The organism is Luteimonas wenzhouensis (genome assembly GCF_007859305.1).
Lineage (GTDB): Bacteria > Pseudomonadota > Gammaproteobacteria > Xanthomonadales > Xanthomonadaceae > Luteimonas > Luteimonas wenzhouensis.
In genome coordinates, this window is the sequence record NZ_VOHE01000002.1 from 113,547 (window position 1) to 226,095 (window position 112,549).

Annotated in this window: 103 protein-coding genes (2 of these 103 only partly in view); 38 read left to right on the top strand and 65 right to left on the bottom strand. The window is 71.9% G+C overall.

Going from position 1 to position 112,549, the window contains the following annotated elements; translation table 11 throughout:
- A protein-coding gene (gene dapA, locus FQY79_RS03940; RefSeq protein WP_146311029.1) for a 4-hydroxy-tetrahydrodipicolinate synthase crosses the window boundary here: on the bottom strand, positions 1-94 show its 5' portion. 812 nt of this gene lie to the left of the window's left edge; 94 of the gene's 906 nt are visible here — the first part of the coding sequence; it begins with the start codon at positions 92-94; the stop codon falls past the left edge of the window.
- Between the two features lie 141 nt (positions 95-235).
- Here dapA and FQY79_RS03945 point away from each other — a divergent pair, with 141 nt between their 5' ends.
- From FQY79_RS03945 to FQY79_RS03960, 4 genes are all read left to right on the top strand, one after another.
- Positions 236-838 carry a glycine cleavage system transcriptional repressor gene (locus tag FQY79_RS03945; protein ID WP_425463183.1) on the top strand — a complete coding sequence of 201 codons (603 nt, stop codon included), beginning with the start codon at positions 236-238 and terminating at the stop codon, positions 836-838.
- A 44-nt stretch (positions 839-882) separates the two neighbouring features.
- Entirely contained in the window at positions 883-1,365 is a 483-nt protein-coding gene (locus FQY79_RS03950) for a peroxiredoxin (RefSeq protein WP_146311033.1), read from the top strand.
- A gap of 100 nt (positions 1,366-1,465) precedes the next feature.
- Entirely contained in the window at positions 1,466-2,866 is a 1,401-nt protein-coding gene (locus FQY79_RS03955; RefSeq protein ID WP_146311830.1) for a PhoH family protein, read from the top strand.
- A gap of 222 nt (positions 2,867-3,088) precedes the next feature.
- Complete coding sequence (locus tag FQY79_RS03960; RefSeq protein ID WP_146311035.1) at positions 3,089-4,969, top strand: ABC transporter ATP-binding protein; 1,881 nt, start codon at positions 3,089-3,091, stop codon at positions 4,967-4,969.
- A 73-nt stretch (positions 4,970-5,042) separates the two neighbouring features.
- Here the strand turns inward: FQY79_RS03960 and FQY79_RS03965 are convergent, their stop codons facing one another.
- A complete protein-coding gene (locus FQY79_RS03965) occupies positions 5,043-5,588 on the bottom strand; it encodes a DUF488 domain-containing protein (protein WP_146311037.1) in 546 nt (181 codons plus the stop codon).
- Between the two features lie 110 nt (positions 5,589-5,698).
- On the opposite strand from FQY79_RS03965, the gene FQY79_RS03970 reads away from it, so the two are divergent.
- Positions 5,699-6,493: a ferredoxin--NADP reductase gene (locus FQY79_RS03970; RefSeq protein WP_146311039.1), complete on the top strand. Its 795-nt coding sequence runs from the start codon at positions 5,699-5,701 to the stop codon at positions 6,491-6,493.
- Positions 6,494-6,555: 62 nt separating this feature from the next.
- The gene (locus tag FQY79_RS03975; protein ID WP_186759755.1) at positions 6,556-6,975 is read left to right on the top strand and encodes a universal stress protein; all 420 of its coding nucleotides are present in this window, start codon (positions 6,556-6,558) and stop codon (positions 6,973-6,975) included.
- Here the strand turns inward: FQY79_RS03975 and FQY79_RS03980 are convergent.
- Together FQY79_RS03980 and FQY79_RS03985 are read right to left on the bottom strand one after the other, a co-directional pair.
- Positions 6,968-7,492, bottom strand: coding sequence for a glutathione peroxidase (locus FQY79_RS03980; protein WP_146311043.1), 525 nt, complete (start codon positions 7,490-7,492; stop codon positions 6,968-6,970). The two genes, FQY79_RS03975 and FQY79_RS03980, sit on opposite strands and share 8 nt — an antisense overlap.
- Positions 7,489-9,552, bottom strand: a complete 2,064-nt coding sequence (locus FQY79_RS03985; RefSeq protein WP_146311045.1) for an amidohydrolase family protein — start codon at positions 9,550-9,552, stop codon at positions 7,489-7,491. The genes FQY79_RS03980 and FQY79_RS03985 overlap by 4 nt, the downstream gene beginning before the upstream one ends.
- 164 nt (positions 9,553-9,716) lie before the next feature.
- On the opposite strand from FQY79_RS03985, the gene FQY79_RS03990 reads away from it, so the two are divergent.
- The 3 genes from FQY79_RS03990 to treF all read left to right on the top strand — a co-directional run bounded on the left by FQY79_RS03990 (position 9,717) and on the right by treF (position 14,475).
- Positions 9,717-11,906 carry a M3 family metallopeptidase gene (locus FQY79_RS03990; protein WP_146311047.1) on the top strand — a complete coding sequence of 730 codons (2,190 nt, stop codon included), beginning with the start codon at positions 9,717-9,719 and terminating at the stop codon, positions 11,904-11,906.
- Between the two features lie 155 nt (positions 11,907-12,061).
- Positions 12,062-12,901 (top strand): NAD-dependent protein deacetylase, encoded by an 840-nt coding sequence (locus FQY79_RS03995; RefSeq protein WP_146311049.1) that lies wholly within the window; start codon positions 12,062-12,064, stop codon positions 12,899-12,901.
- Positions 12,898-14,475, top strand: a complete 1,578-nt coding sequence (gene treF, locus FQY79_RS04000) for an alpha,alpha-trehalase TreF (RefSeq protein WP_146311051.1) — start codon at positions 12,898-12,900, stop codon at positions 14,473-14,475. Before FQY79_RS03995 ends, treF begins: the two co-directional genes overlap by 4 nt.
- Here treF and cfa read toward each other — a convergent pair whose 3' ends face one another.
- From cfa to FQY79_RS04020, 4 genes are all read right to left on the bottom strand, one after another.
- Positions 14,476-15,594, bottom strand: coding sequence for a cyclopropane fatty acyl phospholipid synthase (gene cfa, locus FQY79_RS04005; protein WP_146311053.1), 1,119 nt, complete (start codon positions 15,592-15,594; stop codon positions 14,476-14,478).
- Between the two features lie 51 nt (positions 15,595-15,645).
- Positions 15,646-16,383, bottom strand: coding sequence for a DUF3298 and DUF4163 domain-containing protein (locus tag FQY79_RS04010; RefSeq protein ID WP_246122994.1), 738 nt, complete (start codon positions 16,381-16,383; stop codon positions 15,646-15,648).
- Positions 16,384-16,687: 304 nt separating this feature from the next.
- A complete protein-coding gene (locus FQY79_RS04015) occupies positions 16,688-16,897 on the bottom strand; it encodes a cold-shock protein (RefSeq protein ID WP_146311056.1) in 210 nt (69 codons plus the stop codon).
- 352 nt (positions 16,898-17,249) lie between these two features.
- Entirely contained in the window at positions 17,250-17,543 is a 294-nt protein-coding gene (locus tag FQY79_RS04020) for a GNAT family N-acetyltransferase (protein WP_146311058.1), read from the bottom strand.
- A gap of 191 nt (positions 17,544-17,734) precedes the next feature.
- Here FQY79_RS04020 and FQY79_RS04025 point away from each other — a divergent pair, with 191 nt between their 5' ends.
- On the top strand, positions 17,735-17,920 hold the full coding sequence (locus FQY79_RS04025; RefSeq protein ID WP_146311060.1) for a hypothetical protein: 186 nt from the start codon (positions 17,735-17,737) through the stop codon (positions 17,918-17,920).
- Positions 17,921-18,011: 91 nt separating this feature from the next.
- On the opposite strand, the gene FQY79_RS04030 is transcribed toward FQY79_RS04025, so the two are convergent.
- Both FQY79_RS04030 and FQY79_RS04035 read right to left on the bottom strand, forming a co-directional pair.
- On the bottom strand, positions 18,012-18,614 hold the full coding sequence (locus FQY79_RS04030) for a rhomboid family intramembrane serine protease (RefSeq protein ID WP_146311832.1): 603 nt from the start codon (positions 18,612-18,614) through the stop codon (positions 18,012-18,014).
- A 23-nt stretch (positions 18,615-18,637) separates the two neighbouring features.
- The gene (locus FQY79_RS04035; RefSeq protein WP_246122995.1) at positions 18,638-20,269 is read right to left on the bottom strand and encodes a POT-type proton-dependent oligopeptide transporter; all 1,632 of its coding nucleotides are present in this window, start codon (positions 20,267-20,269) and stop codon (positions 18,638-18,640) included.
- Between the two features lie 138 nt (positions 20,270-20,407).
- On the opposite strand from FQY79_RS04035, the gene FQY79_RS04040 reads away from it, so the two are divergent.
- Together FQY79_RS04040 and FQY79_RS04045 are read left to right on the top strand one after the other, a co-directional pair.
- A complete protein-coding gene (locus FQY79_RS04040; protein ID WP_146311062.1) occupies positions 20,408-22,198 on the top strand; it encodes a M14 family metallopeptidase in 1,791 nt (596 codons plus the stop codon).
- 141 nt (positions 22,199-22,339) lie between these two features.
- A complete protein-coding gene (locus FQY79_RS04045) occupies positions 22,340-23,014 on the top strand; it encodes a COG3650 family protein (RefSeq protein ID WP_146311064.1) in 675 nt (224 codons plus the stop codon).
- Positions 23,015-23,039: 25 nt separating this feature from the next.
- On the opposite strand, the gene FQY79_RS04050 is transcribed toward FQY79_RS04045, so the two are convergent.
- Together FQY79_RS04050 and FQY79_RS04055 are read right to left on the bottom strand one after the other, a co-directional pair.
- Complete coding sequence (locus tag FQY79_RS04050) at positions 23,040-23,459, bottom strand: CBS domain-containing protein (RefSeq protein ID WP_027072326.1); 420 nt, start codon at positions 23,457-23,459, stop codon at positions 23,040-23,042.
- A gap of 81 nt (positions 23,460-23,540) precedes the next feature.
- Positions 23,541-25,145, bottom strand: a complete 1,605-nt coding sequence (locus FQY79_RS04055; RefSeq protein ID WP_146311066.1) for a protein adenylyltransferase SelO — start codon at positions 25,143-25,145, stop codon at positions 23,541-23,543.
- Between the two features lie 128 nt (positions 25,146-25,273).
- On the opposite strand from FQY79_RS04055, the gene FQY79_RS04060 reads away from it, so the two are divergent.
- The 3 genes from FQY79_RS04060 to FQY79_RS04070 all read left to right on the top strand — a co-directional run bounded on the left by FQY79_RS04060 (position 25,274) and on the right by FQY79_RS04070 (position 29,129).
- Positions 25,274-26,398 (top strand): GGDEF domain-containing protein, encoded by a 1,125-nt coding sequence (locus tag FQY79_RS04060; RefSeq protein ID WP_186759758.1) that lies wholly within the window; start codon positions 25,274-25,276, stop codon positions 26,396-26,398.
- A gap of 45 nt (positions 26,399-26,443) precedes the next feature.
- A complete protein-coding gene (locus FQY79_RS04065) occupies positions 26,444-28,288 on the top strand; it encodes a DEAD/DEAH box helicase (protein ID WP_146311070.1) in 1,845 nt (614 codons plus the stop codon).
- A gap of 85 nt (positions 28,289-28,373) precedes the next feature.
- Positions 28,374-29,129, top strand: a complete 756-nt coding sequence (locus tag FQY79_RS04070) for a type 1 glutamine amidotransferase (protein ID WP_146311072.1) — start codon at positions 28,374-28,376, stop codon at positions 29,127-29,129.
- Positions 29,130-29,219: 90 nt separating this feature from the next.
- On the opposite strand, the gene FQY79_RS04075 is transcribed toward FQY79_RS04070, so the two are convergent.
- The 10 genes from FQY79_RS04075 to FQY79_RS04120 form a co-directional block, all read right to left on the bottom strand.
- Positions 29,220-29,609, bottom strand: a complete 390-nt coding sequence (locus tag FQY79_RS04075; RefSeq protein ID WP_146311074.1) for a hypothetical protein — start codon at positions 29,607-29,609, stop codon at positions 29,220-29,222.
- Entirely contained in the window at positions 29,606-30,364 is a 759-nt protein-coding gene (locus FQY79_RS04080) for a sulfurtransferase (RefSeq protein WP_146311076.1), read from the bottom strand. The genes FQY79_RS04075 and FQY79_RS04080 overlap by 4 nt, the downstream gene beginning before the upstream one ends.
- A gap of 83 nt (positions 30,365-30,447) precedes the next feature.
- Positions 30,448-32,001, bottom strand: coding sequence for a leucyl aminopeptidase (locus FQY79_RS04085; protein ID WP_146311078.1), 1,554 nt, complete (start codon positions 31,999-32,001; stop codon positions 30,448-30,450).
- A 146-nt stretch (positions 32,002-32,147) separates the two neighbouring features.
- Positions 32,148-32,513, bottom strand: coding sequence for a DUF6164 family protein (locus FQY79_RS04090; protein WP_146311080.1), 366 nt, complete (start codon positions 32,511-32,513; stop codon positions 32,148-32,150).
- Between the two features lie 33 nt (positions 32,514-32,546).
- Positions 32,547-33,137 (bottom strand): HD domain-containing protein, encoded by a 591-nt coding sequence (locus FQY79_RS04095; RefSeq protein ID WP_146311836.1) that lies wholly within the window; start codon positions 33,135-33,137, stop codon positions 32,547-32,549.
- Positions 33,138-33,163: 26 nt separating this feature from the next.
- The gene (locus FQY79_RS15330; RefSeq protein ID WP_186759761.1) at positions 33,164-33,622 is read right to left on the bottom strand and encodes a DMT family transporter; all 459 of its coding nucleotides are present in this window, start codon (positions 33,620-33,622) and stop codon (positions 33,164-33,166) included.
- A 169-nt stretch (positions 33,623-33,791) separates the two neighbouring features.
- Positions 33,792-35,096: an MFS transporter gene (locus FQY79_RS04105; RefSeq protein ID WP_186759764.1), complete on the bottom strand. Its 1,305-nt coding sequence runs from the start codon at positions 35,094-35,096 to the stop codon at positions 33,792-33,794.
- Positions 35,097-35,121: 25 nt separating this feature from the next.
- Positions 35,122-37,167 (bottom strand): S9 family peptidase, encoded by a 2,046-nt coding sequence (locus FQY79_RS04110; protein WP_186759767.1) that lies wholly within the window; start codon positions 37,165-37,167, stop codon positions 35,122-35,124.
- Between the two features lie 65 nt (positions 37,168-37,232).
- Positions 37,233-37,877, bottom strand: coding sequence for a fused MFS/spermidine synthase (locus FQY79_RS04115; RefSeq protein WP_186759770.1), 645 nt, complete (start codon positions 37,875-37,877; stop codon positions 37,233-37,235).
- A 941-nt stretch (positions 37,878-38,818) separates the two neighbouring features.
- Positions 38,819-39,040: a hypothetical protein gene (locus tag FQY79_RS04120; protein ID WP_146311088.1), complete on the bottom strand. Its 222-nt coding sequence runs from the start codon at positions 39,038-39,040 to the stop codon at positions 38,819-38,821.
- Positions 39,041-39,046: 6 nt separating this feature from the next.
- On the opposite strand from FQY79_RS04120, the gene FQY79_RS04125 reads away from it, so the two are divergent.
- Positions 39,047-39,520, top strand: a complete 474-nt coding sequence (locus FQY79_RS04125; RefSeq protein WP_146311090.1) for a hypothetical protein — start codon at positions 39,047-39,049, stop codon at positions 39,518-39,520.
- Between the two features lie 91 nt (positions 39,521-39,611).
- The gene (locus tag FQY79_RS04130) at positions 39,612-40,733 is read left to right on the top strand and encodes a tetratricopeptide repeat protein (protein WP_146311092.1); all 1,122 of its coding nucleotides are present in this window, start codon (positions 39,612-39,614) and stop codon (positions 40,731-40,733) included.
- A 1-nt stretch (position 40,734) separates the two neighbouring features.
- Here the strand turns inward: FQY79_RS04130 and FQY79_RS04135 are convergent, their stop codons facing one another.
- From FQY79_RS04135 to rlmE, 4 genes are all read right to left on the bottom strand, one after another.
- Entirely contained in the window at positions 40,735-41,004 is a 270-nt protein-coding gene (locus FQY79_RS04135; RefSeq protein WP_146311094.1) for a DksA/TraR family C4-type zinc finger protein, read from the bottom strand.
- A 52-nt stretch (positions 41,005-41,056) separates the two neighbouring features.
- Positions 41,057-41,956, bottom strand: coding sequence for a dihydropteroate synthase (folP, locus tag FQY79_RS04140; RefSeq protein WP_146311096.1), 900 nt, complete (start codon positions 41,954-41,956; stop codon positions 41,057-41,059).
- A 122-nt stretch (positions 41,957-42,078) separates the two neighbouring features.
- Positions 42,079-43,992: an ATP-dependent zinc metalloprotease FtsH gene (ftsH, locus tag FQY79_RS04145; RefSeq protein ID WP_146311098.1), complete on the bottom strand. Its 1,914-nt coding sequence runs from the start codon at positions 43,990-43,992 to the stop codon at positions 42,079-42,081.
- Positions 43,993-44,022: 30 nt separating this feature from the next.
- Positions 44,023-44,667, bottom strand: a complete 645-nt coding sequence (rlmE, locus tag FQY79_RS04150) for a 23S rRNA (uridine(2552)-2'-O)-methyltransferase RlmE (protein WP_146311100.1) — start codon at positions 44,665-44,667, stop codon at positions 44,023-44,025.
- 137 nt (positions 44,668-44,804) lie between these two features.
- Here rlmE and yhbY point away from each other — a divergent pair, with 137 nt between their 5' ends.
- Together yhbY and FQY79_RS04160 are read left to right on the top strand one after the other, a co-directional pair.
- Positions 44,805-45,110, top strand: coding sequence for a ribosome assembly RNA-binding protein YhbY (gene yhbY / locus FQY79_RS04155; RefSeq protein WP_146311102.1), 306 nt, complete (start codon positions 44,805-44,807; stop codon positions 45,108-45,110).
- 9 nt (positions 45,111-45,119) lie between these two features.
- On the top strand, positions 45,120-45,494 hold the full coding sequence (locus FQY79_RS04160; RefSeq protein ID WP_146311104.1) for an Mth938-like domain-containing protein: 375 nt from the start codon (positions 45,120-45,122) through the stop codon (positions 45,492-45,494).
- Between the two features lie 168 nt (positions 45,495-45,662).
- Here FQY79_RS04160 and FQY79_RS04165 read toward each other — a convergent pair whose 3' ends face one another.
- From FQY79_RS04165 to surE, 4 genes are read right to left on the bottom strand one after another with little or no spacing between them, the layout of a single operon-like run.
- Positions 45,663-46,436, bottom strand: coding sequence for a peptidoglycan DD-metalloendopeptidase family protein (locus FQY79_RS04165; RefSeq protein WP_146311106.1), 774 nt, complete (start codon positions 46,434-46,436; stop codon positions 45,663-45,665).
- Between the two features lie 46 nt (positions 46,437-46,482).
- Positions 46,483-47,130: an exopolysaccharide biosynthesis protein gene (locus FQY79_RS04170; RefSeq protein WP_146311108.1), complete on the bottom strand. Its 648-nt coding sequence runs from the start codon at positions 47,128-47,130 to the stop codon at positions 46,483-46,485.
- Between the two features lie 5 nt (positions 47,131-47,135).
- Positions 47,136-47,819, bottom strand: a complete 684-nt coding sequence (locus tag FQY79_RS04175) for a protein-L-isoaspartate(D-aspartate) O-methyltransferase (RefSeq protein WP_146311110.1) — start codon at positions 47,817-47,819, stop codon at positions 47,136-47,138.
- Complete coding sequence (surE, locus tag FQY79_RS04180; protein WP_146311112.1) at positions 47,819-48,601, bottom strand: 5'/3'-nucleotidase SurE; 783 nt, start codon at positions 48,599-48,601, stop codon at positions 47,819-47,821. Before surE ends, FQY79_RS04175 begins: the two co-directional genes overlap by 1 nt.
- Positions 48,602-48,701: 100 nt before the next feature.
- Here surE and FQY79_RS04185 point away from each other — a divergent pair, with 100 nt between their 5' ends.
- Positions 48,702-49,262 (top strand): Smr/MutS family protein, encoded by a 561-nt coding sequence (locus FQY79_RS04185; protein ID WP_146311114.1) that lies wholly within the window; start codon positions 48,702-48,704, stop codon positions 49,260-49,262.
- A gap of 163 nt (positions 49,263-49,425) precedes the next feature.
- On the opposite strand, the gene truD is transcribed toward FQY79_RS04185, so the two are convergent.
- From truD to FQY79_RS04230, 9 genes are all read right to left on the bottom strand, one after another.
- On the bottom strand, positions 49,426-50,502 hold the full coding sequence (truD, locus tag FQY79_RS04190) for a tRNA pseudouridine(13) synthase TruD (RefSeq protein WP_146311116.1): 1,077 nt from the start codon (positions 50,500-50,502) through the stop codon (positions 49,426-49,428).
- The gene (gene ispF / locus FQY79_RS04195) at positions 50,499-50,972 is read right to left on the bottom strand and encodes a 2-C-methyl-D-erythritol 2,4-cyclodiphosphate synthase (RefSeq protein ID WP_146311840.1); all 474 of its coding nucleotides are present in this window, start codon (positions 50,970-50,972) and stop codon (positions 50,499-50,501) included. Before ispF ends, truD begins: the two co-directional genes overlap by 4 nt.
- A gap of 2 nt (positions 50,973-50,974) precedes the next feature.
- A complete protein-coding gene (locus FQY79_RS04200; RefSeq protein WP_146311118.1) occupies positions 50,975-51,427 on the bottom strand; it encodes a hypothetical protein in 453 nt (150 codons plus the stop codon).
- On the bottom strand, positions 51,424-52,149 hold the full coding sequence (gene ispD, locus FQY79_RS04205) for a 2-C-methyl-D-erythritol 4-phosphate cytidylyltransferase (protein ID WP_146311120.1): 726 nt from the start codon (positions 52,147-52,149) through the stop codon (positions 51,424-51,426). Before ispD ends, FQY79_RS04200 begins: the two co-directional genes overlap by 4 nt.
- Entirely contained in the window at positions 52,146-52,472 is a 327-nt protein-coding gene (gene ftsB / locus FQY79_RS04210; protein ID WP_146311122.1) for a cell division protein FtsB, read from the bottom strand. The genes ispD and ftsB overlap by 4 nt, the downstream gene beginning before the upstream one ends.
- Positions 52,473-52,482: 10 nt before the next feature.
- On the bottom strand, positions 52,483-53,769 hold the full coding sequence (gene eno / locus FQY79_RS04215) for a phosphopyruvate hydratase (RefSeq protein WP_146311124.1): 1,287 nt from the start codon (positions 53,767-53,769) through the stop codon (positions 52,483-52,485).
- Positions 53,770-53,938: 169 nt separating this feature from the next.
- Positions 53,939-54,772, bottom strand: coding sequence for a 3-deoxy-8-phosphooctulonate synthase (gene kdsA / locus FQY79_RS04220; RefSeq protein ID WP_146311126.1), 834 nt, complete (start codon positions 54,770-54,772; stop codon positions 53,939-53,941).
- Between the two features lie 100 nt (positions 54,773-54,872).
- A complete protein-coding gene (locus FQY79_RS04225; protein WP_146311128.1) occupies positions 54,873-56,552 on the bottom strand; it encodes a CTP synthase in 1,680 nt (559 codons plus the stop codon).
- Between the two features lie 104 nt (positions 56,553-56,656).
- Positions 56,657-57,070 (bottom strand): globin family protein, encoded by a 414-nt coding sequence (locus tag FQY79_RS04230; protein ID WP_146311130.1) that lies wholly within the window; start codon positions 57,068-57,070, stop codon positions 56,657-56,659.
- Between the two features lie 177 nt (positions 57,071-57,247).
- On the opposite strand from FQY79_RS04230, the gene parE reads away from it, so the two are divergent.
- Positions 57,248-59,137 (top strand): DNA topoisomerase IV subunit B, encoded by a 1,890-nt coding sequence (parE, locus tag FQY79_RS04235; RefSeq protein ID WP_146311842.1) that lies wholly within the window; start codon positions 57,248-57,250, stop codon positions 59,135-59,137.
- Positions 59,138-59,238: 101 nt separating this feature from the next.
- On the opposite strand, the gene FQY79_RS04240 is transcribed toward parE, so the two are convergent.
- The 10 genes from FQY79_RS04240 to FQY79_RS04285 all read right to left on the bottom strand — a co-directional run bounded on the left by FQY79_RS04240 (position 59,239) and on the right by FQY79_RS04285 (position 72,745).
- A complete protein-coding gene (locus FQY79_RS04240) occupies positions 59,239-61,344 on the bottom strand; it encodes a glycoside hydrolase family 43 protein (protein WP_146311132.1) in 2,106 nt (701 codons plus the stop codon).
- Between the two features lie 38 nt (positions 61,345-61,382).
- On the bottom strand, positions 61,383-63,368 hold the full coding sequence (locus tag FQY79_RS04245; protein WP_146311134.1) for a glycoside hydrolase family 97 protein: 1,986 nt from the start codon (positions 63,366-63,368) through the stop codon (positions 61,383-61,385).
- Positions 63,361-64,389, bottom strand: a complete 1,029-nt coding sequence (gene yjfF / locus FQY79_RS04250) for a galactofuranose ABC transporter, permease protein YjfF (RefSeq protein WP_146311136.1) — start codon at positions 64,387-64,389, stop codon at positions 63,361-63,363. The genes FQY79_RS04245 and yjfF overlap by 8 nt, the downstream gene beginning before the upstream one ends.
- Entirely contained in the window at positions 64,386-65,450 is a 1,065-nt protein-coding gene (locus FQY79_RS04255) for an ABC transporter permease (protein ID WP_146311138.1), read from the bottom strand. Before FQY79_RS04255 ends, yjfF begins: the two co-directional genes overlap by 4 nt.
- The gene (locus FQY79_RS04260) at positions 65,450-66,943 is read right to left on the bottom strand and encodes a sugar ABC transporter ATP-binding protein (RefSeq protein ID WP_222434242.1); all 1,494 of its coding nucleotides are present in this window, start codon (positions 66,941-66,943) and stop codon (positions 65,450-65,452) included. The genes FQY79_RS04255 and FQY79_RS04260 overlap by 1 nt, the downstream gene beginning before the upstream one ends.
- 85 nt (positions 66,944-67,028) lie before the next feature.
- Positions 67,029-67,997 carry an ABC transporter substrate-binding protein gene (locus tag FQY79_RS04265; protein WP_246122996.1) on the bottom strand — a complete coding sequence of 323 codons (969 nt, stop codon included), beginning with the start codon at positions 67,995-67,997 and terminating at the stop codon, positions 67,029-67,031.
- Positions 67,998-68,077: 80 nt separating this feature from the next.
- On the bottom strand, positions 68,078-69,514 hold the full coding sequence (locus FQY79_RS04270) for an aldehyde dehydrogenase family protein (RefSeq protein ID WP_146311142.1): 1,437 nt from the start codon (positions 69,512-69,514) through the stop codon (positions 68,078-68,080).
- Between the two features lie 20 nt (positions 69,515-69,534).
- Positions 69,535-70,539: an AraD1 family protein gene (gene araD1, locus FQY79_RS04275; protein ID WP_146311143.1), complete on the bottom strand. Its 1,005-nt coding sequence runs from the start codon at positions 70,537-70,539 to the stop codon at positions 69,535-69,537.
- Between the two features lie 251 nt (positions 70,540-70,790).
- Positions 70,791-71,597 carry an SDR family NAD(P)-dependent oxidoreductase gene (locus FQY79_RS04280; RefSeq protein WP_146311144.1) on the bottom strand — a complete coding sequence of 269 codons (807 nt, stop codon included), beginning with the start codon at positions 71,595-71,597 and terminating at the stop codon, positions 70,791-70,793.
- 59 nt (positions 71,598-71,656) lie between these two features.
- Complete coding sequence (locus FQY79_RS04285; protein ID WP_146311146.1) at positions 71,657-72,745, bottom strand: aldose epimerase family protein; 1,089 nt, start codon at positions 72,743-72,745, stop codon at positions 71,657-71,659.
- Between the two features lie 495 nt (positions 72,746-73,240).
- Between FQY79_RS04285 and FQY79_RS04290 the strand changes: the two genes are divergently transcribed.
- On the top strand, positions 73,241-76,075 hold the full coding sequence (locus FQY79_RS04290) for a TonB-dependent receptor (RefSeq protein ID WP_146311148.1): 2,835 nt from the start codon (positions 73,241-73,243) through the stop codon (positions 76,073-76,075).
- 69 nt (positions 76,076-76,144) lie between these two features.
- Entirely contained in the window at positions 76,145-77,701 is a 1,557-nt protein-coding gene (locus tag FQY79_RS04295; protein ID WP_146311150.1) for an alpha-N-arabinofuranosidase, read from the top strand.
- 48 nt (positions 77,702-77,749) lie between these two features.
- Here FQY79_RS04295 and FQY79_RS04300 read toward each other — a convergent pair whose 3' ends face one another.
- The 6 genes from FQY79_RS04300 to FQY79_RS04325 form a co-directional block, all read right to left on the bottom strand.
- On the bottom strand, positions 77,750-78,154 hold the full coding sequence (locus tag FQY79_RS04300) for a GFA family protein (protein WP_027072283.1): 405 nt from the start codon (positions 78,152-78,154) through the stop codon (positions 77,750-77,752).
- Between the two features lie 76 nt (positions 78,155-78,230).
- Positions 78,231-78,590 carry an arsenate reductase (glutaredoxin) gene (gene arsC, locus FQY79_RS04305; RefSeq protein ID WP_146311152.1) on the bottom strand — a complete coding sequence of 120 codons (360 nt, stop codon included), beginning with the start codon at positions 78,588-78,590 and terminating at the stop codon, positions 78,231-78,233.
- Between the two features lie 142 nt (positions 78,591-78,732).
- Positions 78,733-79,137 (bottom strand): hypothetical protein, encoded by a 405-nt coding sequence (locus tag FQY79_RS04310; RefSeq protein WP_027072281.1) that lies wholly within the window; start codon positions 79,135-79,137, stop codon positions 78,733-78,735.
- Positions 79,138-79,363: 226 nt separating this feature from the next.
- Positions 79,364-80,422: an arabinan endo-1,5-alpha-L-arabinosidase gene (locus FQY79_RS04315; protein WP_222434243.1), complete on the bottom strand. Its 1,059-nt coding sequence runs from the start codon at positions 80,420-80,422 to the stop codon at positions 79,364-79,366.
- Entirely contained in the window at positions 80,419-81,384 is a 966-nt protein-coding gene (locus FQY79_RS04320) for a glycoside hydrolase family 43 protein (protein WP_146311154.1), read from the bottom strand. Before FQY79_RS04320 ends, FQY79_RS04315 begins: the two co-directional genes overlap by 4 nt.
- An 18-nt stretch (positions 81,385-81,402) precedes the next feature.
- Complete coding sequence (locus tag FQY79_RS04325; RefSeq protein ID WP_146311156.1) at positions 81,403-82,752, bottom strand: MFS transporter; 1,350 nt, start codon at positions 82,750-82,752, stop codon at positions 81,403-81,405.
- 148 nt (positions 82,753-82,900) lie between these two features.
- Here FQY79_RS04325 and FQY79_RS04330 point away from each other — a divergent pair, with 148 nt between their 5' ends.
- The 3 genes from FQY79_RS04330 to FQY79_RS04340 all read left to right on the top strand — a co-directional run bounded on the left by FQY79_RS04330 (position 82,901) and on the right by FQY79_RS04340 (position 88,237).
- The gene (locus tag FQY79_RS04330) at positions 82,901-83,905 is read left to right on the top strand and encodes a LysR family transcriptional regulator (protein ID WP_146311158.1); all 1,005 of its coding nucleotides are present in this window, start codon (positions 82,901-82,903) and stop codon (positions 83,903-83,905) included.
- 145 nt (positions 83,906-84,050) lie between these two features.
- A complete protein-coding gene (locus tag FQY79_RS04335) occupies positions 84,051-85,778 on the top strand; it encodes an IlvD/Edd family dehydratase (RefSeq protein WP_146311160.1) in 1,728 nt (575 codons plus the stop codon).
- Positions 85,779-85,930: 152 nt separating this feature from the next.
- On the top strand, positions 85,931-88,237 hold the full coding sequence (locus tag FQY79_RS04340) for a glycoside hydrolase family 127 protein (RefSeq protein ID WP_246122997.1): 2,307 nt from the start codon (positions 85,931-85,933) through the stop codon (positions 88,235-88,237).
- Between the two features lie 18 nt (positions 88,238-88,255).
- Here the strand turns inward: FQY79_RS04340 and hutG are convergent, their stop codons facing one another.
- Positions 88,256-89,032: an N-formylglutamate deformylase gene (hutG, locus tag FQY79_RS04345; RefSeq protein WP_146311162.1), complete on the bottom strand. Its 777-nt coding sequence runs from the start codon at positions 89,030-89,032 to the stop codon at positions 88,256-88,258.
- Between the two features lie 155 nt (positions 89,033-89,187).
- On the opposite strand from hutG, the gene FQY79_RS04350 reads away from it, so the two are divergent.
- Positions 89,188-90,174: a glycoside hydrolase family 43 protein gene (locus FQY79_RS04350; RefSeq protein WP_146311164.1), complete on the top strand. Its 987-nt coding sequence runs from the start codon at positions 89,188-89,190 to the stop codon at positions 90,172-90,174.
- A gap of 71 nt (positions 90,175-90,245) precedes the next feature.
- Here the strand turns inward: FQY79_RS04350 and gorA are convergent, their stop codons facing one another.
- The 5 genes from gorA to FQY79_RS04375 form a co-directional block, all read right to left on the bottom strand.
- The gene (gene gorA / locus FQY79_RS04355; RefSeq protein ID WP_146311166.1) at positions 90,246-91,610 is read right to left on the bottom strand and encodes a glutathione-disulfide reductase; all 1,365 of its coding nucleotides are present in this window, start codon (positions 91,608-91,610) and stop codon (positions 90,246-90,248) included.
- On the bottom strand, positions 91,607-92,863 hold the full coding sequence (locus FQY79_RS04360; RefSeq protein WP_146311168.1) for an NAD(P)/FAD-dependent oxidoreductase: 1,257 nt from the start codon (positions 92,861-92,863) through the stop codon (positions 91,607-91,609). The genes gorA and FQY79_RS04360 overlap by 4 nt, the downstream gene beginning before the upstream one ends.
- Before the next feature lie 85 nt (positions 92,864-92,948).
- Positions 92,949-94,202, bottom strand: coding sequence for a DUF418 domain-containing protein (locus tag FQY79_RS04365; protein ID WP_146311171.1), 1,254 nt, complete (start codon positions 94,200-94,202; stop codon positions 92,949-92,951).
- Positions 94,202-96,160 (bottom strand): serine hydrolase domain-containing protein, encoded by a 1,959-nt coding sequence (locus tag FQY79_RS04370; RefSeq protein WP_146311173.1) that lies wholly within the window; start codon positions 96,158-96,160, stop codon positions 94,202-94,204. Before FQY79_RS04370 ends, FQY79_RS04365 begins: the two co-directional genes overlap by 1 nt.
- Positions 96,161-96,224: 64 nt before the next feature.
- Complete coding sequence (locus FQY79_RS04375; protein ID WP_146311175.1) at positions 96,225-96,707, bottom strand: FKBP-type peptidyl-prolyl cis-trans isomerase; 483 nt, start codon at positions 96,705-96,707, stop codon at positions 96,225-96,227.
- 57 nt (positions 96,708-96,764) lie between these two features.
- Here FQY79_RS04375 and FQY79_RS04380 point away from each other — a divergent pair, with 57 nt between their 5' ends.
- The 4 genes from FQY79_RS04380 (at position 96,765) to FQY79_RS04395 (ending at position 99,746) form a co-directional block, all read left to right on the top strand.
- A complete protein-coding gene (locus FQY79_RS04380) occupies positions 96,765-97,376 on the top strand; it encodes a C40 family peptidase (RefSeq protein WP_425463177.1) in 612 nt (203 codons plus the stop codon).
- Positions 97,377-97,756: 380 nt separating this feature from the next.
- Positions 97,757-98,284, top strand: coding sequence for a C40 family peptidase (locus FQY79_RS04385; RefSeq protein ID WP_186759774.1), 528 nt, complete (start codon positions 97,757-97,759; stop codon positions 98,282-98,284).
- A 136-nt stretch (positions 98,285-98,420) separates the two neighbouring features.
- Positions 98,421-98,837 (top strand): hypothetical protein, encoded by a 417-nt coding sequence (locus FQY79_RS04390; RefSeq protein ID WP_146311179.1) that lies wholly within the window; start codon positions 98,421-98,423, stop codon positions 98,835-98,837.
- A gap of 24 nt (positions 98,838-98,861) precedes the next feature.
- Positions 98,862-99,746 carry a bile acid:sodium symporter family protein gene (locus tag FQY79_RS04395; protein ID WP_146311181.1) on the top strand — a complete coding sequence of 295 codons (885 nt, stop codon included), beginning with the start codon at positions 98,862-98,864 and terminating at the stop codon, positions 99,744-99,746.
- 239 nt (positions 99,747-99,985) lie between these two features.
- On the opposite strand, the gene FQY79_RS04400 is transcribed toward FQY79_RS04395, so the two are convergent.
- The 3 genes from FQY79_RS04400 to FQY79_RS04410 form a co-directional block, all read right to left on the bottom strand.
- A complete protein-coding gene (locus FQY79_RS04400; protein WP_222434246.1) occupies positions 99,986-101,398 on the bottom strand; it encodes a M16 family metallopeptidase in 1,413 nt (470 codons plus the stop codon).
- 10 nt (positions 101,399-101,408) lie between these two features.
- Positions 101,409-102,791 carry a M16 family metallopeptidase gene (locus tag FQY79_RS04405; protein WP_146311183.1) on the bottom strand — a complete coding sequence of 461 codons (1,383 nt, stop codon included), beginning with the start codon at positions 102,789-102,791 and terminating at the stop codon, positions 101,409-101,411.
- A 140-nt stretch (positions 102,792-102,931) separates the two neighbouring features.
- Positions 102,932-104,269, bottom strand: coding sequence for a dicarboxylate/amino acid:cation symporter (locus FQY79_RS04410; RefSeq protein WP_146311185.1), 1,338 nt, complete (start codon positions 104,267-104,269; stop codon positions 102,932-102,934).
- A 231-nt stretch (positions 104,270-104,500) separates the two neighbouring features.
- Here FQY79_RS04410 and FQY79_RS04415 point away from each other — a divergent pair, with 231 nt between their 5' ends.
- Positions 104,501-106,228: an alkaline phosphatase gene (locus tag FQY79_RS04415; RefSeq protein ID WP_146311187.1), complete on the top strand. Its 1,728-nt coding sequence runs from the start codon at positions 104,501-104,503 to the stop codon at positions 106,226-106,228.
- An 82-nt stretch (positions 106,229-106,310) separates the two neighbouring features.
- Entirely contained in the window at positions 106,311-107,096 is a 786-nt protein-coding gene (locus FQY79_RS04420) for a 3-hydroxybutyrate dehydrogenase (protein WP_146311189.1), read from the top strand.
- A 44-nt stretch (positions 107,097-107,140) separates the two neighbouring features.
- Here FQY79_RS04420 and FQY79_RS04425 read toward each other — a convergent pair whose 3' ends face one another.
- On the bottom strand, positions 107,141-107,593 hold the full coding sequence (locus FQY79_RS04425) for a CopD family protein (RefSeq protein WP_146311191.1): 453 nt from the start codon (positions 107,591-107,593) through the stop codon (positions 107,141-107,143).
- A 71-nt stretch (positions 107,594-107,664) separates the two neighbouring features.
- Here FQY79_RS04425 and FQY79_RS04430 point away from each other — a divergent pair, with 71 nt between their 5' ends.
- The 5 genes from FQY79_RS04430 to FQY79_RS04450 form a co-directional block, all read left to right on the top strand.
- A complete protein-coding gene (locus tag FQY79_RS04430; protein WP_146311193.1) occupies positions 107,665-108,279 on the top strand; it encodes a class I SAM-dependent DNA methyltransferase in 615 nt (204 codons plus the stop codon).
- Between the two features lie 117 nt (positions 108,280-108,396).
- Positions 108,397-109,698 (top strand): polyhydroxyalkanoate depolymerase, encoded by a 1,302-nt coding sequence (locus FQY79_RS04435; protein WP_146311194.1) that lies wholly within the window; start codon positions 108,397-108,399, stop codon positions 109,696-109,698.
- A gap of 42 nt (positions 109,699-109,740) precedes the next feature.
- On the top strand, positions 109,741-110,313 hold the full coding sequence (locus FQY79_RS04440; RefSeq protein ID WP_146311196.1) for an RNA polymerase sigma factor: 573 nt from the start codon (positions 109,741-109,743) through the stop codon (positions 110,311-110,313).
- Positions 110,310-111,290: a FecR family protein gene (locus tag FQY79_RS04445; protein ID WP_146311198.1), complete on the top strand. Its 981-nt coding sequence runs from the start codon at positions 110,310-110,312 to the stop codon at positions 111,288-111,290. The genes FQY79_RS04440 and FQY79_RS04445 overlap by 4 nt, the downstream gene beginning before the upstream one ends.
- Before the next feature lie 12 nt (positions 111,291-111,302).
- Positions 111,303-112,549, top strand: the 5' portion of a protein-coding gene (locus FQY79_RS04450) for a TonB-dependent receptor (protein WP_146311200.1). The gene runs 1,105 nt beyond the window's last position; 1,247 of the gene's 2,352 nt are visible here — the first part of the coding sequence; its start codon is at positions 111,303-111,305; its stop codon lies off the right edge, out of view.

The following is a 112,549-nucleotide window of genomic DNA, read 5'->3' on the forward strand; positions in this document are numbered from 1 at the left end:
GCGCGAGCAGCAGGCGTCGCCAGGCGTCCAGATCGAGTTCGCCCGCCAACGTGAACGGCGTCGCCAGCGCGGTGATGCTGCCGGAAAGTCGCAAGTGGGAGAGTCTCGTGCGGTGGCCGCGCGCAAGGCGCGGGACTATGGGGATCGGGCGAGGGCATGTTACTTGCGGCCCGGAAGCACGGGCAAGTATGCTGGCCCCGGCCCCGGCCCCCGGCTGGGCCGCCGTTCACACCGCATTCCACGCCAGATCCCGCCCGTCGCGGACGCCGCCTTGACCGACCCAGACAACGCATCCCGGCCTTCGCCGAACGAGAACTACCTGCTGATCAACGCCTACACGACGCACCCGGCCTCGCCGCTGCTGGCCGTGTCCAGGCGCATCGCCGACAGTGGCTGCAACCTCGTCGACACACGGCTGTCCACGGTCGGCCGCGACGTGTCCGTGACCGCGCTCGCCACCGGCTCGTGGGATGCCGTGGCCAAGCTCGAGGCGATGCTCGCGCGGCTTGAGCGCGAGGAGGACCTCAAGCTGGTCTGGTACCGCACCGGCCCCAAGCCGGTGCAGTCGAACCTGCTACCCTACATCGTCGAGGTGGTGGCGGCCGACAAGCCCGGGATCCTGTTCCAGCTGGCCGATTTCTTCGACCGCCAGGGCATCACCATCGAGAGCCTGCACTGCTCGCGCTACCGCGCGATGCAGACCGGCGCGGACATGTTCTCGGCCCAGGTGACCATCGGGGTGCCGGCGAACATGCACATCGCCGCGCTGCGCGACGATTTCCTCGAGTTCTGCGACCACCTCAACCTCGACGCGATCATGGACCCGATGAAGTTCTGAGGTCCCGCCCAGGACTCCACGACCCCGGAGCGACCCACAGCAGCATGACCGCCGTCGGCAAGATCCTCCCCAAGTCCACCCTCTCGATGCCGCTCGCGCTTTCGGGCGGCGCCACCACCACCCTCGCCGACTACGCCGGCAGGTGGCTGGTGCTGTACTTCTACCCCAGGGATTCAACCCCGGGTTGCACCACCCAAGGGCAGGATTTCAACGCGCTGCTGCCCGAGTTCGAGCAGCTCGGCGCGGCGGTGCTCGGCGCCTCGCGCGATTCGGTGAAGTCGCACGACAACTTCCGCGCCAAGCAGGGCTTCCGCTTCCCGCTGGTAAGCGACCCGGACGAGACACTGTGCCGCGCGTTCGACGTGATCCACGAGAAGAACATGTACGGCCGCAAGGTGCTGGGCGTGGTCCGCAGCACCTTCCTCATCGACCCTTCCCACCGCCTGACCGCCGAATGGCGCGGGGTCAGGGTCCCCGGCCACGCGCAGGCCGTGCTCGACGCGCTGAAGGCCGCACGCAACACGTGAGCCTCCCGCATCCCGCCACGCCCCGCCGCCCTGCCCCGCAGGCCGCGGCGGCGCGCGGCCGTCCCCGCTCCACCGCCAATCGGAGGCGATCCGCCCGATGATGACCCAAGGCAAGCGCGTGTACGTGCTGGACACCAACGTCCTCATGCACGATCCGACCGCCCTGTTCCGGTTCGAGGAGCACGACGTGTTCCTGCCGATGCAGGTCATCGAGGAGCTGGACAACGGCAAGAAGGGAATGTCGGAGGCGGCGCGCAACGCGCGCCAGGTCAGCCGCTTCATCAACGAGCTGATCGAGTCGCAGGGCGCCGACAGGATCGCCACAGGCCTGGTGCTCGAGCGCCCGCGCTCGCTGCAGCTGCGCGGCGCGGCCAGCATCGGCAAGCTGCGCTTCCAGACCACGATGCCGGCCGAGGACAAGACGTCGTTCGGCGCGGTGGCGCCGGACAACCGGATCCTCGGCGCGATCCTGCAGCTGCGTCGCGACGAACCCGAGTACCCGGTGGTGTTCGTCTCCAAGGACATCAACCTGCGGATCAAGGCGGCCATCGCCGGCATCGTCAGCGAGGACTACGAGAACGACCGCGCGCTCGACGACTTCAGCCTGCTCTACACCGGCGCCACGCCGCTGCCGGAGGACTTCTGGACCCGCCACGGCAAGGACCTGCGCTCGTGGACCGACCGCGGTCGCACCTACTACGAGGTGGCCACGGCCCAGGACTGCGACTGGTACCCGAACCAGTACCTGTACCTGCCGGGCGACGACCAGTCCGAGTTCCGCGTGGACCGGGTCGAGGACGGCAAGGCGGTGCTGCAGATCGTCGACGACTTCCGCGGCAGCCAGCACGCGGTGTGGGGCATCAGCGCGCGCAACCGCGAGCAGAACTTCGCGCTCAACGCGCTGATGGACCCGGAGATCGACTTCGTCACTCTGCTCGGCACCGCCGGCACCGGCAAGACCCTGCTCGCGCTCGCCGCCGGCCTGGCCCAGACCATGGACCAGCAGCGCTACCGCGAGATCATCATGACCCGCGCGACGGTCAGCGTCGGCGAGGACATCGGCTTCCTGCCCGGCACCGAGGAAGAGAAGATGACGCCGTGGATGGGCGCGCTCACCGACAACCTCGAGGTGCTCACCCGCGACCAGGAAGGCGGCAGCTGGGGCCGCGCGGCCACCAACGACCTGCTCGCCTCGCGGATCAAGATCCGCTCGCTCAACTTCATGCGCGGACGCACCTTCCTCAACCGCTGGCTGATCCTGGACGAGGCGCAGAACCTCACCCCCAAGCAGATGAAGACCCTGATCACCCGCGCCGGACCCGGCACCAAGATCGTGTGCCTGGGCAACGTCGAGCAGATCGACACGCCCTACCTCACCGAGACGACTTCGGGCCTGACCTACGCCGTGGACCGCTTCAAGAACTGGGCCCACAGCGCCCACGTGACCCTGCGCCGCGGCGAGCGTTCGCGGTTGGCCGATTACGCCTCCGAAGTGCTCTGACCCAGCATCGCCGCCCCCGATGCCACCCGCGGGAGCGGCTTCAGCCACGACGGGCTCGGCGGTTGCCGTGCTGGCACGGTCCCGGCAGAAGCCGCTCTTGCAGGACACGGCCGCCGTCGCGGCCCGGCCTGATCAACCGGTTGCGGCCTGCGGACCACGTCCGCGGAGCCCCACGCCCCTGGCGTTGACGACACCCTGCGCCGCCCCATGCACAATGCGGGCATGAGCCACAGCGCCGACGCCGCCCCCAAGCCCGCCCGTTCGGCGAGCCGACCCAGCCTGCGCGAGCGCTTCGACGCGATGCGCAACCTGCCACCGTTCCTGCGCCAGATCTGGGCGACCAGCCCGTGGCTGACGATGGCCAGCATGGGCCTGCGCCTGGTGCGCGCGTTCATGCCGGTGCTCACGCTGTACATCGGCAAGCTGATCATCGACGAGGCGATCCGGCTGGTCGGGCTGGGCCTCTCGTTCGACTCCATCGGCGAGGCCTGGCGCAGCGGCCAGCTCGACCACCTGGCATGGCTGCTGGCGATCGAGTTCGGGGTGGCGATCCTCTCCGACCTGCTCGGCCGGCTGGTGAACTACGCCGACTCGCTGCTCTCGGAACTGTTCACCAATGCCACCAGCGTGCGCCTGATGGAGCACGCCGCGACCCTGGACCTCGAGGACTTCGAAGACCCGGAGCTGCAGGACAAGCTCGACCGCGCCCGGCGCCAGACCATGGGCCGGATGAACCTGATGGGCCAGCTGTTCGGGCAGGTGCAGGACGCGATCACCGTCGTGAGCTTCGCCATCGGCCTGCTGGTGTACGCGCCGTGGCTGATGGTGCTGCTGGCGATCGCGCTGGTCCCGGCGTTCCTCGGCGAGGCCCACTTCAGCGCCCTGGGCTACTCGCTCAACTTCCAGTGGACGCCGGAACGGCGCCAGCTCGAGTACGTGCGCCAGACCGGCGCCAGCGTCGAGACCGCCAAGGAAGTGAAGATCTTCAACCTGCACCGCTTCCTGGTGGACCGCTACCGGACGCTGGCGCAGAAGTTCTACCTGGCCAACCGTGCGCTCGCGCGCCGGCGCGCGTTCTGGGGCACCCTGCTGGCCGCGCTCGGCACGCTGGGCTACTACGTGGCCTATGCCTACATCGCCTGGCGCACGGTGCGCGGCGACTTCACCATCGGCGACCTGACCTTCCTGGCCGGCAGCTTCCGCCGCCTGCGCCAGCTGCTCGAGGGCCTGCTGATCGGATTCTCCCAGGTCGCCAGCCAGGCGCTGTACCTGGACGACCTGTTCTCGTTCTTCGAGGTCGAGCCGGAGATCACCTCGCCGGCGGACCCGCGCCCGTTCCCGAAACCGATCCGCCAGGGCTTCGTATTCGAGGACGTGGGCTTCCGCTACCCCGGCGCCGAGCGCTGGGCGGTACGGCACCTGGACTTCGAGCTGCGCGCGGGCGAGGTGCTGGCCCTGGTCGGCGAGAACGGCGCGGGCAAGACCACGCTGGTGAAACTGCTGGCACGGCTCTACGACCCGGACGAGGGCCGGATCCTGCTCGACGGCCACGACCTGCGCGAGTACGACCTGGACGAGCTGCGCGCCAACATCGGGGTGATCTTCCAGGACTTCGTGCGCTACCACCTGACCGCGGCCGAGAACATCGGCGTCGGCCAGATCGACCGCATGGACGACCGCGCGCGGATCGAGGAAGCCGCGCGCCGGGCGATGGCCGACGAGGTGGTGGAGGCCCTGCCCGACCGCTACGACCAGCTGATCGGGCGGCGCTTCAAGACCGGCGTGGACCTGTCCGGCGGGCAATGGCAGAAGATCGCGATCGCCCGCGCCTACATGCGCGACGCGCAGGTGATGATCCTCGACGAACCCACCGCGGCGCTCGACGCGCGCAGTGAATACGAGGTGTTCCGGCGCTTCAAGGAGCTGTCCGACGACCGCACCGCGGTGCTGATCTCGCATCGGTTCTCCAGCGTGCGCATGGCCGACCGGATCCTGGTGCTGGCCGACGGCCGGGTCGAGGCCAGCGGCACCCACGAGGAGCTGATGGCCCAGGGCGGGCGTTACGCCGAGCTGTTCGAGCTGCAGGCCGCGGGCTACCGCTGAGCCCCGGCACGGGCCGCCCTGCAGGCGGCGCCAGCCGCCATCCGGACCCATCCTTGCGACCACGCAGGCCACCTCAGAGGGGCAGCTGCCCCTGCGCATCCTCCGGCGCGCCGTAGTCGAGGCGTCCGTCGACCAGCCGTGCCGCCGACGTCCACGGGTGCTCGCGCATGTCGCCCGGCGCCAGCAGGTGAACCACCGTCCAGCCGCGGGCCCTGGCGTCGTCGGCGATCAGGCCCCGGTGGCAGGTCCACCACGTCGCCTCCGCGCACATCACCGCCGTGGCCGCCTGCCGCGCCAGCGCGAACAGGCGTTCGCGCGCGGCGGCGTAGGCCGGGGTGTCCATGTAGTCGGCATAGCCGCGGAAGCCGGCGTTGCGCCAGGCGGTGTGTGGCGAATCCGGGCGCGGCCGGCGCCGCCCGCCCAGCCCGGGCATGTGTACGTAGCCGATCCCCGCTCCGGCCAGGCCCGCGGCCAGCGCTTCGGCCCCGAACTGCGGGTGCCGGCGCGAGCCGGGGAAGCGCCGCACGTCGGCCACGCAGGCGATCCCCGCCTCGCGCAGCATGCCCACGAACTCCCCGAGCGTGCGGGTGGAATGGCCGATCGTCCAGAGCCTGTCCATGGACACAGCCTGCCATCGGCGGCGTGGACAAGATGCCCACGCGGCCCCGCGCCGGCCGCCGGCGCGCGCCGGATACAATATCCGGTTGTAACCCCACCAGACCCCTCCCCATGTCCTCCGCCTTCGGCACCGAGACGGTGCTGGACGTCCGCCACTGGACCGACAGCTACTTCAGTTTCACCACCACCCGCGACGACGGCTTCCGGTTCGAGAACGGCCAGTTCGTGATGATCGGGCTGGAGGTGGACGGCCGGCCGCTGATGCGGGCGTACTCGATCGCCAGCGCGAACTGGGAGGAGCAGCTGGAGTTCTTCAGCATCAAGGTGCCCGACGGCCCGTTGACCTCGCGCCTGCAGCACGTGCGCCCCGGCGACACCCTGCTGATCGGACGCAAGCCGACCGGCACCCTGCTGATCCACGACCTGCACCCGGGCCGCAACCTGTACCTGCTGGGCACCGGCACCGGTCTGGCGCCGTGGCTGTCGATCATCAAGGACCCGGAGACGTACGAGCGCTTCGAGCGCGTGGTCCTCGCCCATGGCGTGCGCGGCGCGGCCGACCTGGCCTACCGCGACTACATCCTCAACGAACTGCCGCGGCACGAGTTCCTGGGCGAGCAGATCTCGCGCCAGCTGCTGTACTACCCGGCGGTGACGCGCGAGCCGTTCCAGTGGCAGGGCCGCGACCAGCGCGGTCGCCTGACCGAACTGCTCGACAGCGGCCGCATGGCCGCCGACCTCGGCCTGGACCCGCTCGATCCGGCACGCGACCGCGCGATGATCTGCGGCAGCCCGCAGATGCTGGCCGACTTCCGCGCGATCCTCGACCGCCGCGGCTTCAACGCCGCGCCGCGCATCGGCACGCCGGGCGACTACGTGTTCGAGCGCGCGTTCGTCGAGAAGTGAGCCGGCGCCCCGCCACGCACCCGCCCGGCGTAGAATCCGGATCCACGAGGAGGATGCAAGCGATGAAGATCCTGGTCCCGGTCGACGGCAGCGACGCCAGCACCCGCGCGCTCCGGCACGCGCTGGCCCTGTGCAAGGCATTCCGCAGCGGCAAGCTGCTGGTGGTGGCGGTCGACGATTCGCTGTTCCCGGGCGCCGAGCGCAAGATGGGCGCCGAGGCCGCGGCGGCCCACCACGCCGAGAACTTCGAGCGCATGCTCGGCCCGGCCAGGAAGCTGCTCGCGCGGCGCAAGGTCAAGGCCGAATTCATCGAACTGGTGGGCGACGTGGCCGCCAGCATCCTCGAGGCGGCAGCCGCGAAGAAGGCCGACGTGATCGTGATGGGCTCGCGCGGCGCCGGCGGCATCAAGGGCGTGCTGCTGGGTTCGGTGTCGCAGAAGGTCCTGGCCGGCACGCCGGTGCCGGTGACCATCGTCAACTGACCGCGTCGCGGCCGCTTCCGGCCGCCTGCGGCGGAGCTCCCAGCGCGGCCTCGATCGGCCCGCGCAGCGCGTCGGGCGCCACCGTTGGCGCGTGCCGCGACCGTACCCGGCCGTCGCGGCCAACCAGGAACTTGGTGAAGTTCCACTTGATCGCATCGATCCCCAGCAGGCCGCCCTTCTCGCGCCTGAGCCAGGCCCAGAGCGGGTGCGCATCGGGGCCGTTCACCTCGACCTTGGCGAACATCGGGAAATCGACCCCGTAGTCGAGCGTGCAGAACGCCCGGATCTGCTCCTCGTCGTCCGGTTCCTGGTGGCCGAACTGATCGCAAGGGAAGCCCAGCACCACCAGGCCGCGCTCGCGATAATCGGTCCACAGCCGCTGCAGGCCGGCGTACTGCGGCGTGAATCCGCACTTCGAGGCGACGTTGACCACCAGCAGTACCTTGCCGGCGAACTCCGACAGCGGCCGCGGACGGCCGTCGATGCCGGTGGCGGTGAACTCGAATGCGCTCGTCACCGCACCGCCCCTGGCACTGCGCGCAACGGCCGGGCGAACGGCCGCACGCCGAGCTCGGCGTGGATCTCCGCCGGGTAGTAGGCGACGTCGCCCCGGATCACCGTGGCGACCTTGCGGATGTCGCCGATGTCGACGGTGGGATCGCCGTCCACCAGCACCAGGTCGGCGACCTTGCCGGGCGTGATGCTGCCGAGGGTGTCGAGCACGCCCGAGTACCTGGCTCCGTTCCAGGTCGCCACCTGCAGCGCCTGGGCCGGGCTCAGGCCGGCGCGCACGTACAGGGCCAGCTCGTGGTGCAGGGTAAACCCGGGCACCTCGTCGGTGCCGGCGACGACCGGCACGCCGGCGCGCCAGGCGCGGCCCACGAATTCGACCATGCGCTCGAACGACGCGCGGTACCGCGCCCCGGTGGCGTCGTCGGGGATGTCCATCTCCGCGGCGCGGCGGCTGCGCTGCACGTCGGGCGGCAGATGGTCCTCGATCCCGGCGAAGATCGGCGTGATCTGGCCTTCGCGCTGGTGCAGGAACTCGAACGTGGCCAGGGTCGGATCGATCACGATCTGCTTTTCGGCCAGCAGGGCGATGAAGTCCTGCACCGGCTTCGAGTCGAGGTCCAGGTCCGCGGCCTCGCGCGCAGGCAGGTAGAAGCGCTCCAGGGTGCGGGTGTCGGTGTCGGGCTTCACCAGGAAGTTCAGCACGATCTGATTGATGTGGTTGAGCTCGTCGAAGCCGGCGTCGAGCGCGTCCTGCGCGCGCAGGAACACCGGCACGTGCCCGCTCACCCGCAGGCCCCGGGCGTGGGCGCGGGCCACGGTCTCGGCGAGGATCTCCTTCGGGAACGAGTTGTAGACCTTGAGTTGCCGGTAGCCATGGTCGGCGTACCAGTCGACCGCCCTGGTCGCCGCGTCGAGGTCGGCAACCACGAAGCCGATGCGCGCGGACTGCTCGCTCTCGCCCTCGAGGAAGCCGGCGGGCACGATCCGGGGCATCAGCAACGTGCCGTCCGCGGCCTCGGCGATGATCTGCTGCACGGTCCCGTTGTCGTTGCCCATGTCGCGCACCGAGGTGACGCCCGCGGCCAGCTGCAGCCCGCCGCTCCAGCGGCTGACGTGGGCGTGCATGTCGAACAGGCCCGGCAGCAGCACGCGCCCGCCCGCGTCGATCACGTGGTCGGCGGCGTCCGCGTCGGTGCCCGCCGGGACCACCGACTCGATCCTGCCGTCGCGCAGGCGCACGTCGGACGCTTCGCCCAGCCTCGCGTGCTCGCTGTCGAACACGCGCGCATTGCGGACCAGGGTGGTGCCCGGCAGGCGGTGCGCCAGCCGGCCGTGCATGGCCACCAGCGCCTCGGACTCGGCCCGCTTCTGCACCTCCTCCAGCGCATCGGCGTTGGCCTCCCAGCCCTCCTCGATCATCTGCACGAAGCCGGGATGGATGTAGGCGAACAGGCGCGGCCGGGCCTCGTCCGTCGCCCAGGCGAAGCTCGGGGCGAAGCCGATGCCGGTGATTGCCAGCAGCTGCACGCTGCGGCGGTCGCCGCCCTTGCGGACCTGGGCTTCGGCCACCTTGCGCGCGCCGAGAACGCCGCTGGGAATGAGCGGCAGGCGGCCGTCGGGACGCGCCGCGAGCGCCGCCAACGACACCGATGCCGCCGCCGGGCTTCCGCCCAACGGGGAGTACTGCGCGCCCGCCTCGACCCGCTGCTCGCCCCGGTCGGAGGTCGAGGTCCACCGGGCGACGCCGTCGGCCAGGGTAAAGGCCTCGTCCACCGGCGCGCCGAAGGTGGACGTGCCGATGACGCGATAGCGGCGGAACGTCCCGTCGGGATTGAGGCTGAATTCCTCCCTCAGCTCCGGCCCGCGGCCGTTGTCCTTGAAGACGAACTCGGTGCGCGTGACGCCGTCGTCGCCCTCGGCCACCACCTGGTACCCGGCCCGCTTGCCGCCCTCCACCAGCACCACGTAGCGCAGACCGTCCGCCGCCCCGGCGGCGCCCGCCGCCGCGATCGCGAACGCGAACGCCAGCCCCGCACCAAGCCGGGGGAACGTGCCTCGGGCCATGGATCCTCCCCTCGCCGCCTGCGGCGCGACGGCCGGCACATCCGGCCCCTGGGCCGAGTCTAGCGCCCGCGCGGCGCCGGAACACCATGTGCCGTTCGTCATGCCCTGGCCTCCACCCGCCATGGGCTACCCTTGGATCCATTCAAGTTTCCGAGGATCGACCGATGAAACACCCGCTCGCCGCGGCCCTGGCCGTCGCCCTGGCCGCCGTCGCATCCGCGCCCGCCTCCGCCCAGGATCCCCAGCCCGCGCCCGTGAACGCCGACTCCGCCCCCCAGGCCCGGTCCGACAACCCGCTTCTGGTCGACAGCCCCCTGCCGCTGGGTTACCCCCAGTTCGACAAGCTGCGTGACGAGCATTTCGCGCCGGCGTTCGAGGCGGGCATGGCGCAGGAACTGCAGGAGGTCCGGGCGATCGCCGGCCAGCGTTCGGCGCCGACCTTCGAGAACACGATCCTGGCGCTGGAGAAGTCCGGCCGGCTGCTGTCCAACGCCCGCCGCATCTTCGCCAACCTCAACGGCACCGACACCAACGACGCCCGCAAGCAGATCAACAACGAGTACGCGCCGAAGTTCGCCGCGCACCGCGACGAGATCATGCTCGACCCACAGCTGTTCGCGCGGGTCAAGGCGGTCTACGAGCGACGCCACGAACTCGGCCTGGACGAGGAAGGCGTGCGCCTGGTCGAGGAGTACCACAAGCAGTTCGTGCGCGCCGGCGCCGAGCTGGGCGACGCCGACAAGGCGCGCCTGAAGGAGATCAACTCGCGCCTGGCGGCGCTCGCCACCCGGTTCTCGAACAACGTGCTCGACGAGGTCAACGACTCGGCGGTGCTGGTGGACGACGCGTCCGAGCTCGCCGGCCTGACCGACGCCCAGATCGCCACCGCAGCGGCCGCCGCCAAGGCCCGCGGGCACGAGGGCAAGTACCTGATCACCCTGCTCAACACCACCGGCCAGCCGCCGCTGGCGCAGCTGGAGAACCGCGCCCTGCGCGAGCGCGTGCACAAAGCCTCGGTCGCGCGCGGCAGCCGCGGCAACCAGTGGGACAACACCGGTATCGTGGCCGAGGTGCTGAAGCTGCGCAGCGAGCGCGCGCGCCTGCTGGGCTACGACACCCCGGCCGCCTACACGCTCGCCGACGAAACCGCGGGCACGGTGGAAGCGGTCAACGACATGCTCGGCCGCCTGGTGCCGGCGGCGGTCGCCAACGCGCGCCGCGAAGGCGCCGCGCTGCAGGCGATGATCGACCGCGAGCAGGCCGCGAAGGGCGAGCCGTCGTTCCAGCTCGAACCCTGGGACTGGGCCTACTACACCGAGAAGGTGCGCGCGGCCGAGTACGACTTCGACGACAACCAGCTCAAGCCCTACTTCGAGATGCGCAACGTGCTGGAGAACGGCGTGTTCTTCGCCGCGACCCGGCTGTACGGCATCACGTTCAAGGAGCGCACCGACCTGCCGAAGTACCACCCCGACACGTGGACCTACGACGTGTTCGACAAGGACGGCAAGCAGCTGGCGATCTTCATCTTCGACCCGTACGCGCGTCCGTCCAAGCGCGGCGGCGCCTGGATGAACTCGTACGTGGGCCAGTCGGAGCTCGAGGGCACCCTACCGGTGGTCGCCAACCACCAGAACGTGCCCAAGCCGCCGGAGGGCGAGCCGACCCTGCTCACCTGGGACGAGGTCACCACGATGTTCCACGAGTTCGGCCATGCGCTGCACGGCATGTTCTCGGACGTGAAGTACCCGTACTTCTTCATGAACGTGCCGCGCGATTTCGTGGAGTTCCCGTCGCAGGTCAACGAGATGTGGGCCGACTGGCCCGAGATCCTGGCCAACTACGCCAGGCACTACCAGACCGGAGAGCCGCTGCCGCAGGCGTTGCTGGACCGCAAGATGGCCTCGGCCACGTTCAACGAGGGCTTCGCCACCACCGAGTACCTCGGGGCGACGATCATCGACCAGTACCTGCACCAGCTGCCGGCCGACCGGCTGCCGGGCGCGGCGCAGGTCATGGAGTACGAAGCGCAGGCGCTCAGGCAGGCCGGGCTGGACTACGCACCGGTCCCGCCGCGCTACCGCACGCCCTACTTCAGCCACATCATGGGGGGCTACGCGGCGGCCTACTACGCCTACATCTGGTCGGAGGTGCTGGACGCGAACACGGTCGAGTGGATCAAGGCCAACGGCGGGCTCAAGCGCGAGAACGGCGACCGCCTGCGCGAGACCCTGCTCTCGCGCGGCGGGGCCAAGGACGCCAGGCAGCTGTTCGTGGACTTCACCGGCCACGAACCGCGGATCGAGCCGCTGCTCAAGAAGCGCGGGCTGGACGCGGCGCCGTCCGCGGACTGAGCATCCGCGCCGGGGAGGCAACGCGACGCCGCCGGGCAACCCCGGCGGCGTTTGCGTTTCCGGCGCCGGCAGCCCGCGCCTTCGCCATGGTCTCGTCACCAGGCGCGGCGCGATCGCCCCTGGAGCGGCCCGCGGCCGCCGGTTAGCATCGCCCCATGCCCGCGCCCGCCGCACCTTCCGTCGCCACCGCGGCCGCTTCCCTGCGCGACTGGCTCGGCCGCCACCAGCGCGTGTTCGTGCTCACCGGTGCCGGCTGCAGCACGGCGTCGGGCATCCCCGACTACCGCGACGCCAACGGCGACTGGAAGCGCACCCCGCCCATCACTCTGCAAGCGCTGGTCGGCAGCGACGCAGCCTACCGGCGCTACTGGGCACGCAGCAGCGTGGGCTGGCCGCGGTTCCTGGCCGCGCGGCCGAACCGCGCCCACCATGCGCTGGCGGAGTTCGAGCGGCGCGGCCGGGTGAGCCTGCTGCTGACCCAGAACGTCGACGGGCTGCACCAGCGCGCCGGCAGCCGCGACGTGCTCGACCTGCACGGGCGCCTGGACGCGGTGGTGTGCCTGGGCTGCGGGGAGCGCACGTCGCGCGAGGCGGTCCAGGGACGGATCGAGGCCGCCAACCCCGGCTGGCATGCCGGTATGGCACGCGCCGCGCCCGATGGCGACGCGGACATCGCCGACGAGGCGGTCGCCGGCTTCCGTGCACCGCGCTGCGCCCGCTGCGACGGCCTGCTCAAGCCCGACGTGGTGTTCTTCGGCGAGGCCGTGCCGCGCACGCGCGTGGAGCAGGCACGACGGGCCCTGCACGGCTCCGATGCGATGCTCGTGGCCGGCTCGTCGCTGATGGTCTGGTCCGGCCTGCGCTTCGTGCGCGCCGCGGTGGACCTGGGCCTGCCGGTCGCGATCCTCAACCGCGGTCGCACCCGCGCCGACGACCTGGCCGGGCTGCGCATCGACGCGGACATCGCCACCGCACTGGAGGAGGCTTTGGCATGAACCGCTTCCATCGCCTGCTTGCGGCGCTGCTGCTGGGCCTGGCCTGCGCGCCGGCCGCGGCCCGGCACTGCGTGGCCGGGTTTCCCGAGGTCTATGGCCCGCTGTTCGCGGACGCCCAGCGTGCCCTGCCCGATCCCAAGGCGATGGTGGACGCCATCCCGAGGGCCGCGCCCGCGGCGATCGCGGCGGAGTACGCCGCGCGCCGCGACGCGCCGGGGTTCGACCTGGAGGCGTTCATCGCGGAGCGTTTCGAGCTTCCGCGCCCGGCCGGCGGCGACTACCGGACGGATCCGGCGCACGATGTCGTCGCGCACATCGACCGCCTGTGGCGCGAGCTCGAGCGCCAGCCCGCGCCGGGCGACGCGCGCAGCTCGCTGCTGCCCCTGCCGGCGCCGTACGTGGTGCCGGGCGGGCGCTACGACGAGATCTACTACTGGGATTCCTACTTCACGATGCTCGGCCTGCTCGAGAGCGGCCGCATCGACCTGGTGCGCTCGATGGTCGCCAACTTCGCGGCCATGATCGAGCGCTACGGCCACGTCCCCAACGGCAACCGCACCTACTACCTGAGCCGCTCGCAGCCGCCGTTCTTCGCCGCGATGGTGGTCCTGCTGGCCGACCACGACGGGCCGGGCGTCCTGGCCACCTACCTGCCCGCGCTCGAGCGCGAGTACGCGTTCTGGATGGACGGCGCCGAGTCGCTGGCGCCGGGCGCCGCGCACCGCCGCGTCGTGCGCCTGGCCGACGGCACCCTGCTCAACCGCTACTGGGACGACTGCGACACCCCGCGCGACGAGAGCCACATCATGGACGTGGCCACCGCCGCGGCCTCCCCGCGTCCCGCGCCCGAGGTCTACCGCAACCTGCGGGCCGGGGCCGAGAGCGGCTGGGACTTCAGCTCGCGCTGGCTGGCCGATGGCCGCAGCCTGCACACGATCCGCACCGTGGAGCTGCTGCCGCCCGACCTCAACAGCCTCCTGCACGCCCTCGAATCGACCTTGGCGCGGGCGCACGCGGCAGCGGGCGACGCCGACGCGTCCGCCGCGTACCAGGCGCGTGCGGCCAGGCGCGCCGAGGCGGTCCGGCGCCTGCTCTGGGACGACAACGAAGGCGTGTTCACCGACCACCTGTTCGAGGGCATGGCCTCGACCGGCCAGGTGACGCTGGCCACGGTGTATCCGCTGTACTTCGGCATCGCCGACGAAGCCCAGGCAAGGTCGGTGGCGCGCGTCCTGCGCGAGCGCCTGCTGCAGCGCCACGGTCTGGCCACGACCACGGTGCGCAGCGGCGAGCAGTGGGACCTGCCCAATGGCTGGGCGCCGCTGCAGTGGCTGGCGATCCGCGGCCTGGAGCGCTACGGCGAGCATGACCTCGCGCGCGAGGTCGCCACCCGCTGGATCCGGCACAACCTCGAGCTGTTCGCGCGCCAGCGCAAGCTGGTCGAGAAATACGACGTGACCGGCGAAGCCGAGGCCGGCGGCGGCGAATACCCGCTGCAGGACGGCTTCGGCTGGACCAACGGAGTGCTCCGCGCCCTGCTCGCGCGTTACCCCGACACCGTCGCGCCGCGCTGATCAGCGTGGCGCGACGTAGCCCCCCGGCACCCCGCCGGGCGAGAGGACGATCTGCCACAGCTGGATCAGCCGCGCACGGAAGCAGGCCATCGACCCGGCCAGGTAGTAGCGCCACATCCGCCGGAAGCGCTCGTCATAGCGCGCCGGCAGCCGCGGCCACGCCTGCTCGATGTTGTCGCGCCAGGCCTGCAGGGTGCGGTCGTAGTCGGCGCCGAAGTTGTGCCAGTCCTCGATCACGAAGCGACCTTCCAGCGCCCTGGTGATCTGCGCGGCCGAGGGCAGCATCGAGTTGGGGAAGATGTACTTGGCGATCCAGGGGTCGGTGTGGGTGCGGCTGGTATTGGCGCCGATGGTGTGCAGCAGGAACAGCCCATCGGGCGCCAGGCAGCGCCTGGCCACGTCGAAGTAGGTGGCGTAGTTGCGCACGCCCACGTGCTCGAACATGCCGATCGAGACGATCCGGTCGAAGCGTTCGTCAAGCCCGCGGTAGTCCTGCACCCGGATCTCCACCGGCAGCCCGGCGCACAGTTCGCGTGCATGCGCGGCCTGCTCGCGCGAGATGGTCACGCCGACGCCCGAAACGCCGTAGCGTTCGGCCGCGAAGCGCAGCATCTCGCCCCAGCCGCAGCCGATGTCGAGCAGGCGCATGCCCTCGCGCAGGCCCAGTTTCCGGCAGCACAGGTCGAGCTTGGCCTCCTGTGCCGCGTCCAGGTCGGCGGCTTCGCGCCAGTAGCCGCAGCTGTAGACCAGGCGCCGGCCGAGCATGGCCGCGTACAGGTCGTTGCCCAGGTCGTAATGGCGCTCGCCCACGGCCAGGCTGCGGCGCCCGGCCTGCAGGTTCACCAGCCGCGCCAGCAGGGCCAGGCGCACGTCGGCCAAGCGGACCACGCGGCGGTCGAGGCCCGCCTCCAGCAGGCGCTGCAGGAAAGCATCCAGCGACCCGGCTTCCCAGCCGCCATCCATGTAGGTCTCGCCGAGCGCGAGCGAGCCGCCGGCCAGCAGGCGCGCCGGCACCCCCGGATCGAGGATGCGCATGTCCCACGGCCGGTCGCCGTCCAGGCGCACGCCGGCGTCGGCGAGCAGCGATTGCAGTCGTGTCCGGAACCGGTCCTGGCCCATGCGTCCGCCCCTTGTGCCGGCCAAGCGGCGCCGGCACCTGCGCGGACCAGTCTACTGTGCCGCCCCGGGGTCGGCGAACAGCCGGCGGTACTCGGCGGCCACGTGCGGCAGCAGCACCCGGGCCGGCACCTCCACCACCTGGACGCCGTCCGAGTACGGGCCCACCTGGTAGGGCGGGAACACGAAGCGCAGCGCCGAGACCCGCCCCTGACCATCGAGCACGGGCTCGAACTCGGAGAAGCTGTCGGCTTCCGGCGCCGTGCCCTCGTCGATCATCCGGCCGGCCGCCCGCACCACGCGCATGCGCTCGACGGGCTCGAGCTCGTCGGCGTCCACCCGCTGCGACAGCGCCGCGTGCAGCTGTTCGCGCGCGTAGGCGGCGATGCGGTCCCAGGCCGCGGGGTCGGGGACCAGCGCATCCGCGGTGAGCAGGCGGTCCTCGCGCGGCAGCCACACGAAGCGGGCGATCAGCGGCGCCCCGTGGGCCCCGCCGGTGAACGTGCTGCCATCGGCGGCGACCGCGAAGATCTCCGGGGTGTCGGCCACCACCTTGTATTCGAGGGCGAGGTCGTACAGCAGGCCCCCCGGCTCGTCGCCCATGGCCGCGACCGCATCCAACAGGTCCTGCCGCGCGGCCTCGGAATAGTCCCTGAGTTCGGCCGCCAGTCCCGGGTAACGATTGACCTCGGGCGGATAGCTGATGCCGATGATGTAGCGCGGGTCGGTCTCGACCACGTCCTCGAGCACCACCGGCTCGCGCGGAGCCGGGACCGTGGGTGCCTGCACCATCGGGGGAGGCGCCGGAGCGGCGGGGGGCGGCGGGGCCTCGTCCCGGCATCCTGCCAGGGCCACCAGCAGCAGCAGTGCAACCGCACGATCAAGCCGGTCCATGTTCCCGCGTTCCCCGTGTCGAAGCCTCGGAAGGCACGCAAGCATACGCGCATCTAACGTTTTTGTAACAAGCCCCCGGTGCACGCGAGGTCAAGACGCCGCACCGGCGCCAACGGCGGCCGGCAGGCCCGGAATGCAGGCAAGAAAAAGCCCCGGGCTCTCACCCGGGGCTTTCTTCAAACTGGCTTGAAGGCTGGGTCGCTCAGAGCGCCTGCACTTCGTCGGCCTGCAGGCCCTTCTGGCCCTGCACGACCTTGAAGGACACCTTCTGGCCTTCCTGCAGCGACTTGAAGCCCGTGCCCTGGATCGAGCGGAAGTGGACGAAGAGGTCCTGGCCGTTCTCCGGGGTGATGAAGCCGAAGCCCTTGGCGTCGTTGAACCACTTGACGGTTCCGGTCTGACGTTCGGACATGTTGTTACTCCTTGATACGAACAGTGGGTGGATACCAGGTTCCCTCTGGGAGCCCTGGACTGTGTCCAGCAAGGGGTAACGCGAACGATGGAGCGGATCGCCTGGAGCGGCCGCCCGGGGGGCGGCTTTGCCTCTGTGATCTACCGCATCGGAGTCACGATGTACCGTGATCCCGGCCTTGAACAGTGCGCGCACGATAGCGCACTTTCAGGTCCAAGTGTGAATGGCCCGCGTACGCGTGGCGGCCCGCCCCCTGCCAGGGGGCTTTCCCGGCACGGATGCTGCAGTGCGGCAGCCGGTCCGCGCGGCGCCCCTGGCAGCGCACCCGGGACCGCACACCGGGGCGGCGCGCTCAGGACGGGTCCGGCGCGCCCACCACCAGCGCCGCGTACTCCGGATGTCGCCGGATCCATCCGGCGGCGTACGCGCAGCGCGGCTCCACGCGCAGGCCGTGCGCACGCGCGTGCTCCAGCGCCGCCTCGACCAGCCGGCCGGCCACCCCCTGGCCGCGCAGCGCCTCGGGGACGCCGGTGTGGAGGATGACCATGCGCCCGCCGGACATCCTGTACTCCAGCTCGGCGCGGCCGCCCGGCAACGCCGCCTCGAAACGGTGGCCTGCCAGGTGTTCGATGCGGATCGGTTCCATGAGCGCCTCCGGACGCCGTGCCCGACCCGCATTCTGTGGCACCGGGTCCCCGCGCGCCGTCAACAGGGGCCGTTTCCCGCCGGCGGGTGACGCTGGGCGTCCGAAGATTCTTGAGCTTCGTCACGTTTCCGGCTGGCATGGAACCTGCTTCGGTTCCGTCGACGGCAACACCCATCCCGGAGGGGGACACCATGATCGATCCTCAGGCCCAGCACGAGGCCATCGCCCGCCTGTTCGAACTGGTCCGCGCCGGCGACGTCGACAGCCTCGAGTTCAGCCAGCTCGATTCGCTGGTCTACAGCGGGCTGGAACGGACCTACCAGGTCAACGACGAGGACCACGACGCCCACGGCGTCGTCCGCACCACCGCCAACTGAGCGGCCACCCCGGGCGCGCCCCCGCGGCGCGCCCGCGCATCCGTCCCGCCGCCACGCGGGCGAGGGCCCGCCCCGTCGCCGGCGGCGGACCTCAGAACGACGGACTCAACAGCCTGGCCAGGAAGGTGGTGGCCACGCGCGGCTCCATCATCACCGTGAACAGCACGCCGTAGGCCGCGCCCCACAGGTGCGCGCTGTGGTTGACATTATCGCCCCCGCGCCGGTCCATCCAGATCGAATAGCCGATGTACAGCACCGCGTACACGATCGCCGGCACCGGCAGGACGAACACCAGGATCAGGCTCCAGGGCGCGAACAGGATGTAGCTGAAGAGCACCGCCGACACCGCGCCCGACGCGCCCAGGCTGCGATAGCCGGCGTCGCCCTGGTGGCGGAAGTAGGTCGGCATGATCGCCACCACGATCGCCGACAGGTAGAACAGCACGAAGCCCAGGTGCCCGATCCGCCCCACGAACACCGGCTCGATCGCGCGCCCGAAGAAGAACAGCGTGATCATGTTGAACAGCAGGTGCTGGCCATCGGCATGGATGAAGCCGTGGGTCACCAGGCGGTCGTACTGGCGGTGACGGGCGATCGCCGGCGGCCACAGGATCAGCCGCTCCAGCAGCTTGCGGTCGCCGAACGCGCGCCACGACACGAACACGGTGGCCGCGACCAGCAGGTAGGTGACGATGGGCTGTCGCATGGGCGGCTCCGTCAGGTGGCGACGCGGTAGTTGTCCTGCATCGGATAGCGCCGCGCGTACAACGCGAACGCGGCCGCGGCGACGAAGGCGAACGCGGCGAAGAAGAACATCAGGAACGCCGGCTCGCTCATCCCCGACTGCGCGATCAGCGCGCGGAAGCCGTCGTTGCGCACGCCGGCGTTGGTCAACAGCACCCACAGGCTGCCGAAGGTACTGGTGAGGTACCAGAACGCCATGATCACGCCCTTCATCGCGTGCGGCGCCTGGCTGTAGGCGAATTCGAGCGCGGTGGCCGAGACCAGCACCTCGCCGAAGGTGAGCAGCAGGTATGGCAGCGCCTGCCAGGTGAGCGACACCTCCGCCCCGCCGTCGATCCACAGCTGCAGCACGCCGGCCACGATCCAGGCCACGCCCGAGAAGGCGATGCCCCAGCCCATCCGCCGCAGCGCCGTCACCTGGAAGCCCATCGCGCGCAGCGCGGGGTACAGCACCAGGTTGTTGAACGGGATCAGCAGCATCACCAGCAGCGGGTTGAGCGCCTGCATCTGCGCCGCGTCCTTCACCAGCCAGCTCGGCCACCACCACTGGTCGTGCGGGATCACCATGGCGTTGCCCTGGATGATCCAGGTCGAGGCCTTCTGGTCGAACAGCGACCAGAACGGGGTCACCAGCGCGAACACGATCAGGATCCGCAGCACCGCGCGCACGCCGTCCACGGCGGCGTCCGGGTGCAGGCCGCGGGCGCGCTCGAGCTGCAGCGAGGCCCCCACGCCGACCGCGGCGATCAGCACGCCCAGCGCCAGGCAGGCGGTGATCACGAAGCCGAACGCCTCCGGCCACGGCACGGCGATGCCCAGCGCCTGCAGCGCCCACAGCGCCAGCATCAGCGCCGCGACCGCGATGCCGGTCCACGCGATCGCGGTCCCGCCCTTGCCGTCGCCGCGCCCGCGGGGGCCCAGCGCGGTGCGCACCACCGCCATGAACGAATCCGGGTCCGCGCCCGAGGGCGGCACGTTCACGTACTGCCGGCGCCCGGCCCAGAAGATGACCGTGGCGATGAACATCAGCACGCCCGGCACGCCGAACGCCACAGCGGGCCCGAAGTGGCGCAGCAGCAGCGGCGCGAACAGCGAGGCGAAGAACGAGCCGAAGTTGATGATCCAGTAGAACGCGTCGAAGACGACCTTGGCCTTGTCCTTGTTCGTCTGGTCGAACTGGTCGCCGCAGAAGCTCACCACCAGGGGCTTGATGCCGCCCGAGCCCAGCGCGATCAGGAACAGGCCGGTGAAGAACCCGGTGCGGTTGCCCTCGAACATCGCCAGGCACGCATGCCCCGCGCAGTAGATCAGCGAGAACCACAGGACAGTGTTGTACTTGCCGAAGAACCGGTCCGACAGCCAGCCGCCCAGGAGCGGGAAGAAGTACACGCCGATGACGAAGCTGTGGAAGACCTCCTTGGCCATCGCCTCGCGTTCGCTGCCCTCGGGCAGGTACTGCAGCAGCACCGAGCTGATCAGGAACGGCACCAGGATGTTGCGCATCCCGTAGAAGCTGAACCGCTCGCAGGCCTCGTTGCCGATGATGTACTTGATCTGGCCGGGCATGCGGCCGCGCGAATCGTGGGCGGTGGCGCCTTGGGTCATGGGCGTCGGATCCGGATGTCGAAGGCGGGCAGGCTATCCGATCTGGCGCCGCCATGCCCGTGCGGGCAGTCCCTTGACACCTGTGCCGCCGGCGGTTCCGCTGGCATCATCCCGGACTCCCGCCCGCCCGGATCCCGCATGAAGCCGCTCCTCGCCGCCGTCGCCGCCCTGCTCCTGTCCGCGCCGCTCGCCGGCTCGCCGCCCGGGCCGCTGCAAACGGTGGCCGAGCGCAGCGGCTTCCTGCGCACCGGGCGCTACGACGAGACCGTGGCCCTGTGCGCGGCGTTCCAGCGGCGCCACCCCGACGCGGTGCGCTGCCTGGATTTCGGCACCACGCCCGAGGGCCGGCCGATGAAGGTGCTGGTGGTCTCGCGCAGCGGCGCGCTCACGCCCGAAGCGGCGCGCGAGCGCGGGATCCCGGTGGTGCTGATGCAGGGCGGCATCCACGCCGGCGAGATCGACGGCAAGGACGCGGGCTTCCTCGCCCTGCGCCAGGTGCTTGAGGGCGAGGCCGCCCTTGGCGTGCTCGACCGGCTGGTCTGGCTGTTCGTGCCGGTGTTCAACGTCGACGGCCACGAACGCTTCGGCGCCTGGAACCGCCCCAACCAGCGCGGGCCGGAGCAGATGGGCTGGCGCACCACGGCGCAGAACTACAACCTCAACCGCGACTACGCCAAGGCCGATTCGCCCGAGATGCGCGCTATGCTGCGCCTGGTCGGGGAATGGGACCCGATCGCCACGATCGACCTGCACGCCACCAACGGCGCCCGGTTCGAGCACGACATCTCGATCCAGGTCGAACCGCTGCACGGCGGCGATGAGGGCTTGCGCGCGGCGGGCCGCTCGCTGCGCGACCGCACCATCGCCGACCTCGAGGCGCAGGGGTCGCTCCCCCTGCCCTACTACCCCTCGTTCGAGGACTACGAGAACCCGGCCTCGGGCTTCGAGGACGGCGTGTCGCCACCACGCTTTTCCACCGGCTACTTCCTGCTGCGCAACCGCCTGGCGATGCTGGTGGAAACGCACTCGTGGAAGGAATACCCGGTGCGGGTGCGGATCACGCGCAACACCATCGTCTCGGTGCTCGAGCAGGTCGCGCGCAGCGGCCGCGAATGGATGGCGCTGGCCCGGGCGGCCGACGCGCGCGACCTCGCCGGCCAGCCCGTGGCCCTGGACTACACGGCGGCGGAGGAGAGCCGCATCGTCGAGTTCCGCGGCTACGCCTATACCCGTACGCCGTCCGAGGTGTCGGGCGCGCTGATGACCCGCTACGACGAGACCACGCCGCAGGTCTGGAAGGTGCCGCTGCGTGACGTGGTGGTGCCGAAGACGGTGATCGAGGCGCCGCGCGCCGGCTACCTGGTGCCGGCGGCGCACGCCGCGATGGTTGCCGACCGCCTTGATGCGCACGGGGTCGAGTACCGCCGCGTGGGCTGCGATGCGCAGGCCGCCTGCGGCCTGCAGCCCGCGCGCGAGTCCCCGGTGCAGGTGTTCCGCGCCACCGCCAAGCGGTTCACCGCGTATCCGGTGGAAGGCCACCAGCGCCTGTCGCTGGAAGGCCGCTGGCAGGACGAGATCCGCGCAGTGCGGCCCGGCGCCCTGTTCGTTCCGATCACCCAGCCCAGGGCGCGGCTGGTGATGGCCCTGCTCGAACCGCAGGCGCCGGACTCGCTGCTGCAGTGGGGCCTGTTCAACAACGCCTTCGAGCGCAAGGAGTACATGGAGGCCTACGTGGCCGAGGACGTCGCCCGGCAGATGCTGGCCGCCGATCCGGCGCTGCGGGCCGGGTTCGAGCAGCGGCTGCGCGAAGATCCCGCCTTCGCCGGCGACAGTGACGCCCGCCTGGAATTCTTCTACCGCCGCCACCCGTCCTGGGACGAGCAGCTGGACCTGTATCCGGTGATGCGGGTCGACCGCGCGCCCGATTGACGCCATGTGGCGCGTCCACCGGGGCGCGGGGACACCCGTGGCCCGGTGCCGGACCGCGGCCCCCGGGCGGCACTCCGGCGCGCCTTGCACCGGTTCCGGCGAAGCGGGACAGTGGGCGTCCCCTGCCGCGGAGGCCCCGCCATGCGCATCCCCCTCGCCTGCCTCGCCATCGTGCTGCTTGGCGCCTGCCGCCAGGCACCCGCGCCCGCCGGACCGGAGCGCCCGGCGGAGGCGCCGTCGCCAACGCCGGACACCGTGGCGGCCAACTTCCGCTGCGGCGATCTCCTGGTCGGCACCGTGTTCGACAACGCCGCGGGCAACGTCACCCTCGGGATCAACGGCAGCCGCACGGTGCTGCCGCAGGCGGTCTCGGCCTCCGGCGCGCGCTACGCCGACGAGGCCGGCAACGAGTTCTGGAACAAGGGCGACGAGGCCACGCTCACGCTCGATGGCACGAGCCACGCGTGCATCACCACCGAGGAAGTGTCCCCCTGGGACGAGGCGCGCGCACGCGGCGTGGCCTTCCGCGGCACCGGCACCGAGCCGTTCTGGGCGCTGGAAGTGGACGGCGGCGACGTACCGGCGATGCGCCTGGAGCTGGACATGGGCGAACGCCAGCTGCTGGTCGCCGGCGCCACGCCGCTCGCCGACGGCGAAGGCTGGTCGGGCACCGCCGACGACGGCAGCGCCGTCACCCTGCGCGTCACCCACGGCGACTGCAGCGACGGCATGAGCGACTTCACCTATCCCGCGGCGATCGAGCTCCAGGTCGGCGCGCAGCTCTACCACGGCTGCGGCGCGTTCCTCGACCGCTGACGTCCGCCGGCGGCGGACCGCGGGCTCAGGCGCCCGGCCTGCCGCCGCCGCGGATGATCTCGATCAGCGCATTGAGCGCGTCGGTCGCGGTGAAGATGCCCACCAGGCCACCGTCGGCATCGTTGACGATCACGCTGCCGACCTTGCGCTCGGACATCAGGAAGGCGACTTCCTCCAGCGGACGGTGCGCGCCGACGCTGACCGGCTCGCCGGCCATGATGTCGGCGGCGGTGAGCAGCTGCCTGCGGTCGTCGTCCAGCCCCATCGCCAGGCGCACGTCGCGGTCGCTGACCACGCCGACCACGGCACCGTCGCGCACCACCGGCAGGTGGCGGATGCCGTGCGCGTCCATCAGCCTGCGCAGCTCGTCGATCGACATGTCCGGGCCGGCGGTAACCGGATCGGGTGTGGTGAACTCCTCGACGGGAACCCGGATGGGGGACATGGCGGCGCTCCTCTGGCGGCGGCTGGTGACGACCCCCATTGTCCCCCGGCGCGGGCGCCGAGGCGAGCACCGCGGCCGGACTCAGGAACTGCAGGACAGCATCGAGCACCCCGGGCGGTCTCGCGCCCAGTCGGGCCGCCGCACGGCGTAGGCCTCGCGCCCGGGCTGGTCCCCGTACGGCCGCCGCAGCACCTCGAGCAGCCCGGTGATGCCGGAAGGATCGCCGGCAGCGGCGCGGTCGATCGCCTGCTGCGCCAGCCAGTTGCGCAGCACGTAGCGGGGATTGGCGGCCAGCATCCGCCGCCGGCGCGCGTCCGGGTCCTCCTGCCGGGCCCGCGCGGCGTAATCCCGGAGCCATGCGCCGAAAGCCTCCGCGTGCGCGTCGCGCAACGCCGGGTCGTAAAAGGCGCCGTCGAAGGCGTCCAGCGCGGGCGCGCCCAGGTCGAGGTCGACGAGGGCGCGGAAGAACAGGGTCATGTCCACCTGCGCCGCCTGCAGCAGCCCGCACAGCGCGCGCATGAGTTCCACGTCCGCGTCGCTGCACGCAGCCAGCCCGAGCTTCGCCGCGGTGGCTGCGCGGTCGGCCTCCACGAAGGCCTCGGCATAGCGGTCGAGGCCGGCCTGCAGCGGCGCGGCGTCGCCGAACAGCGGCGACAGCGCCTGCGCCAGCCGGGCCAGGTTCCAGTGCGCCACCCGCGGCTGCCAGCCGAAACGGTAGCGACGGCCCTGCGCGTCGGTGGTGTTGGGCGTCCAGTCCTGGTCCAAGGGCTCGATCCAGCCGTAGGGACCGTAGTCGATGGTCAGGCCGAGGATCGACATGTTGTCGGTGTTGAGCACCCCGTGCACGAAGCCCACCCGCATCCAGTGCGCGACCATGCGCGCGGTGCGCTCGCACACCTCGGCGAACCAGGCGGCGTAGAGCGCCTCGTCGAACGCACCCGCCTCGCGCAATGCGTCCAGCGGCTCGCCGGCGCGCTTGCCGAGCAGGTGCGGGAAATCGCGCCGGATGCAAAAATCGGCCAGGCGCCGCAGCAGTTCGAAGTCGCCGCGCGAGTACGGCAGTTCGAAGTGGCCGAAGCGCAGGAACGAGGGTGCCACCCGGCACACGATCGCGCCGGGTTCGGCCTCCGGGTGGCCGTCGTAGAACATGTCGCGCACCACGGCCTCCCCGGTGGCCACCAGCGACAGCGCGCGCGTGGTTGGCACGCCCAGGTGGTGCATGGCCTCGCTGCACAGGAACTCGCGTACCGAGGAGCGCAGCACCGCACGACCATCGGCGGTGCGCGAATACGGCGTCAGGCCCGCGCCCTTGAGCTGGAGCTCGTGGCGTCCGCCCGAGACGGTGATGCATTCGCCGAGGGTGATCGCCCGCCCGTCGCCGAGCTGGCCGGCCCAGTGGCCGAACTGGTGCCCGCCGTAGTTGGTCGCGAACGGGTCCATCCCCGGCATCAGCGCGTTGCCGGCGAACACCGCTGCGAACTTCCCGTCCACGACCTGCTCCGGCGCGAAGCCAAGCTCGTCCGCCACTTCGCGCGAATGGGCAAGCAGCAGGGGGGCCGGCACCGGCGTGGGCGCGACCCGCGACCAGACGGCTCCCGTCACCTGGCGGACGCGCGGACCGGCCTCCGGGTCGCCGGGAAGCTGGCGCAGCAGGGCGTTGTCGAAGTGCAGGCGCGGAAGTTCCATGCCGCCAGCGTAGCGCGCCGGGCGTGGCGCCGGCGTCGGACAACCAGCCAACCTTAGCACCGCGCCCCCGCTTGCCTCCAGCCGGGTCGGAGGGCTGTCATCAAGGCATGGTCGACGGGAGGAAAGGCATGGCCGCAGCCTGGAAGCATGCGCTGGACGGACAGTTGGCCGGGCTGTCGGGCGCGGAGCGACGCAGCTTATTCGCCTATGCCTACCGCAACACTGCGGCCAGCCGCACCGCGCTCACGTTCGGCCTGCCGCTGCTGTTCGTCATCGGCTGGACGCGGGACTACGCGGTGTCGCCCGCGCTGGCCATGGACAGCCTGCCCCGCCGCCTGCTCCTGTTCTGGCTGCTGGTGGCCATGGCGCTGGTGATGCGCTCGCGCCTGGGCGCCGTCTGGCGCGAAACCGCCCTGGTGGCCTATGCCTGCGTGTTCAGCGCGGGGATTGCGATGACCACGCTGGCCGAACCCGAGCGGATGAGCCTGACCCACGTGGCCGCGGTGCTGACCACGATCATCATCCTGCCCTTCGCCCTGCACCGGGCGACCGCGGCGGCAGTGGTGGTCGTGTTCTCGCTGCCGCTGTTCGCCATGCTGCGGGTGCTGGATGCTGACACCTCGCTGTTCGCCGCCTACGCCGGTTTCCTGCTGGTGGGCGTGGGCATCGGCCTGGGCCACCGCCGGGTCTGGCTGGACACGGCGCTGGACGTGTTCCGCCTGCGCAAGCGCCTGCTGGCACGGATCCACGTCGACTCCCTGACCGGGCTGCTCAACCGCGAGGGCTGGGAGACGCGCGCCGCCCGCGCCTTCGACCAGGCGATGGCGGCGCGGCGGCCGGTGGCCCTGGCGTACCTCGACCACTTCAAGCGCACCAACGACACCTTCGGCCATGCCGTGGGCGACCAGCTGCTGCGCGCGATCGCGGCCACCCTGCGGTCGCACTGCAGCGCTGGCGAGCTGGTGGCCCGGGTCGGCGGCGAGGAGTTCGTCGTCCTGCTGCCGGGCGCCGACGAGGACGCCGTGTTCGCGTTCGCCGAGCGCATCCGCCACGCGGTGGCCGCTCTGCCCGGCCCGTTCTCGAGCAGCGTGAGCTGCGGAGTGGCCCGCCACCGTCCGGGCGAAACCCTGGAGCAGCTGGTCGCGCGCGCCGACGCGGCGATGCTCGAAGCCAAGCGCCGCGGGCGCAACATGGTGCTGCGGGCGGAGTCGCGGGTGCCGACGTTCAGCGAGGACGCCGGCTCCGGGGCGTAGAATGGGCGCCCTCTCCAGCGTGGCGCCATCGGCGCGATCCTGCCCATGAGCGTCCCGACGCCGCCCGCGTCCTTCTCCGATTTCGCCCTGCCCGCGCCGCTGCTGCAGGCGCTGGCCGACATCGGCTACGAATCCCCCTCGCCGATCCAGGCCGCCACCATCCCGCCGCTGCTCGAAGGCCGCGACGTGCTGGGCCAGGCGCAGACCGGCACCGGCAAGACCGCCGCCTTCGCGCTGCCCGCGCTGGCACGGCTCGACCCTGCCGGACGTAAGCCGCAGGTGCTGGTGCTGACGCCCACGCGCGAGCTGGCGATCCAGGTGGCCGAGGCCTTCCAGAAGTACGCCACCCACCTGCCGGGCTTCCACATCCTGCCGATCTACGGCGGCCGGGGCTACGGCCAGCAGTTCTCGGCGCTCAAGCGCGGCGTGCAGGTCGTCGTGGGCACGCCCGGGCGCGTGATCGACCACCTCGGGCGCGGCTCGCTGGACCTGTCGCAGCTGCGCACCCTGGTGCTCGACGAGGCCGACGAGATGCTGCGCATGGGCTTCATCGACGACGTCGAGGCGGTGCTGAGGAAGACCCCGCAGACGCGCCAGGTCGCGCTGTTCTCGGCCACCATGCCGGGCCAGATCAGGCGCATCGCGCAGACCTACCTGAAGGATCCGGTGGAGGTGGCGATCAAGTCGCAGACCACCACCGCGGCCAACATCCGCCAACGGGTCTGGATGGTGAGCGGCACCAACAAGCTCGATGCGCTCACCCGCATCCTCGAGGCCGAGCCTTTCGACGCGATGATCATCTTCGCGCGCACCAAGCTGGGCACCCAGGAACTGGCCGACCGGCTCTGCGCGCGCGGCTTCGCCGCCGCCGCGATCAACGGCGACCTCGACCAGAAGCAGCGCGAGAAGACGATCCAGCAGCTCAAGGACGGCCGCATCGACATCCTCGTCGCCACCGACGTGGCCGCGCGCGGCCTGGACGTGGAACGCATCAGCCACGTGCTGAACTACGACATCCCCTACGACACCGAGAGCTACGTGCACCGGATCGGCCGCACCGGCCGCGCCGGGCGCAGCGGCGAGGCGATCCTGTTCGCCGCGCCGCGCGAGCGCGGCATGCTCGGCGCGATCGAGCGCGCGACCCGGCAGAAGATCGAGCCGATGCAGCTGCCGAGCGTGGAGACGGTGAACGAGCGCCGCGTGGGCAAGTTCATGGACCGGATCACCGGCGCGCTGGGCAGCCCCGACATGGCGCTCTACCGCGACCTGGTCGAGCGCTACGAGCGCGAGCACAACGTGCCCGCTGCCGAGATCGCGGCCGCGCTGGCGCGCGTGGTCCAGGGCGACGCGCCGCTGCTGATCGCCGCCCCGTCGCCGCGCGGCGACCGCGACGACGGCCGCGGTCCGCGCGGGCGCACGAGCCGAGTCGGGCGCGAGGACGGCATGCGGCCGGCACCGGCGCCCCGTGCCCGCGCCCGCAACGATGCCGAAGCGGTGTTCGAGGACGACGGGCGGCCGCCGCGGACGCCGCGCGAGCGCCCCGCCCGCGGCGCGCGCACCGACGGTGACCCGGGCTTCCCGATGGAGACCTTCCGCATCGAGGTCGGCCACGTGCACGGCGTTCAGCCGGGCAACATCGTCGGCGCGATCGCCAACGAGGCGGAGCTGGAAAGCCGCTACATCGGCCGCGTCGACATCCGCGAGGACCACAGCTTGGTGGACCTGCCGGAAGGCATGCCGAGGGAGGTGCTCGAGCACCTGAAGAAGGTCTGGGTCTCGGGCAGGCAGCTGCGCATGCGCCGGGCCGACGCCGCGCCCCCGGGACCACGTACCGGCAGGCCCGGCAAGCCGGCCGCCCCCCACCGCGCCAGGCCGCGCCGGCCGGGCTGAGGGCGTCGCCCTTCGGGCAGGGGCGGGCCGTCTCAGCCGCAACCATCGCTCCACACGCGACCGGGATCCTCCCTAGAATCGTCCCATGTCGCGCCTCCTCGTCTTCCAGCACGTGGCCGCCGAGCCGCTGGGCACGCTCGATCCGCTGATCCGGCGACGGGGCCACCGCATACGCTTCGTCAACTTCGAGCGCGAGCCCGACGCGCAGCCGGACGTGGACCGCTACCGCGGCCTGGTGGTCCTGGGCGGACCGATGAACGTGGAGGACCAGGCCACGCGCCCCCACCTGCGCACCGAACTGCGGGCGATCGAACGCATGCTCGGACAGGGCAAGCCGGTGCTGGGCATCTGCCTGGGGGCGCAGCTGCTGGCGCACGCCCTGGGCGCACCGGTGCAGCGCCACCGCGTGCCCGAGATCGGCTGGTACCGGCTGCAGGCAACACAGGCCGGCCGCGACGATCCGGTCCTGGCACCGCTCGGCGACGACGCGCCCGTGTTCCAGTGGCACGGCCAGCATTTCGAGATCCCGCGCAGCGCGGTGCACCTGGCCCGCAGCGAGACCTGCGAGCAGCAGGCCTTCCGCTGGGGCGAGAAGGCCTACGGGTTCCAGTTCCACCTGGAGATGGACGAGCCGCTGATCGAGCGCTGGCTGGCGACGCCCGGCTACCGGGCCGAACTCGAGCGGCGCGAGGGTCTGCACGACGAGGCCGCGATCCGTGCCCATACCCGCGAGCACATCGCCGCCATGCAGGCGCGGGCCGACGCAGTGTTCAACAACTTCCTCGACCTGGTCGGCCGCCCGCAGCGGCGCATCGCCTTGCCCTCGCGCGAGTTCGGCTGAGCCGTGCGGTGCCCGGGCCGCCCACCGCCGACCCGGACGATGACACGACCGCCTGCTGCACCGCCCGGACCCGCTGCTGCTGCGAAGCGGCTAGCGCTGCGGGGCATCCGCCGCCGCGGGCGGGGCCTGGCCGGCGTCCGCGGGCGGCGGCTCGGGCAGGGGCTCGACCGCGGACGCGGGCCCGGGCAGCGGCTCGGGCGACGGCGGCAGGATCCGGTCGACCAGCCCGTCGACCACCCGGTCGGCGACCTCGCCCGCGATCCCCGACGGATGCAGCACCTCCTCGACCCGCCGACCGCCGAAGTCCGGCCCCAGCACGTAGAACAGTTCGGACACCGTCGGCCAGCCCAGCCAGGGCGCCAGCAGCCAGTAGGCGCCGGCCAGCGCCAGCACGAACATCAGGATCTTCAGCAGCGCGCCCACCAGCTTGTAGGCCAGGTAGGCACCGACCAGCAGCAAGGCCAGCCCGAACCAGCTCATGCCGCCTGCGCCCGGGCCGCCGCGCCGTCGACCAGCGGCCGCAGCTGCGCATCCAGCGCCACCCGTTCGTCGAACACGAAGCAGCGGCCTTCGTAGCCCGTGCCGCCGACCGATTCGAAATAGCCCAGGATGCCGCCGTCGAGCTGCAGCACGTTGTCCATGCCGCTGGCACGCATCCACAGCGCCGCCTTCTCGCAGCGGATCCCGCCGGTGCAATAGCTCACGACGGTGGCGTCGGCCAGGGCCTCGCGGTGCGGCTGCAGCGCGTCCGGCAGCTCGGTGAAGTTGTCGATCGGCAGCAGCAGCGCGCCGGCGAAGGCGCCATGGGCGGTTTCCTCGCGGTTGCGGGTGTCCAGCAGCACCACGCGCCGGCCGGCGTCGTCATGGCCCTGCGCAAGCCACCGCGCCAGGTCCGCGGGCGCGACGGCGGGTGCGCGCCCGCGCAGCGGGGAGGCCTGCGCGCGCCGGAAGCTGATGATCTCGCGCTTCAGCTTGACCTTGAGCCGCGCGAACGGCACCGCCCTGCTCCAGCTGTCCCTGGCCACGATCGCGGCGAAGCGCGGATCGGCGCGCAGCCGGCCCAGGAACGCATCGACCGCCACGTCCGCGCCGGCCAGGAACAGGTTGATGCCTTCGGGCGCCACCAGCACGGTCCCGCGCAGGCCGCCCTCTTCCGCCCAGGCGCGCACGCGCGCGGCCACCGCTGGCGGATCGGCGACCTCGACGAAACGGTAGGCGGCGATGTTGCGGACCATGCGGACGTCGCTGCGGCAGCCGGACCGGGCGGAGCGCCCGCCCGGTATTGTAGCGGCGCCGGCCGCCGCGGCCGGCGCACCGTTCAGCCGCGCGGCTCGTGGTAGTCGCGCACGAAGCGGTCGAGCAGGCGCACGCCGAAGCCGGTGGCGCCCTCGGGCACCGTGGGCCTGGCGCTGGAGGCCCAGTCGGTCCCGGCGATGTCCAGGTGCGCCCACGGCAAGCCGCGTTCGACCCACTCGCCGATGAAGTAGGCACCCGCGCCGGCGCCGGGGGAGCCGCCGCCGTTGCGCAGGTCGGCGATCGGCGACTTCAGGCGCTTGCCGTAGTCGTCGCGCAGCGGCATCCGCCACAGCTCCTCGCCGCTGGCCTCGCCGGCCGCGAGCAGCTGCCCGGCCAGGTCATCGTCGCGCGAAAACAGGCCGGCGTAGTCGCCGCCCAGCGCGGAGACGATCGCGCCGGTGAGTGTGGCCACGTCGACCACCAGCTTCGGGCGGTCCTGCCGCTGCACGTACCACAGCGCGTCGGTGAGCACCATGCGGCCCTCGGCGTCGGTGCTCATGATCTCGAAGGTCTTGCCGGACGCGGTGCGGATCACGTCCCCCGGGCGCGACGCCTTGCCCGAGGGCATGTTCTCGGCCAGCGCGGCCACCGCCACGGCGTTTACCGGCGCCTTGCGGCCGGCCAGCGCGATGACGGTGGACACCACGGTGGCGGCGCCGGTCATGTCGCCCTTCATCTGCCACATGTTGCTGTTGGGCTTGAGCGAGATGCCGCCGCTGTCGAAGGTGATGCCCTTGCCGACGAAGGCCAGGGGGGCCTCGCCTTCGCCACCGCCCTGGTAGCGCACCACCAGCAGCCGCGGCGGACGCGCGCTGCCCTGGCCCACGGCCAGGATCGCGCCCATCCCCAGCCGGCGCATGGCCGCCTCGTCCAGCACTTCGATGCGCAGCGGCAGGCCCGCGGCGGCGGCGCGCACGCGGGACACGAACTCCTCCGGCCACAGCGCGTTCGCCGGTTCGGTCGACAGGTCGCGGGCGAAGGCCACCGCGTCGGCCACCGGCTTCCATTCCGCGTTCCAGGCCGCGGCCGCAGCGGCGCCTTCGCGGGTGCGGATCGCGAGTACGCCCGCGCCGGCGTCGTTCCCGCCCTCCTCGTCCTGCTTGGAACGGTACTTGTCGAAGCGGTACTGTCCGAGCGAGGCGCCGAAGGCCAGGTGCGCCGCGGCCTCGGCCTCGTCGCCGTCCCAGACCAGGTCGACGCGCCCGGCGCGGCTGCGCGCGGTCGCGCGCGCCACGCGGCCACCGATGTCCTGCAGTGCGGTCGGCGACAGCGGCTCCTTGCCCGTGCCCAGCACCAGCAGGCGCTCGTAGCCGGCGAAGCCGCGCAGGTCGAGCATGCTGTCTTCCTTGCCGCGGAACCCCTCGAGCCCGGCCATGCGCCGCAGCGCCCCGCCGCTGCGGGCATCGATCGCCGCGAAGCTCCCCTCGTCGGGCAGGCCCTCGGCCACGGCGATCGCCACCGTGCCCTGCTCCGGCAACGCGTGCGGTTCGAACGAGAGGTTGCGCTGCGCCAGCGCGACCGACGGCCATGCCAGTGCCAGGAACAGGGAGAACACGGACAGCAGGAGTCTGGACATCAGGTGCCCCGGAAGGATCGGAAGGGAGCGCGGCAGGCCGATGTCGCCGTGCGACGGCCCCGCATCACCCGACCTTAGCCCGCGCCCCGGTCCGCGGGACATGCCGAAAGTCATGCGCGGCCGCGGATCATCGCCGCGGCGAAGTCTCAGCGCCAGATCAGGAACGCCGGCAGCGCCATCAGGCCCAGCAGCAGGGCGATCGCCAGCAGGACCAGCGCCACGCGCAGCGGCTGCGCCCGGGCGATGCCGAGGAAGGTCTCCGCAGTGCCGTCGCGCAGCGCCTGCGCGCGCTCGGCGCGGGCGCGTTGCGCGCGTTCGGCCTGGTAGCGGGCCATGCGCTGCTTCGCCGCGGGAAACTCATCGTCGTCGCGGATCCAGATGCCGCCGGCGGAAATGCCCAAGGGGCCCGGGCGGGTCTCGTAGTAGCCGATCCGCGCCGCGTCCAGCAGCGCACGCACCTCGTCGGCTTCGTCGTCGGGCACGTGGCGCAGGTTGAGCAGCAGCTTTGCCATGGCCCGATGATATCCGCCCGACGCCGCCCCGGGTCAGCGTTTGCCGGTGACGCAGCGCCGCAGGTTCGCCCGCGCCTGGGCGTCGAAGCGCTCGTGGAAGAAGTCGCTGAGGTAGATCCGCGGCCGCGCAAGCAGGCCCTTGAGGAAGCGGCGGCGCTGGATCCGGAACAGCCACCCCGGGACCTGGCCGCGGTACTCGGCGGCAATGGCGCGGTCGTAGGCGTCGAACACGGCCGGATCCGCGCCGAGGATGGCCATATCGCAATCCAGGAAATGGCAGGTGTCGGCGGCCAGGGGCGAGCTTCGGAAATCGCCGGGCGAGAGCTGGCCGTGGCGCGCGGTCAGCTCGATCAGCTCGGCGACGCGGTCGGCATCCACCTCCGCCTCCGGCAGCCAGCGCGCGATCTCGGCGCGCGCCAGCGCCGCCGAGCGCGCCTCGTTGTCCTTGCGCCCCGGCACGTACACCGCATCGTGGTAGAGCACGGCCAGGCGCACTTCCCGGGGCTGGAGCCAGCCCGGGCCTTCGGCAACCGCCTGGTAATGGCGCAGGACGTCGCCGACGTGGCCGAAGTGGTGGTAGGCGCGCGGCGGCCGCGCATAGGCGCCCTCCAGCGCATGCAGCATGCCGTCGGGCAGGCCGGCGGTCCCGTTCAGGCCTGCCACGGCCGCACCACCAGCGCCGCCCCGACGACCACCAGCAGGGCGCCGGCCACGCGCGCCATGTCGACCGGCCGCTGCGCCCCGAGCACGCCGAAATGGTCGAGCGCCATCGCGCCCAGGACCTGTCCCAGCACGATCAGGCAAAACAGCGCGCCCGCGCCGAGCCTGGGCACCAGCACGGTCGCCGCCAGCACCATGCTCGCGCCGATCACGCCACCGGCCCAGATCCACGCCGGGAACGAGGACAGCGGCTGCGGCGGCAGCAGCGGCGTACGCGTCGCCACCAGCACGCTCCCGAGCAGGCAGGTGCCGACCAGGAACGAGACGAACGACGCGTACAGCGCGCCGTGGGTGAGCGCGCCCAAGCGCGCGTTGATCAGCGCCTGCAGCGGCAGCACGCTGCCGACGGCGACGGCGATGGTGATGCCGAGGAGGGTCCAGGTCTTCACGCGGGGGCCTGCTTGCGGAGTCGCGGACAGTCTATTCCCGCCGTCGCGACGCGGATCGTGAATGGCGGCCACCAGCCGACGTGGCATGCGGCGGGAACGTCGTCCGCGCCCCGGCGTGGCGGCGCCGATGAGGGTACGCACTGCGGCGACGGAGCCGCTGAAACCGGTCCTACGGCCGTTCGCGCGGTGGGTCGCGGCGCACGGTGAGCAGCGCCAGCAGCGTGAGCACGCCCATCGCGGCCAGATACCAGCCCACCGAGGCCAGGCCATAGCGCTCGCCCAGCCGGGTGGCGATGTACGGCGCCGGCGAGGCGCCGAGGATGCCCGCGGCATTGAACGCCAGCGAAGCGCCGGTGTAGCGCACCGCGGTCGGGAACATCTCGGCCAGGATCGTCCCGCACGGGCCGTAGGTCAGGCCCATCGCCCCGAACCCCAACGCCAGGAACGCGAGCACGCCCCAGCCGCTCCCCGACCCGAGCAGCGGCGCGAACGCGAAGCCGAACGCGATGATCAGCACCGTGGCCACGATCATCGCGTTGCGCCGCCCGTGGCGGTCCGCGTACCGCGCGGACAGCGGGATGGTGAGCGCGAAGCACAGCACCCCGAGCATCTGCAGCAGCAGGAAGTGCTCGCGCGAATAGCCGAGCTTCGAGGTCCCCCAGCTCAAGGCGAACACCGTCATCAGGTAGAACAGCACGAAGGTCGCGACCAGGGCCACCGTGCCGCTGGCCAGGGCGAAGGGATGGTGGCGGACCACCGCGGCCATCGGCAGGCGCACCCGCTCCTCGCGCGCGACCGCGCGCTGGAACTCCGGGGTCTCGGTGATCCGCAGCCGCACCCACAGCCCCACGGCCACGAGCACCGCGCTGGCCAGGAACGGGATCCGCCAGCCCCAGGCCAGGAACGCCTCGTCGCGCATCCAGTGGGTCAGCGCCAGGAACACGCCGGTCGAGAGCAGGAACCCGATCGGTGCGCCCAGCTGCGGGAACATGCCGTACCAGGCGCGCCTGCCGGGCGGGGCGTTCTCGGTCGCCAGCAGCACCGCCCCGCCCCACTCGCCGCCCAGGCCCACGCCCTGCCCGAGCCGGCACAGCGCCAGCAGCAGCGGCGCCGCGATCCCGGCCTGGGCATAGGTCGGCAGCAGGCCGATGACCACGGTCGAGATGCCCATCGTCAGCAGCGCCGCCACCAGCGTCGCCTTGCGTCCGACCCGGTCGCCGAAGTGGCCGAACAGCGCCGATCCGAACGGCCGCGCGATGAACGCCAGGGCGAAGGTCGCGAACGACTGCAAGGTCGCGGTGGTCGGGTCACCGGGCGGGAAGAACAGCTGCGGGAACACCAGCACCGCCGCCGTGGCGTAGATGTAGAAGTCGAAGAATTCGATGGTGGTGCCGACCAGGCTGGCCAGCAGCACCCGGCGCCGGTGGGCACCGGCGGGCGGGGCGACGGGCGCCTGCGCCGCCGCCACGCTCATCGCGTCCTCCCTCCCCGCGACGCCATCACTTCCTCGTGTCCCCGCCCGGCAGCGCGTAGTCGATCGCGTACGGCGGCGGCTCGCCACCCGGCCCTTTCAGGTAGTGGTCCATCCACTGCATCAGCCGCAGCGAGTAGTCGTAGCGCGAGGCCGCGCGGGCGTTGCCGTGGCCCTCGCCGGGATACAGCACCAGCCGCACCGGCGCCTGCCCGGCCAGCTTGAGGTAGCGGTAGAACATGTACGACTGCATCGGCGGCACGCGCGGATCGGCCTCCCCGTGCAGGATCAGGGTCGGCGTCCTCGACTGCTTCGCGTAGGTGATCGGGCTGGTCTTGCGGAACAGTTCCGGGTCCTCCCACGGCCAGGTGCCCATGTGGACCAGGTACTGCTCCCAGGGGATGTCGCCGGTGGTGACCAGGCTGGCCTGGTCGGAGATGCCGACGAACATCACCGAGGCGGCGAAGCGCTCGCTGTAGTAGGTCGCGCCCCACGCGCTGGCGTAGCCGCCGTAGGAACCGCCGGTGATGCCGACCTTCGATCCGTCCACCAGGCCGGTGGCGATGAGGTGGTCGACACCGTCGACCACGTCGTCGAACTCCTCCATGCCGGGACGGCCGAAACCCTTCTTGGAGAACTCCACGCCGCGCCCGGTGCTGCTGCGGTAGTTGGGCAGGAACAGCGCGTAGCCGCGCGCGGCGGCGTGGTGCAGCGGCTGCGCGTAGGACGTCAGCCAGCCGTTGGTGTAGTGCGACTCCGGCCCGCCATGCACGACCACGATCAGCGGCACCCGCTCGTTGCCGCGGCGCTCGAGCGGATGCACCAGCAGGCCTTCGATCTCCAGTCCGTCGCGGGCCTGGTAGCGGATCACCTCCTGGCGCGCCAGGCGCACGTCGGCCAGCCACGGGTTGCTGTCGGTGAGCCTGCGCGGCGCGGACTCCCCGGCCGCCAGCAGGAACACCTCCGAGGGATGCTGCGGGGTACTGGCCAGCAGCGCGATGTCGCCGCCGCGGCTGCGGTCGAAACCGCTCCACACCGGCCCCTCGGCCGGCAGCAGGGTCCGCTGCGCGCCGCCGTCGAGGCCGACCTCGCCCAGCCGCGCCTGCACGCCCTCGAAGCTGATGAACTGGATGGTCGAGGCGTCGCGCCACTCGACGTCCACCACGTGGCCGGACAGGCCGGGCAGCAGGTCGCGCCAGGCGCCGCCGTCGCGCCCGGCCACGAACAGGCGGCCCTGCTGGGCGTCGTGCGCGTCCTCGGCCGAGATGAAGGCCAGGTGCGCGCCGTCGGGGCTCCACGACAGGCCACCGACCTTGCCGGGATTCTCGACCCCGCCGAGCACCCGGCCCTCGGGCGACACGATCCTCACCCGGGTAAACACCAGCGTGTCGTCGGTCAGCTGGCGGGGCGCGACGAGCAGCGCCAGGCGGTCGCCCGCCGGGCTCCAGCGCACCGACTGCACGCTGCCTTCCACCTCCACCCGCCGCGGCGCCGGCGCGCCCTCGCCGGTGCCGGCGATCCACAGCTGCACCGGACGCCAGTCCTCTTCGTAGACCTTCTGGCTGAAGCCCTTCTTCTTCAGTGCCCTGATCTCGTCGCTCTCGGGCTGCAGCGCCAGCAGGGCCACCTGGCGGCCATCGGCAGACAGGCTGAACCCGCGGATGTCGGACTTGAGCGTGGCCACCACCGAGGACTCGCCGCCGTCCACCGGGATCCGGTACAGGCTGCGCGCCTCGTCGCCCTGGCGCTTGGCGAGGTAGTACAGCGAACGCCCGTCCGGCGACCACTCCAGCCCGCCGACGTTGACCTGGCCGGTGACGTAACCGCGGTTGGCGCCGTCGCGCGAGACGACATGCAGCTCGCCCCACGCCGGCCCGTCGTCGTCGACCCCGACCCGGCGCGGCACCGACAGCACGTAGGCGATGCGGCCGCCATCCGGGCTGACCGTCGCCTGGGTCACCGTGCGCAACGTCGCCAGCTGTTCCAGCGTCATGCCGCCGTTGGCGGCCAGCACCGGCAGGGCGAACACAAGCAGCAGCAGGGCCGCGGCCCGCAGCATCGGATGGCGCATCATCGAACCCCTTCGCGACATGAAGCCCGCACTTTCGCCGGCCGGCGGCGCCATGGCAAGCACCCGGCTCAACGCGCGTTCCAGGCCGCGGCAACGCGCGCGAAGGTCCCGGCGAGCTGCCGCGCCGCGCCGCGCGGCACCTGCGCGACGCGCGAGCGCAGGTCGATGCGGCGCTCCGGGAACGGGTCGCCGTCCCACGCGAACGCGACCCGGTTGCTCTGCCGGCGCTCCTCCAGCATCCACGTCCGGTCGCGGCCGAAGGCGCGCGCCAGCCGCTCCAGATGGGCGTGGGCGTTGGTGGCGTACAGGTTGCTGGCGAACACCCCGCCGGGCGCCAGCGCGCGCCGGCAATCGTCGTAGAACGCCTGGGTCGACAGGTCCGCCGGAATGCCGGTGCGGTCGTAGCCGTCGACCAGCAGGATGTCGAAGCGGCCCGCCGACTCGCGCACGAACCGGGCGCCATCGGCCAGGTGCACGCGCAACCGCGCGTCGTCGTCCGGCACCCGGAACCGACGCCGCAGCGCGATCACGTGGGGATTGATCTCCGCCACCTCGACCCGGGTCGCCGGCAGGTGCCGGTGGCAAAACTTCACCTGCGAGCCGCCACCCAGCCCGACCATCCCGATCAGCGCCGGGCGCGGGCACCACAGCAGGCTGGCCATCATCGTCCGCGTATAGTCGACCGCGAGCTGGCCGGGCCGGAACGTGCGCATCCGGCTCTGCGACACCCCACCTTCGAACTGCAGATCCGTATAGCGCCAGCCCATCCGCACCACCGGCCGCGGGTGCGCGCCACCGCCATCTCCCTGTCCGCCGCCCCCTGCCTGTCCGCCTGCTTCCACCCGCACTCCACGCGATCGACCGGCGCAAAGACTAGCGCGAAGCGCGCGCCACGCAGCAATGGCCCTGTGGTTGACGCGGGCCCGCCCGCCAGCAGACGCCGGTTCAGGCCCGGCACACGCCCGGCGCCGGAGCCTGAACGCCGCGGGCGTGCCTCAGAGCGGGTTCATCCCTGCGCGCCCCACACTGTCTCCACGCCGACGCGGTCCGTCGGCAGGCCATCCCCATGTCCCAGCCCTCTTTCCGTATGGCGCGTGGCGCCCTCGCCGTCGTCCTCGCGCTGGCCATCCTTCCCGCCCTGGCGCAGGACGGCGATCGCGGCAGCCGCGATCCACGCACCCAGCGCAGCGAGCCGGCCCGCCCGCAGGCGGCGCGGCCGGAGCCCGCCGGCGCCGCCCGCCAGCGACCGCAGGCGCGTCCGCGCGCCGACACACCCCGACCTCGGGCGCAGCCTTCCCCGCGACGTGAATCCGCGACACCGCCTCGCTCGCCGGCCCGGGGCCAGGCGGGCCCGCGTCGCGCCACCGGCGTGCCCGGACAGGCGCAGCGTTCCTCGTCCGGGGCGTCGGGCGCGAGTGCCTCGCGGCCGCGGGTCGGGCAGGCGCCACGGAACGTGCAGCCGCCGCGCGCGGCCGGCAGCAACAGGCCGTCCCCGGCGTCGCGCGAGCGGCCCGCGGCGCAGGCCTCCGCGCGCGAGCAGCGCCAGCCGCCGCGGGTGCAGGCGCCGCCGCGGTCGGCGGGCGGCGCGCCGGCCCACCGCGACGCATCGCGCACCCGGGCGCCGGCAGGCCCCGGGCCGCGCGTCCGGCCCACGTCACGCGACCAGCAGGCCGCACCCCGCCAGCCGCCCCCGCGCGCCCAGGCCCGCGATCCACGCCGGTCCGAGGCGGACCGCGGCCGGATCGACCGCGAACAGGCCCGGATGCGGATCGAATCCGGGCGCCTGCGCGCCGAACAGTTCCAGCGCGAGCGCGAACGCCGGCTGCTTCAGGCCGAACGGCGCAGTGCCGAACGCGCCCGGTCGCTGCAACAGCAACGCCGCATGGCGCGGTACCGCTACGAGCGCGACTACCACGCCCGCCTGCGCGCGCAGGAACGCTACTGGCGCGAGACCCGCTGGGACTACGCGCGCGACCCGTTCTACTCCTCGCCGCCGAGCTACCGCTACAACTACGGCGGCCGCTGGTACCAGACCAACCACTACGGCGCCCAACTGATGCGCCAGGCGGTCCAGCGCGGTTACCGCGAAGGCCTGCAGGCCGGACACGCCGACCGCGAGGACGGCTGGCGCTACGACGTGCGCGGCAGCTACGGCTACCTGGACGCAAGCGACGGCTACCACGGCCGCTACCTGGACTACGACCAGTACGCCTACTACTTCCGCCAGGGCTTCGAACGCGGCTACGAGGACGGCTACCACGCCCGGTACCGCCATGGCGGCCGCAACAGCCGCGGCGAACTGACGGTGCTGGCGGCGGTGCTGGCGACGATCCTGGGCCTGCAGGCGCTGGACTGACCGGCGGGCGCCGCCAGGCCGCCAGCGGAACCTTCCGCAGTGCAGCATCGGCGTACACTCGGGACGGTTGCCATGCGCTGAGGAGGCTGCCATGTTCACCTGGCTGCTCGCGGCCGCGCTGGCCGCATCGTCGCCCGCGACCGCAGTGTCGGCCCCGCCGGTCGCGCCAGGCCCGCCGCCCATGCCGGAGACACTGCCGGCCGAGGTGGTGGTGCCCTCGCCCGAGGAGGTGATGGCGCTGCCCCCGGGCCTGCTCGAGGCGCTGCGCACCCAGGTCATCGAGCGCACCCCACGCGGCATGGGGCGGCTGGAGCGCCTGGTGGCGTTCATGCACCGGCCCGACGGCCTCGACATCCGCTACCGGCACGATGCCGACCTCACCGTCGCCCAGGTCTGGGAAACGCGCCAGGCCAACTGCCTGTCGTTCACGCTGCTGACGATTGCGATGGCGCGCGCGGCGGGCCTGGACGCCTACGGGCAGGAGATCGCCCGCACCCTGTCCTGGTACGCCGAGGGCGACACCCTGTACTTCAGCAACCATGTCAACGCCGGGGTGCGGATCGGCCCGCACGAGTACACCGTCGACGTGGGCAGCGACAGCGTGATGACGCGCGACCCGCCGCAGCGGGTGGACGACTCGCGGCTGATGGCGGTCTATTACAGCAACCGCGCCGCGGCGCTGCTGTCCGAGGGCGACAACCACACCGCCGGACGCTTCATCGAGGCCGCGCTCACCGTGGATCCCGGCTACCCGTCCGCCTGGAACAACGCCGGGGTCCAGCGCCTGCGCATGGGGATGCCGGAGGCCGCCGAGGCCGCGTTCAGGCGCGCGCTGGAGCTCGACGGGTCGCACGACGGCACGCTGATGAACCTCGCCGCCCTGTACGCCTCACGCGGCGAGCACGCCAGGGCGGGCGAGTACCGCCGGCGCCTGGAACGCCTGCGCCAGCGCAACCCCTACCACGTGTTCATCCAGGCGGTGGAGGCCGAGCGCCGCGACGACTACGAGGCCGCGGCACGCCACTACCGCCGCGCGATCTCGATGCACGAAGCAGAACACCGGTTCCACTTCGGGCTGGCGCGCGCGCTGCTGCACCTGGGGGACGCTTCCGGCGCCGGGCGTGCGCTCAGCCGCGCGCACGACCTGAGCAAGGGCGCGATGCAGGCGACCTACGCCGCCAAGCTGGACCTGCTGCGCCGCAAGGGGCTCTGACTCAGCGCAGCTGGCTGTCCTTGCTGCCGCGCCGGTTGTAGCCGCTGTGGGCCTGCTGCTCCTCGCGCTCTTCGGCCTCCTGGCAGCGGATGCACAGGCGCACGCCCGGCATCGCCTTGCGACGGGCCTCGGGGATCGGCGCGTCGCATTCCTCGCAGCGCTCCCGGCCGGGCCCTTGCGGCAGCTGGCTGCGGGCGCGCTGGATCGCGTCCTTCACCGTTGCCTCGATCTGTTCGTGCACCGCGCCGTCGCCTGCCCAGCCCGTTGCCATCGCGTCCTCCGTCAAATACCCGCGGATGCAGCCGTTCTACCGCATCCGGCGTTCAGATCCCGTCCGGCCAGTCGATCGCCGGCGCGCCCGCGTCGCGGCGCGGTTCAGGCACCGCGGCCACCGCCTGCCAGACCTCGAGCGCGTCCACCGTCGCGGCCACGTCGTGCACCCGCACGATGCGCGCGCCGCGCTGGGCGGCGACCAGGTGCGCCGCGACCGAACCATGCACGCGCTCGCGCGGATCCCCGCGGCCGGTGAGTTCACCAATCGTGCGCTTGCGCGACAGCCCGGCGAGCACCGGCACGCCCAGCTCGGTGAAGCGCTCCAGCCGGGCCAGCAGCTGCAGGTTGTGCGCCGTGGTCTTGCCGAAGCCGAAGCCGGGATCGACCACGATCCGCTGCTTCGGGATCCCGGCCATCTCGGCCGCGAAGATCCGCTCGGCCAGGAACCGGTGCACGTCGCCGACCACATCGTCGTATTCCGGCGCGTCCTGCATGGTGCGCGGCTCGCCCAGCATGTGCATCAGCACCACCGGCACGCCCAGTTCCGCGGCCGCGTCGAGCGCACCCTCGTGGCGCAGCGCGTAGATGTCGTTGACCATCCCGGCGCCGGCGGCGACCGCCGCGCGCATGACCTCCGGGTGGTAGGTGTCGATGCTGACCGGCACACCGGCCTCGCGCGCCAGCGCCTCGACCACGGGCAGCACGCGCCGCAACTCCTCCTCCACCGTCACGGCCTCGGCACCGGGCCGGGTCGATTCCCCGCCCACGTCGAGGATGTCGGCACCCTCCTCCACCAGCTTCAGCCCGTGGGCGACCGCGGCCGCCGGGTCGAAGTGCGCGCCGCCGTCGGAGAACGAATCCGGGGTGACGTTGACGATGCCCATCACCCGGGTGCGGTCGAGGCGCAGGATGCGGCCCGCGCAGTCGAGTTGGGGAGCGGTGTCGAACATGGAGGGCTGGCCGATGGTGGTTCGCGGTTATCGTGCCGCCGGCGCGGGCACGGTGCAAAGAGAAACGGCGCCGGGGTCGCCGGCGCCGTCCATGCGAGCCCGCGCGAGGCGGGGGCGGCGGATCAGGTCTGCTCCGCCGGGCCTCCGATCGGGGGCAGCGGGCGCGAATCGCCGTCGCCGCCCTTGTCGCCACCCTTGCCGGACTCGACCCAGCCCATCGGCGGCGGCGGCTCTCGGCCTTCCATGATGGCGTCGATCTGCGGCACGTCGATGGTCTCGTACTCGAGCAGTGCCTTGGCCATCGCGTGCAGCTTGTCCATGTTCTCGGTGAGGATCTCGCGGGTGCGCGCGTAGGCCTTGTCAAGGATGCCGCGCACCACCTCGTCGATCCGCCGCGCGGTGTCGTCGGACACGTTCTTGTGCTGGGTCACCGAGCGGCCGAGGAACACCTCGTCCTCGTCCTCGCTGTAGGCGATCGGCCCCATCTCGTCGGACAGGCCCCACTTGGTGACCATGTTGCGCGCCATCTTGGTCGCGCGCTCGATGTCGTTGGACGCGCCGGTGGTGACCTTGTCCGGCCCGAACACCAGTTCCTCGGCCACCCGGCCGCCGTACAGCGAGCACAGCTGCGACTCGATCGCGGTGCGGTTGTACGAATACTTGTCGCCCTCGGGCAGGTACATGGTCACGCCCAGCGCGCGGCCGCGCGGGATGATGGTGACCTTGTAGACCGGGTCGTGCTCGGGCACCAGGCGGCCGACGATGGCGTGGCCGGCCTCGTGGTAGGCGGTGAGGGTCTTCTCCTCCTCGCTCATCGCCATCGAGCGGCGCTCGGCGCCCATCAGGATCTTGTCGCGGGCCTGGTCGAAGTGGTCCATGCGGACCTCCTTCGCGTTCTCGCGCGCGGCGAACAGCGCGGCCTCGTTGACCAGGTTGGCCAGGTCGGCGCCGGAGAAGCCGGGCGTGCCGCGGGCGATCACCATCGGCTCCACGTTCTCGGCCAGCGGCACCTTGCGCATGTGCACGCGCAGGATCTGCTCGCGGCCCTTCACGTCCGGCAGGCCGACCACCACCTGGCGGTCGAAGCGGCCCGGGCGCAGCAGCGCCGGGTCGAGCACGTCGGGACGGTTGGTCGCGGCGATCACGATCACGCCCTCGCCGCCCTCGAAGCCGTCCATCTCCACCAGCAGCTGGTTGAGGGTCTGCTCGCGCTCGTCGTGGCCGCCGCCCAGGCCGGCGCCGCGGTGGCGGCCGACCGCGTCGATCTCGTCGATGAAGATGATGCAGGGCGCGTGCTTCTTGGCCTGCTCGAACATGTCGCGCACGCGGCTGGCGCCGACGCCGACGAACATCTCGACGAAGTCCGAGCCGGAGATCGAGAAGAACGGCACCTTGGCCTCGCCGGCGATGGCCTTGGCGAGCAGGGTCTTGCCGGTGCCGGGCGGGCCGACCATCAGCACGCCGCGCGGGATCTTGCCGCCCAGGCGCTGGAACTTGGACGGGTCGCGCAGGAACTCGACCAGTTCGGCGACTTCCTCCTTGGCCTCGTCGCAGCCGGCGACGTCGGCGAAGGTCACCTTGGTCTGGTCCTCGCTCAGCATCTTGGCGCGCGATTTGCCGAACGACATCGCGCCCTTTCCGCCGCCCTGCTGCATCTGCCGCATCATGAAGAACCAGAAGCCGATGATCAGCGCCACCGGCAGCAGGTTGATCAGGATGTACACCAGCGACGGCCCGCTCGATGGCGGCGCGGCCTGGATCTCGACCTTGTGGTTGATCAGGTCGTTCATCATGCCTTCGTCGCGCCGCGGGGCGATCACGGTGCCGGTCTCGCCGCCCTTGGTGACGAACTCGATGGTCTTCTCGTCCTCGGCGATCTTCACCGACCGGATCTGGTCGCGCCGGACCTGCTCGATGAACTGCGAGTAGCGCACTTCGCTGGTCGCGCCCGTGCCCGGGCTGAAGCTGTTGAACACCAGCATCAGCACCACGGCCACCATGGCCCACAGCAGGAGGTTTTTCACCAGGTCGTTCATCGGGTCTTCCGGGCTTCCAATGGGGCCATGCTACTTGATTGCCGCCAGCTTGCCCTGTGCCAGGGCATAGACTTCAGGCGAGCGCCGGCGCGAGGCCGCGGGCTTGCGGATCGCGACCCTGGCGTAGCGCCGGCGCAGGTCGCGCACGTACCCGTCGAACCCCACGCCCTGGAACAGCTTGATCAGGAACGTCCCGCCGGGCCGCAGGTGGCGGTCGGCGAATTCCATGGCAAGTTCGGCCAGGTGCATGGCGCGCGGCTGGTCGACCGCTTCCATACCGCTCTTGTTGGGGGCCATGTCCGACAACACAAGGTCCACGGGCTGGCCGCCGAGCATCGTCTCAAGGCTGGATAAGACCGCATCCTCCCTGAAATCGCCATGAAGGAACTCGACCCCGGCCAGCGGCGGCATGTCCAGGATGTCCAGCGCCAGCACCCGGCCCGGCCGCGCCGGGTCGAGGCGGTCGAGTTCCTGGCGGACCCACTGCGACCAGCCCCCGGGCGCCGCGCCCAGGTCCACCACCACCATGCCGGGCTTCAGCAGCCGGTCGCGCGCCACCAGTTCCTCGAGCTTGAAGGCCGCGCGCGAACGCAGTCCGGCGGCCTGCGCCTTCTTCACGTAGGGGTCGGAGAAATGTTCCTTCAGCCAGCGACGGCTGCTCTTGCTGCGGGCCACGGCCTGCTCCGTCTCGTGCCGGCGGCGCGCGACCGGACCGATCCCGGGCGCGGCGCTCCCGCCAGGCGCGGCCCCGGAAGGGGACTGCGACGGGCATGATACCCTGCCATGCCTTTCCTCCGTGTCCCCGCATTCCGATGACGATCGCCCTGACCGCCGCCCAGACCCGCTTCCTGCGAGGCCAGGCACACGACCTCAAGGCGATGTTGCAGGTGGGCGGCAAGGGGGTAACCGACGCGCTGCTGGCCGAGGTCGACGGCGCGCTGGAGCACCACGAGCTGGTCAAGGTCAAGGTCGCCGCCGGCGACCGCGCCGACCGCGACCGTCTGGTCGACGAGATCGCCAGCCGCTGCGGCGCGGCGCTGGTGCAGCGGATCGGCCACGTCGCGGTGCTCTACCGGCCCTCGAAGGACAAGCGCCAGATCGTATTGCCGCGCGCCTAGGCGATCGCCATGCAGTTGATCCAGGAACGTCCCGACTTCGACTACTTCATGCGCGGCGCGGACGGCCGCGGCGCGCTGGTGAACGATCGCCGGCTCGAACGCAGCTTCATCGTGGCACCCCACCGGCTGGTCGAGGACTGGCCCGTTCGCGATGTGCGGACGCTGGCGGTGGCCGGCCTCGAGGCGCTGTTCGCGCTGGAACCGGAACTGATCGTGCTCGGCTGCGGCGACGTGCAGGCGTTCCCGCCGCAGGACACCCTGGCCGCCTGCCTGGCCCGCGGCATCGGGCTGGAGTCGATGACCAACGCCGCGGCCGCCCGCACCTACAACGTGCTGGCCGGCGAAGGCCGCCGGGTGGTGGCCGGATTCATCCTCGCCGGCTGAGCAGCCGGCACCCGCCTCAGCGCCGCGGCAGGGACTGCAGCGGGTCGACCGGCTTGCCTTTGTAGCGGGCGAACGGGCGCCGCCAGCGATCCACCGGATCGCGCGACCGCGAGCGCCCGGCGCGCTGCGCCGGGCCGGGGATCCGCCCGTTCCGAAGACCGGGCGCGCTCAGCGCCGCGGCAGGTACTGCAGCGGGTCGACCGGCTTGCCGTTGTAGCGGATCTCGAAATGCAGCATGTCGCGGGCCGCGCCGGTGCTGCCCATTTCGGCGATCTGCTGCCCCGCCTTGACCCTCGCGCCCTCGTTCACCAGCCGGGTGCGGTTGTGGCCATAGGCCGACAGCCACTGCTCGTCGTGCTTGACGATCACCAGCTCGCCGTAGCCCACCAGTCCCGAGCCCGAGTACACCACCACCCCGTCGGCCGCTGCCCGCACCGGCTGGCCGCTGCGGCCGACGATGTCGATGCCCTGGCGGGTGGGGTCGCCCGCGGCGAAGCGGCTGGCCACCTGGCCCTCAGTCGGCCAGCGCCAGGCCACGTTGCTGGTGACCGGCGGCGGCGTGGTCGGTTGCGGCGGCGCCTGGGTGGGCCGCACGGTGGTGCGCTGGCCCCCGGTCGCGGGCGGCCGCGTGCCCGCCGTGGTAGTGGAGGCGCGCGCCGTCCCCTGCCGCGGATACAGCCACAGCCGCTGTCCGGGATAGATGGTGTAGGGCGGCGAGATCCCGTTCCACAGCGCCAGGTCCATCGGGCTGATGCCGTTGTTGACCGCCAGCCGGTACAGCGTGTCGCCGCGCTTGACCACCACGCTCGCGCCGGGCTTCGGGGTCGACACCCTGGGCGGCGCGGAAGAGGACGTGCGCACCACCTTGGTGCTGCAGGCCGCCGCCGCCAGCGCCAGCATCGCCAGCAGGGCCATCGTCCACACGCGGGTTCGTTTGCTCATGGTTGCGTGTCGTCCTTCCGGTCCGGGGCCACGGGTGCGCCGGGCATCATCCCGTAAACCGCTTGAACAGTTCCTGCGCCACCAGCCCGCCGCCGCCGATGAGCACGCCGAAGTACACCATCGTGCCGATGTTGGCGAGGTGACCGAGCAGCACCGCCCCGCCGTCGCGCTGGATGAAGCCGATCGCGTAGGCCAGCAGGGCGATGGCCGGGATCGTGTTGCTGAAGGGCACGAAGCCAAACGGCGCCATCAGCAGCAGCGCGGCGAGGATGAAGGCGAGGTTGTTGAAGGCGTCCTGGGCGCGGCCATCGACCAGCGGCGACAGCCGGTGCGGGCGGCTCAGCCGCTCGAGCCGGTGCACCCAGCGCAGGCCGCCTGCCAGCGCCGGTCGCAGCCGCGCCGAAGGCAGGCGGCGGTCGCGCACGCGCGCGGGGAGCCAGAGCTGCCGGCGCAGCAGGCGGCTGACGCCAACCAGCACGATCGCCGCGCCGAACACCGTGCTCACCCCCGGGATCGAGACCGGGATCAGGAACACCAGGGTCAGCAGGATGGTGACCAGCAGCAGGCCTTCGTCGCCGAACAGGTCCAGCAGCTCGCCCATGCTCACGTGGTCGGGCGGCATGCGCGCGATCATGCCCTCGATCTGGGCGCCCAGGCTCTGGCCGTGGCCGGGGGGCGGGGCGGAACCGGCCATGCGGCTCAGTCGACCGTTCCCGAGAGCAGCGGCACGAACACCACCGGCCCCAGGTCGCGCCGCGAGAGCGAGCCGTCCGCTTCCCGGCGCAGCATCAGCAGCTGCTGCGCGCCCGAGGCGCCCACCGGCGCGACCAGGATGCCGCCCGGCGCGAGTTGCGCCGCGAGCGCATCCACCAGCGCCGGCGCGCCGGCGGTCACCAGGATGCCGTCGTAGGGGCCGTTCTCCGGCCAGCCGATGCGGCCGTCGTCGTGGCGGCTGCGCACGCTGAGCCCGAGCGAGCGGAAGCGCTTGCGCGCCACCCGCAGCAGGTCGCCGATGCGCTCGACCGTATGCACCTCCAGGCCCAGCGCCGCGAGCACCGCGGCCTGGTAGCCCGAGCCGGTGCCTACCTCGAGCACCTTGCGCGGGGCGTGGCCGCCGGTGAACAGCGCCTCGGTCATGCGCGCCACCACCCACGGCTGGGAGATCGTCTGGCCATGCCCGATCGGCAGCGCGGTGTCCTCGTAGGCGCGGGTGGCCAGCGCCTCGTCGACGAACAGGTGGCGCGGCACGGTGCGGATCGCGTTGAGCACGCGCTCGTCGGCGATGCCGTTGCCGCGCAGGCGCTCGATCAGGCGGTCGCGCACGCGCTGCGAGGTCATTCCCACGCCGATCGCCTCGGGCTGCAGGCGCAGGCGCGGGGTCATCACGACTGCGCCCCCTTTAGCTCGTCGGCCAGGCTGCCGACCCAGCTGGCGACCTGTTCGAGCGCCTGGTAGCGGGTGAGATCGACGTGGATCGGGGTGATCGAGATGCGGCCGTAGCGCACCGCGTGGAAATCGGTGCCGGGGCCGGCGTCCATCTCGGGGCCCGCGGCGCCGATCCACCACCAGCTGCGCCCGCGCGGGTCTTCCTGGCGGGTGCACGGCTCGGCGCGGTGGCGGTTGCCCAGGCGGGTGACCTCGAACCCGGCGATGTCGCTCCAGTGCCGATCGGGCACGTTGACGTTGAGGATAGTGTCGGCGGGCAGCGGGTCGGCCTTGAGGCGCTCGACGATCTCCACCGCCGCGCGCGCGGCGGTCTCGTAGTAGCGGCCGTCGTGGTTGACCGTTGCCAGCGACATCGCGATCGCGGGCAGGCCCAGGAAGCGCCCTTCCATGGCCGCGGCCACGGTGCCCGAATAGATCACGTCGTCGCCGAGGTTGGCGGTGTTGTTGATGCCCGAGACGACGATGTCGGGCTCGAGCTCGAACATGCCGGTGATCGCCACGTGCACGCAGTCGGTCGGCGTGCCGTACACGCGCCAGACCGTGGACTCGATCTGCTCGACGCGCAGCGGCATGTCCAGGGTCAGCGAGTTGCTGGCGCCGGAGCGGTCGCGGTCCGGGGCGACGATCAGGACCTCGTGGCCGGCGTCGCGCAGGCCCTGCGCGAGGATGCGGATGCCGGGGGCATCGACGCCGTCATCGTTGCTGACCAGTACGCGCATGAACCTCTGGGACCACCCTCGCTGCGGAAGTCGTACGACATGATACCGGATGCCGCGACGGCGTCGCCCGCGGGCGGCGGAACGCGGCATACTGCCGGCGATGGCGAAGAAGCCTCCACCACCGGACGAAGCCCACGCGCCGGGCGAGGACGACGATGCGGCGCTGTTCCGCGCCGCGATCGGCCCGGTGCGCGAACTGCCGCCCGTCGAGGCGCGCCCGGCGCGTCCTCGGCCGCGCCCGGGCACGCGCATGGCCGAACTGGGCGATGCCGATGCCCGGGACGAGTTCCTGCGCCTGCTCGACGAAGCGCCGGTGGAAGCCGGCGACACCCTGCGCCATCGGCGCGACCAGGTGTCGGCGCGCGTGCTCAAGCGGTTGGCCCAGGGCGAGTACGCGGTGCAGGACGAGATCGACCTGCACCACGCCACCGCCGCGGCCGCTGCGACGCTGCTGCGACGGTTCCTGCGCGACGCGCGCGACGCGGGTGCACGCTGCGTGCGCGTCATCCACGGCAAGGGCCTCAATTCCGAGGGCGTGCCGGTGTTGAAGAACCTGTGCGATCGCCTGCTGCGCCAGCGCGCAGACGTGCTGGCTTTCCATTCGGCGCCACCGGCGCAGGGCGGGACCGGGGCGGTGCTGGTGCTGCTGCGTTCGCGCTGAAGCCGGCGCAGGCGATCGTGCGCGCCGGCCGGCAAGGCTCGCGCGGCGCTGCCGCGACCGGGGCACCGGCCGGCCGCGACGTGGCTCTCCTCCCGTGGACGACCCTCAACCCCGGCCGGCGTTCCGCCCTGCGCCGGACCGGCCACGCGGACCCGCCGCGTGGCTAGTCTGGTGCCGCGCCTTCTCCCGCGACGTCCTCCACCTCGCCCAGTTCGGCGAGCACGCTGGTCGCGTAGCTTCCGGGCGGCAACGCGAACTCGAGGCGCAGGGTGGCGGGGTCCGGCCACGACCACGACAGGTCGCGCACGCACAGCCGGGTCGCGCGCCGCTCCTGGCGCAGCCCGGCCGCCTCCAGGCCTTCGCGCAGGCGCCGCAGGACCGGATCGTCCAGCGCGGCGAGCTCGAGTGCCCGCGCCGCCCCGGCGCTGCGCAGTTCGCCGCGGCCCCACAGCGGCGCGGTCGGGTGGATGTCGAAGGCCTCCAGCCGCGATTGGAGCTGCGCATCGGCCGCCACCGGGCCGAACACGCTGCGGCTGCCGTCGAGCATCCAGACCTCGCCATCCAGGCCGCGGTCCCAGCACCCCGCCGCCACCCGTGCCGCCAGCACCCGGTTGAACAGTTCCGAACGCGCCGCCGACAGCAGCATCGAACGCTCCTCGCGGCGAACCCGCCGGCCCGAGAACATCGCCAGCGCCCTGGCCACGTTGCCGCCGCCGCGGCCGAAACGCTGGCTGCCGAACGCATTGGGCACGCCGCGCGCGCGGATCGCCTGCAGCCGCACCTCGATCGCGGCAGGCTCGCCCTGCACCCGGCGCAGGGCCAGCACGAAGCGGTTGCCGGCCAGCGCGCCACGCGCAAGCTTGCGCACGTGGCGCGCGGCGTGCAGCACGCGCAGTCCCCCGCCGGTATCCGCTTCGCCGAAGGCGAGCTCCTCCAGCGGCGGGGCTGCGCGGCCGGGCAGGTGCACCGTGAAACGCTGGCGAACGACGGCGTGGCGGTCCTTGGTCCCGGCATAGCCCACCGCCGACTCGGGGACGCCCGCCCAGCGCGCGATGCGCCGGGCGACGAAGGCGGTATTGAGCGCGCGCTTCTCCACCGCCAGCAGCAGGTGCTCGCCACCGCCGCTGGCGTCGAACGCATCGAGTTCCTCCACCCGGAAGTCCCCGGGCGTCTCGCGCAGGCGCGCACGCAGCACCGGGCCGCCATGGGCGCGCGGCGCCGGGCCGGAGGCTTCGCTCACGCGGCCACGAGCAGGCACGCGGCGAGCGCGGCGATGCCCTCGCCGCGGCCGATGAAGCCCATGCGTTCGTTGGTCGTGGCCTTGACCGAGATCGCGTCCAGCCCCACGCCCAGGTCCGCCGCGATCGTCTCGCGCATCGCCTGCGCATGCGGGCCGACCTTCGGCCGCTCGCACACCACGGTCACGTCGGCATTGCCCACCCGCCAGCCGCGCTCGCGCAGCAGCGCGTTGCAGTGGCGCAGGAACACCCGGCTGTCGGCGTCCTTCCAGCGCGGGTCCGAGGGCGGGAAGTGGGTGCCGATATCGCCCAGCGCCAGCGCGCCGAGCATGGCGTCGCACAGCGCATGCAGCACCACGTCGCCGTCGCTGTGCGCGGCCAGGCCGCGCTCGTGCGGCACCCGCACGCCGCCGAGCATCACGTGGTCGCCTTCGCCGAAGGCATGGACGTCGTAGCCCTGGCCGATGCGCATGTTCACGGCAGGAACAGCTCCACCAGGCGGTTCATGTCGACGTGGCGGATCAGGCCCTGGGCTTCGGCCGCCACCCGGGGTTCGGCGAACAGCCCCTCGCCCGCCATCTGCCCGATCCGGCCAAAAGCCTCGCCGATCGCCGCATCGGCCGAACCGTCGCGGAACGCTTGCCGCGCCTGGTCGGCGCAATCGACGGTGAGCAGGCGCACCATCAGCTCGCCCATGGCGCGGTTGGCCTGTTCGCGGCGAGCGTCACTGACCCGGGCCAGGTCTTCCAGGTCCGGATGCAGCGCGATCGCCGAGAACATCCACTGCACCAGGGTGCGACGGTCGCCGGGACCGGTCGCCGTCACCACGCACGACTGCAGGTCGCCGGGCGCCTCCCGTACGCCGGCCGCGCTCCACGGTGTCGCCACGCAAGCCAGCGCCAGCAGCCCGCCCAGGATGTGTTTCATGCTCCGTCTCCCTCTGCCTGGCGCCGTGCCAGGATGAATTCAAACCGCGCCAGATCGCTGGCGGTGGTGATCTTGAAGTTGTCCTCATCGCCCTCGACCAGCAGCGGGCGCATGCCCTGGCGCTCCATCGCCATCGCCTCGTCGGTCACCTCGACCCCGGCTTCGCGCGCCGCTTCCAGCGCCCGCGTCAGCTGCAGGCGCCGGAACAGCTGCGGGGTGAGCGCGCGCCACAGCCGTTCGCGCGGCTCGGTACCGTCGATGCCGCCGTCGTCGCCGGCGCGCTTGAGGGTATCGCGCACCGGCGCGGCCAGGATCGCCCCCACCGGGTCGGCGCGCCCGCGTTCGAGCAGCGCCGTCAGGTCGGCGTGGCGCAGGTTCGGCCGCGCCGCGTCGTGCACCAGCACGAATTCGTCCGCGCGCACCTCGTGCGGCAGCGCGAGCAACCCCGCCAGCACCGAGCCGGCGCGGGAGTCGCCGCCCGTGCAGGCCAGCAGCGGCTTGTCGTGCAGGCGCTCCCAGCCCGGCCAGTGGCGATCACCCTCGGCCAGCACCACCACCGCGCCGCGCACGCCCGGGTGCGACAGCACGGCGTCCAGGGCATGGCCGAGCAGCGGCCGTCCGGCGACCTCGACGTACTGCTTGGGCAGCTCGCCACCGAAGCGGCTGCCGCGGCCGGCGGCGACCACGATCGCCCAGGCCCCGCGCGCCGGGTCCGGGCTCACGGCCGCCCCTCCGGGTCCGGCTCCGGCTGCGGACGGTCGCGCTGGTCGTCGACCACGCGGTAGAACACTTCGCCCGGGCGGATCATGCCCAGCTCGCTGCGCGCGCGCTCCTCGATCGCGGCCTCGCCCGACTTGAGGTCGGCCACTTCCGCCGCCAGCGCCGCGTTGCGCTGCTGCAGGCCCTCGTTCTGCCGCGCCTGCTGCGCCACTCGCGCCTGGAGCTCCTCCACCGCGCGGGTCCCGCCCTCGCCGAACCAGAGGCGGTACTGCAGCCAGCCCAGCAGAACCACCAGCGCCAGCAGCAGTACGCGCAACCAGCGCATGGCCCGGGGGTCAACGCCGCAGCGAGACGAAGGCGTCGCGGCCGGCGTAGGCCGCGCCATCGCCCAGCTGCTCCTCGATCCGCAGCAGCTGGTTGTACTTGGCCACCCGGTCGCTGCGGCACAGCGAACCGGTCTTGATCTGGGTGGCGGTGGTGGCCACGGCAATATCGGCGATGGTGGTGTCCTCGGTCTCGCCCGAGCGGTGCGAGACCACGGCCGCGTACTTCGCCGCGTCGGCCATGGCGATGGCCTCGAGGGTTTCGGTCAGGGTGCCGATCTGGTTGACCTTGATCAGGATCGCGTTGGCGGTGCCGCTGTCGATGCCTTCCTTGAAGATCTTCGGGTTGGTGACGAACAGGTCGTCGCCGACCAGCTGGACCTTGCCGCCGATGCGGTCGGTGAGCTGCTTCCAGCCGTCCCAGTCGTCCTCGGCCATGCCGTCCTCGATGGTGACGATCGGGTACTGCGCGGCCCAGTCGGCGAGGAAGTCGACGAACTGTTCGCTGGTCAGGCGCTTGTTCTCGCCGACCAGGCTGTACTTGCCGTTGTCGAAGAACTCGCTCGAGGCCACGTCCAGGCCCAGAAGGATGTCGTCGCCGGCGCTGTAGCCGGCCTTGCCGATCGCCTCGAGGATGGTGTCGAGCGCCTCGACGTTGCTGCGGAAGTCGGGCGCGAAGCCGCCCTCGTCGCCCACCGCGGTGCTCAGGCCATGGCCCTTGAGCACCGACTTGAGCGCGTGGAAGATCTCGGTGCCCGCGCGTAGCGCCTCGGAGAACGAGGGCGCGCCCACGGGCAGGATCATGAATTCCTGGAAGTCGACGTTGTTGTCGGCATGGGCGCCGCCGTTGATGATGTTCATCATCGGCACCGGCAGCACCGGCTTGCGGTCGCCGCCCAGGTGCTTCCACAACGGCAGCTTGCGCGAGGCGGCTACCGCGTGCGCGTTGGCCAGCGACACCGCCAGCAGCGCGTTGGCGCCCAGGCGGCCCTTGTTCTCGGTGCCGTCGAGGTCGATCAGGCGCTTGTCCAGACCGGCCTGGTCGGTGGCGTCGAACCCGGCCAGCGCCTCGGCGATCGGGCCATTGACGTTGGCCACCGCCTTGCGCACGCCCTTGCCCAGGTAACGGGTCTTGTCGCCGTCGCGCAGTTCCACCGCTTCCCTGGCGCCGGTGGAGGCGCCCGATGGCACGGCGGCACGGCCGAAGGAGCCGTCGGCGAGGGTGACCTCGGCTTCCAGGGTCGGGTTGCCCCGGGAGTCGAGGATTTCGCGGGCGTGGATCTTGGCGATGCTGGTCATGTAGGCACAAACATCCGGTGGGTGGAGTCGGTCGCGAGTTTAGCGGAGCGCGGCGCGTCCTGCCGGCCCGGGCCGCCGGGCGGCCGCGCCGGCGGATCGTTGCCGGGGAAAGCGTTGCCGCGGCTGGGGACGCCGGCCGGGCCGCCTCCCGCCCGGCCGCGGGGCCCGGCTAGAGCGACTGTTCGGCGAAACCGCGGCGCTTGGTGACCGCGTCGAGCTCGAGCAGGGTTTCCAGCAGCTCCTGCATGCGGCCCAGCGGCCAGGCGTTGGGGCCGTCGGACAGCGCCTTCGACGGATCCGGGTGGGTCTCGGCGAACAGGCCCGACACCCCCACCGCCACCGCGGCGCGCGCCAGCACCGGCACGAACTCGCGCTGGCCGCCGGAACTGGTGCCCTGGCCACCCGGCAGCTGCACCGAGTGGGTGGCGTCGAACACCACCGGGCAGCCGGTCTCGCGCATCACCGCCAGCGAGCGCATGTCGCTGACCAGGTTGTTGTAGCCGAAGCTGGCGCCGCGCTCGCAGACCAGGATCTGCTGGTTGCCGGTCGACTTCGCCTTCTCCACCACCGGCTTCATGTCCCAGGGCGAGAGGAACTGGCCCTTCTTGATGTTGACCGGCTTGCCGGCGCTGCAGGCCTTGCGGATGAAGTCGGTCTGGCGCACCAGGAACGCCGGGGTCTGCAGCACGTCGACCACCGCGGCCACCTCGTCCATCGGGGTGTACTCGTGCACGTCGGTGAGCACCGGCACGCCCACCTGGCGCCTGACTTCGGCCAGCACCCGCAGGCCCTCCTCCATCCCCGGGCCGCGGAAGCTGCTGCCCGAGGTGCGGTTGGCCTTGTCGAAGCTGGACTTGAAGATGAAGTTCATCCCCAGCCGGCCGGTGATCTCCTTCAGCCGGCCGGCGACGTCCAGCTGCAGCTGCTCGGACTCGACCACGCAGGGGCCGGCGATGAGGAAGAGGGGCTGGTCGAGGCCAACCTTGAATCCGCACAGTTCCATGGCAACACCTCGGGTTGTGGCGGCCCGCGACGGAACGCGGTCCGGACAGGGGACGGCGCGGGCGCGCCGGGTCGTCCCGCACCGGCGGGACCGCCAGGACTCAGGCCTTGGCTTCCTTGAGCAGCTTGCCCCCGGCCTTGTGCTCGCGCGCCGCGCGCACGAAGCCGACGAACAGCGGATGGCCGGTGCGCGGCGTGGACAGGAACTCCGGGTGCGCCTGGCAGGCGATGAACCAGGGATGGTCCGGAAGCTCCACCATCTCCACCAGCAGGTCGTCCATCGACTTGGCCGAGATCACCAGGCCCGCGTCCTCGAGCTGGGTCCGGTAGCGGTTGTTGAACTCGTAGCGGTGGCGGTGGCGTTCGCCGACCACGTCCTTTCCGTAGAGCTCGCGCGCCCTGGTGCCGGGCTTGATCCGCTGCTCCTGCAGGCCCAGGCGCATGGTGCCGCCAAGGTCGGACTTCTCGTCGCGGCGCTCGACCTCGCCGCTGCTGGTGCGCCACTCGGTGATCAGCCCGATCACCGGATGCGGCGTCTGGCGGTCGTTCTCGGTGCTGTTGGCGCCCTCGAGCCCGGCCACGTGGCGGGCGAAGTCGACCACCGCGGCCTGCATGCCGTAGCAGATGCCGAAGTACGGGATGCCCTGCTCGCGCGCGTACTGCGCCGCCAGCACCTTGCCCTCGAAGCCACGGTCGCCGAATCCGCCCGGGACCAGCACGCCGTGGACCCCGGCCAGCACGCGCCCGGCGCCGTCGCGCTCGATGTCCTGGGACTCGATCCAGCGCAGGTTGACCCGGGTGCGCTGGCGGATGCCGCCATGGCGCAGCGCCTCGCCCACCGACTTGTAGGCGTCCTTGTGGTCGACGTACTTGCCGACCACGGCGATGTCGACCTCGTCGATCGGATGCTCGCTGGCATCCACCACCGCCAGCCACTCGGACAGGTCGGCCGGGGCGGCCTTGTCCGCCAGTCCCAGGCGCTCGACCACCAGCGCGTCCAGGCCCTGCGCGTGCAGCCACATCGGCAGCTTGTGGATATTGTCCAGGTCCACCGCCGAGATCACCGCCTTCTCGGACACGTTGGTGAACAGCGCGATCTTGCGCCGCTCGCCGTCGGGCAGCGGCTGCTCGCTGCGGCAGACCAGGATGTCTGGCTGGATGCCGATCGAGCGCAGCTCCTTGACCGAGTGCTGGGTCGGCTTGGTCTTGAGCTCGCCGGCGGCGGCGATGAAGGGCACCAGGGTCAGGTGCATGAACATCGCCTTGTCCGGGCCGCGCTCGGCGCGGATCTGGCGGATCGCCTCCAGGAACGGCAGCGACTCGATGTCGCCCACGGTGCCGCCGATCTCGACCAGGGCCACGTCGAAGCCCTGGGTGGCGGCGTCGATGCAGCGCTTGATCTCGTCGGTGATGTGCGGGATCACCTGCACGGTGGCGCCGAGGTAGTCGCCGCGGCGCTCCTTGCGGATCACCGACTCGTAGATCTTGCCGGTGGTGATCGAATTCTTGCCCGACAGGCGGACGTTGATGAAGCGCTCGTAGTGGCCCAGGTCCAGGTCGGTCTCGGCGCCGTCGTCGGTGACGTAGACCTCGCCGTGCTGGAACGGGCTCATCGTGCCCGGGTCGACGTTGATATAGGGGTCCAGCTTCATCAGCGTCACCCGCAGGCCGCGGGCTTCGAGGATCGCGGCCAGCGACGCCGCCGCGATGCCCTTGCCGAGCGAGGACACCACGCCGCCGGTGACGAAGACGAGGGGAGTGACGTAGCCGGGGGAAGTCATGGGGAGTGGGCACCCGCTGGAAAGCCCCATTCTACAGGCTGGCGCCCCGCCCCGCCCCCTTGACGGAGCCGGCGATGCCCGTTCCCGGCCCCGCGCGCGGGCGCTCAGGCCGCCTCGTAATGCCGCTCGAAGGTCCGGCAGACCACCTCCATGGCCTGGCGCCAGCGCGCCAGCAGGGCTTCGTCGGCCTCCGGGTCGGCCTCGGCCACCACCTTGAGCAGGCTCTCGATCCAGTACGGGTACAGGGCCGGGTCCACCGGCGCCCGACCCCGGCGGGCGTGGACGCAGGCCATTTCCGCGGTGGCGCGCCGCGACAGCGGGCTGCCGGCGGCATGGAAGATCGCCACGCTGATGCCGCGGCGCAGCGCCAGCCGCTGGCGGCCCATGTCGGTGGTCGCGAACAGCTCCCGGACCTTCGGGTGGCTGGCCATGAACACCTCGTAGAATCGCTCGATGAAGTCGCCCTGCCTCAGGCAGCGGCCGTAGCTCTGCTGCAGGTCCTGGTACTGGTCGGACATCTGTCTTCCGGATCGCCCCTGCGTGGAGCCGGCAGGATCGCCACGGCGGGCGCCACCGGCATTGATCCGCCGCAATGACACCGCGCGCGTCCCGGTTCCTGCGACCGCGCCGGGGCATCCTTGACCACCCGTGCCCCGGCCCGCATCCTGCGCGCCTCGCAGTCGCCCCCGCCACCGATGAATTCACGCTACAACGCCGCCGACATCGAAGTCCTCTCCGGCCTGGACCCGGTCAAGCGCCGGCCGGGCATGTATACCGACACCTCCCGGCCCAACCACCTGGCCCAGGAGGTGATCGACAACTCGGTCGACGAGGCGCTGGCCGGGCATGCGCGCGAGATCGCGGTCACGCTGTACCGGGACGGCAGCTGCGAGGTGGCCGACGACGGCCGCGGCATGCCGGTGGACATCCACCCCGAGGAGAAGATCCCCGGGGTGGAACTGATCCTCACCCGCCTGCACGCGGGCGGCAAGTTCAGCAACCGCAACTACACCTTCTCCGGCGGCCTGCACGGCGTGGGCGTGAGCGTGGTCAACGCGCTGTCCACCCTGGTGGAGGTGCACATCAAGCGCGACGGCCGCGAGCACCGCATCAGTTTCCGCGACGGCGAGCGCGCCACGCCGCTGGAAGCGGTGGGCACGGTGGGGAAGAAGAACACCGGCACCCGCCTGCGCTTCTGGCCGGACCCGAAGTACTTCGACAGCCCGAAGTTCAACCTGCGTGCCCTGCGCCACCTGCTGCGGGCCAAGGCGGTGCTGTGCCCGGGGCTGACGGTGACCCTGTTCGACGAGGCCACCGGCGAGCGCGACAGCTGGCGCTACGAGGACGGGCTGCGCGACTATCTCAAGGGCGAGCTGTCCGGGCGCGAACTGCTGCCGCCGGAGCTGTTCGTGGGCCGCCAGGAGAAGGACACCGAGGTGGTGGACTGGGCGGTGGCCTGGGTGCCGGAGGGCGACCTGGTCCAGGAGAGCTACGTCAACCTGATCCCCACCGCCCAGCACGGCACCCACGTCAACGGCCTGCGCACGGGGTTCACCGACGCGCTGCGCGAGTTCTGCGACTTCCGCAACCTGCTGCCGCGCGGGGTGAAGCTGGCGCCGGAGGACGTGTGGGACCGGGTGTCGTTCGTGCTCTCGCTGAAGATGGCCGACCCGCAGTTCAGCGGCCAGACCAAGGAGCGGCTGAGCTCGCGCCAGGCTGCCGGGTTCGTGGAGAACGCGGCGCATGATGCGTTCTCGCTGTGGCTCAACCAGCACGTGGACTTCGGCGAGAAGATCGCCCAGCTCGCGATCGAGCGCGCCAGTGCGCGCCTGAAGACCGAGAAGCAGATCGTCCGCAAGAAGGTCACCCAGGGGCCCGCCCTCCCCGGCAAGCTGGCCGACTGCATCAGCCAGGACCTCTCGCGCACCGAGCTGTTCCTGGTCGAGGGCGACTCGGCAGGCGGCAGCGCCAAGCAGGCGCGCGACAAGGACTTCCAGGCGATCCTCCCGCTGCGCGGCAAGATCCTCAACACCTGGGAGGTCGCTTCCGGCGGCGTGCTCGCCTCGCAGGAAGTGCACGACCTCGCGGTCGCGATCGGCTGCGACCCGGGCAAGGACGACATCAGCGGGCTGCGCTACGGCAAGGTGGTGATCCTGGCCGACGCGGACTCCGACGGCCTGCACATCGCCACCCTGCTCTCGGCGCTGTTCCTCAAGCACTTCCCCGCGCTGGTGCGCGCCGGCCACATCTTCGTGGCGATGCCGCCGCTGTTCCGGATCGACGTAGGCAAGCAGGTGTTCTACGCCCTGGACGAGGAGGAGAAGCGGCTGCTGCTGGAGAAGATCGGGCGCGAGAAGATCAAGGGCCAGGTGAGCGTGACCCGCTTCAAGGGCCTGGGCGAGATGAATCCGGCGCAGCTGCGCGAATCCACCATCCACCCGGACACGCGCCGTCTGGTGCAGCTGACCATCGACGACGACGTGGAGACGCGTGGGCTGATGGACATGCTGCTGGCGAAGAAGCGGGCGAGCGACCGGAAGGCGTGGCTGGAGCAGAAGGGAGACCTGGCCACGCTCGAGGTGTGATGCGGCCGCGTCATTGACGTTTCCCGGGGCGACGGCAGCATCCCGGTTCCGGCGCGCGGTCCCGCCGCATCGACGGCACTGCGCAGAGTCTGGTTCCGGGCTCACTCGCCCACGTGCACGCGCCACCGCAGCACTGTCCCGTCCTGCCGATCGGGCCGCGTACCCGGCCGGTCGGCGGCATAGGGCTCGCCGCTGTGCGGGAGGATGCCCAGGTAGCGATGGGTCTTCATCGACAGCAGCATGAACTCGCCGCGCAGCAGGTCCTGCCACATGAAGCGGCTGTCGACCGGATGCTCGGGCAGCAGGCGCACGTCCGCGGACAGGCCGATGCCGACCACGGTCAGAAAACCGCTGCCGTCCATCGCTTCCAGCGCCACCTGGCCACCACCGCGGTCGTGCACGCGGAAGCGGGCGGCCGGCGACTTCGCCTTCTCCTCGCCGGGCGGCAGCGGCTGCACCACGCCCAGCGGATGTACCGTCGCCACGCTGCCGTCGCCCAGGTTCTCCAGCACCACCACCTTGCCCAGCGGAATGTTGCGCGAACGGTCGGCGAGCGGCTCGACCAGCTCGAAACGGTCGAAGTCCGCGTATCCGCCTTCGCGATCCTCCCGGTTGAAGGCGAACAGCGCGTAGCGCACGCCCTGGAAGGTCTTGAGCTGGTACGGCAGGCGCACCGGTTCGCCGATGTCGTGGAACTCGCGCCCGTCCTCGCTCCAGGAGAACCAGGCCAGGTCCTGGTCGTGGTCGCCACGCACGCGCAGGTGCACCCGCGCCTGCTCCAGCGGCACGTCGACGCGCCGGTCCCCGTGCTGCGCATACCAGCGCAGGACGTGCCGGCCGTCTTCCCGCGCCACCGCCAGCCATGCGGCCGGCATGTTAAGCAGGCCGAGGCCGGCGATATCCCCCGGCTGCAGCCCCGAAGCATCCATCACGACGGTGGCGGTCGCCTCCGGCCCCACCACCCGCTGGGTCAGCGTGTTGCGCGCATGCAGGAAGCCTGCCGCGGGCAGGGTATGCAGGCGCAGGTATCCCGGGCGCTCGCGCAACGACCACTTGCCCGCCCGCGGCTGGTGGTTCCACTGCCACACCGGCTGCAGCTGCGCGGCGGAAAACTCGTCGCTGCGCGCGTACGGCGCACGGGGCCGGACATCCGCACCCACCTGCGGCTTGGCCCAGGTCCGCGGCGAGCGGCCGAGGTTGCCGGGCAGCCCGAAGTACGGCCAGCCTTCGTGCCAGGTCACCGGCGACAGGAAGGTGGTGCGGCCGATGGACTTGAGGTCCATCATCGAAAAACCCCACCAGCTGCCGTCGGGCGCCTGCACGATCCCGCCCTGGTGCAGCGGCACCGCGCCGAGTTCGTTGTCGCCCGGCTTGCGGTGCGAGAACCGGGCGCCGTCGGCCGGGATCGGCGAGCGCTGGCCCACGCTGTCCTCCCACCAGCCGCGCTGGAAGCCCATGGTTTCGCTGGCGCTAATGGCGACCGTCTCCCAGGGGCCGTCCAGGCGGTCGGCGCGCGCGGCCTGCATGCGCCCGACCGGGGCGTAGTTGGCGCTGATGATGTAGTAGCGCCCATCGATCTTGTAGAAGTGGTGGCCCTCGCCCATGCCGTGGCCGGCCGGGATGATCACCCGCTCGCTGCCCTCGACCACGCCCGACAGGTCCGGCTTGAGCTCCACCAACCGCACCTCGTTGTAGTTGAACACCGCCCACACCCGGCCGTCGTCGTCGAACAGCACCGACAGGTCGTGCAGGTTGCGGTCGATCACCGTGTGCGCCCACGGCCCCGCCGGATCCTCGGCGGTGAACACGTGCAGCCCGCGCTCGTTGATGTTGGCGAAAATGTGGAAGCGGCCATGGTGATGGCGCAGTACCGGTGCCCAGATGCCCTGGCCGTACAGGTCCCTGCCTTCCTCCAGGCGGTATTCGGGGCCCGGAGGGAATTCCGCCAGCGCGTACGACACGAATTCCCAGTTCACCAGGTCGCGCGAGCGCAGCACCGGCAGGCCCGGCACCGCGTGCATGGTGGTGCCGGTCAGGTAGAACCAGTCGCCGACGCGGATCAGGTCCGGGTCGGAAAACTCGTCGTAGAAGAGGGGGTTGGTGTAGGTGCCGTTGCCGTTGTCGGCGGTCCACGTGGCCGTCGCCGCGCGGGCCGGTGCGCCGACGGCCAGCAGGAACAGCATCAGCAACAGTCGCGCCCACACCATCGATCACCTCCCCGCGCGGCGCGGCCCGCGCCGCTGCGTCAGTCCAGCTGCAGCACGAATCCGCCGGCCTCGGGCACTTCCAGGTCCAGCGGCGCGTCCGGCGCCAGCTCCACCTGCCGCAGGGCGAAGCCAGGGGCATCGCCGCCGTCGGTGACCAGCGCGCCGCGCAGGGTGCCGCCGCCCAGCGCTTGCGCATCCAGCGTGATCGTCCGCGGCCCGGGTCCGGCATTGATCCCGGCCACGTACCGGCGGCCGCCGCCCTCGCGCATGAACACCGCGTACTTCCCCGGGTACCCGTCGAGGAAGCGGCTGTCGTCCCACACCTCCGGCAGGCCTGCGAGGACACCGCGCACGTAGTCCGGCACCTGGGCCATGCCCTCGGGCGTCTCGGCGTAGTGCTGGATGCCGGAGACGAACAGCACCGACTGGGCCAGCTCGAACGCCGGACTGGTGCGCCGTTGCACCCGGTCGTTGAGCTTCGCCATCGCCACCGGGGTGAAGTCCATCGGGTCGAACACGTTGCGCGTGAACGGCAGCGTGGCCGCGTGCACGGCCATCCGGTCGGCATTGGCCTGCTCGAAGGTGGCGAACTCCAGGCCGCGCACCGCCTCCATCGTCTGCAGGTGCGGCCAGGTGCGCTGCCAGCCGCGCGGCAGGGTCGAGCCGTGGAAGTTCATCTGGAAGCCGTAGGGCGCCGCGTCCGCCAGCAGGTCCAGGTAGTAGGCGATCATCGAGGCGCCGTCGCCGCCGAAGAAGTCCACCTTCAGCCCCGCCACGCCCATGGCCTTGAGCCGGTCGAACTCGCGCATCCGACTGGCGTGGTCGAGCAGCCGGCTTCGGGGCGTCTGCGGCGCTTCGTTCCAGTCGCCGGCCGAGTTGTACCAGACCAGGATCGACACGCCCTTGCCGCGCGCGTACTCCACCAGTTCGGCGAGCTTGTCCTCGCCGATCTGGGTGTCCCACAGCCCGTCGACCAGGGTGTAGCGCCAACCCATGCGCGCGGCGTAGTCGACGAACTGCCGCTGCACCTCGAACACGGTGTGGTCGTCGCCCAGCAGCGGCCAGCTCCACGACGCCTTGCCCGGCACCGAGGGCGCGGCCACCGCCGGCGGGTCGGCCAGGTCGGTGCCGAGGGTGGAATCGGCCACGGTGGCCAGGTCGCCCACCGCCACGATGCGCCAGGGCGAACGCCAGGGGAACGATTCGATCCACGGCAGCGCCGGCTTGCCCGGCAGCGCCTCGCGTTCGTCGGGAAAGGCGAGCACGTATTCGCCGGGACGCGCGCCGTCGTCCAGGCGGCTGCCGGCGTCGCCGCGACGCAGGCTGCCCTCGCTGAGCAGGATCCAGTCCTCCCCGCTGCGGAACAGCGCCGGGAACACCCAGCCATGGCCCATCGGGCTCGGCGTGCCCACCGGCACGTCCTGCAAGTAGTCCTCCTCGTAGGACGGGTTGGTGCGCCCCCAGCCGGTCTTGGGCTCGGCCAGCGGCTGCAGCCAGGCGTGGGCGGTGGACGGCAGGCGGAAGGTCGCCGCATCGCGCGTCCAGGTGCGCAGGCCCGGTACTTCGCGCTCGAGCTCGTAGCGGAAGGCGGCGCCGTCGTTCGAGACCTGCCAGGCCACGACGAGTTCGTTTCCCTGCGCATCGCGCCAGCGGAACACGCGGCGATTGGCGCGATATGCGTTGTGGCGACGCTTGCCCGACAGCAGCTCGTAGTCGTCGGCCACCGGCTCCACCGCATCGGCCCCGGCGAAGGCCAGGGCCCGCGACAGGTCCACGCCCTCCCCCACCATGCCCAGCGGCGAGGGCGCGACCACCTCGCGGCCCTGGCGCAGCAGCCGCCAGGTGGGCCTGCCTTCGGCGTCGAGCGACATTTCCACGCGCAGGCGGCCGTCAGGGCTGGCGACGTCACCAGGCGCCACCGCGTCTGCGGCGATCAGCGGCAGGCAGGCACCCAGCAGGGCCAGCGCGGCGAGGACGCGCAGGGCGCGCGCCTCCAGGCGGCGGCGTGGCACCCGCTCACCCATGACCGCCACCGCCCGCGGGACCGGTGCGCGCCAGCAGCCGCTGCAGCAGGCAGAACGCCAGCAGCAGCACGCCGATCGCGATCCGGGTCCACCATGAGCTCAGGGTGCCATCGAACGCGATCAGGGTCTGGATCAGGCCCAGCACCAGCACGCCGAACACCGTGCCCAGTACGTAGCCGCTTCCGCCGGCGAGCAGCGTGCCGCCGATCACCACGGCGGCGATCGCGTCCAGTTCCAGCCCCGTCGCGTGCAGGCTGTAGCCGCTGAGCATGTAGAACGTGTACACCACCCCGGCCAGCGCCGAGCAGAAGCCGCTGAGCGCGTACACCTGCACCAGGGTGCGCTCGACCGGCAGGCCCATCAGGTGCGCCGACTGCACGTTGCCGCCGATCGCGTACACGGTGCGACCGAAGCGCGTCTTCGCCGCCAGCAGCGCGCCCACGGCCACCACGAGCAGGGCGATGAGCGCGCCGGCCGAGATCGAGGTGCGCCCGCCCAGCGGGATGCGCAGGCTCGCCACCGCCACGTGGAACGCGTGGTCGATGCCGATCGAGTCCACGCTCACCAGCGTGGCCGCGCCGCGCGCCAGGAACATGCCGGCCAGCGTCACCACGAACGGCTGCAGTCGGTAGCGTTCGATCAGCACCCCCATCAGCGCGCCGAACCCGGTGCCCAGCACCAGCACCGCGCCGATCGCCGGCAGCGGATGCCAGCCGTGGTGCTGGACGAGGCTGGCCAGCAGCACGGTGCTGAAGGCGATCACCGCGCCCACCGACAGGTCGATGCCGCCAGTCAGGATCACGAAGGTCATGCCGACCGCGACGATCAGCAGGAAGCTGTTGTCGATCAGCAGGTTGAGGAACACCTGCGGGCGCAGGAAACCGTCGTACAGCACGCCGCCGGCCACCGACATCGCGACGAACAGCGACACCGTGACCGCCAGCGACGCGTAGCGCGGATCGCGCCACAGGCGCGCCACGCCGCCGCCCCGCAACAGCGCGCGCAGCGACACCGCGCTCATGCGCCCCCCCTCGCCGGGCGCCGCGCCAGCGCCCGCACCCTGGCGCGGAACTCCGGCGACTGCAGCAGCAGCACCGCCACCACCAGCAGCGCCTTGACCACGTAGTTCACCTGCGGCGGCACCCCGATGGCGTAGATGGTGGTGGTCAGGGTCTGGATGATCAGCGCGCCGACCAGGCTGCCGGCCAGGCTGAAGCGCCCCCCGGCCAGCGCGGTGCCGCCCAGCGCCACGGCCAGGATCGCGTCGAGCTCGAGCAGCTGGCCGGCGTTGTTGGCGTCGGCGCTGGCCACGTTGGAGCTGACCAGCAGGCCCGCCAGTCCGGCGCAGAAGCCGCTGAACACGTACAGCCACAGCGTGATCGCGCGGGCACGCACCCCGGCCACGCGCGCGGCGGCGGGGTTGTGCCCGATGGCGCGGATGAACATGCCCAGGGCGGTGCGGTCGAGCAGCAGCGCCAGGACCACGAACAGCGCGCCGGCGACGTACAGCGGGAAAGGCAGCCCGAACAGGAAGCCTGTGCCGAGGAAGGAGTACGGCGGGTAGTAGATGGTGAGGATGTTGCCGCCGCTGATGAGCTGGGCGACACCGCGTCCGGCCACCATCAGGATCAGGGTGGCGATGATCGGCTGCATCCCGACCTTGACCACCAGCACCCCGTTCCACAGCCCGCACAGCGCCGCGGTGGCCAGCGCCGCGCCGATCGCGGCGAACAGCGGCGCCAGGCCCGTCCCGCCGCCGGCGGTCATGCGGCCGATGGTCCAGGCGGCGACGGTGGCGGCGATCGCCAGGACCGCGCCCACGGAAATGTCGAGGCCGCGCGCCGCGATCACCAGGGTCATGCCCATCGACACCAGCACCAGCGGCGCGGCGCGGTTGGCGATGTCGACCAGGTTGCCGTACAGGCGTCCGTCGCGCCATTCCAGCGCCAGGAAGCCCGGGTTGAGCAGGCCGTTGCCGAGCAGCAGCAGGGCCAGCGCCAGCAGCGGCCAGAACAGCGGATGCGCGAGCATCCTGCGATGCAGCGGCAGCGGCGCCTGCGCGTCTGGATCGGTCGTTGCCATCAGGCGTGTCCCGCGATCAGGTCGAGCACCCGGGCGCCCTCGCTGCCGCCGGGCAGCTCGCCCGCCTTGCGCCGCTCGCGCAGCACCACGATGCGGTCGCCCAGCCGGGTGAGCTCCTCGAGCTCGGCGGAAATGAACAGCACCGCCATGCCCTCGCGCGCCAGGCGCACCACTTCGCCCATGATTTCCTGCTTGGCGGCGATGTCGATGCCACGGGTCGGCTCGTCCAGGATCAGCAGCTTCGGCCGGGTGGCCAGCCAGCGCGCCAGCACCACCTTCTGCTGGTTGCCGCCGGACAGCGCGCCCACCGGCGTCTCGATCCCGGCCGTGCGCACGCCCAGCAACTCGACGTAGTGGCGGGCGAGTTCGTCCTGCCGGGACCGCGGCAGCGCGCGCCACCAGCCGCGCCGGGCCTGCAGGGCCAGCACGATGTTCTCGCGCACCGACAGTTCGGCAACGATGCCCTCGGTCTTGCGCTCCTCCGGGCACAGGGCCAGGCCGCGCTCCACCGCGTCGGCGGGATGGCGCAGGTCCACGCGCGCGCCCTCGAGCAGCAGCGTGCCTTCGTCTGCGCGATCCAGGCCGAACAGCAGCCGCGCCAGTTCGGTGCGGCCCGAGCCGAGCAGGCCGCCCAGCGCCACCACCTCGCCCGCGCGCACCTGCAGGTCCACCGTATGCAGGGCGCCGCGGCGCGCCAGTCCGCGCGCCTCCAGCACCACCGGCGCATCGGCCGGGATGTCGGCATGGTCGGCGCGCCCTTCGGCCAGCGCCACGTCGCGCCCCACCATCGCCTTGACCAGCGCCGCCTGCGGCAGCTCCCCGGGCGTGTACTCGCCGACGAGCGTGCCGTTGCGCAGCACCGTGATCCGGTCGGAGACCGCGTACACCTGGTCGAGGAAGTGGGTGACGAACAGGATCGCCATCCCCTGCTCGCGCAGCCGGCGCATGACCGCGAACAGCTCCTGCACCTCGCCCTCGTCCAGGCTCGAAGTGGGCTCGTCGAGGATCAGCACCTTCGCCGACACCCCCAGCGCGCGCGCGATCGCCACCATCTGCTGGATCGCGACCGGGTACGAGGCCAGCGGCCGGTCCACGTCGAGGTCCAGGTGCAGCTGCGCCAGCAGCTCCCGCGCGCCGGCGCGCACCCGGCGCCAGTCGATCAGGCCGAAGCGGCGCGGATAGCGGCCCGCATGCAGGTTCTCCGCCACCGACAGGTTCGGGCAGAGGTTGACCTCCTGGTAGACGGTGCTGATGCCCTCGCGCTGCGCCTCGAGCGGGCTGGACGGGGCGATCGGGCGCCCGTCCAGTTCCACGGTGCCGGCGTCGGGGCGCTCGACCCCGGTGAGCAGCTTGATCAGCGTCGACTTGCCGGCGCCGTTCTGGCCCATCAGCGCGTGGATCTCGCCGGCGCGCAGGCACAGGCCCGCGCCGTCGAGCGCCACGGTGGCGCCGAAGCGCTTGCGCAGGCCCTGCGCGTGCAGCACGTGGCTCACCGCCACGTCCCCCGCGGATGCGGCTGCGCGCGCCGGCACCGGGCCGGCGTGCGGGTCAGGCGACAGCGACGCATCGGGGCCGGGCTCAGTACTTGCGGTTGGGCAGTTCGGCCTCGGCCTGGTCCTGGGTGAACACGCCCTCCTCCACCACCACGCGCCGGGGCACTTCACGCCCGGCGTGCACGTCGCGGATCAGCTGCGCCAGCTGCGGGCCGAGCAGCGGGTTGCATTCGACCGTGGCGTTGAGCTTGCCGGCCTTCATCGCCTCGAACGCGCCGCGCACGCCGTCGATCGACACGATGCGGATGTCGGTGCCGGGCTTGAGGCCGGCTTCCTCGATCGCCTGGATCGCGCCGATGGCCATGTCGTCGTTGTGCGCGAAGAGCACGTCGATGTTGCCGCCTTCGGCCTTGAGGAAGGCCTCCATCACTTCCTTGCCCTTGGCCCGGGTGAAGTCGCCGCTTTGCGAGCGCACGATCACGAAGCGGTCGTCTTCCCCGATCACTTCCTTGAAGCCGCGCATGCGGTCGTTGGCCGGGGCCGAACCGACCGTGCCCTGCAGTTCGACGATCCGGATCGGGCCCGGCTTGCCCTCGCTGTCCTCGATCACCCAGCGCGCGGCGCGGCGGCCTTCCTCGACGAAGTCCGAACCGATGAAAGTCGCGTACAGCGACTCGTCGGACACCTTCACCGCGCGGTCGGTCAGCACCACCGGGATCCCGGCGGCCTTCGCCTCCTGCAGCACCGTGTCCCAGCCGGTCTCGACCACCGGGGAGAAGGCGATCACGTCCACGCCCTGGGCGATGAACGAGCGCAGCGCCTTGATCTGGTTCTCCTGCTTCTGCTGCGCGTCGGAGAAGCGCAGGTTGAATTCCGGCGGGGCCAGCGCCTCCTTGACCGAGCGCGTGTTGGCGGTGCGCCACTCGCTCTCGGCGCCGACCTGGCTGAAACCGACCGTGATCGAGTCGCCGGCGCCGCCTCCCTCCCCGCCGCCGCAGCCGGCGAGCATCGCGGCGCACAGCAGCGCCAGCACTCCAGAAACCTTCCGCATCATCTCCTCCCGTACGCCATCTTGATGTTTGCGCTACCAAGCATGTTGCCATGCGCCGGGGCGTGCCGGCACCGGGCCCGCCCTCAGGGGGCGATGTAGGCGGTCTTGACCGTTGTGTAGAACTCCACCGCGTAGCGGCCCTGCTCGCGCGGGCCGTAGCTCGAGGCCTTGCGGCCGCCGAAGGGCACGTGCGGATCCACCCCGGCCGTGGGCAGGTTCACCATGACCATGCCCGCCTGGGCGTGGCGCCTGAAATGCGAGGCGTGCCTCAGCGATGTGGTGCAGATCCCCGCGCACAGCCCGAACGGGGTGTCGTTGGCCAGCGCCAGCGCGTGCTCGTAGTCGTCGGCGCGCAGCACCGCCGCGACCGGGCCGAAGATCTCCTCGCGCGCGATCCGGTGCGACGGCTGGGCCGCGAACAGGGTCGGCGCCAGGAAGTGGCCCTCGGTGGCACAGTCCACGCGCGCGCCCCCGGCCAGTAGCTCGCCGCCGTCCTCGTGCCCGGCCCGGATGTAGGACAGGTCGGTCTCGAGCTGGGCGCCGCTGGCCACCGGCCCGATGTGCACGGACGGATCGAGCGGATCGCCCACCTTCAGCTGCGCGAGGCGGGCCTGCATCCGTTCGACGAAGGCGTCGTGGACCGCCGACTCGACGATCAGCCTGCTCGAGGCCGTGCAGCGCTGGCCGGTGGAGAAGAACGCGCCATTGACCGCGCATTCCACCGCCGTGTCGAGGTCGGCGTCGGCCAGCACCACGAGCGGATTCTTGCCGCCCATCTCCATCTGCACCTTCAGCGCCCGCTCCGCGGCCTGCTTCAGCAGGGCACGGCCGGTGGGCACCGAGCCGGTGAAGGTCAGTGCGTCCAGCTTCGGGTGCGAGACCAGGGCCTGTCCGACCGTGCGGCCGCTGCCCAGGACCATGTTGAACACGCCGTCGGGCAGGCCGGCGCGCGAGAGGATCTCGGCGAGCGCCCAGGCGCAGCCGGGCACGATCTCCGCCGGCTTGAACACCACGGTGTTGCCGTAGGCCAGGGCCGGGGCGATCTTCCAGGCCGGGATCGCCAGCGGGAAGTTCCACGGCGCGATGATGCCGACGGTGCCGACCGGCTCGCGGGTGATCTCGATCTCGACGCCGGGACGGGTCGAAGCCAGCTTCTCGCCGGGGATGCGCAACGCCTCGCCGGCGAAGAACCTGAAGATCTGCCCGGCGCGCGTGGCCTCGCCGATGCTCTCGGCCAGGGTCTTGCCCTCCTCGCGCGCGAGCAGTCGGCCCAGCTCCTCCTTGCGGGCGAGGATCTCGCTGCCCACGAAGTCGAGGATGTCGGCGCGCTGCTGCGGGTTGGACAGCGACCAGGCCGGCAGCGCCGCGGCCGCCGCATCCACCGCCTGCGCCGTCGCCGCCGCGTCGAGCACGCCGTAGCGGCCGACCGGCGTGGCCAGGTCGGCGGGATTCTCGTCGGTGTGGCTGCCGCTGCCGTCGACCCACTGGCCGCCGACGTAGCTGCGGAAATGCTGTTCCATGTGGGGGCCCTCCCGTGCGCCTAGAGCGGGCGCACCCCGCCTGGCCGGAAGCCGGCCGGAACGCTGCGCAGCGTGTTGCGCAGCGGTGCGCCCAGCTCCGGCAGGTCGATCTCGAACACGTCGCCCGGCTGCGTGCGCACGCCGTCGGCGAAACTCAGCGTGGCGGTGCCGAAGAAGTGCAGGTGCACGTCGCCCGGGCGCCGGTGCGCGGCGTACTTGAAGTGGTGGTACTCCAGGTTCTCCAGCGAGTGGCACATGTTGGCTTCGCCGGTGAGGAACGGCTTCTCCCAGACCACGGCGCCGTCGCGCAGCAGGCGGCTGGTGCCGCGCAGGTCGCGCGGCAGCTCGCCGACGCGCAGCTCGGGGCCGATCGCGCAGGCGCGCAGCTTGGAGTGCGCCAGGTACAGGTAGTTCTGGCGTTCGGTCACATGATCGGAGAACTCGTTGCCGATCGCGAAGCCGAGGCGGTGCGGCACGCCCGCGTCGTCGATGACGTACAGGCCGACGAGCTCGGGCTCCTCGCCGCCGTCGAGGGCGAACTCGGGCGAGTCGAGTTCGGCGTCGGGCGCGGCCACGATCGAGCCGTCGCCCTTGTAGAACCACTCGGGCTGGGCGCCGACTTCGCCGGGCGCGGGCATGCCGCCTTCCACGCCCCACTGGAACATGCGCATCGAGTCGGTGAGGCTGCCCTCCTCCGCCTGCTGCTGCAGCTTCTGGTGCATGGCATCGCGCGCCGCGGCGCTGCCAAGGTGGGTCAGGCCGGTGCCGCTGACCATGCAGTGCGCCGGGTCGGGATGGTGCAGCGGAGGAAGCACGCGCCGCTCGGCGAGCAGCGTCGCGTACTCGAGCCGCGCCTGGACCGGGAGCGCTCCGGCCGCCTCGGCCAGGCTCCTCCCCGCGCCGATCGCGGCCCGGGCCAGGGCCCAGGTGCCATCCACGCCGCCGAGCACGCGCACGTGCCGGCCGTCCTCCTCGACGATGCCGACGCGCACGTCGGCCCCGTCCTTCAGCTGGATCAATCGCATCTGCTGAGCGGTCCTGCTAGGAATGCCACGCCCATTCTGCCGGGGCGAGGGATATCCATCCAATTCGATTCAGAGGGAAATCGATATGGATAGGGGCATACCGAGCCAGGCTGCGGACCGCCTGTTCCGTTCCGCCCGCGCGCTCCCTGCCCACCCGTTGGACGGCTCCCTCCCCGCATGCGGGGGAAGGTCGACCGCCCGGCAGCTGCCTCCCCCGCCTGCGGGGGAAGGAGGTCATCCCCGACCGCCGCTCAGGTCCAACCGGCGTCGACCACGAATTCCTGGGCGGTGATCGCGCGCGCCTGGTCCGAGGCCAGGAACAGCACCATCGCGGCGATGTCGTCCGGCCAGACCTTGTCCGGCAGGCACTGGTTGCGCTTGAGGTCTTCCTCGCCGGCCTCGTCCAGCCACAGTTCGATCTGGCGCTGCGTCATCACCCAGCCGGGAGTGACCACGTTGATGCGGATGCGGTCGGCGCCCAGCTCGCGCGCCAGGCCGCGGGTCAGCCCGTTCACCGACGACTTGGCGGTGGCGTACACCGGGTAGCCGCCGGTCTTGCACTGCCAGCCGGTCGAACCGAGGTTGATGATCGAACCGCCGCCCAGCCGGCGCATGCCCGGCACCACCGACTGGATCGCGAAGAACGCCGGCCGCTGGTTGATCGCCACGCGCCGGTCCCAGTACTCGGGCGTGATCTCCTCGAGCCGGTGGCGGTCGTCGCTGCCGACGTTGTTCACCAGCACGTGGAAGTCGCCGCCCAGCGCGCTGGCGCCGTCGGCGATGGCCTGCTGCAGCGCCGCCACGTCGGTCACGTCGCAGGCGCGGAACCAGGGGCGCGGCGCGCCCGCCGACTCGACCGAGCGCACCAGCTCCTCGCTGCACGCGGTGGCGATGTCGACGAACGCCACCCGCGCGCCCTGGCGCGCGAACGCCTCCACCAGCGCCGCGCCGATGCCGCTGCCGCCGCCGGTGATGAACACGCGGCGTCCGGCGAGGTTCGGGTAGCAGGCCTGTTCGCCGATCCGCCGGGCGTCGTGCGTGGATTGGGTTGTCGCCATGCGTATTCCTCGATGCGTGGCCGGCCATGCGGCCGGCATGGAAGGTGGCGTCCGCCCGACTATGCGGGCGACGCGTCGTCGCTGCCAAGGCCGGGCTGGTCGAGCCGGAGCGCCCGCGCGACCTCGTCCCAGCCACGCCCGCGCCCGGGACGGGCGAAGCGGTACCGGATCCTGCGCACGTAGCGCTGGCCGGGCGCGAGGATCGCCGGCGGGAACCCGGGCCGGTTCGGCGCGTCCGGGTAGTCCTGCGGTTCCAGGCAGATGCCGTCGCCCAGCCCCGGATGCTGGCGCGCCAGCCCCTGGCCACCGTAGAACTGCAGCGCGGGCGCGTCGGCGTCCAGGCGCATCGCCACCCCGCTGTGCGGCGAATACAGCGCCGCGGTGAAGCCGCGCGCGGCGTCGAGCACGAGACAGTGGTCGTAGCCGCCGCCGGCCTCGAGCTGCGGATGCGGCGCGGCGCCGGCGAGCGGGCGCGCAACGCGGAAATCGAATGGCGTCCCGTCCACCGGCGCCACGCCGCCGAGCGGGATCAGCGCCGCGTCCACCGGCAGGAAGTGCGACGCGGGGACCTGCAGCCACTGGGCCGCGGCCGGCACGCCGCGGTCGCCGGCGAGGTTGAAGTAGGGATGGTGGGTCGGATTGAACGGCGTCGGCGCATCGCACCGCGCCTCGAACACCAGGCTCAGTCCGTCCGCTTCGGCACGGTAGGTGGCCACCACCTCGAGGTTGCCCGGATAGCCTCCCTCGCCCGCCGGCGAGCGCAGCGACAGCGACAGCGCCTCCTCCGAATGCGAGGCGACGCTCCAGAGCCGCCGGCCGAAGCCCGTGGCGCCGCCATGGAGCTGGTTGGGTCCTTCGTTGGCATCGAGCCTGTAGTGCCGGCCGTCGAGCACGAACGCCGCGCCGGCGATGCGGTTGCCGTAGCGGCCGACCAGCTGCCCGAGATACGCCGGATCAACGGCGTAGGAGCGCGCGTCGGGGAGGCCGAGCACCACGTCAACCGCGCCCCGCTCGCCGGGAACGCGCAGCCGCGCGAGGATCCCGCCCAGGTCGAGGATTTCCGCCGACACCTGCGCCGGATCGCCGATCGCATATGCGCCGACCGCCGGCCCATCGTCGAGCCGTCCGAAGTTCCGGATGCCGCCCATGCCTGCTCCCGTGCGGCGGACCCTCCGCCGCGCGGCAGCTTAGGGGCGTCCCGGCAGGCCTGCCATCCCGCTTTTGGGATCGGTGCAAGGCCAGATCGAATGCCTCGCGGGGGTCCCGCAAAACATATCCGCTTTCATATTCATCTGGGCCATAAATTCATTAGAAGGTTATCAAACCCGAAACTATTCTCGGTTCGCGTCCCGGCCACACAACGCCACCAGACACGGCCGGGACGCCTCGCCGCGCAGCGCGCGACGGACACGAATCGAACGACAGCGTCCAGACGGAACCGGGAGGGGTTTGACAGTGACGACGCAGATTCGAGCGGCATCCGCGGATGCCGCCATGCCACGCCCCCACGCCGCGATCCCGTCCGGCCCGCGGCCCACGCGCCGCCGATGGCGCCGCCCGCCGACCCGGTCGTTGTTCCCCTGATCCCGCCGCGCCGCACGGCGGCGCGGGGTTTCCCGACATCCCGAGACATCGAGGCCCACATGAACCGTCCAACCCGCCGGCCCCAGCCGCATGCCCTGCGCCTTGCCGCGTTGCCCGCCGCGCTGGCACTCGCCATGGCCGCCCTGCCCGCCACCGCGCAGGACGCGCCGCGCACCTGCCCCACCGCCGACGATCCCGCCGCGCCCTGCGCGGACGCGGTCGCACTCGACCGCGTGGAGGTGCGCGGCCTGCGCGGCAGCCTGGTCGACGCGCTCACGATCAAGCAGGGCTCGATGCAGATCGTCGACGCGATCGTGGCCGAGGACATCGGCAAGTTCCCGGACAACAACCTGGTCGAGGCGCTGCAGCGCGTGACCGGCGTGCAGACCACCGACCGCGGCGACGGCGAGGTGTCCACGGTCTCGATCCGCGGCCTCAACGACGTCAACACCACCATCAACGGCCGCAACATCTTCACCGCCTCGGGCCGGTCGGTGGCGCTGGCCGACGTGCCGGCGAGCCTGCTGGCCAGCGTGGAGGTCTTCAAGACCCGCTCGGCGGCGCATATCGAGACCGGCATCGCCGGCACGCTCGACATCCGCACCCACCGCCCGTTCGACTTCGACGGACGCCGGTTCGTGGTCGCCGCGCGCGCGATCCACCAGGAGCAGAACAACGAGACCGACCCCAACGTCAGCCTGCTGGCGTCCAACACCTGGGACGTGGGCGGCGGCCGGTTCGGCGCGCTGGTCAACGTGTCGTACGCCGAGACCAACTATCGCGACCAGAGCGTGACCGCCGGCGCGATGGTGCCCTTCTTCACCGACAACCCGCCGGAGGGCTTCGTGTCCTACGAGCGCATCCCGACCATCATCGACGGCGCCGATGTGTGGCAGCCGGGACTCGAGGCCGGCCTGCCCTTCGCGCCGGGCTCCACGGTCCCGGTGCGCGGCCAGCAGTACGAGTACGTGCTTTCGCGCGACGCGGTGTTCGCCAGCGACCTCACCGGCAAGCGCGAGCGCCCCGCCGCCAGCGTCTCGCTGCAGTGGGCCCCGGACGACGCCTCGGAGTACGTGTTCGAAGCGTTCTACAACGGCTACCGCAACGAATCGTTCAACTCGCTGCTGTTCTCGTTCGTCGACTGGTGGGGCGCCCTGGGCGACAACCCCGGCCAGAACATCGAGCTGTACCCGGGCACCAACATCGTGCGTGCCCGCCGCGGCATCGGTTTCCCGTACAACTTCACCAGCGGCGACCTGTCCACCGGGCGGACCGACAGCTTCCTCTACGCCCTGGGCGGGCGCTGGGACGTGGGCGAACGGCTGAAGCTGCGCTCCGAGGTCACCTACCAGGACAGCGAGTACGAGACCGACTTCTTCGCCATGCGCGCCGAGCGGGTCACCCGCAGCGTGTGGGTGGACTTCAATGCCGGCGGGGGCAAGCCCGCGTTCGGCTTCGACGACGATCCGGAAACGCCGGGCATCGACGAAAGCGACACCGCCGATCCGGCGCAGTGGAACCTGGCCCAGCTCTACGACAACGCCAACTACGCCCGGGGCGACGCCGTCACCTTCACCTTCGACGGCGACTACGCCGCGGACTGGGGCCCGTTCCACAAGGTGTCCTTCGGCGTGCGCTACGACGATCGCAGCGCCAGCGAAGGCATGCGGGTCGGTCCGGACAACGCCTGCGACCTCGCCCTGCCCGACTGTTCGTTCGCCGCGCGCCCGGGACTGGTGCACACCAACCGGGGCTTCTTCGACGGCCGCTCCGACGTCCCGTCCTCGTGGGTCGTGCCGGATGGCCACTACATCCGCGCCAATGCCGACTTCTACCGGCAGCTCTATGGCCGCCCCACCGGCGACCAGCTGGTGATGACGGAGAACTTCAACGTCGGGGAGATCACCACCAACGCCTACGTGCAGGGCGACTTCGCCTTCGATTTCGGCGAGCGGACACTCGACGGCCAGGTCGGCCTGCGCTACGTCGACGTCGACACCGACATGCGCTTCGGCGAAGGCACCGCCTCGGCCAGCGCGTCCAAGGTGCTGCCCAGCCTGATCCTGCGCTACAGCTTCACCCCAGGCCTGATGGCGCGCCTGGCCTACGGCGAGACCCTGCGCCGGCCCGGGTTCGCCCAGCTCAACCCGAACATCATCTACACCGACGACGTCACCAACATCGGCTACGGCACGGCGACCGGCGGCAACCCGAACCTGCGGCCGACCGAATCGAAGAACTACGACCTCGGCCTGGAGTGGTACTTCGCCCCCGGCAGCGCCCTGTACGGCACCGTGTTCCGGCGCGAGATCGAGGGCATGGTGTCGGACTTCCGCCGGCGCGTGACCTACGAGGGCTACGACTACATCCTCACCCAGCCCGACAACGCCTCCAGCGGCGAACTGGAGGGCGTCGAGCTGGGCCTGGTGTGGTTCCCGGACAACCTGCCGGGGCTGCTCGACGGCTTCGGCATCCAGGCCAGCTACACCGCGCTGGACTCCAGCCAGCAGATCCCGATCACCAACACCGCGGGCGAGGTGGTGGGCAGCACCACCACGCCGATGTTCGGCATCTCCGACACCTCCTACAGCGTCGTGCTCGCCTACGAGCGTGCCCGCTTCGGCGCCCGCCTGTCCTACGTCTGGCGCGACGACTTCCTGCACCATTACGAGGCGCCGCAGTTCGCCAACCCGCTGGGCGTGTACTTCGACGCGGAGAAGAGCCTCGATTTCCAGATGAGCTGGGAGGCCAGCGACTCGCTCAGCCTGACCTTCGACGCCACCAACCTCACCAACGAGCTCTACCAGAGCTATTACCAGTACCCCGGCACGCACAACTTCGGCACCGCGCTCTACAGCCGCACCTTCGCCGTCGGTTTGCGTTACCGTTTCTGACCCGGCGCGCCGGGCGCCCGGCGCGCCCGGCGACGCACCCGACCCATCGACACCCGAGGCCGAGGAACCATGCTCAAGACCACCGTCCGAATGCTTGCGCTGACCACCGCCCTGTTCGCCGCGGGCCTGGCCCAGGCCCAGGAACCGGCGCGCGCCACCGCGACCCTGCGCGCCGACCAGCCCGGCGAGACCGTCAGCCGCTACATTTTCGGCCAGTTCGCCGAGCACCTGGGCTACGGCATCTACGGCGGCATCTGGGTGGGCGAGGACTCGAAGATCCCCAACACCCGCGGCTACCGCAACGACGTGGTCGAGGCGCTGAAGAAGCTCAAGGTGCCGGTGGTGCGCTGGCCCGGCGGCTGCTTCGCCGACGAGTACTACTGGCGCGACGGCATCGGCCCGCGCGGGAAGCGCCGGGTCAAGATCAACACCCACTGGGGCGGCGTGGAGGAGCCCAACAGCTTCGGCACCCACGAGTTCATGGACTTCGCCGAACTGCTGGGCACCGACGCCTACGTCTCCGGCAACACCGGCAGCGGCTCGCCGCGCGAGATGGCCGAGTGGGTCGAGTACATGACCTACGAGAAGGGCTCGTCGCTGGCCGAGGAACGCCGCGCCAACGGCCGCGACAAGCCGTGGAAGGTGCCGTTCTTCGGCATCGGCAACGAGATGTGGGGCTGCGGCGGCAACATGACGCCCGAGCATGCCGCCAACCTGCACCGCCAGTTCCAGACCTTCGTCAAGGTCCCGGCCGGGCAGCAGATCACCAAGGTCGCGGCCGGCGCCAATGGCGACGACTACAACTGGACCGAGGTGATGATGAAAATCGCCGGCAAGCACATGGATGCGCTGTCGGTGCATTACTACACGGTGCCCGGCGGCTGGCCGCCGCGCCAGTCGAGCTTCGAGTTCGACGAATCGGCCTGGATCCTCACCCTCGAGGGCGCGCTGAAGGTCGACGAGCTGCTGCGCAGGCACATCGAGGTGATGGACCGGTACGACCCGGAGAACAAGGTCGCCCTGTACCTCGACGAGTGGGGCACCTGGTACGCGCCCTACCCCGGCACCAACCCCGGGTTCCTGCAGCAGCAGAACACGCTTCGCGACGCGCTCGTGGCCGCGATCCACTTCGACGTGATGAGCCGCTACGCGCACCGGGTGAAGATGGCCAACATCGCGCAGATGGTGAACGTGCTGCAGGCCATGATCCTGACCGATGACGCGAAGATGGTGCTCACGCCCACCTACCACGTCTTCGAGATGTACCTGCCGTGGCAGGACGCGACCCACCTGCCGCTCGAGCTCAAGGCGCCCGAGTACCGCCATGGCGGGACCAGGGTGCCCGCGGTGCACGGCTCGGCGGTGCGGGCGCAGGACGGCCACGTGTACGTGGCGCTGAGCAACCTCGACGCCCAGCGCCCGGCCAGCGTCTCGGTGGCGGTGGCCGGCGTGCAGGCGACCGGCGTGTCCGGCCGCGTGCTGACCGCCGACGCGATCACCGCGCACAACACCTTCGACGCCCCCGACCGGGTGCAGCCGAAGGCGTTCGACGGCGCACGGATCGAAGGCGGCAACCTGGCGGTCGACCTGCCGGCCCGGTCGATCGTCGTGCTCAAGCTGCAGTAGCGGCCCCTTGCGGTCCTCCGGGCCACGCCCGGAAGACCGCGCGCCGGTCTAGGCGCCCGGCATGCCCGGGTGCTCGGCCAGGCCCATTTCCAGCCGCGCCCACGGCGGCCGGTGCGCGACGAACAGCGCGTCGCTGGGCACGAACCGGGATGGATCATCCAGCGAGCCGGCGTAGATCGTCACCAGGTCCGGATCGGACTCGGGCGTGCCGAACAGCAGGCTGCCGCATTCGCCGCAGAAGTTGCGCACCGCGCTACGCCCGCTGCCACCCGGCGTGCGCCCCGCCTTCACCGGCCCGCTGGCCTCGAACGACGACTTCGGCACGCCCAGCACCGGCACCCCGCCGCTGCCCGAGGCGCGCTGGCAGTCGCGGCAGTGGCAGACGATGGAGAACAGCGCAGGCCCTCCAGACCGGTACCGGACCGCACCACACAGGCATCCACCCGAGAGCATCGCGCACCCCGTCGCCAACACAGGCGCAAGCTTCGCCCGGATCGCGCCCGTTGTGAACAGGCGCCACCGCCCGCGGTCAAGCCCCGGGGAGGATCTCCAGCACCGTGTCCGCCGGCCGGCACAGGCGCGTGCCGACCGGGGTCACCACGATCGGACGGTTGATCAGGACCGGGTGCGCCAGCATCGCGTCGAGCAGCGCCTCATCGTCCAGGGCCGGATCGTCCAGCCCCAGCTCCGCGTACAGCGGCTCCTTCGCCCGCACCAGCCCGCGCACGCCCACGCCGGAGTCGCGCGCCAGCGCGCGCAGCCGGTCGCGATCGGGCGGATCCTCCAGGTACTCGATGACCGTGGGTTCGAACCCCCGTTCGCGGATCATCGCCAGGGCGTTGCGCGACGTGCCGCAGCGCGGGTTGTGGTAGATCGTGATGCCGCTCATTCGGTTCTCCGCGACTCGGGATGCAGGCCGATGCGCAGCGTCCGCATCCGGGCCGCACCTGCCCCGGGACATTGTACCCGCGCGGTTCCCGTCCTCCCCGGCGGGCCGGCGCGCGGCATCACGGCTCGCCCCGGCGCCTCGATCAGTGGCTGGCCGGGAAGACGTGGAGCCCGCCGTCCTCGATGGTGATGGCTTCGCCGTCGACCGCGGGCGGATCGCCGGCCACCGGCAGCAGCGCGGTGGCGCACCAGTGCTCGCGGTTCTCCAGCAGCGCGATGATGCGTTCGCCGTCGCCGTCCGCGTAGGCGATGCACGATGCGACGGCGTCTTCGTGCATCGCCCTGTCCGAGAGGCTGGCCTGGAGCCCGTCCAGCAGCTCCGGAAGCTGGTCCTCGCCCGCGTCCGCGGCGATCGAGACCTCCACGCTGCCGTCGCGCATCAGCATCAGCCCGAGCGGCGGCACGCTGCGGCCGTCGGCCAGCATCCGGTTGGCCCGCGCGATGAGCTGCGCGAGCAGCTCGATGAAGTGGTCCTGCGCGTCGTCCATGCCACCTCCCCGGAAGCGGTGCGTGGGGCGGTCGCGCGTCTTGCGTCCGCGGCCGCCGGGCGGTCCCGGAAGACCGGCGGAGGCCGCCATGCTCACGGCGGTCCGGACAGCCTGGCGGGAACGCGCCCGGCGCGATCGGCGTCGACCGGGCTGCACCGGATCATACGCCTTCCATGCGGACGGCCAGATCGCGGCCGGTCGACACGCACGTGCCCCGGAACGGCCGCTACCTGTCCAGCCCCGACTGGTCCACCACCGGCCAACCCTCGGCATCCCAGGCGAGCGGCAGCACCTTGAGCTTGGGCCGTCCGCCGTCCCCGGTATCGTAGGCGTGGAAGACCAGCCAGTCCCGGCCGTCGAAGGTGTAGGCGCTGTTGTGCCCAGGGCCGGGCCAGCGGGCGGTGCCGCGCAGGACTTCGGTGGCGCCGCCCTGGTCCATGCGCCGGCCGTCGCGGTCGAGGTAGGGACCGGCGAGGGTGCGCGAGCGGCCGACCATGATCCGGTAGTCGCTCTTCGCGCCACGGCAGCAGTGGTCGTACGAGACGAACAGGTAGTACCAGCCGTCGCGCCTGAACACGAACGGGGCCTCGACCGCGCCGGGTCCGGGGTCGGCGTCGTCGAGCAGGGCCGGACGCTCGCGCCTGGCCAGCGTGTGCCAGACCTGGGGCTCGGCGAGGCCGAGCCGGTCCTCGCGCAGCTTCACCAGCTTCAGCCCGCCCCAGAACGAACCGAACGCCAGCCATGGCGCGCCGTCGTCGTCCTCGACGAGGTTGGCGTCGATGGCGTTCCACAGGTCCCGGTGCGGGACCGAGCGCAGGACGATGCCATGGTCCACCCAACGGTAGCCGGGATCGGCCGGGTCGAGCGTGGTGTTGGTGGCGACGCCGATCGCCGAGGCGTTGCTGCCGCCGCTGGAGATCGAGTAGTACAGGTACCAGGTCCCGTCGTGGAAGGAGATGTCGGGTGCCCAGACATGGCCGTTGAACCTCGGCACGATGTCGTAGGCCCAGGCGGGGATCTCCGGGAACACCGGCGTCTCGGCCTTCCACGTCTCCATGTCGCGCGAGCTGTAGACGGTGATGCCCGGGCCGGTGACGAACAGGTACCAGGTGTCGCCCTGGCGGGCCATCACCGGGTCGTGGGCCAGCACGTCGGCCCAGTAGCCCTCGCGCGGCGCCGCCACTGGCGGGCTTTCCATCATGTCGTCGTTGTTCGGCGGCTGCTGCGCGAGCACGGGGCACGCCAGCACGACGGCGAACGCGATCGCGAGCCAGCGCGCGCTCACGACGACGCCTCCGGGATCTCCGCCTCGCGCAGCGGCCGGCCGAACACCGGCATCCCGTCGGCATCCCACTGCAGGGGCTGGATGCAGGTGTGGCGGTCGGGATTCCACAGCGGATCGCCCTCGATGCGGGTGTAGTTGCGGGCGTGGTAGACCAGCAGGTCCGTGCGGCCGTCGGGCGCCAGGACGAAGCTGTTGTGGCCCGGGCCGAATACCTCCCGCGCGGGATCGGACACGAACACGGGCGTGGGCGACTTGTGCCAGCTGGCCGGATCCAGCAGGTCCGCGCCCCCGTCCGCCCACAGCAGGCCCATCGCGTAGCGCTCGTCGGTGGCGCTGGCCGAGTAGCTCACGAACACGCGCCCGTGGCGCACCAGCACGGACGGCCCCTCGTTGACCATGAAGCCCTGCACCTCCCAGTCGAACTCCGGCCTGCTGAGCATCACCGGGGCGCCTTCGACATGCAGCCCGTCGCGCAGCGGCGCCAGGTACAGGTTCGAATTGCCGGGGATGTCCGGATGCTTCTGCGCCCACAGGTAGTAGCGCACGCCGCGGTGTTCGAAGCTGGTGGCGTCGAGGCAGAACGCGTCGATCCCGCTGTCCACCTGCCCGGCGAACGTCCACTCGCCCGACATCGGGTCGGCATCGGTGCAGCGCAGCGCGTACATGCGGTGCTGGAACAGCCCGTCCCTGGTGTCGCGCGACGGGGCCGCGGCGAAGTAGACGAACCAGGTTCCGTCGATGCGGTGCAGCTCCGGGGCCCAGACCAGCGAACTCGCCGGTCCACCGGGCGGCGGCGTCCAGAGCACCCGCTCCGGCGCGGAGGCCAGCCCGTCGAGGGTGCGCGAGCGGCGCAGCACCACGCGGTCGTACTCGGGGACGGACGCGGTGAAATGGTAGTGGCCGTCGTGCAGCGAGACGTGCGGGTCGGCGCGGTTGGGGATGAAGGGGTTCGTGATCCGCATGCGGGAACCATCCAGTGCTCAGGGGGCCGGCGCGTCGACCAGGATCCTGCGCTTGATCTCCTGGTAGTAGCCGTCGGTGATCCGGTAGAAGAACATCACCCCGCCCATCAGCGCATGGAACACGCCCGGGATCAGGGTCAGCATGAGCGCGATGCCGTTGAGCGCGGTCTCGCTCTGCGGCTGGTCGGGCACGTAGCCGAAGCCCGCGAGCAGCATGCCGACGATCGCCCCCGCCAGGCCCATCCCGGCCTTCTGGCAGAACGAGATGCCGCCCATCGCCAGCCCGGCCACGCGGGTGCCCGCCCTGGCGTGGCCGTAGTCCACCGACTCCACCACCGCGGACCAGAACACCGGCGCGTGCAGGTCGACCACGAAGCAGATGAGGAAATAGAACACGAAGGCCAGGGCGACGTCGCCGGGGCCCACCAGCAGGTACATCGCCAGGCTGAGCACGCCCACCAGCAGCTGCGTCCAGCGGAACATCGCCACCTTGCACCAGCGCTTGGTGATCCAGGTCGAGGCGACCATGGCCAGGATCGCGGCGACCACGCCGGTCGCGAGGAAGGCCGAGAGCAGCCGGGCGTCGCCGCCCAGGTAGTACTTGGCGTAGTAGGCCGCGACCGAGCCGCGCACCACGTAGCCAACGGTGCCGATCACGCACACCGCGCACAGCAGCAGCCACTGGTCGTTGCGCAGCAGCAGCCGGGCCTGCTGCAGCAGCGGCGTGCGCTCGACCTGGTGGCGGACGCGTTCGGTGGTGGTGAAGAAGCAGAACAGGAACAGGACCGCCGCCATCAGCCCCATCAGCCCCATCGCCCAGCGGTAGCCCTCGGCCAGCTGCCCCTGGCCCCAGCGCTCGGCCAGCAGCGGGACCAGGATCGTCACCAGGAAAGCGGCGACCTTGGCGAAGAACAGCCGGTAGCCGTTGGCCGACAGCCGTTCCTTCGGGTCGGCGGTGAGCACGCCGATCAGCGAGATGTAGGGAATGGTGACGATGGTGAAGAACAGCGTCACCAGCAGGTAGGTGGCGTAGGCCCAGGCCAGCTTCGCGCCGTAGGCGGCGTCGGGCGTGGTGAAGGTCAGGAACACCGAAATGCCGAACGGCAGCGCGAACACCAGGAAGTACGGCCGGTAGCGGCCCCAGCGGGTCTCGATGCGGTCGGTCAGCAGGCCCATCAGCGGATCGGTGACCGCGTCGAACAGGCGCACCACGACCAGCAGCAGGGCGACGTCGGCCGGGCGCAGGCCGTACACGTCGGTGTAGAAGAACGTGATGATCAGCATCATCGAGGAGATCACCACGTTCACCGCCATGTCGCCGGCGCCGAACCCGATCTTCTCCAGTACCGACAGCTTGTGGTCCTGCATCGCCCCTCCCGAGGGTGCCGCGGCCGGTCGGGGCGCGGTCGGCCCGGGCCGCGTCTGCGCGCGGTTCCGGACGGAACCATTCTGGCCACGCGGAGGGATATGCAACAAATAGGAAAATCGTGATAATCGATTGCAATGACGATATAGGATGCCTGCCGTGCCCAGTCCGCCCTGGTTCGTCCGCGCCCGCGTCAAGACCCGCCAGCTGATGCTGCTGATCGCGATCGAGGAGCACGGCAACATCCACCGCGCCGCCGAGTCGCTGAACATGTCGCAGCCGGCCGCCTCCAAGCTGCTCAAGGACCTCGAGGACCTGATCGGGGTGCAGCTGTTCGAACGCCTGCCGCGGGGCATGCGCGCGACCTGGTACGGCGAGAGCCTGATCCGCCACGCGCGCATCGCCCTGGCCAGCCTCGGCGAGGCCGGCGCCGAGATCGAGGCGCTGCGCGCCGGCCACGCCGGCAACGTCTCGGTGGGCGCGATCTCCGGCCCGGCCATGACCCTGCTGCCGCCGGTGCTGGCGGCGCTCAACCGCGAACACCCGGACCTGCGCGTGTCGGTGTCGATCGAGAGCAGCGACGTGCTGCTCGAGCAGCTGGCGCAGAACCGCATCGACCTGATGATCGGGCGCCTGTTCCCGCGCCATGACAAGCGCAACCTGCACTACGAGGCGATCTCGGAAGAGGAGGTCTGCGCGATCTGCCGCCCCGGCCATCCCATGCTCGCCGACGGCACGCCGTCCCTGGCCGACCTGGCGGCCCTGCCCTGGGTGCTGCCGCCCGAGGGCAGCGTGCTGCGCCACCGCTTCGAGCTCATGTTCCAGAACGCGGGCCTGGAGGTGCCGCGGCGGGTGATCGCCACCGCGGCCCTGGTGCTGGTGCCGCGGCTGCTCGAGGACGGCGACCACCTGGCGGTGGTGCCGGTGGACGTGGCCCGCCACTACGCGCGCCACGGCGCGGTCCGGATCCTGCCGGTGGACCTGTCCTGCGGCATGGACTCGTTCGGCTTCATTACCCGCACCGACTGGCTGCTCTCGCCCGGCGCACGGACGGTGCTGGCGGCGCTGAAGTCGGCAGCCGCGGACATCTACCCTGCACCGCGGCCGTCGCGGCCCGCCGCGGGACGGCGCCGCCGGGAACCGGCCGACGCATAACAACCCGCATATCGATATCGGGAGAATTGTTATTTTTCGGGCATGAGTACGCCCGGTAGGATCGCCGTGGAGCAGGTCGGGGCCGGTCCGGTCGGATCCGCCTCCGGCCATCCATCGTCCACGGGCAGGAAGGATCCCCGACCGCATGAGCGCCCCTCCCAGGAAACCGGGCCGTCGCAGCCAGCAGTGGTTTGGCCGCGACGGCAAGCAGGGCTTCTATTACCGCAGCTGGCTCAAGGGCATGGGTGTCCCGCACGAGATGTTCGACGGGCGCCCGGTGATCGGCATCTGCAACACCTGGTCGGAGCTCACGCCCTGCAACAGCTCCTTCCGCGAGCTGGCTGAGTACGTCAAGCGCGGCGTGTACGAGGCCGGCGGCTTCCCGCTCGAGTTCCCGGTGATGTCGCTGGGCGAGACCCAGATCCGCCCGACCGCGATGCTGTACCGCAACCTCGCGGCGATGGACGTGGAGGAATCGATCCGCGCCAACCCCATCGACGGCGTGGTGCTGCTGATGGGATGCGACAAGACCACGCCGGCGCTGCTGATGGGCGCGGCCAGCGTGGACCTGCCGACGATCGGGGTTTCGGGCGGCCCCTCGCTCTCGGGCAACTGGCGCGGCAAACCGGTGGGTTCGGGCACCGGCGTGATCGAGATGTCGGAGATGGTGCGCGCCGGCACCCTCAGCCAGGACGAGTTCAACGAGGCCGAGGCCTGCATGCAGCGTTCGAAGGGCAGCTGCATGACCATGGGCACCGCGTCGACGATGGCGTGCATGGTCGAGGCGCTGGGCATGTCGCTGCCGGAGAACGCGGCGATCCCGGCGGTGGACGCGCGCCGGTTCCGCCTCGCCCACCTGTCGGGCCGGCGCATCGTCGAGATGGTGCGCGAGGACCTGCGCATGTCGAAGGTACTCACCCGCAAGGCCTTCGCCAACGCGATCCGCGCCAACGCCGCGATCGGCGGCTCGACCAACGCGGTGATCCACCTGCTCGCCATCGCCGGCCGGCTGGGCGTGGACCTGAGTCTGGACGACTGGGACGCGATCGGCTCGCGGCTGCCCTGCCTGGTCAACCTCAAGCCATCGGGCCAGTACCTGATGGAGGACTTCTATTACGCCGGCGGCCTGCCCGCGGTGCTGCGCGAGATCGCCGCCCACCTCGACCTCGACGCGCCCACGGTCAACGGCCGCACCCTGGGCGAGAACATCGCCGACGCGCCGTGCTGGAACCGCGATGTGATCCGGCCGCTGGCCGAGCCGGTCCGGCCCGAGGCCGGCATCGCCGTGCTGCGCGGCAACCTCGCCCCCGACGGCGCGGTGATCAAGCCCTCGGCGGCCTCGCCGCACCTGCTGCGGCACCGCGGCCGCGCGGTGGTGTTCGAGGACATCGACGACTTCAAGCGCCGCATCGACGACGAGGCGCTCGAGGTCGATGCCGACAGCATCCTGGTGCTGAAGAACTGCGGCCCGCGCGGCTATCCGGGCATGGCCGAGGTCGGCAACATGCCGCTGCCGCCGAAACTGCTGCGCCAGGGCGTCACCGACCTGGTGCGGATCTCCGACGCGCGCATGAGCGGCACCGCGTACGGTACGGTGGTGCTGCACGTTTCGCCCGAAGCCGCCGCGGGCGGCCCGCTGGCGCTGGTGCGCGAGGGCGACGTGATCGAACTCGACGTGCCCGGCCGCCGCCTGCACCTGGAGGTGGACGAGGCCGAACTCGCGCGCCGGCGCGCGCAGTGGACGGCGCCGCCGCCGCCCGCGCGCGGCTGGGAGCGCCTCTACGTCCAGCACGTGCAGCAGGCCCACCTCGGCGCCGACCTCGACTTCCTGGTCGGCGGCAGCGGCGACGGAGTCGCCGGCGACTCGCATTGAAGCGGCGACGGGCGATGGGCGGCGGCACGCGGTACGCAACGCCCGACGCGGCGCCCTCGCCTACCCGGCGCGGCTTCCTCCAGGCCCTGGGCACCGCTGCGGTGGCGCCTCTCCTCCCGGCCGCCGCGGCGGCCCCGGGGCATCCTCGCCCCATGCCCGCGATCGGCCTGGCGGACGTGCGGCTGGGGCCGGGCCCGTTCGCGGATGCCCAGGTGCGCAACCTGCGCTACCTGGCCGCGCTCGAGGTCGAACGCCTGCTGGCGCCGTACCGGATCGAGGCCGGCCTGGCGCCGCGCGCGGAGAAGTACCCGAACTGGGAATCGATGGGGCTGGACGGGCACACCGCCGGCCACGTGCTGTCCGCGCTGGCCTCGCTGGCCGCGCAGGGCGAACCGCTGGCGGGCGAACGCATCGACGCGATGCTCGCCGGACTGGCCGAATGCCAGCAGGCCAACGGCGATGGCTACCTCGGCGGCGTGCCGGGCGGTCGCCGGCTCTGGACGCGCATCGCCAGCGGCGAGTTCAAGGCCGAGGCGTTCTCGCTCGACGGCGCCTGGGTGCCGTTCTACAACCTGCACAAGATGTACGCCGGCCTGCGCGACGCCTGGCTGCTCGCCGGCCGCCGCGACGCGCGCGACATGCTGCTGCGCTTCGCCGACTGGTGCGAGGCACTGGTCGCCCACGTCGACGACGCCACCCTGCAGCGCATCCTCGATACCGAGCACGGCGGCATGAACGAGGTGCTGGCCGACTGCTTCGCGATCAGCGGCGAACGCCGCTACCTGCGCCTGGCGCGCCGCTTCAGCCACCGCGCCCTGCTCGAGCCGCTGCTGCGCCGCGAAGACCGCCTCGACGGCCTGCACGCCAACACCCAGATCCCGAAGGTGATCGGCTTCGCCCGCATCGGCGAGCTCGACGGCGACCAGGCCTGGATCGATGCCGCGCGCTTCTTCTGGGAAACCGTGGCCCTGCGCCGCAGCGTCGCCTTCGGCGGCAACAGCGTGCGCGAGCACTTCCACCCGGTCGACGACGCCTCGACCCTGCTGGCCTCGCGCGAGGGTCCGGAGACCTGCAACAGCTACAACATGCTGCGCCTGACCGCGCTGTTGCACCGGCTCGATCCGCAGCCGCGCTACGCCGACTTCTACGAGCGGGTGCTGTACAACCACATCCTGTCCACCCAGCATCCCGGGCACGGCGGGCTGGTGTACTTCACCCCGGTCCGGCCGCGCCACTACCGGGTCTATTCGCAGCCGACGCAGTGCTTCTGGTGCTGCGTGGGCAGCGGGCTGGAGAACCACGCCCGCCACGGCGCCTTCGCCTGCTCCCACGACGGCGAGACGTTGTCGGTGAACCTGTACATGCCGGCGCACGTCCACTGGCGCGAGCGTGGCGTGCGCCTGGAACAGCGCACGCGCTTCCCCGACGAGCCACGCACGCGGCTGGAACTCGCGCTGGACGCGCCCCGCGCGTTCACCCTGCGCCTGCGGCATCCGGCCTGGCTCGAGGGGCCGCTGCAGGTGCGGATCAACGGCCGGCCCCGGCCGCTGGCCTCCGCGCCCGGGCAGTGGGCCGACATCGCGCGCACCTGGTCGGACGGCGACCGGGTGGAGGTGGAGCTGCCCATGCACACGCGGGTCGAGCCGCTGTTCGCCGACCACGACTGGGTGGCGCTGATGCACGGCCCGCTGCTGCTGGCGGCGCGCACCGGCGAGGAGGACCTCGAGGGCCTCGTCGCCGACGACGGCCGCGGCAGCCATATCGCGCCCGGCCCGTACCTGCCGATGGACGGCGCGCCGATGCTGGTGGGCGCGCGCGACGCGCTGGCCTCGCACGTGCGGCCCGTGCCCGGCGCCCCGCCGCTGACGTTCGAGGCCGATGCGCTGCTGCGCCCGGCAAGCGCCCGCGGCCTGCGGCTGGAGCCCTTCTTCCGCATCCACGACGCGCGCTACGCGTGCTACTGGCGGACCACGACCGAGGCCGGCTATCCGGCGGTGCTGGCGGCGTTCGAGGCCGCCGAGCGCGAGCGCCAGGCGCTGGAGGCGCGCACCCTCGACCGGGTGCAACCGGGCGAGCAGCAGCCGGAGATCGAGCACGGGTACGCCGGCGAGGAATCGGCCACCGGCCAGCTGCTCGGGCGGCGCTGGCGCGACGCGCGCGGCTGGTTCGGCTACCGGCTGGCGCCGCGGCGCGACGCTTCCGCGCCGCCGCGGGCGCTGATGCTGGTGCTGTTCGGCGGCGACTGGAACGTGGCCATGGACGTGGAGGCCGGCGGCGAGGTGGTCGAACGCATCGTCTTCGAAGGCGGTGGCCGCGACGACTTCGACACCCGGCTCATCCCCCTGCCCCAGGCGCTCGCCGCGCGCGCCGGCGCCGAGGGTCTCGAGCTGCGCTTCATCGCCCGCGACGGACGCCGCACCCCGCGCGTGTTCGAAGTGCGGCTGTTGTCGGGCGAGTGATCCGTGGCGGGCGCGCCCTCAGCCCAGCGCGGCTTCGAGCAGCCGTCGGATCACCGCCTGCGCCCGCGTCGCCTTCGCCTCATCGTAGGCGAAGCTGTCCTCGTCCATGTAGATGCGCTGGCTGATCTCCAGCTGCACGGCCTCGATGCCGCGCGCGGGATCGGCGTAGTGGCGGGTGATGTAGCCGCCCTTGAAGCGGCCGTTGTGGACCCAGTCGTAGCCGTCCTGCGCGGCAAGCACCGCTTCCAGCCGCGCGCGCAGTTCCGGCGAGGCGCTGGCGCCGCCGGCGGTGCCGAGGTTGAGGTCGGGCAACCGGCCCTCGAACAGGAACGGCAGCTCGCCGCGGATCGAGTGGCCCTCCCACAGCACCAGGCGGCCGTGCGCGGCGCGCAGGCGCGCCAGTTCGCCGCGCAGCGCCTCGTGGTAGGGGCGCCAGTAGCGCTCCACCCGCGCGCGCACCTCGGTTTCGTCGGGCGCCTGGCCCTCGAGGTAGACCGGCTCTCCGGAGAAGCGCACGACCGGGCACAGCCCCGTCGTGTTCTGGCCCGGATACAGCGAGACATCGTCCTCGCCGCGGTTGAGGTCGATCACGTAGCGCGAGAAGCGCGGCACCAGCACCGAGGCGCCCAGCTCGCGCGCGAACGCGTACAGGCGCGCGATGTGCCAGTCGGTATCGGGCACGCGCCGCGCCTGCGGCGTCAGCCGCGCGGCGATGTCGTCGGGTACGAGGGTGCCGTCGTGCGGCAGGCTCACCAGCAATGGCGCCGTGCCGCGATGCAGGGTGAAGATTTCCATGGCCGGGATTGTACGGTCCCGCGACCGCACCCGGCCCGTGTCCCGCCCGCCACTTCCGTCCGCGGCCGTCGCCATCCCCGCGCCGCGCATGCCTTCCCCCTGCCGTCCCCTTCCCCGCATCCCGTGCCCGGATGCGCACCGCAAAGGATCCGCCGATGAAACGCCTGCTGCCGACCGCCTGCCTCCTGCTGGCCGCCTGCGCCAACGCCGGCCCCGCGCCCCATGGCGCCCCCAATCCGCTGATCACCGATCGCCATACCGCCGACCCGGCGCCGCTGGTCGTCGGCGACACACTCTACCTCTACGTCGGCCACGACATGGCGCGCGGCGAGGAGATGTTCAACATCGTCGAGTGGCGGGTGTACTCGACCACCGACATGGCGAGCTGGACCGACCACGGCCCGGTCATGAAGCCGACCGACTTCCAGTGGGCCAGCCGCGATGCCTGGGCCTCGCAGGCGATCGAAAGGGACGGCAAGTTCTACTTCTACGCCACGGTCGAGCACGACCGGACCCGGCCGGGCAAGGCGATCGGCGTGGCGGTGTCCGACAGCCCGACCGGGCCCTTCGTCGATGCGCGCGGCACCGCGCTGGTCAGCAACGACATGACGCCGCAGGGGCCGCACACCTGGGACGACATCGACCCGACCGTCTTCATCGACGACGACGGCACCGCCTGGCTGATGTGGGGCAACGCCAACTTCTACTACGCGCGCCTGAAGCCCGACATGGTCGAACTCGACGGCCCGATCCTGCAGGCCGAACTGCCCAAGTACGAGGAAGGCCCATGGGTGCACAAGCGCGGCGACACCTACTACCTGACCTACGCCTCACGGGACCCGTCGCTGTCGGAGGATGAGCTGGTGTCCTATGCCACCGCGCCCTCCATCACCGGGCCGTGGACCTATCGCGGCGAGATCAGCGGCCCGGCGGAGAACAGCTTCACGATCCACCCGGGGATCGTGGAGTTCAAGGGCCAGTGGTACTTCTTCTACCACAACGGCGTGCTGACGGTCGGCGACCATGCCGGCGGGCTCGGTCGCCGCGCGGTGGCGGTCGAGCACCTGTACTACGACGCCGACGGCGGCATCGTCCCGATCGAGCACACCCGCGAGGGCGTGTCCGCGCCGCGCAAGCCCTGAGTCCCTGCCTGCGCACGGAGGCGATGCGCGCCGTCGCGCATTGCGTGATGGCGCGCGCCCCGCCGCAGCGCTCAGCGCATCAGCACCACTTCCTCGGCGCTGGTCGGATGGATCGCGACCGTGTCGTGGAGGTCGTCCAGGGTGATGCCCCGCTTCAGCGCCACCGCGAAGCCCTGCAGGATCTCGTCCGCCCCCTCGCCCAGCAGGTGGATGCCCGCCACGCGGCGTTCGTCGCCCACGCACACCAGCTTGAACAGGCTGTGGCGCGGCCGGTCGACCAGGGCCTGGCGCATCGGCCGGAACAGGCTGCGATACACGTGCACCGCGGCGTCGCCGTGGCGCTCGCGGGCCTGGGCCTCGGTCAGGCCGACCGCGGCCAGCGGCGGATGCGAGAACACCACGGTCGGCACGTCGTCGTAGTCCAGCCGCGCATCGTCGCGACCGCCGAACACGCGGTCCATCGCACGACGCGCCGCGGAGATCGCCACCGGGGTGAGCATCGCGCGGCCGGTGACATCGCCCACGGCAGCGATGTGCGGCACGCTGCTGCGCTGGAAGGCATCGACGACGACGTGGCCCTTGCGGTCCAGCTCCACCCCGGCCCGCTCCAGGCCGATGCCGGACGTGTTCGGCTCGCGGCCCACGGCGAGGATCACGTGCGCATAGGTACCGGACACCTCGCCGGCGTGGTCGCGCAGCCGCAGCGCGCCCGGCCCGCCCTCGATCGCCGCCAGTTCCCGGCCCAGGTGCAGGCCGATGCCCTGCTGGCGGTAGTCCTCCTGCAGCCGCTCCACCAGTTCCGCGTCCGACTGTCCAAGCAGCCGTTCGCCGCGCGCGAGGACGTCCACCCGGCAACCGAGCGCCTGCAGCACGCCGGCCAGTTCCACCGCGATGTAGCCGCCGCCGACCAGCGCCACGTGGCCCGGCGGCGCGTGGAAGGCGAAGAAGTCGTCCGACACGCCGGCAAGCCCCGCGCCCGGGACGTCCAGCCGCCGCGGCCGCGAGCCGGTGGCCAGCAGCAGGTGCCGTCCGCGCAGACGGTTGCCGTCCTCGCACGCCACCGTGTGCGCATCGACCAGCTGCCCGCGCGAGGGCACCAGCACGATCCCCGCCTCGTCCAGGCGGCGCCGGTAGCTGTCATGGATGCCGTGGATGTAGCGCTGCCGGGCGGCGACCAGGGTCGGCCAGTCGAGCGCGGGCGTGTCCGGCACGTCGAACCCCAGTTGCGCGGCCACCGCGACGTCGCCGGCCAGGCCGGCCGCCAGCCACATCGCCTTCTTCGGCACGCAACCGACGTTGACGCAGGTGCCGCCCAGCTCGCCCGGCTCCAGCAGCGCCACCCGCGCGCCGTGCCCGGCGGCGCGGAAGGCACCGGCCAGGCCGCCGCTGCCGCCGCCCAGCACCACGAGGTCGAAATCGAAAGCAGGCTGGCTCATGCGAAACGCTCCGGCGAATACGGGACGGGATCGAGGTGCGGCACCTGCCCCGTCACCAGTTCCGCCAGCAGGCGCCCGGTGGCCGGGCTCATGCTCACGCCGAGCATGCCGTGGCCGGTCGCCAGCCAAAGATGCCGGTGTCCGGGTGCACGGCCGATGATGGGCAGGTCGTCCCAGCACAGCGGGCGCCAGCCATACCATTCCTCGCGCTTCACCGGCCCGACCGGCTCGTGCAGGTACTCGGCCGCGCCGCGCTCGAGCGCAAGGAGGCGGCGGCGGTTGAGGCTGGCGTCGTGGCCGCAGAACTCCATCGTGCTGCCGAGGCGGAAGCCGTCCTCCCAGACCGTGACGCAGATCTTGCGTTCGTACAGCGTCAGCGGCCGGCGCGGCACCCGCGACGGCCGCGCGTAGGTGATCGAGTAGCCCTTGCCCGGCTGCATCGCTCCGCGCAGCCAGCCCAGGCCCAGCGAGCGCGCAAGCAGCGGCGACCATGCGCCGGTGGCCAGCACGACGTCGCGTGCACGGCGCTCGCCCAGCGAGGTGGCCACGCGCACGCCATCGGCCAGGGCCTCGGCCCCGCTCGCCTCGCACCCGGTCTCGACCACGCCCCCGGCCGCCACCACCGCCCGCGCCAGTTCCGCCACGTAGCGGTCCGGCCGCAGCTGCGCGTCGCCCGGGAAGTGCACCGCGCCGGCAACGCCTTCGCGCAGCGCCGGTTCGCCGGCGAGGTACTCGCGGCCGTCGAGCAGCCGCGACGCGATGCCCATCTCTTGAAGCGCCGGCAGCAGGCGCGCGTATGCCTCCAGCTGCGCGGCATCGCGGAACACGCAATCGGCGCCGGGCTCGGCGAATTCGCAGTGGAGACCATGGTCGGCGATCCATGCGGGGAACGCCTCGCGCGACGCCTGGAGGATGGCCGCGCGCGGGCGCGCCGACGCCGCCCAGTCGCGCGGGTTGCAGCGCGCGGCGAAGCGCAGCAGCCAGCGCCACAGCGACGGATCCAGCCGCGGGCGCACGTAGAACGGCGCATCGGGCGTGAACATCCAGCGCAAGGCCTGGGCCACCATGCCCGGCGCATGCAGCGGCCCCGCGTGGCTGGGCGTGAGCGTGCCGCAGTTGCCGTGCGAACTGCCGCCGCCCACGCGCCCGGCATCGATCACGCGCACGCCGCGGCCGCGTTCGAGCAGGCACAGCGCGCTCGCCAGCCCGGAGACGCCTGCCCCGATCACGAGGATATCGCTGCGTTCGCCCATCCGCGCAGTGTAAACGCGGTACTGCGACGCCTCGGATGGTTTCAATGCGCAGTTTTTTTTCGGCACGGGTTCCAACGCGCGGGTTTCAGCGCACGCGCATCGGCGGCGCGGAGCCATAGCTGATCCAGCGCCACAACCATTCCATCGGGCCGAAGCGGAAGCGTGCGAGCCACCAGTGGCTCGCGAGCACCTGCAGCGCGAACACCACCAGCACCAGGCCGACCTGCCCCGCGCGCCCGACCTGCCCCCACAGGCCGAGCCCATACCCGTGGAACAGCAGCGCGGCCACCAGCGACTGGAGCAGATAGTGGGTCAATGCCATGCGCCCGGCCGGCGCCAGCCACCGCAGGATCCGCCCGGGCCCGGGCGCGCCGAACCCCAGCGCGAACAACGCCAGGTAGGCGAGCGCCAACGGCAAGCTGGCCAGGAACATCCACCCCATCGCGCGCATCATCGCCCCGGCCTCGCGCATCCCGTCGAAGCCGGTCCCGGCCGACAGCGCGAACGCGAGCAGCAACGCCCCCGGCGGCAGCGTCCAGGCCGCCAGCCGCGCAAACCAGCCCCGGTGCGCAGCCACGTCCTCGAACCGGCCGGTGCGGTACAGCCAGGCACCGAGCATGAACACGCCCAGGACCATCGGCAGCAGCACCACGAGCCCGGGAAGCGTGAGCGTGAGGAAGGCATGCGCGTTCTCGCGCACGGCCTGGGCCCAACTGCCACGGGAGAGTGCGGCGGCCGCGGCCGCCGCTCCGGCTTCGTACTCGGCGGCCATGTCGACGAACTCCTGCTGCAACCCCGGCTGCGCCAGGTCCAGCACCAGGCCGTACGCGGCCACGCCCGCCGCCATGCCCAGGTACAGCCCCGCCCCGAGCCAGGGCCAGCGGCGGCGCGGGATGCCGTCCAAGGCCACCAGCAGCAGACCTGCGATGGCGTAGGCATGCAGGATGTCGCCATTCCACAGCAGCAGGCCGTGGGCGAGCCCGAAGCCGAGCAGCGCCAGGCAGCGTCGCAGGTACACGCGCTGGAACGCGGGGCCGCCGTGGCGCCCGGACATCAGCGCGAATCCCATGCCGAACAGCAGCGAGAACAGCACCCAGAACTTGCCCTGCACCAGCACGTAGACGCCCAGCGCGGCGATGCGGTCGATTCCGGTCGCGGACGGGTCGAGGCCCTGGCCCATGTGCTGCGGCGGCCGGGTGAACCACTCGATGTTCATCAGGAAGATGCCCAGCAGGGCGAAGCCGCGCAGGGCATCGAGGACATGGATGCGCCGGCCCGCGTCGACCGGCGCCGGCACCGGCACCGGCGGGAGCGATGGCGGACCCGGCGGCGCGGCCATCACAGCTTCCAGCCGACCAGGTTCCATTGCCACAGCGCTGCCGCGGCCAGCAGCCATGCCAGGACCGCGGCCACGTGCCGCAGCCTGCGGCCGAGGCTCCAGCCGCGCGCGCCCCAGGCCGCACGCAGGTGCCAGAGGTCCACCGCCACCAGCACGAACAGCAGCGGCGCCGACCACAGCAGCGCCGTGAGCAGCGTGCCGGGATAGGCGTAGAACGCCGCGGCCGGGTCGCCCATGGTGCGCTGTGCGTACCACAGCAGGCCGCCGCAGAAGCCCAGCCAGGCCAGCGCCGACACCTGCATCCAGAACGCGGCGCTGCGCGCGGCGGGCCCGGCCGGGTCGCGCCGGCCACGACGCAGCCAGCCGCCAGCCAGCACCAGCAGCGAGGTCGCGCCGGCCAGCCCGATCGTCGGCAGCAGGTAGCGGGTGTCGCGCCAGGCCGGCACGCGCTCGTACGAGTCGTGCCCGGCGGCGTCGTGGAAGCCGGCGATGCGCCCGTCCGCGTCCTGGTGGAACACGATCCGCCCCGGCCCTTCCGCTTCCCGGAACACCAGGCCACCCTCCGCGATCCAGCGCCGCACATGGCCACCGCCGATGGCGAGCAGCACGCCCTCGCCGGCCGCCACCACCTGCAGCGGCGGCCCCGCCATCGCCTTCTCGGTGGTGCTCTCGTTGCGGCGCAGGCTGGCGTAGTGGCCGGCGAAGCGGGCCGCCTCCACGCCCGCCGCGGGGGGCGCCGGGGGCGCGGTGCGCGCCTGCGCGAAGTAGTGCTCCAGCACCCGCGTGGGCAGCTGCGAGGCCAGTGCGCGCCCCGAATCGCTGTTGGTCGAGACGAAGATGCCGACGCCCGCCTCCGGCGCCAGCACCATCATCGAATGGAACCAGTTGGTGGCGCCGGCGTGGGCAAGCACGCGCATCCGGCCGAGCCGCCAGTCGAAGAATCCATACGTGAAACCGCCCACCTCCGGTGCGTTGCGGAACAGCGCCGGCCCCAGCAGCCGCGCGTGCGCCGAGGGCGCGATCACTTCGACCCCGTCGAGCTCGCCACCGCGCAGGAGCATGCGCAGGTAGCGCCCCATGTCGTGCGCGGTGGACGAGGCGCTGCCGGCCGGCGCCACCTGGGCGATATGCTCGAACGCCTGCGGCGCGAAGCCGCCGCCCTCGCGGCGCAAGCCCTGCGCCCAGCGCCGGTCGAAGGCGGCGCCGGCCCGGCGCGGGTCGCCGGCGGCCAGCGGTTCGCGGAAGGTGGTCAGGCGCATGCCTGCCGGTTCGAACAGCCGCCGCTCGGCGAACGCCTCGAACGGCATCCCCGCCACCTGCGCCACCACCGCGCCCAGCAGCGCCAGCGAGTAGTTCGAGTACACCGCCACCGTGCCCGGCGGCCGTACCCGCCGCGGGCGGTGCAGGCGCAGGTAGTCCTCGAGCGGCAACACACGCCCGGGACGATCGACGAACAGGTGGCCCAGCGCCGAATCCTCGAACCCGGCGGTGTGGGTGAACAGGTGCCGCACCAGCACCGGCGGGTAGCCGTCGTCGGGCAGCCGCAGCGCGTCGGGCAGGTAGCTGTTGGCGGCGGCGTCCAGGTCCAGGCGGCCCTCGTCGACCAGCTGCAGGGCCAGCAGGCCGGTGAAGGTCTTGGACACCGAGCCGATCCGGAACAGGGTCGCGGAGGGATCGACCTCGCGCCGGGGCGACTGCGAGGCGATGCCGTAGCCGCGCAGCAGCAGCAGCCCCTCGCGGTCGACGACCGCCACCGTCACGCCCGCGACCCCGTCGCGCTGCATCGCGCCTTCCACCAGCCCGTCGACGTAGGCCGACAGGTCGGCGGGGTCGATCGCGCGCGGCCTGCCCGGCGCGGCTTCCCCGTCGCCGGACGGCGGCGGCTCGCGCGCCGGCAGCATGGCCGATGGACACAACGACAGCATGGCCGCGAACGCGGCCAGCAGCAGGCGCGGCATGGCTTCCCCCCGTTTGGCCCGGGGGATTACATCACATCAGGCACGGCCCGCGCGGGCCGCGGGATCAATGCTGGTGGCCGCCGTCGCCGTGGACGTGGCCGTGCTCGATCTCGACCGGATCGGCTTCGCGCACCTCGACGATCTCGATGTCGAAGTGCAGGTCCTTGCCGGCCATCGGGTGGTTGAGATCGACGTCGACCACGCTCAGGCCCACCTTCTGCACGGTCACCGCGCGCGGGCCGAAGTTGGTGTTGAGCACCACCTGCTGGCCCGGGGCCAGCTTCTGCGCGCCGAAGTGCTTCTTGGGCACGCGCTGGACCAGGCCCTCGCGGCGCTCGCCGTAGGCTTCGGCGGCGGGCACGTCGACGCTGAAGCTCTCGCCGGCCTCGCGCCCGTCCATCGCCTTCTCCAGGCCCGGGATGATGTTGCCGTGCCCGACCAGGATCGCCAGCGGCTGCCCGCCCTCCTTCGACGACTCCAGCGGTTCCTGGCCGACTTCGGAGACGGTGTAGTGGAAACGGACGACGCGGTCTTTCTCGATCTTCATGGCGCTCGCTCGCGCGGCGCGGGCCGCGACTTGTCTGGAAGGAACGGCCCGTGCAGGATGCAGCGCATGCGATCGAACCGCACCCGCCCCGCCACGGACGACGGAGCCGCGCATTATCCGGTCTCCACCACACCGGCGCCAACCCCGCGCCCGACCATCTGGGGCCTGACGGGCCTGCTCGCCCTGTTCGTCGTGCTGGCCGGCTGCGGTCGCGACCAGGTCCGCCCGGGCCCGCCGCCGGCCGCCACGCCGCCGGCGCGGGAGTGGCCGGTCGTGCCGCCCAGCGACCCGGCGGCGGCCAATGCCGTGCTCATGCGCGCCATCAGCCTGGTGGGCACGCCCTACCGCTACGGCGGCAACACCCCCGAGGGCGGCTTCGACTGCAGCGGGCTGGTGAACTACGTGTTCCGCGACATGCTCGACCTGCGCCTGCCCCGCACCTCGCGCGAGCTGGCCGCCTTCCAGGGCCCGAAGATCGAACCGCGCCAGCTTGCCCCGGCGGACCTGGTGTTCTTCGGCAACGGTTCGCAGGTCACCCACGTGGGCATCTACGTCGGCGAGGGCCGGTTCGTCCACGCCCCGAGCAGCGGCGGCACCGTGCGGCTGGACCATCTGGACGGCAGCTACTGGCGCCGCCACTACACCGGCGCCAAGCGGGTACTGCGCTGAGGACGCAGCGGCCGCCGGCGGACCATCCGGCGTTCAGCCAGCGGCCAATCGCCCTGCCCATGCGGGTCGCACGGCCGCCCGACGCACGGCCGGCGCATGGAATGTGAGCCGAATCACACGCTTGGACAGGTTTGTCTAACCGTGATTTAACATCACGCCGTCTTCACTCCGGCACACTGCGCCGCTGATCCGCAGCCCGTGAAGACCGCGTGACGTCCGCATCCCTTCCGTCCGCCCAGGCCCGCCTCCACCCCAAACGGCCCGGGGCCGGCCTGCGACTCTCCCTCCTGTGCGCCCTCGCGGCCCTGCTTCCCGTCCCCGCCCTCGCCGGTCCCGGCCTGGCCGCCGATTCGGCCGATGCCGTCGCCGCGCCCGCGTCCGTGACCCGCAACCTGATCGCCGATCCACTGCGCGGCGCCGAGCGCGACCTGCTGTTCGCCAGCGACGTCGACCAGCTGATCCAGGCGCGGGCGGCCGCCACCCCGGCCACCGCCAAGCGCGACGAGCCCGCCGAAGGCCCGGCCCAGACCCTGCTCAAGCGCGGCCTGGCCCTGCTCGGCACGCCCTATCGCTGGGGCGGCACCAGCCCGGAGGCGGGCTTCGACTGCAGCGGCCTGGTCGGCTACGTGTTCCGCACCGCGCTGGGCATCGAGCTGCCGCGCATCTCGCGCGACATGGCGCGCGACGGCGAGAAGGTCGAGCGCAGCTCCCTCGTCCCCGGCGACCTGGTGTTCTTCGGCCGCCGCGGCAAGCGCGTCGACCACGTCGGCATCTATATCGGCGACGGCCGTTTCCTGCACGCCCCGCGGACCGGCCGCGACGTGACCGTGTCCCAGCTCGATACCGGCTACTGGGCCCGCAGGTTCCTGCAGGCGCGGCGGGTGGCGCAGCTGGGCAGCGACAGCTGAGCGCCGGTGCCGGAAGCCCGAAAGGCCGCCGCAAGGCGGCCTTTTTCGTTGGGGGCGCGGCGGCCCGGTGCGGGTCGGGGGGTGCGCCGGCGCGGCCAACGCGTACACTGCCCGCAGCCTTGGGGAGGAGCGCTGGATGATCCGCACGGTCGTGGCCGTCGTGCTTGGCCTGGTGGTGGCCCTGGCCACGGTGCTGCTGGTCGAGTACCTGGGCATGTCGCTGTTCCCGCTGCCGCCCGGCATCGACCTCGACCGCGAGGAGGATCTCGCCCGCCTCGTGGCGTCCGCCACCCTCGGCAAGAAGCTCTGGATCCTGATGGCTTGGACGCTCGCGTCGTTCGTCGGCGCCGCCGTCGCGGCCCGCGTCGCCCGCCGCCATCCCACCGGCGCGGCGCTGTGCGTGGGCGGACTGATCGTGGCCGGGGTGCTGCTCAACGCCGCCCTGCTGCCGCACCCGGCCTGGATGACCGTGGCGGGCGTGCTGCTGCCGGTCCCCGCGGCCTGGCTGGCCGCGCGCCTGGCCGCCGGGCGCCGGGCCCCTCCGCCTGCCTGATCCGACCCGCCGGGGAGTTCGCCGATGCAGTCGTCCCTCCTGACCACCCTGCTGCTGCCGCTCGCCCTGGGCGTGATCATGTTCGGCCTCGGCCTGGGGCTGACGCTCGACGATTTCCGGCGCGTGGCGCGGTACCCGCGCGCGGTGCTGCTGGGGCTGTTCCTGCAGACCGGCGTCCTGCCGTGGGTCGCGTTCGCGCTGGCGCTGCTGTTCCGGCTGTCGCCGGAACTGGCGGTCGGGCTGATGCTGCTGGCGGCCTCGCCCGGTGGCGCCACCGCCAACATCTACAGCCACCTCGCCCACGGCGACGTCGCGCTCAACATCACCCTGACCGCGATCAACAGCCTGCTGTGCCTGGCCACCCTGCCGGTGATCCTGAACCTGTCGCTCGAATACTTCCTCGGCGCCGGGCAGTACGTGCCACCGCCGGTGCGGAAGATCATCGAGGTGGCGGTGATCATCGTCTTGCCGGTGGCCATCGGCATGGCGGTGCGCCGCTTCGCCCCGGGCTTCGCCGCGCGCATGGAGAAGCCGGTGCGGCTGCTGTCGGCGCTGGTGCTGGCGCTGCTGATCGTGGCCGCGGTGGTCCAGGCCTGGAGCACGCTGCTGGCCTGGTTCGCGGTGGTGGGCCTGGCCTGCCTGCTGTTCAACCTGGCCAGCATGGGCGTGGGGTACGCGGCGCCGCTGGCGCTGCGGTTGCCGAAACGGCAGGCGGTGGCGATCGCGATGGAAATCGGGATCCACAACGGCACGCTCGCGATCTTCATCGCGCTCAGCGTGCTGGGCAACGCGGCGATGTCGGTTCCGGCGGCGGTCTACAGCCTGCTGATGTTCTTCACCGCGGCCGCGTTCGCCTGGTGGGCGGCACGCGCGCCGGCGGCTACGGCTGCGCCCGCGGGCAACGGCTGAGGAAAGATATCGGGCGGCGCGGCCGGGGGCCCCGCTCTTCCCCCGCCTGCGGGGCAGGCCGGGACGGGGCCAGGTCCGACGCGGCACCGTCGGGCATGACGCCTGGAACTGCCCCCTCCCCGGCCCTCCCCCGCACGCGGGGGAGGGGGGCACGGGCGGCGGAGTCGGGGTTCCGCTCCTTCCCCCGCTTGCGGGGGAAGGCCGGGATGGGGGCCGGCTCCGACGCGGGATCCCGCGGGCTATTCGACCTTGCGGAACTGGCCGTACTCGCCGAGCTGTTCCTCGATCGCCGCGGCGTCGCCGACCACGATGATCGACAGGTCCTTCGGGTCGAAGTACCTGCGCGCGATCCCGCGGACCTGGTCCGCATCGACCTGCTGGATCCGCGGCACGTAACTGGACAGGAACTCCGGCGGCAGGCCCACCAGCCAGTTCGAAGCCAGCGTGGACGCCACCGCGCCCTGCAGCTGGTTGGTGATCAGGTAGCCGCCGGCCACGTAGCGCTTGTTGTCGAGCAGCTCCTGCTCGGGCACCGGCTCCTGGGCCAGGCGCCGGAACTCGGAGAAGAATTCCTGCAGCGCCGCGCCGGCGACCTCGTTGCGCACGTCCGCGCCCGCCTGCACCCGTCCGCCCATGCGCGAGGTGGAGAAGCCGGCGCTGGCGCCGTAGGTGTAACCCTTGTCCTCGCGCAGGTTCTGGTTCACGCGGCTGCTGAAGCCGCCACCCAGCAGGGTTCCGGTGAGGATCGCCGGCACGTAGTCCGCGTCGGTGGCGGCGAGCGCGGGACGCCCCAGGCGCAGCGTGGCCTGCACGCTGCCATCGCGCTGGACGAGCACGCGCGCCGGAGCCGCCTCGCGGGGCGCGGCCGGGGCGGGATCCGGTGCCGGACCTGTCGCCGTCCAGTCACCGAACGCGGACTGCGCCAGGCGGAAGATCTCCTCGGGTTCGACCCGGCCGGCGACCACCAGCAGGGCGCGGTCCGGACGGAAGCGCTGCGCGTGCGCCCGGCGCAGGGCCTCGGGCGTGACCGCGGCGATCGAGTCCTCGGTGGGCTGGGTGCGGGCATAGGGATGGTCGCCGAAGGTGGCCGCCAGCAGCTCGCGCGCGGCACGGAAGGACGGCTGCGCCTGCGCCGCCCTGAGCGACTGCAGCGCGTTGGCCTTGCCCAGCGCCACCTCGTTGTCGGGGAACGCGGGCTCGCGCACGATCTCCGCCAGCAGCGACAGCATCGGCGCGGCGTGGCTGGTCAGCGCATTGGCGCTCACCAGGACGCCGTCGTTGCTGGCGCTGGCGGCGACGCCGCCGCCGTAGGACTGCGCAGCCTCGGCGATCGCGCGCGAATCGCGCCGCGCGGTGCCTTCCGACAGCAGGCCCGCGAACAGGGCGGCGAAGCCCGGCGCGTCGGCCGGGTCGGCGCCATGGCCCGCGTCGCGCATGGCCAGCACGTAGTCCACCCGCGGCACGCCGTCGCGCGGCACCACCCAGACTTCCAGCCCGTTGTCGAGGGTGCGGCGCTCGATCTGCGGCACCGGCAGCGGCTTGTCGGGCGCGTACGGCGGCAGGTCGGGCGGCAAGACCGCGGGCCCGGCCGCGATCACGGGCGCGGCCAGCACGCAGGCGGCGAGGAGGAACAGCTGCATCGTCTGCTTCATCGCGGTCTCCTCACTCGGCCTGCGGGACGTCGTCGCGGCGCGCGGCGAGCAGCGCCTCGGGCACGCGGTCGATCACGGTGCGGTTGGGCGCGACGAGGTAGGTCCTGGCGGCGCGCTGCACGTCCGCCGATGTCACCGCCTCGATCCAGTCCGGGATGCGGTTTGCGACGCCGGCGTCGCCCCACAGCAGCTGCAGCTTGGCGAGGGTGTCGGCGCGGGAGATGAAGGGCTCCATGCCGTTGTACCAGTCGGCCAGCAGCGCGGTCCTGGTGCGCGCGAGGGTCGCGTCGTCCACGCCTTCGGACACGATCCGCGCGATCTCCTCGTCCACCGCGCGCACGATGGCGTGGGCGTCGGTATCGGGCTTGTACAGCGCGAACACGGTGTACAGCGTCGGGCCGTTGTACTCCCACTCGCTGGTCAGGCCATAGAGCGAATCGACGTTGAGCGCCAGCTCGCGTCCCTTGACCAGGCCCTGGTACAGGCGCGAGGCGTCGCCATTGGCCAGCAGCGCGCCGAGCACCGCCATCGCCGGCTGGTCCGGGCTGCCGCGCCCGGGCATCTTCCAGGCGATCGCCACCGCCGGCACCTGGGCCAGCTTGTCGGCCTGGACCACGTGCTTCTCCCGCGTGTTCAGCCCCTCGCTGAAGTCGGGCGCCGGCGGCACCGGGCGCGCCGGGATGTCGCCGAAGTACTTCTGCGCCAGAGCGAAGCCCTCTTCCGGCGAGATGTCGCCGGCCAGCGCCAGCACCGCGTTGTTGGGGCCGTAGTAGTCGCGGTGGAAGGCGCGCACGTCGTCGAGCGTGGCCGCCTCCAGGTCCTCGAAGCTGCCGTAGCCGTCGTGGTTGTTCTCCCACTTCTCGAACGCCTCGAAGCCGATGTCGAGCCACATGAAGCCGCCGTAGGGCTGGTTCTGCACGTTGACCCGGATCTCCTCCTTCACCACGTCCTGCTGGTTCTTCAGCGTGGCCGGATTGAAGTCGAGCATGCGCATGCGGTCGGCCTCCAGCCACAGGATCGGTTCGAGCGCGGACGAGGGCGCGACCTCGATGTAGTTGGTGAAGTCCGGCCGCGTGGAGCCGTTGTTGCGGCCGCCGCCGCCGGTGATCACGCGGTCGAAGGTGCCTTCGGGCGCGTTCTCCGAGCCCTCGAACATCAGGTGCTCGAACAGGTGCGCGAAGCCGGTGCGGTTGCGCGGTTCCAGGCGCATGCCGATGCCGTAGACCACGCTCACCCCGACCACCGGCGAGCTGCGGTCCTCGGACACCACCACGGTCAGGCCGTTGTCGAGCTTCTTCACCGCGACCGGGATCTCCCACCGGTCGCCCTCGGAAGCGAACGCCGGCGCCGCGGCCAGCAGCCACGGCAGCACGCCTGCAAGCAAGGACTTCATGGGCACCTCCTGCCCGGTATGGACGGCCCACGTTACTGCAGCTGGCGCCGGGCCACCGTAGGCGGAAAGTCATGCCCGGCCGGCACGCCTGGCGCCAGGCAAGCGCCGGGGCAGGCGACGCCACCCGGGCCCTGCCCCGATCAGCCGCTCCCTGGTGCTTCCCCGGCCTCGACCCCGACGTTGCTCGACGCCCGCTCGTAGACCTCGCGGTCGAGCAGGCCGGTCTGCCGCGCCACCAGCACCGGCACCAGCACCTGGCCGGTCACGTTGGTCATGGTGCGCATCATGTCGAGGATCCGGTCGATGGCGTAGAGGATGCCGATCGCCTCCAGCGGCAGGCCGGCGGCGCTGATCACCACCGTGGCCATGATCACCGCCGTGCCCGGCACGCCGGCGGTGCCGAAGCTGCCCAGCACCGAGGCCAGGGCGATGATGAAGTACTGGCCGGTCGACAGCTCCAGGCCCATGAACTGGGCAATGAACACCGCGCCCAGGGCCGGGTAGATCGCGCCACAGCCGTCCATCTTGATGCTGGCGCCCAGCGGCACGGCGAAGCTGGCGTAGTCGCGGTCCACGCCCAGGTTGTGGGTGGCGCTGGTGAGCGAAAGCGGCAGCGCGGCGAAGCTGCTGGAAGCAACGAAGCCCACCTGCATCGCGGGCGCCGCGCCGCGGAAGAACTTCAGCGGGTTGAGCCCGTGCGCCAGCAGCAGCCCGCTGTAGACCACCACGATGTGGAAGGCGCAGGCCGCGTACAGCGCGAGCACGAACTTGCCCAGCGGCAGCAGCTGGCCGAAACCATAGCTGCCCACCAGTGCCGCGATCAGGCCGAAGGTGCCCAGCGGCGTGGCCTCGAGCACGAGGCGGGTGACCTGGATCATCAGCTCGCGGGCCTGGTCGAACAGCCCGCGCAGGCCTTCGGTCTTCGCGCCAAGCTTCACCAGCGAGAACCCCACCAGCCCGGCGAAGAAGATCACCTGCAGGATGGTGAAGTTGCTGGGCACGATGACGTTCTGCCCATCGCCCGTCTTCCCCGCGCCCAGCGCCGCCAGCGCGCGGAACGGGTTCTCCGGCACGATGTTGAGCAGCACATCCAGCGGCCCGGGCACCTCGCGCGGCCGGTAGTTGGCCGCGACCTGCAGGCTGGCCGCGTCGACGCCCACGCCCGGCCGGAACAGCCAGCCGGCGGCCAGCCCCACCGCCACCGCCAGCACCGCGGTGACCGCGAACCACAGGAAGGTGCGCCCGGCCAGCCCGGCGATCGAGCGCTGCCCGGCCAGCGAACCGACCGCGCTCACGACCGCGAAGAACACCAGCGGGATCGCGATCATCTTGATCAGGTTGACGTAGACCGTGCCCAGCGGGCCGAGCCAGGTCTGCGCCGCGGGGCCCGCCAGCCAGCCGGCGAGCGCGCCCAGCACGAAGCCGGCGGCGACGCGCTGCCAGAACGGGATCCGCAACCAGGCGCGGGCGAGGGACATGCGGGGGAACCGTGGGGCGAAGCCGCCACCTTAGCCCACTGTCCCGGCGCTGGCGACGTGGCGGCCGGAACGGCGGGGTGTCATCCGCAGGACATCGGCGCGGACGAGGATCCCCCGCGGCGCTGCGGCAGCGCCCACGCTGGACGCCGTGCCCCGCGCCGCGGACACTTGCGCCTCCGCGCGCACGGTCTCCCCAAGAACCTCCTCACCACGCACTGGACTGGATACGCAATGCCCGGCAGTTCCCACCCCAAGCCCCGACGGTTCCGCTCCCCCGCCGCGGTTCCGGCCGCCGCCCTGCTGCCGCTGCTGCTGCTCGCCTGCAGCGCGACGCCGCCGCGCGCGGACCCGCCGCCGGCGCCCGTGGTGGAGGTGCCGGCGATCCGGCACCCGGACGGCGAGACCCCGCAGTGGTGGTACCGCAGCGGCGCCGCCCGCGCCGCGGCCAACGGCGCGATGCAGGGCCGGGCGAAGAACGTGATCGTGTTCCTCGGCGACGGCATGAGCCTGACCACGGTCGCGGCGGCGCGCATCTTCGACGGCCAGCGCGCCGGGACGCCCGGCGAGGAGCACCTGCTGTCGTGGGAGCGGTTCCCCCACACCGCGTTCTCCAAGACCTACAACACCGATTCGCAGACCCCCGACTCGGCCGGCACCATGACCGCGATCGCCACCGGGGTGAAGTCGCACATGGGCGCGATCGGCGTGTCGGCGGGCGCGCGTTGGGACTGCGCGGGGAGCCGCGGGCGCGAACTGCTGTCCTGGCTGCGCCTGGCCGCGTCTTCGGGCATGTCCACCGGCATCGTGACCACCGCGCGCCTGACCCACGCCACCCCCGCGGCCACCTACGCCCACGTGCCCGACCGCAACTGGGAGTCCGACGGCGTGATGCCGGAGAAGGCGCGCGAACAGGGCTGCCGCGACATCGCCAGCCAGCTGCTGGAGTTCGCGCCCGGCACCGGCCTCAAGGTGCTGCTGGGCGGCGGCCGCCGCCACTTCCTGCCGGCCGGCGAACGCGATCCCGAGCATCCCGACAAGGAAGGCGCGCGCTTGGACGGGCGCAACCTCGTCCAGGAATGGCTGCAGCGCAACCCGGGCGGCGCGTTCGCCTGGAACGCGGCACAGTTCGAGGCCGCGGCGGATGCGCCGGCGCTGCTGGGCCTGTTCGAGTTCGAGCACATGCGCTACGAGCACGACCGCCCGCGCGACCCCGGCGGCGAGCCTGACCTTGAGACGATGACCCGCGAGGCGATCCGCCGCCTGTCGCGCGACCCCGGCGGCTTCGTGCTGCTGGTCGAGGGCGGGCGCATCGACCACGCCAACCACGAGGGCAACGCCTACCGCGCGCTCGACGAGACCGCCTCGATGTCGCGCGCGGTGCGTGCCGCGGCGGAACTGACCTCGCCGGACGACACCCTGATCGTGGTCACCGCGGACCATTCGCACACGCTCGGCTTCGTCGGCTATCCGCGGCGCGGCAATCCGATCCTGGACAAGGTGCGCGGCCGGACCAGCGAGGACGACGATCCGGACCGCTACGCGCTGGACATGCTCGGCCTGCCCTACACCACCCTGGTCTACGCCAACGGCCCGGGCTATACCGGGGCCAGCTCGCGCCAGCCGGCCGGGCCGAAGCGGCACTTCCACGCTGCCGACAGCTTCGAGCCGGCAGTCGGGCGCCCCGACCTGACCGCCGTCGACACCACCGACCCGGACTACATGCAGGAGGCGCTGGTGCCGCTGTCGTCGGAGTCGCATGGCGGCGACGACGTCGGCATCTGGGCGCGCGGCCCGGGCAGCCAGGCGTTCCGCGGCACCCTGGAGCAGCACGTGATCTACCACGTCATCGTCCAGGCCACGCCGCGCCTGCGCGAACGCCTGTGCGCGGCCGGCACCTGCAACGCCGACGGGGTGCCGGTCGAACTGCCGGCGCCAGCGGACTTCGGCGCCGCACCGTGACGCCGCGGCGGTCGCGTGCGCGGGCCGTCGCGCCCGCCCCGCCTCCGCCGCTATCCTGACCTGCCCCACCCAGGAGTCCCCCATGAACCGACTCGACGACAAGGTCTGCGTGGTCACCGGCGCGGCCAGCGGCATCGGGCGCCGGATCGCCGAGGTGTATGCACGGGCCGGCGGGCGGGTCGCGATCGCCGACCTCAGGACCGCGGACGCCGAGGACGCGGCGCGCGCGATCCGCGACGCGGGCGGCGAGGCCATGGCCGTGGCCATGGACGTCACCGACGAGGCCCAGGTGGCCGAGGGCATCGCCGCCGTGGTCGCACGCTGGGGCAAGGTCGACGTGCTGGTGTCGAACGCCGGCATCCAGATCGTCAACAAGCTCACCGACTTCAGCCTCGCCGACTGGAAGCGGATGCTCGCCATCCACCTCGACGGCGCGTTCCTCACCACCCGCGAATGCCTGCGCGACATGGAGCGACGCGGCGAGGGCGGCGCGATCATCTACATGGGTTCGGTGCATTCGCACCTGGCTTCGAAGCTCAAGGCGCCCTACGTCACCGCCAAGCACGGCCTGCTCGGCCTGTGCCGCACCGTGGCCAAGGAGGCGGCCGCCTACGGCGTGCGCGCCAACGTGATCTGCCCCGGCTTCGTACGCACCCCGCTGGTGGAGAAGCAGATCCCCGAGCAGGCGAAGGAGTTCGGCATCAGCGAGGAGGCGGTGGTGCGCGACATCATGCTGCGCGACACGGTGGACGGCGAGTTCACCACCGTGGACGACGTCGCCCACGTCGCGCTTACCCTGGCCGCGTTCGAGACCAACGCGCTGACCGGCCAGAGCCTCGTGGTCAGCCACGGCTGGTTCATGCACTAGCCCGGACGTGAGGGGCCGGTGCCGGCACGCGGCCGGCGCCGCTATCAGAACGGCTTGGCCAGCACCAGCCAGATCACGGCCAGCAGCGCGAACACCGGCACTTCGTTGTAGATGCGCAGCGCGCGCGTCGACGGCAGCGCCCTGCCCTGCGCGCTGCCCGCCAGCCAGCGCCCGCCCACGACGAAGTGGACCAGCAGCAGCGCGACCAGGCCGAGCTTGGCATGCAGCCAGCCGGTGCCGGCGCCGACCATGGTCGGGAAGCCGGGGATCACGCGGTAGCCGAGCCACAGCACCACGCCGGCCACCAGCGCCAGGCCGAACATGACGTGGCCGAAGCGGTACAGCCGCCGACCCATCAGCACCAGGCGCGCGCGTACCGCCGCGTCGTCGCCGGCCTCGGCGAGGTTGATCAGGATCCGCGGCAGGTAGAACACCGCCGCCACCCACGCCATCACCACCAGCAGGTGCAGCGACTTGGTCACCAGGTAGGCGTTCAAACGATTCTCCTGCGCGGACGCGGGGCGACGGCCGCGCTATTGTAGCCGGCCGTGTCAGATCCCGGGCCAAGATGCAAAAGCGCTACGACCGACGCTACTTCGACACCTGGTACCGCGGCCGCGGCATCGGCGGCGCGCAACGCCTGGCGCGCAAGGTGGCGCTGGCGGTGGCGACCGCCGAGTACCACCTGGAGCGGCCGCTGCGCACGGTGCTCGACATCGGCTGCGGCGAAGGCGCCTGGCGCGCGCCGCTGCTGAAGCTGCGGCCGAAGGCCCGGTACATGGGCTTCGACTCGAGCACCTACGCGATCGAGCGCTACGGCGCGCGCCGCAACCTGCACCTGGCGCGCTTCGCCGACTTCGCCCACCTGCGCCCCTGTCCGCCGGTGGACCTGCTGGTGTGCAGCGACGTGATGCACTACCTGCCGCTGCGTGAACTCGACCGCGGCCTGCCGGGCCTGGCCGAGCTGTGCGGCGGGGTGGCCTTCCTGGAGTGCTTCACCCGCGAGGACGAGACCGAGGGCGACGACGTCGACTTCCACGCGCGGCCGGCCGCGTTCTACCGTCGCCGCTTCGCTGCGCTGGGATTCCGCCAGGTGGGCTCCCACTGCTGGCTCTCGCCGGCGCTGGCCGCGGACGCGGCGGCGCTGGAGCTGGCGCCGGCCTGGACCGGGCGCGCCGGCTGAACCGGCCCTCCGGGCCAGGTCCCCGCCGGCCGGGCGGGGCCGCCAGCGCGCGGCGACCTCGGCTTGACGCCGATGCGGTATGCTGCAATGCAGCAGCCACCGTCCCCGCCGAACCCCATGTTCCTGTACCAGTTCCACGAACTCGCCCGCTCCTGGATGACCCCGCTCACCTACTGGGCGGAGGCCAATGCCCGGGCCTTCTCGGCGCGCGGCAGCTGGCTGTCGGCGATGCCCGGCGCCCAGCGCGTCGCGGCGGCCAACGAACTGCTCTACCGCATCGGCAAGGGCTACGAGAAGCCCGCGTTCGGGATCCACTCGATCGAATGGCAGGGCGAGACCTACCCGGTGATCGAGAAGACCGTCGCCAGCCGGCCGTTCTGCCGCCTCCAGCGCTTCAAGCGCTACACCGACGACGCCGACACCATCTCCGAGATGCGCGGCCAGCCGCCGGTGCTGGTGGTCGCGCCGCTGTCCGGCCACCACGCCACCCTGCTGCGCGACACCGTGCGCACCCTGCTGCGCGACCACAAGGTGTACATCACCGACTGGGTTGACGCGCGCATGGTGCCCAAGGAGGCCGGCCCGTTCTCGCTCGACGACTACGTGGCCTACATCCAGGACTTCATCCGCCTGATCGGCGCCAGGGACCTGCACGTGATGGGCGTGTGCCAGCCGACGGTGCCGGTGCTGGCGGCGATCGCGCTGATGGCCGCGCGCGGCGAGCCCACGCCGCGCTCGATGGTGCTGATGGGCGGGCCGGTGGACCCGCGCGAATCGCCGACCTCGGTCAACAACCTCGCCACCCAGAAGCCGCTGTGGTGGTTCGAGCACAACGTCATCCACCCGGTGCCGGGCCACTACCCCGGCGCCGGCCGCCGCGTGTACCCGGGCTTCCTGCAGCACACCGGCTTCATGGCGATGAACCCCGAGCGGCACTTCATGTCGCACTGGGATTTCTACCAGAACCTGGTCCGCGGCGACCTCGAGGACGCCGAGTCGCACCGCAAGTTCTACGACGAGTACAACGCCGTGCTCGACATGCCGGCCGAGTACTACCTCGACACCATCCGCATCGTGTTCCAGGAGCACCTGCTGCCGCGGGGACTGTGGGACGTGGCCGGCGAACGCGTGGACCCGTCGAAGATCGCGGACACGGCGCTGATGACCATCGAAGGCGAGCTCGACGACATCTCCGGCCTCGGCCAGACCCGCGCCGCGCACGACCTGTGTACCTCGATCCCCGAGGCCGGTCGCGAGCACTACACCGTGATGGGCGCCGGCCACTACGGCATCTTCAGCGGCCGCCGCTGGCGCGAGCAGGTGTACCCGAGGGTGCGCGACTTCATCGCCGCGCACACCGGGACGACCCGTCGCGCCCGGACGGCAGGACGCACCGCCCGCCGCCGGACCGGGAGCTGACCGCCCCGTTTCCATTCCGGCCCATTCGTTCGTCTACGGGGCATGACCGAGCCCAAGCACCGCCCGCGGGGCACCCCGCCGGCGTCCCCCGCCCGCAGCCAGGCCGAAACGCTGGTCCGCGACTTCAACCAGTCCCTGGTCCGCATGCTGCAAGCGCGGCTGGGGTCGCGCGAGGACGCGCACGAGGTGGCCCAGGAGGCCTATGCGCGCCTGCTCAACCTCGGCGACGGCAACGCGATCGGTTTCCACTCCGCGTACCTGTTCCGGATCGCCCAGAATCTGGCCACCGACCGGCTTCGCCGTCGCGCGCACATGGAGCAGCCGGCGGAGGCCGACCTGGCGCTGTGGCCGGACCCGGCCGTGGATCCCGAGCGTTCCGCCGGCGCCGCCCAGATCGTCGAGCGGCTGCCCGCGCTGCTGGCGGAGCTGCCGCCGCGCTGCGCCGAGGCCTTCCGCCTCGTGCGCCTGCAGCAACTGGGCTACGGTGAAGCCGCTGCACGGCTGGGACTGACCGAGCGGATGGTGCGCATCCACGTGGCGCGCGCCCTGGCCCACTGCCAGCAGCGCCTCGATGAAGGCGCGGGGACGCCGGCTCAAGGACGGGAGGACGCATGAACACGACCATCGACGCCAGGCGCCGCAAGGCGGTGGAGGACGCCAGCCACTGGCACGTGACGCTGCAGGCCGGCGACGTCTCCGATGACCAACTGCAGGAATGGGCACGCTGGATGGAGGCTTCGCCCGAGCACGCGAAGGCCTTCGACGACATCGCCCTGCTGTGGGAGGCCGCGGGCGCGCTGCCGGACGACGCCGCGTTGCCGCCGCCCCCCGCGGCCGCCCGGGAACGCGTCCGTGCGCCACGCCGCTGGCCTTGGGCGCTGGCCGCGATGCTTGCACTCACCGTCGCCGCGCACCTGCTGCTGCCCGGTCCCGGCGACGAACGCGACGCGCGCACGCTCGCCACCGCGATCGCCGAACGCCGCGAGCTGACGCTCGACGACGGCAGCCGGCTGGAGCTCGATGCCGCCACCGAGATCGCGGTGCGCTACGACGCGCGCCGGCGCGAGGTGGTGCTGTCGCGCGGGCGCGTGTTCTTCGACGTCGCCCGCGACACCGACCGGCCATTCGTGGTCCAGGCCGGCGGCACCAGCAGCCAGGTGCTCGGCACCCGCTTCGCCGTGGGCCTGCGTCGTGACGGATCGGTCGCGGTCACCGTCGGCGAAGGCCGGGTGCGGGTCGCCTCCGCGGCCGGGCTGCAGCAGGAGCTCGGGCGCGACCAGCAGGTGGAGTACCGGCCCGGCCACGGGCTTGGCGCGCCGCGGGAAACCAACGCGAACCTGGCGACCGCCTGGCGCAGCGGCACCGTTGTCTACCAGAGCGAGCCGCTCGATCGGGTGATCGACGACCTCAACCGCTACTCGCACCTGCCCGTGCGGCTGGAGGATCCGTCGCTGGCGGCGGTCGAGGTCACCGGACTGTGGCGGCTGGCCAACATCGACGCCTGGGTCGACGGCCTGGCGGCCAGCCTGCAACTGCAGGTGCGGCGCACCCCCGAAGCGATCGTGCTGGCCCGCGGACGCCGCAGCGGCTGACGTCCACGCGCCATGCCTTCCATCGCGACCGGCCACCGTCCTTCGCTGCCGCTCGCCCTGGGCGCGATGGCGCTCGGCCTGGCGCTGGCACTCGTCCCCGCACCCGCGCGCGGTGCCGGACCCGGGGTCCGGGCCGGCCACGAGGCCGTCGAGTTCGACCTGCCATCGATGCCGTTGGACCAGGCCCTGATCGAGTTCTCGCGCCAGTCGGGACGCTCGCTGGCCGCAGCGGGCAACCTGCGCAGCGTCGCCAGGACGCGGGCGGTGCACGGTCGCATGGATCCGGGCCAGGCCCTGTCGATGCTGCTCGACGGCACCGGATACGTCGCTTCGACCGGGCCGGGCGGCATCGTGCGCGTGCATCCCCGCCCCGCCGCGCAGAATGCCCGGCCCGCGACGCCCGCCGCGCCGCCGGCGGCACCGGAGGCCATGCGGGACCTTGCCGGCATCACCGTCACCGCGCGCCGGCGCGAGGAACAACGGATCGACGTGCCCGTCGCCATCGGCATCATCGAAGGCGCGGACATCGAGGTTCTCGGCCTCGCCAACGCCAGCCAAGCGCTTCGCCTGCTGCCCGGCGTGACCACCGTGGACGGCGGCAACTCGCTCACCCAGGTCCAGATCCGCGGCGTGTCCAGCTCGCTGGGGGGCAACGACAACGCGTATTACCTGGACGAAGTGCCCTTCACCGGCGTCACCGTGCCCTGGCATCCCGATACCCGCGCCTTCGACCTGGAGCGCGTCGAGGTGCTCAAGGGCCCGCAGGGCGCGCTGTTCGGCGAAGGCGCGATGGGCGGCACCGTGCGCATCCTCACCCGTGCGCCCGATCCCGACCGCTTCGCGGCACGCCTGGAACTGGCGCATGAACGCGTCGCGGGGGGCGGCAGCGGCCCGATCCTGCGCGGCATGGCCAACGTCCCGCTGGCCGAAGGCCGCCTCGCACTGCGCGCGGTCGCGACCCGCGAGGCGCTGCCCGGATGGATCGACGCGACGGACGACGACACCTCCGCCAACCGCCTCGTGGTCGACACCCGCCGCCTGCGCCTGCGCTGGACCGGGCAACGCTGGATCACCGACCTGTCGCACATGCGCACCCACCACGACAGTCCCGGTGGCGGCTACGTCGCCGACGACGGCGACCGCAACGCCACCGGCATGGATACGCTCTCGCGCTGGCGCAGCACCAGCCTGGTCTCCAGCGCCGACCTGCTCCGCTCGCGCCTGACCCTGCTCGCGGCACGCGCGCGGCTGGACTACGA

Bases quoted from the DNA above. Each gene is read 5' to 3' on its own strand.
- FQY79_RS04165 (WP_146311106.1), bottom strand. From the start codon at position 46,436: ATGAGCAAACGAACCCGCGTGTGGACGATGGCCCTGCTGGCGATGCTG.
- FQY79_RS04175 (WP_146311110.1), bottom strand. From the start codon at position 47,819: ATGACCCCGCGCCTGCGCCTGCAGCCCGAGGCGATCGGCGTGGGAATG.
- FQY79_RS04200 (WP_146311118.1), bottom strand. From the start codon at position 51,427: ATGAAACACATCCTGGGCGGGCTGCTGGCGCTGGCTTGCGTGGCGACA.
- FQY79_RS04270 (WP_146311142.1), bottom strand. From the start codon at position 69,514: ATGGAACAGCATTTCCGCAGCTACGTCGGCGGCCAGTGGGTCGACGGC.
- FQY79_RS04255 (WP_146311138.1), bottom strand. From the start codon at position 65,450: ATGGCAACGACCGATCCAGACGCGCAGGCGCCGCTGCCGCTGCATCGC.
- FQY79_RS04240 (WP_146311132.1), bottom strand. From the start codon at position 61,344: ATGGTGTGGGCGCGACTGTTGCTGATGCTGTTCCTGCTGGCCGTCGGC.
- FQY79_RS04095 (WP_146311836.1), bottom strand. From the start codon at position 33,137: ATGCTGCATGCGCTGGAGGGCGCCTATGCGCGGCCGCCGCGCGCCTAC.
- FQY79_RS04065 (WP_146311070.1), top strand. From the start codon at position 26,444: ATGAGCGTCCCGACGCCGCCCGCGTCCTTCTCCGATTTCGCCCTGCCC.
- FQY79_RS04340 (WP_246122997.1), top strand. From the start codon at position 85,931: ATGCCCGCGATCGGCCTGGCGGACGTGCGGCTGGGGCCGGGCCCGTTC.
- FQY79_RS04290 (WP_146311148.1), top strand. From the start codon at position 73,241: ATGAACCGTCCAACCCGCCGGCCCCAGCCGCATGCCCTGCGCCTTGCC.
- FQY79_RS04420 (WP_146311189.1), top strand. From the start codon at position 106,311: ATGAACCGACTCGACGACAAGGTCTGCGTGGTCACCGGCGCGGCCAGC.
- FQY79_RS04015 (WP_146311056.1), bottom strand. From the start codon at position 16,897: ATGTCCGAACGTCAGACCGGAACCGTCAAGTGGTTCAACGACGCCAAG.
- FQY79_RS04415 (WP_146311187.1), top strand. From the start codon at position 104,501: ATGCCCGGCAGTTCCCACCCCAAGCCCCGACGGTTCCGCTCCCCCGCC.
- hutG (WP_146311162.1), bottom strand. From the start codon at position 89,032: ATGGAAATCTTCACCCTGCATCGCGGCACGGCGCCATTGCTGGTGAGC.
- FQY79_RS04020 (WP_146311058.1), bottom strand. From the start codon at position 17,543: ATGGAACCGATCCGCATCGAACACCTGGCAGGCCACCGTTTCGAGGCG.
- gorA (WP_146311166.1), bottom strand. From the start codon at position 91,610: ATGAGCCAGCCTGCTTTCGATTTCGACCTCGTGGTGCTGGGCGGCGGC.
- FQY79_RS04045 (WP_146311064.1), top strand. From the start codon at position 22,340: ATGCGCATCCCCCTCGCCTGCCTCGCCATCGTGCTGCTTGGCGCCTGC.
- FQY79_RS04445 (WP_146311198.1), top strand. From the start codon at position 110,310: ATGAACACGACCATCGACGCCAGGCGCCGCAAGGCGGTGGAGGACGCC.
- FQY79_RS04090 (WP_146311080.1), bottom strand. From the start codon at position 32,513: ATGGCAAAGCTGCTGCTCAACCTGCGCCACGTGCCCGACGACGAAGCC.
- FQY79_RS04400 (WP_222434246.1), bottom strand. From the start codon at position 101,398: ATGAAGCAGACGATGCAGCTGTTCCTCCTCGCCGCCTGCGTGCTGGCC.
- FQY79_RS04280 (WP_146311144.1), bottom strand. From the start codon at position 71,597: ATGGCGACAACCCAATCCACGCACGACGCCCGGCGGATCGGCGAACAG.
- FQY79_RS04405 (WP_146311183.1), bottom strand. From the start codon at position 102,791: ATGAAGTCCTTGCTTGCAGGCGTGCTGCCGTGGCTGCTGGCCGCGGCG.
- FQY79_RS04320 (WP_146311154.1), bottom strand. From the start codon at position 81,384: ATGCGGATCACGAACCCCTTCATCCCCAACCGCGCCGACCCGCACGTC.
- FQY79_RS03955 (WP_146311830.1), top strand. From the start codon at position 1,466: ATGACCCAAGGCAAGCGCGTGTACGTGCTGGACACCAACGTCCTCATG.
- FQY79_RS04125 (WP_146311090.1), top strand. From the start codon at position 39,047: ATGGCGCGGTACCGCTACGAGCGCGACTACCACGCCCGCCTGCGCGCG.
- folP (WP_146311096.1), bottom strand. From the start codon at position 41,956: ATGTTCGACACCGCTCCCCAACTCGACTGCGCGGGCCGCATCCTGCGC.
- araD1 (WP_146311143.1), bottom strand. From the start codon at position 70,539: ATGCGATTGATCCAGCTGAAGGACGGGGCCGACGTGCGCGTCGGCATC.
- FQY79_RS04130 (WP_146311092.1), top strand. From the start codon at position 39,612: ATGTTCACCTGGCTGCTCGCGGCCGCGCTGGCCGCATCGTCGCCCGCG.
- FQY79_RS04185 (WP_146311114.1), top strand. From the start codon at position 48,702: ATGGCGAAGAAGCCTCCACCACCGGACGAAGCCCACGCGCCGGGCGAG.
- FQY79_RS03990 (WP_146311047.1), top strand. From the start codon at position 9,717: ATGAAACACCCGCTCGCCGCGGCCCTGGCCGTCGCCCTGGCCGCCGTC.
- FQY79_RS04070 (WP_146311072.1), top strand. From the start codon at position 28,374: ATGTCGCGCCTCCTCGTCTTCCAGCACGTGGCCGCCGAGCCGCTGGGC.
- cfa (WP_146311053.1), bottom strand. From the start codon at position 15,594: ATGGGCCAGGACCGGTTCCGGACACGACTGCAATCGCTGCTCGCCGAC.
- FQY79_RS04135 (WP_146311094.1), bottom strand. From the start codon at position 41,004: ATGGCAACGGGCTGGGCAGGCGACGGCGCGGTGCACGAACAGATCGAG.
- FQY79_RS03970 (WP_146311039.1), top strand. From the start codon at position 5,699: ATGTCCTCCGCCTTCGGCACCGAGACGGTGCTGGACGTCCGCCACTGG.
- FQY79_RS04025 (WP_146311060.1), top strand. From the start codon at position 17,735: ATGATCGATCCTCAGGCCCAGCACGAGGCCATCGCCCGCCTGTTCGAA.
- FQY79_RS04330 (WP_146311158.1), top strand. From the start codon at position 82,901: ATGCCTGCCGTGCCCAGTCCGCCCTGGTTCGTCCGCGCCCGCGTCAAG.
- FQY79_RS04410 (WP_146311185.1), bottom strand. From the start codon at position 104,269: ATGTCCCTCGCCCGCGCCTGGTTGCGGATCCCGTTCTGGCAGCGCGTC.
- FQY79_RS04115 (WP_186759770.1), bottom strand. From the start codon at position 37,877: ATGCGCACGTTCCGGCCCGGCCAGCTCGCGGTCGACTATACGCGGACG.
- FQY79_RS04035 (WP_246122995.1), bottom strand. From the start codon at position 20,269: ATGACCCAAGGCGCCACCGCCCACGATTCGCGCGGCCGCATGCCCGGC.
- FQY79_RS04375 (WP_146311175.1), bottom strand. From the start codon at position 96,707: ATGAAGATCGAGAAAGACCGCGTCGTCCGTTTCCACTACACCGTCTCC.
- FQY79_RS04230 (WP_146311130.1), bottom strand. From the start codon at position 57,070: ATGTCCGACCAGTACCAGGACCTGCAGCAGAGCTACGGCCGCTGCCTG.
- FQY79_RS04380 (WP_425463177.1), top strand. From the start codon at position 96,765: ATGCAGCGCATGCGATCGAACCGCACCCGCCCCGCCACGGACGACGGA.
- FQY79_RS04080 (WP_146311076.1), bottom strand. From the start codon at position 30,364: ATGGTCCGCAACATCGCCGCCTACCGTTTCGTCGAGGTCGCCGATCCG.
- FQY79_RS04430 (WP_146311193.1), top strand. From the start codon at position 107,665: ATGCAAAAGCGCTACGACCGACGCTACTTCGACACCTGGTACCGCGGC.
- FQY79_RS04050 (WP_027072326.1), bottom strand. From the start codon at position 23,459: ATGTCCCCCATCCGGGTTCCCGTCGAGGAGTTCACCACACCCGATCCG.
- FQY79_RS04360 (WP_146311168.1), bottom strand. From the start codon at position 92,863: ATGGGCGAACGCAGCGATATCCTCGTGATCGGGGCAGGCGTCTCCGGG.
- ftsB (WP_146311122.1), bottom strand. From the start codon at position 52,472: ATGCGCTGGTTGCGCGTACTGCTGCTGGCGCTGGTGGTTCTGCTGGGC.
- kdsA (WP_146311126.1), bottom strand. From the start codon at position 54,772: ATGGAACTGTGCGGATTCAAGGTTGGCCTCGACCAGCCCCTCTTCCTC.
- eno (WP_146311124.1), bottom strand. From the start codon at position 53,769: ATGACCAGCATCGCCAAGATCCACGCCCGCGAAATCCTCGACTCCCGG.
- FQY79_RS04245 (WP_146311134.1), bottom strand. From the start codon at position 63,368: ATGGGTGAGCGGGTGCCACGCCGCCGCCTGGAGGCGCGCGCCCTGCGC.
- FQY79_RS04060 (WP_186759758.1), top strand. From the start codon at position 25,274: ATGGCCGCAGCCTGGAAGCATGCGCTGGACGGACAGTTGGCCGGGCTG.
- FQY79_RS04440 (WP_146311196.1), top strand. From the start codon at position 109,741: ATGACCGAGCCCAAGCACCGCCCGCGGGGCACCCCGCCGGCGTCCCCC.
- FQY79_RS04370 (WP_146311173.1), bottom strand. From the start codon at position 96,160: ATGCCGCGCCTGCTGCTGGCCGCGTTCGCGGCCATGCTGTCGTTGTGT.
- FQY79_RS04040 (WP_146311062.1), top strand. From the start codon at position 20,408: ATGAAGCCGCTCCTCGCCGCCGTCGCCGCCCTGCTCCTGTCCGCGCCG.
- FQY79_RS04105 (WP_186759764.1), bottom strand. From the start codon at position 35,096: ATGAGCGTGGCGGCGGCGCAGGCGCCCGTCGCCCCGCCCGCCGGTGCC.
- FQY79_RS04265 (WP_246122996.1), bottom strand. From the start codon at position 67,997: ATGATGCGGAAGGTTTCTGGAGTGCTGGCGCTGCTGTGCGCCGCGATG.
- FQY79_RS04075 (WP_146311074.1), bottom strand. From the start codon at position 29,609: ATGAGCTGGTTCGGGCTGGCCTTGCTGCTGGTCGGTGCCTACCTGGCC.
- FQY79_RS03965 (WP_146311037.1), bottom strand. From the start codon at position 5,588: ATGGACAGGCTCTGGACGATCGGCCATTCCACCCGCACGCTCGGGGAG.
- yhbY (WP_146311102.1), top strand. From the start codon at position 44,805: ATGACGATCGCCCTGACCGCCGCCCAGACCCGCTTCCTGCGAGGCCAG.
- FQY79_RS04085 (WP_146311078.1), bottom strand. From the start codon at position 32,001: ATGTCCAGACTCCTGCTGTCCGTGTTCTCCCTGTTCCTGGCACTGGCA.
- FQY79_RS03995 (WP_146311049.1), top strand. From the start codon at position 12,062: ATGCCCGCGCCCGCCGCACCTTCCGTCGCCACCGCGGCCGCTTCCCTG.
- FQY79_RS04325 (WP_146311156.1), bottom strand. From the start codon at position 82,752: ATGCAGGACCACAAGCTGTCGGTACTGGAGAAGATCGGGTTCGGCGCC.
- FQY79_RS04160 (WP_146311104.1), top strand. From the start codon at position 45,120: ATGCAGTTGATCCAGGAACGTCCCGACTTCGACTACTTCATGCGCGGC.
- FQY79_RS04395 (WP_146311181.1), top strand. From the start codon at position 98,862: ATGCAGTCGTCCCTCCTGACCACCCTGCTGCTGCCGCTCGCCCTGGGC.
- parE (WP_146311842.1), top strand. From the start codon at position 57,248: ATGAATTCACGCTACAACGCCGCCGACATCGAAGTCCTCTCCGGCCTG.
- FQY79_RS04170 (WP_146311108.1), bottom strand. From the start codon at position 47,130: ATGGCCGGTTCCGCCCCGCCCCCCGGCCACGGCCAGAGCCTGGGCGCC.
- FQY79_RS03960 (WP_146311035.1), top strand. From the start codon at position 3,089: ATGAGCCACAGCGCCGACGCCGCCCCCAAGCCCGCCCGTTCGGCGAGC.
- ispF (WP_146311840.1), bottom strand. From the start codon at position 50,972: ATGCGCATCGGCCAGGGCTACGACGTCCATGCCTTCGGCGAAGGCGAC.
- FQY79_RS04435 (WP_146311194.1), top strand. From the start codon at position 108,397: ATGTTCCTGTACCAGTTCCACGAACTCGCCCGCTCCTGGATGACCCCG.
- treF (WP_146311051.1), top strand. From the start codon at position 12,898: ATGAACCGCTTCCATCGCCTGCTTGCGGCGCTGCTGCTGGGCCTGGCC.
- FQY79_RS03975 (WP_186759755.1), top strand. From the start codon at position 6,556: ATGAAGATCCTGGTCCCGGTCGACGGCAGCGACGCCAGCACCCGCGCG.
- FQY79_RS04300 (WP_027072283.1), bottom strand. From the start codon at position 78,154: ATGCTCTCGGGTGGATGCCTGTGTGGTGCGGTCCGGTACCGGTCTGGA.
- FQY79_RS03985 (WP_146311045.1), bottom strand. From the start codon at position 9,552: ATGGCCCGAGGCACGTTCCCCCGGCTTGGTGCGGGGCTGGCGTTCGCG.
- FQY79_RS04390 (WP_146311179.1), top strand. From the start codon at position 98,421: ATGATCCGCACGGTCGTGGCCGTCGTGCTTGGCCTGGTGGTGGCCCTG.
- FQY79_RS04350 (WP_146311164.1), top strand. From the start codon at position 89,188: ATGAAACGCCTGCTGCCGACCGCCTGCCTCCTGCTGGCCGCCTGCGCC.
- FQY79_RS04365 (WP_146311171.1), bottom strand. From the start codon at position 94,202: ATGGCCGCGCCGCCGGGTCCGCCATCGCTCCCGCCGGTGCCGGTGCCG.
- FQY79_RS04310 (WP_027072281.1), bottom strand. From the start codon at position 79,137: ATGGACGACGCGCAGGACCACTTCATCGAGCTGCTCGCGCAGCTCATC.
- FQY79_RS03950 (WP_146311033.1), top strand. From the start codon at position 883: ATGACCGCCGTCGGCAAGATCCTCCCCAAGTCCACCCTCTCGATGCCG.
- FQY79_RS04285 (WP_146311146.1), bottom strand. From the start codon at position 72,745: ATGGGCGGCATCCGGAACTTCGGACGGCTCGACGATGGGCCGGCGGTC.
- FQY79_RS04225 (WP_146311128.1), bottom strand. From the start codon at position 56,552: ATGACTTCCCCCGGCTACGTCACTCCCCTCGTCTTCGTCACCGGCGGC.
- yjfF (WP_146311136.1), bottom strand. From the start codon at position 64,389: ATGAGCGCGGTGTCGCTGCGCGCGCTGTTGCGGGGCGGCGGCGTGGCG.
- FQY79_RS04010 (WP_246122994.1), bottom strand. From the start codon at position 16,383: ATGGTGCAGGCACCCACGGTCCCGGCTCCGCGCGAGCCGGTGGTGCTC.
- FQY79_RS04335 (WP_146311160.1), top strand. From the start codon at position 84,051: ATGAGCGCCCCTCCCAGGAAACCGGGCCGTCGCAGCCAGCAGTGGTTT.
- ftsH (WP_146311098.1), bottom strand. From the start codon at position 43,992: ATGAACGACCTGGTGAAAAACCTCCTGCTGTGGGCCATGGTGGCCGTG.
- FQY79_RS04055 (WP_146311066.1), bottom strand. From the start codon at position 25,145: ATGGAACTTCCGCGCCTGCACTTCGACAACGCCCTGCTGCGCCAGCTT.
- FQY79_RS04295 (WP_146311150.1), top strand. From the start codon at position 76,145: ATGCTCAAGACCACCGTCCGAATGCTTGCGCTGACCACCGCCCTGTTC.
- arsC (WP_146311152.1), bottom strand. From the start codon at position 78,590: ATGAGCGGCATCACGATCTACCACAACCCGCGCTGCGGCACGTCGCGC.
- surE (WP_146311112.1), bottom strand. From the start codon at position 48,601: ATGCGCGTACTGGTCAGCAACGATGACGGCGTCGATGCCCCCGGCATC.
- FQY79_RS04110 (WP_186759767.1), bottom strand. From the start codon at position 37,167: ATGATGCGCCATCCGATGCTGCGGGCCGCGGCCCTGCTGCTGCTTGTG.